The following is a 114519-nucleotide window of genomic DNA, read 5'->3' as shown; positions in this document are numbered from 1 at the left end:
GACCAGCTCCAGGTCGGTGTAGGTGAAGGCGCCATTGCAGGTCTTGTCGACGACGATGTCCTGCGGCGCGACCTCGATATCGGCGACGATCTGGAAGCCCGGGCTGGAGCGCAGCAATATGTCGGTGCCGTCGAGCCCCGCCCGCTGGCGACGCCATTTCTCGTAAGGCGTCATGTCGGCCATGTCGGCGCGGTAGCCTTGCCTGGTATGCACGATGGTCAGGCCGGCGGCGCGCGCAGCCGCGATCAGCCGGTTGACCGCCGGCAGGATCGCCCTGAGCGGCGAAGGGTCATAGCCCTTTCTGGCGAAGTAGCCTGTCGGCGACAGGAAATCCTGCTGCAGGTCGATGACCAGCAGCGCGGTGTGTCCCGGCACCAGCCGGCCGTCATAGGGGAAATCGAACGGGATCGCCTTGATCATCGGCTTGCCTCGCGCTTGCCGCCGCTATCGTGGCCGGAGATGGCACCGCAGTCCATAGGCAGGATCATTGCCCTCCGCAGAGGCGCACGTTGGGCAGCAAGGCGCAATTCGGCCTTGCGTTGGAACGCCATGACATTTTTTGTTGATTCAAAAAGTCATCTTCATAGTTGACTAGTAAACTCATGTTTTATAGTCAACCGTTGATGGCAGCCGGAAACCGGTTGTCGACGATCGCGCAAGCCCGAGTTGCAGGAAGGCCAGAGCGTGGCTGGACATGGTCTTTTCGCGGCGCTGGCCGCAGCGTTCATCCTGTCGGCAGGCGCGGTCGTCGCGCAGGAGCAATCGTCGACGCCAGCTCCGGCCGTGCAGGCGCCGGCGGCGACCCCTGCCACGCAGGCACCGGCTGCGGCGGCGCCCGCGACAACCGCTCCCGCCATGGCTGCTCCCGTTGCACAGCAGCCGGGCGTTCAGCCGGCTCCGACCGCCGCTGGCGGTGAGCCGTCGACGGCGATCGCGCTGACACTGCCGCACGATCTGTCGCCCTGGGGCATGTTCATGGCCGCCGACATCATCGTCAAGGCGGTGATGATCGGCCTCGCCTTCGCCTCGCTGGTCACCTGGACGATCTGGCTGGCAAAGTCGATGGAGATCCTCGGCGGCAAGCTGAGGGCGCGCCGCGCCGCGCAGGCGATCGGCAATGCCGCGACGCTAATGCAAGCGGGTCGCGCGCTCGGCCACAACAATGGCCCCGGCGCGCTGCTGGTGCGCGAGGCCGAGGAGGAGGCCGCGCTTTCGGCCGGCGCGCTCGGCCATGTCTCCGGCGACGGCCTGAAGGAGCGCGTCACTTCCAGGCTGTCGCGCATCGAGGCGGCGGCGGCGCGGCGCATGTCGCGCGGCACCGGCTTGCTCGCGACGATCGGCTCGACCGCGCCCTTCGTCGGCCTGTTCGGCACGGTGTGGGGCATCATGAACGCGTTTATCGGCATCTCGCAGGCGCAGACCACCAATCTGGCAGTGGTGGCGCCCGGCATCGCCGAAGCCCTGCTCGCCACAGCCATGGGTTTGGTGGCGGCAATCCCGGCGGTGGTCATCTACAACGTCTTTGCCCGCTCCATAGCCGGCTACCGGCAGATCCTCGCCGATGCCGCCGCCGGCGTCGAGCGGCTGGTCAGCCGCGACCTCGATTTCCGCACCGTGCCGCCGGCAGGCACGATCGCGGCGGAGTGAGCGGACATGGCGGCGCGGATTCGCGAAACGGTGGGCGAGGATCTCGAGGAAAGCCACGAGATCAACGTCACCCCGTTCATCGATGTCATCCTGGTGCTGTTGATCATCTTCATGGTCGCGGCGCCACTGGCGACGGTCGATGTCAATGTCGACCTGCCGGGCTCGACGGCGACGCCGGCGCCACGGCCCGAGACGCCGCTGTTCCTGACGCTGAAGAGCGATCTTACGCTCTCCATCGGCAATGACAGCGTGCCGCGCGCCATGTTCGCCATCTCGCTCGACGGCCGCACCAAGGGCGACAAGCAGACGCGCATCTTCCTGCGCGCCGACAAGACGGTCGGCTATGGCGAGCTGATGGAGGTGATGAACCTGCTGCGCGCCGCCGGCTATCTCAAGATCGCGCTGGTCGGCCTGGAGACGCTGCCTTCGGCCGATGCGCCGGCGAGCGGAGGCGCTGTCCTATGACTGGCGCAGCGGCGGCTCTGTCCGGCATCGGTCAGCCGCGTTTCGGCGCGCGCGAGACCGGCCTGTGGACGGCCGCCGCCGCCCTGATCCTGATCGCGCATGTGGCGGTCGCCTATGCGGTGCAGAGCTTCAGTCTTGCCGATTCCGCCGATGGCGGGCCGCCGCCGGCGCTGGCGATCGAGATGTCGCCGCTGGCGGTCGCGCCCGCGGTGCAGGAAGAGGCGCTGGTGCCGGATACGGTGATGCCTGACCAGGCCGAGCCGGTCGAGGAAACGGAGACGGTGACGGCGGTGCAACCGGTGACCGAGCCGGCGCCTGAGCCGGTTACCGAAGAGGCGGAACCGACCGCCGAACAGCCGGTCGCGACCGCGCCGGCGGCGCCGACGGTCGCCGCGCTGAGCGAGCAGCAGCCGCTGGACGAAGTGGTCCCGGACGTCGTCGAGACGGTGGCGCCCGAAGTCGTCATCCCGTTGCCGCAGCCGAAGCCGGTGGATGCGCCGGCGGAACCCAAGGTCAAGAAGCCGGTTGAGGCCAAGGCGAAGAAGCCCGTCGACAAGCAGCGACCGAAGAAGGAGAAGCCGGCGCCGGCGGAGACGGCGATGGCGGCCAGCGTCGACGCCAGGCCGGCCGCGCGCATGGCGGCGCCGAAGGCAACGGAGGGAGCGCAGCGGTCCGGCGCCAGTCCGGCGCGGTGGAATTCCAGCCTGGCGGCGTGGATCAGGCGGCACACGCGCTATCCGAGCGCGGCCCGGTCGAGGCGGGCCGAAGGCAGCCCGAACGTAACCTTCACGGTCGATTCCTCCGGCCGGGTAGTCTCCGCCCGGCTGGCGCGGTCTTCCGGCGACGCCGACCTCGACCGCGCGGCAATCGGCGCGCTGCAAGGCGCCTCGGTGCCGGCGCCGCCACCCGAACTCGGCGCCCGCGTCACCCGCACCGCGCCGTTTGTTTTCAGTCTGCGGAACTAGAGCATGGAGACTTTGTCCCCGCGGCGCAGCCCTAAAGGTGCACGATCGCCGGAAGCTTGAGGCGCATCCGCTGGCTTTCGGCGAAGGCCAGGGCAAAGGATCCCGGCTCGAACGAGTAGGTGCGTTCCTCCTCGTCCTCGAGGACCCGGACAAAACATTGCCTGTCCGTCTCGACCAGTTCAATCCGCGTGCCCGAAGGGCCGCCATAGCGGTCCAGATAGGCACGCGCTTCGCGTTGTGAATAAGGCACGGCTTCCTCCCATCCGACGAAAACATGCACTGACGCTAATGAACCTTTGGGCCGCGAGAGACTATGACGTAGCTCACATGGGCTCGGCGTTTCGGGCAGCGATCGGCGCGGCCTGACCGGCCGGCCTCAGCGCCTGCCCGAAAAAATCATCTGCGCGAGCTTCTTCCTTTCATGCATGGCGGGGCCGGCCTGCCAGCCGACGTCCTGCTGCAGGTTCGGCGGCAGGGCGTCCATCATGTACCTGGTCTTGGCGCTGTTGTGCGCACGCATGATCAGGCGGCTGTAGTCGGCCAGGCTTCCGAGCATCGACATCGGCATTGTCCTTCGCGTCGTTGCGACGGCGAAGTGATCGCCGTCGCATGATGCAGGAAGGATGTGCCGGGTCCGTTTCGGGGGGATGGCACGAAAAGGCACGGGCTGTTTCCGGAATCATCGGTTTGGAAACATTGGCATGCAAATGACTTCGATCGCCTTGCTGTCAGGACAATCCCGGCGAAGCGGCAAGAACGGCTCCGGAATCCTTTGTCACATGTCGGCTGCCGGCGGGGCCGACAGGACATCCCGCGTCTGCTGCAGATAGGCGTAGCCGTAGCGGGCATCGGGCTCCAGATAGGCCCCCTCGGCCCATTCGTTCCAGGCGTTGACGAATATCAGGCGGCTGTCGAAATCGGCAAAACGATCGGATGTGTCGACGACCGCGTTGCTCAGCCATACGCGAGAACTTCTATCACTCTGCGCGCCTTCGGATGGTCGACTGTCCGGGCGTCTAGGTCTTTTCCCAAAACCTCGTAAACGTGAAGTCAGATGACTTTTGCGACGAAGGCAAAGGGACAGTGGCCTGATTGTCAGTGCCGAAATCGTAGCTGCCAAACGCGCTATCGAAATCGAGTACGGCTTGGCAGTACGCACCGTTCGCGCGCCGGTACTCGTTGAGGAGCATTCGCCGCGACTTATCCGGCATATCCGTGGACCGACCAAACTCCTCAAGAATCCGATCCATCATGAAGTTGTCGAGAGAATTCACATCCGCTGCTTCTTTGAAAGTCTCGGCGTTCGGAACGCGTGCGCCTGCAATAGCGTGCTGGAAACTCGATATCACAAGCGGGGATAGGTGCCCGTTCTCTCTGATGGATCCGTTGCGCCCCACCAGAGGGGCTACGCAGCTGAGGCTGTGCGCTGCTAGCAATGCTTCGCAACGATCCCTGGTAACCAGAGATAGTCGAATAGCTGTCGCAGCTCCCTTGGGGTGCAACGGTCTAGGTATGGGGTATCGATAGTAGAAGATTCCGTGTCGGGAGCGTGACAGGTAGGCGGGCATGCGCATAGCAATGGCTCACTTGGTTGTCCCACCAGCGAAAACCCATTGCTAAGGCTTTGATTTTAGATCCGCTGGTGGAGCTGAGGGGGATCGAACCCCTGACCTCATCATTGCGAACGATGCGCTCTCCCAGCTGAGCTACAGCCCCGTCCAGCGGATGGCGCATTTATCGGGCGCGACCGTTTCGTGTCAAGGCGAAACGACCCGACATCTGCCGTCCGCTCCGGCATGCGCGCAAGGCGGCTCTTGCCGCTTTGGCCGGCAATGGCTACATGTCGGCAACAATTGGAGACCGGCATGATCGCCCTTATTCAGACCATCGTCATGGCGCTTGACCTCTACTGGTGGATCATCATCGCCTCGGCGATCTTTTCCTGGCTCTATGCCTTCAACGTCGTCAACTCGCGCAACCAGTTCGTCGGCACCATCGGCAACGTGCTCTACAGGCTGACCGAACCGGCGCTCAGGCCGATCCGCCGTTTCATGCCCGATCTCGGCGGCGTCGACATCTCGCCGATCATCCTCTTGCTGATCATTTTCTTCATCCGCCAGTTCCTGCTGACCACGGTGCTGTCGCTGGTCGTCTGAGGCATGAGCATGCCGCCGTTCCGCTCGCGCGACGACGGCATAGACCTGTTCGTCCGGCTGACGCCGAAGGCGGCGCTCGATCGGATCGAGGGCGTCGAGACGACAGCCGACGGCAGAAGCCACCTCAAGGCCCGTGTGCGCGCCGTGCCGGAAAACGGCGCCGCGAATGCCGCGCTGGTAAAACTGGTTGCCAAGGCGCTGGGCGTTCCGGGGTCGTCGGTGTCGGTTGTCGCGGGAGGCACGGCGCGGCTGAAGACGCTGCGGATAGTGGGAGATGCGGCTGAGCTGGCGAAGCGCATCGAGGCATTGAGCGGCGGCCAAGGCAAACCGCATTGATGGCTGCTAATCATATCGTCGGTCGGCGCTGCCCCTCATTGCCCTGCCGGGCATTTCTCCCCGTATAGTGACGGGGAGAAAGATGCCGTCGCCGGCGATTTCGCCAACCATAAACGTTGCAGAAAATTGCGCTGCGGGCGCGGCCAGCCCTCTTCTCCCCGTTTACGGGGAGAAGGTGCCGGCAGGCGGATGAGGGCGGCGCGACGATTCCAGGATTGGCTCGGTTCTCACCGAATGTCCCCATTCGGCATCCCGTGACCATGGAAAGATGACCCCTCAATCCCCCAGCGGCAGGCGGGGATCGTCGACCTTCAGCGTGTTCACGCTCTGCTTGATGCGGCGCAGGTTCTCCAGCACCTTCGGGCCGCGTGTCTCGGCGACCGAGGTCACGATCATGTCGACGATGGCGAGCAGCGCATAGCGCGACGAGGTCGGCTTGTAGATGTTGCCGTCCTCGAACGACTGCAGATGGATGACCGTGTCGGCGGCCTTGGCGAGCGCGGAGTCCGGGGCGGTGACGGCGACCGTTGTGGCGCCATATTGCTGGGCGACCTGCACCGCTTCGATGACCGATCGCGCATAGCCCGACACCGAAAAGGCGACAAGTGTGGTCTCGGGCGTGGCGACGGCGGCATACATGCGCTGCAACTGTCCGTCGATCTGCGCCAGCACCGGCAGGCCCAGCCGGAACAGCCGGTTCTGCATTTCGGTCGCCATCATCGAGGAGATGCCGCCGGAGCCGATGCACAAGACGTTGCCCGAGGTTGCAATGCGCGCGGCGACGCCGACCAGCGTCGTCATGTCGAGACTCTCGCTGGCGCGCTGGATGGCCGATATCGCCGCCTCGGTGATGGCGGATGCGATGCGCTGCTCGCGGGCGTCGCGGCTCAGCGGCTCCGGCGACAGGTACTGGCCGCCGATGGCGATCGCCTGCGCCAGGTAGAACTTGAAATCACGCAGGCCCTCGCAGCCGAGATTGCGGCAGAAGCGGGTGACGGTCGGCTCGCTGACGCCGACACGCGCCGCGATCTCCGAGATCGCCGCCTTGGAGGCGAAGTCGAGGTCGGACAGAACGAGGCCGGCCAGCCGACGGTCCGACTTGGTGCCGTCCTGCGACATCAGTTGCAGCCGCGTGATGATGTCGGCAGGCGTCTTCATGTTCGGGGCTTCGTCTTCATCGGGGTGACTTCATAGCGGCAGGCCCGTCGCCTTGTCGAACAGATGGATGTTGCGCGGCTCGACCGTGACCGGCAGGCGGTCGCCCGGCCGCACCTGCACCCGGTCGCGGAACACCGCGCGCACCGTGTCGCCGCCGACCGAGCCGTAGACATGGGTTTCCGAGCCGGTCGGCTCGACGACGTCGACATCGATGGCGATCGCTTCGCCGGCGCCGCCGATGACGAAATGCTCGGGGCGGATGCCGGCCTCGACCGCATCGCCGGCGGGCGCCGCCTTGCCGGCAAGCGCCAGGCGGCCGCCGCCGCTCGTCTCGAACCAGGCATCGGTCGCGGTCGATTTCAATGCTCCGGACACGAAGCTCATCGATGGCGAGCCGATGAAGCCGGCGACGAATTTGTTGGCCGGCCTGTCATAGAGCTCCAGCGGCGGCCCGACCTGCTGGATGCGGCCGTGATCCATCACCACGATGCGGTCGGCCATGGTCATGGCCTCGATCTGGTCGTGGGTGACATAGACGATGGTCGATTTCAGCCGCTGGTGCAGCGCCTTGATCTCGGTGCGCATCTGCACGCGCAATTGCGCGTCGAGGTTGGACAGAGGCTCGTCGAACAGGAACACCGAAGGTTCGCGCACGATGGCGCGGCCCATGGCGACGCGCTGGCGCTGGCCGCCCGACAATTGCCTCGGGTAGCGGTCGAGATAGGAGAACAGGTTGAGCACGCCCGAGGCCTTCTTCACCTTGTCGTCGACGGCAGCGCGCGTCTCGCCACGGATCTTCGGGCCGAAGCCGATATTGTCGGCGGCCTTCAGGTGCGGAAACAGCGCGTAGGATTGGAACACCATGGCGATGTTGCGCTTCTGCGGCGGCAGGTCGTTGGCTCTTAGGCCGCCGATCATGAGATCGCCCGAGCTGATCGTCTCCAGCCCGGCCAGCATGCGCAGCAGGGTCGACTTGCCGCAGCCGGAAGGCCCGACCAGCACGACGAACTCGCCGCTTTCGATCTCGAGGTCGATGTTCTCGAGGATCTGGTGGTGGCCGAACGATTTCGACAGGTTGCGGAACTGGACGTCGGTCATGGTCACGCTCCCAAAATGTCGTCAATGAACGGCAGGCAGCCGGCGGTCAGCCCCGCATCCACCGGCATCACCACGCCTGTTACGCCCGATGCTCGGTCGGAGGCAAGGAAGGCCACCGCCTCCGCCACTTCCAATGCGTTGACGATGCGGCCGAGCGGGTAGAGCCGCTTCAGTTTGGCGAGGATTTCGGGGTCTTTGGCCAGGCGATGATCCCAGGCGGCGGTGCGGATCGATCCTGGGCAGACGACATTGGCGCGCACGCCGCTGCGGCCGAGCTCGACGGCGACCGACTTGGCGTAGGCGTTGATGCCGGCCTTGGCGGCGGCGTAGGCCGGGTTGCCGAAATGCGCGATGGCGTTGACCGAGGAGATGAAGACGACGCTGCCCGCGCCGCGCTTGGCCATAGCCTTGATGAGCGGGTCGGCGAAAGTCATCACGCCGGTCAGGTTGAGGTCGAGCTCACACTCGATCCTGTCCGCCGTCAGCGCGCCAAGCGTTTCGGCGCGCGTCCAGCCGGCATTGTTGATGAGGATGTCGGGAACGCCGTCGCGATCGAGGATTTCGGCGATGGCTGTTTCGACCGACGCGCGGTCGAGCAGGTCGAAGGCATGGCGCGAGGCAAGATGCGGGCTGGCCAGCGCCTCGTTCGACTGGTCGCAGCCGACGACGCGGGCGCCGCGTTCGGCAAGCAGCGCCACGATCGCCGACCCCAGGCCGCCGCCGGCCCCCGTGACCACGGCCGTCCTGCCCTCGAATTCGGCCTTTGAAACCACCGCGCTCGCTCCTCCACCATGTCAGACATACGGCAGAAGGCTACTGAACGATATGTAATTAAGCAACATGAAAAATTGCTTGCAGAAGGCAAAATGATGGATAATGTAGGAAAGTCACATAAATCCTGTGCCCCTTGGAGTGCAGGCGCAGATGCGCATCAAATGGGAGAGAGATCAGATGAGCCTTGCGAAATGGACTGTCGGCCTGATGGCCGGAATGAGCATGCTGGCCTTTGCGGCGCCGGCCGACGCTGGCGAGGTGCGCGTCACCGTTGCCGAATACAGCGCCAAGACCGGCCCCTATTTCCAGGACGTCAAGAAGGAATTCGAAGCGGCCAACCCGGGCATCACCGTCAAGTTCGAAGTGGTGCCGTGGGAGGTGCTCTTGCAGAAGCTGACCACCGACATCACCGCCGGCACCAATGCCGACCTGTCGATCATCGGCACGCGCTGGCTGATCGACTTCGTGCAGCAGGATGTCGCCGAGCCGCTCGACGGCTACCTCACGCCCGAGTTCAAGGACCGCTTCATCGACACGTTCCTGTCGCCGTCGATCATGGAGGGCAAGACCTACGGCCTGCCGATCGCCGCCTCGGCGCGCGCCATGTACTACAACAAGGAACTGTTCGAGAAGGCCGGCATCGCCAAGCCGCCGGCCACCTGGACCGAGCTGCAGGAAGATGCCCGCAAGATCAAGGCGCTGGGCTCCGGCACTTTCGGCTTCGGCCTGCAGGGCAAGGAGATCGAGACCGACGTCTACTATTATTACGCGATGTGGTCGCAGGGCACCGAAATCCTCAACAAGGACGGCACGTCGGGCCTCGGCACGCAAGGCGCGCTCGATGCCGCCAAGCTCTACAAGTCGATGATCGACGAGGGCCTGACCGAGCCCGGCGTCACCTCCAACAACCGCGAGGACGTGCAGAATCTGTTCAAGCAGGGCAAGGTCGGCATGATGATCACCGCGCCCTTCCTGTCCAACCAGATCAAGGAAGAAGCGCCGAACCTGAAATACGGCGTCGCCGCCATCCCGGCCGGACCGACCGGCGCGCGCGGCACCTATGGCGTCACCGATAGCATCATCATGTTCAAGAACTCGAAGAACAAGGACGAGGCCTGGAAGCTGCTCGACTTCCTGTTCACCAAGGAGCAGCGCGCCAAGTTCACGCAAGGCGAAGGCTTCCTGCCGGTGAACAAGGAGGAGGCGAAGATGGACTACTACGTCAACAATGCCGACCTTGCCGCCTTCACCGCGCTGTTGCCCGACGCCCGCTTCGCGCCGGTCATTCCCGGCTGGGAGGAGATCGCCCAGATCACCTCCGATGCCATGCAGAAGATCTATCTCGGCAGCGCCGAGCCGGAGGCTGCCTTGAAGGAGGCGGCGGAGAAGGCCAATGGCGTGCTGAAGAAATAGGGCGTTCACTCCCGACGCCCGTGGCGCGCCCCACCCCGTCGGGGCGCGCCACACCTTCCTTCCTCTCCCTCCGGAGGGGGAGAGGTGGCTCGGCGAAGCCGAGACGGAGTGGGGGAACCACCTCGCGACTGTCGCGAACGGACAAGCTCGCCTCGCCTTGTGGCCAAGGGTCGACCCCCACTCCGTCGAGCTTCGCTCGACACCTCTCCCCCGATCGACGGGGGAGAGGAAGGGCGATCTTCCGCAGCCGCTGCGGAGGACCGGCAGGTAGGTGAGAGCAGCGTCGACGCTTGCAAGGAATCCTTGAAACGGCGCCGCGAGAGGAGCGAGGCGGGACTATGTCGATCTGTTAAGGCCAGAAATCCAATCACCACCCGCAAAGCGGTACAAACCAGCCGATGCAAAATCGTTTCCTGCCCTACCTCCTGACCTTGCCCAGCCTGTTTCTGGCGGCCGTCGTCATCTTCTGGCCGGTCTGGGACCTGATCCAGATCTCGACGCATGACGTCAGCCGCTTCGGCCAGTTGCGCGACTTCAGCGGCCTGACCAATTTCTCGGCGCTGTTTGCCGATCCCGATTTCATGGCCGCGCTCTGGCGCACCGGGCTGTGGACGGTGCTGGTGGTCGGCGGCGCGTTGTTGCTGTCGATCCCGGTGGCGATGATCCTCAACACCGATTTCTACGGCCGCGGCCTCGCCCGGGTCATCATCATGCTGCCCTGGGCGGTGTCGCTGACGATGACGGCGGTGGTCTGGCGCTGGGCGCTCAACGGCGAAAGCGGCATGCTGAATTCGGCGCTGATGGGGCTCGGCCTGATCAGCCAGAACATCCAGTGGCTGGCAAGCGCCGAGACCGCTTTCCCGATGCAGGTGCTGATCGGCATATTGGTGACGGTGCCGTTCACCACGACCATCTTCCTCGGCGGCCTGTCGTCGATCCCGGACGACCTCTACGAGGCGGCGGCGCTCGAGGGCGCCACGCCGCTGCAGCTGTTCCGCGAGATCACCTTTCCGCTCTTAAAACCGTTCATCAACATCGCCATCGTGCTCAACACCATCTACGTCTTCAACTCGTTCCCGATCATCTGGGTGATGACGCAGGGCGGGCCGGCGAACTCCACCGACATCCTGGTCACGCACCTCTACAAGCTCGCTTTCCGCATCGGCAAACTGGGCGAGGCTTCCGCGGTGTCGCTGGTGATGTTCGCCATCCTGCTCGTCTTCACCATGATTTATGTGCGGCTCGCGATGCGGGAGCAGCGCGCATGAGCAACGGCAAGCTGAAGCGCACGATCATCGCCTGGCTGCTGTTGTCGCCGCTGATCGTGGTGACGATCTTCCCGTTCGCGGTGATGCTGCTTACCGCGGTCAAGCCGCGGGCCGAAGTGCTGTCGCCGACCTGGTGGCCGAGCGAATTCCACTGGTCGAATTTTGCCGACATGTGGGTGGCGACCGGCTTCGGCCAGGCGCTCGTCAACTCGCTCTATGTGTCGGTGATCGCCACCGTCGGCGCCATCCTGATCTCGGTGCCCGCGGCCTACGCCATGTCGCGCTTCCGCTTTGCCGGCTACGGCGCCTTCCGCCAGTTCCTTTTGACCTCGCAGATGATCTCGCCGATCGTGCTGGTGCTCGGGCTGTTCAGGCTAATGGCGGCCTGGGGGCTGGTCGAATCGACGACGGCGCTGGGCTTCATCTACATGGCCTTCAACGTCGCCTTCACCGTGTGGATGCTGCAGAGCTATTTCGACACCATCCCGCGCGACCTCGAGGAGGCCGCCTGGATGGAAGGCGCCGGCCGCTGGCTGACCTTGCGAAAAGTGTTCCTGCCGCTTTGCCTGCCGGCGATCGCGGTGACGGCGATCTTCACCTTCATCAACGCCTGGAACGAATTCGTCGTCGCGCTCACCATGCTGCGCAGCCAGGAAAGCTACACGCTGCCGATCCAGGTCTTTTCGCTGGTCGCCGGCCGCTACACGATCGAATGGCACCATGTCATGGCCGCAACGCTGCTCGCCACCTTGCCGGTGGCGATCCTGTTCATCTGGCTGCAGCGCTACCTGGTCCGGGGCCTGGCGCTCGGGGCTGTCAAATAGCAATCCAGCAATTCCAGGAAAAGTGTGCAGCGGTTTTCCGTCCGGAATTGCGAAAAACAAAAAGTTCATCACGGAGCTTTCATGCGTATCTTCACCGCTTCGCTGGCGACGGAAACCAACACCTTCTCGCCGGTGCCGACCGACCGGGCTTCGTTCGAGATGGCCTTTTATGCCGGACCGGGCAAGCATCCGGAAACGCCGACGCTGTGCTCCTCGCCGATCGTGGCGCTGCGCCGGCGCGCCGCTGAGGAAGGGCTGACCGTCATCGAAGGCACCGCCACCTGGGCCGAGCCCGGCGGTCTGGTCCAGCGGCAGACTTTCGAGGCGCTGCGTGACGAGATCCTCGACCAGCTCAAGGCGGCGCTGCCGGTCGATGCCGTCATCCTCGGCCTGCATGGCGCGATGGTGGCGCAAGGCTATGACGATTGCGAGGGCGACCTGCTCGAACGCGTGCGCGCCATCGTCGGGCCGAAGGTGGTGATCGCCTGCGAATTCGACCCGCACAGCCATCTGACGCCGAAGCGCGTGGCGGCGTCCGACATCATAGCCTATTTCCTCGAATTCCCGCACACCGATTTCTACGAGCGCGGCGAGCATGTCGTCGAGCTCGGTCTTGCCGCGGCGCGCGGCGAGATCAAGCCGGTCATCTCGACCTTCGACTGCCGCATGATCCAGGTGCTGCCGACCAGCCGCGAGCCGATGCGCTCCTTCGTCGACCGCATCAAGGCGCTGCACGGCAAGGACGGCGTGCTGTCGGTCTCGGTTATCCATGGCTTCATGGCCGCCGACGTGCCCGAGATGGGCACGCGCATCCTGGTCGTCACCGACAACGACAAGGAAAAGGGCGATGCGCTGGCGGAAAGCTTGGGGCGCGAGCTTTACGCCATGCGCGAAAAGACGGCGATGACGATGCTGAACACGGCCGACGGCATCGAGCGCGCGCTTGCCGTGCGCAAGGAAAGTCCGAACAAACCGGTGGTCATCGCCGACATCTGGGACAATCCTGGCGGCGGCGTTGCCGGCGACGGCACCGTCGTGCTGCGCGAGTTGCTCGTGCGCGGCATCAGCAATGTCGGCATGGCGACTATCTGGGATCCAATCGCGGTGACGTTCTGTCATGCGGCAGGCGAGGGCGCCGTCATCGATCTGCGCTTCGGCGGCAAGGCCGGGCCACTGGCAGGCGAGCCGATCGATGCGCGCGTCAAGGTGCTCAAGGCGGTCGGCGAAGGCTGGCAGAGTTTCGGGCCAAGCCGGGTGACGCTTGGGTCGGCCGCGGTGGTCCGCATCGAAGGCACCGAGGTCGATGTCATCCTCAACACCAACCGCACACAGACCTTCGAACCGGACATTTTCTCCAACATCGGCATCGATCCGCTGTCGAAGGACATCCTGCTGATCAAATCGACCAACCATTTCTATGCCGGCTTCGCGCCGATCGCCGCCGAGATCATCTATGTCTCGGCACCGAGTTCCTATCCGAGCAATCCGGCGGTGACGGATTACAGAAAGCTGACGCGGCCGGTTTGGCCGAGGGTGAAGGACCCGTGGCTCTAATCTCCCCCCTTGAGGGGGAGATGTCGCCAAAGGCGACAGAGGGGGTCCTCGCGCGTGAAGCGCTAGCCTCCATCTGCCGCAGGAGGTCGCGTCCAGTCGAACCGACCCCCTCTGGCCGCTTTGCGGCCATCTCCCCCTCGAGGGGGGAGATTATCTGCGCTACACCAACCCGCGCTTCACCATCATCGCCTCCGGCGACGGCATTTTGCCGCGAAACGCGGTGTAGAGCTCTTCCGGATCCTTGGAGCCGCCGGCGGCGTAGATGTTTTGCTTGAGCCGCTCGGCCAGCGCCGGGTTGAAGGGATCGCCTGTCTCCTCGAAGGCGGCGAAGGCGTCGGCGTCGAGAACCTCCGACCACATGTAGGAGTAGTAGCCGGCCGAATAGCCGTCGCCGGCGAAGACATGGCCGAAATGCGGGGTGCGGTGGCGCATCGCGATGGTGTCGGGCATGTCCAGCCTGTCGAGCGTTTCGGCCTCGAAACGAAGCGGCTCGGATGGCGCGTCCGGGCCTGCGTGATAGGCCATGTCGATCAGCGCCGAGGCCGTGAACTCGACCGTGGCAAAGCCGGCGCCGAACGTGCGGGCGGCCAGCATCTTGTCGAGCAGGTCCTTCGGCATCGGCTTGCCGGTCTTGACATGCAGCGCGTGCTTTTCCAGCACCGCCGGCACCGTCAGCCAGTGCTCGTAGAGCTGCGAGGGCAGTTCGACGAAGTCGCGGCTCACCGACGTGCCGGAAACCGAGGGCCAGGTGACCTCGGTCAGCATGCCGTGCAGCGCATGGCCGAATTCGTGGAACAGGGTCTTCGCCTCATCCACCGACAGCAGGGCGGCCTCGCCGGCCGGCGGCTTGGCGAAGTTCATGATGTTGTAGATGACCGGCTGCGAGCCGTGGCCGAGCGTGTAGCCGGATTTCAGCGCGCTCATCCAGGCGCCGGAGCGTTTTGAGGGCCGGGCGAAATAGTCAGCGAGGAACAGGCCGCGCTCGCTGCCGTCGGCATTCTTCACCACGAAGACTCGCGCATCCGGATGCCAGGCGGCGATGTCGTGCTTCTCCTCGAAGCTGATGCCGAACAGCCGCGTCGCGACATCGAAACAGGCCTCGATGATGCGGTCGAGCTGCAGATAAGGCTTCAGCTCCGCCTCGTCGAAGGCGAATTTTTCGGCGCGCAGCTTCTCCTGGTAGAAGCGCCAGTCCCAGGCGGCGAATTTTTCGTTGCTGCCGGCCTCTGCCGCCAGCCGCTCCAATTCCTTCTGGTCGCTCGCCGCCTTCTCCAGCGCCTTCTCCCAGACCGGGTCGAGCAGCGCGTGCACCGCCTTCGGCGTCTTGGCCATCGTGTCGTCGAGCTTCAGCGCCGCGAAGGAGCCGTAGCCGAGCAATTTTGCCTTCTCGGCGCGCAGATTCAGCATGTCGCGAACAACCGACGTGTTGTCGGAGGCGCCGCCGTTCTGGCCGCGCATGGTGAAGGCGCGGAAGGCGATCTCGCGCAGGTCGCGGCGCTCCGAGAAGGTCGAGAACGGCTCGTATATCGAGCGCGACAGCGTCACGGCATAGCGACCCTTCTGGCCGCGCATCTCGGCGGCTTGCGCCATGGCGCTTTTCAGGAAATCCGGCAGGCCGGAAAGATCGGATTCGTCGAGAAACAGAGCCCAGTCGCGCTCGTCGGCCAGCACGTTCTGGCCGAAACTGGTGCCGAGCGAGGACAGCTCCTCGTTGATCCTGGCCAGCCGTTTCTTGCCGTCGGCGTCGAGCCTGGCGCCCGAGCGGACAAAACCCTTCCAGGTCTTTTCCAGCACGCGCAGCGTCTCGGCGTCGAGCTTCAAGACCTCGCGGCGCTGGTAGAGATCGTCGATGCGGGCGAACAGCTTTTCGTTCATCGAGATCGCCGAGAAATGCCGCGACATTTTCGGCGAGATATCGCGCTCCAGCGCCTGGATGTCCTCATTGGTGTGGGCGCCGGCCCGGCACCAGAAGATCGATGAGACATGGTCGAGCGGCTCGCCGGCGAGTTCCAGGGCGGCCAGCGTGTTCTCGATGGTCGGCGTTTCGCTGTTGCCGGCGATCGCGTCGATCTCGGCCTCATGCGCCTTCAGCGCCGCGTCGAAGACCGGGCCGAAATCGCCGTCGCCGATGCGCGCAAAATCCGGCAGGTCGAGCGGCCCTTGCCATTTGGTCAGCGGATGGGCGGCGAGATCGACGGCTGATGACATGGAAGAGCTTTCGATTGGTGGCAATGGGAGGCGAGACCGATGTAGGGCGCGGGCCTGTCGCGCGCAACCTTGCAACCGGATCGGGATTGGTCAGTAAGTTTCGCAGCTCTCGGCGATCGCAGCCTGCGAGCTGGCGGTGATGCGATTGCCGGCGACGGAGAAGGTCTCGCGCATCAGCATGTCATTGCTGGGGAAGTCGTAGCAGGCGATCACCGTGGTGACACCGGCTTCCGACTTCTCGATGCGATGACGGATCGTGGCGCCGGCGACGGCGCCCTGCCAATCGTCGATCGAGGCGATGAACTCCTGCTTGGTCTGCACGACGCCGAGGTCGTCGAGCTTGATGTGCACGTCGTCGGCGAGCAAATCCGACAGCTCCGTTCGGTCGGCGACGAGCAGCGCCGAATACCAGCGATCGATCAGCGCGCCGTCATCGGCGCGGGCGGCGAGCGCCGAAAAGAGCAGCGCGGCGGCTATCGCGGGTCCCCGGAAAACGATCCGCATCGCCGGCCTCATCGCAGATCCGGCCGCTCGAAATCGCCGGTCTCCTTGTTCATCACCCAAAGTTCGCCGGTCGAGATGTCGAACCAGGCGCCATGCAGCGACAATCTGCCCTTGCCTTCGAGGATGGAAACGCAGGGGAAGGTGCGGAGGTTGGCGATCGAATAGCGGATCGAGATGCGCTCCAGGGCGGTCTGGCGCTCGGTCGCCGTCATGAAGGTGCTGGACGAGACGGTCTCGGCGGCGGGCGCGATCAGGCTCATCCACTTGCCGATGAAGTCGCCGGGCGAGAGCGGCGCCGAGTTGGGGTCGAGGGCGGCACGGATGCCGCCGCAGCGGCCATGGCCCATCACCACGATGTTCTTGACCTTAAGGCTTTGCACGGCGAATTCGAGCGCGGCCGAGGTCGAATGGAACTCGCCGTCCGGCGCGTAGGGCGGCACCAGATTGCCGACATTGCGCAGCACGAACAACTCGCCCGGTCCGGCGTCGAAGATCGCCTCCGGGGCGGAGCGGGAGTCGCAGCAGGCGACGATCATCGTCTCGGGCGCCTGGCCTTCGCGCGCCAGCGAGCGGTAGCGCCCGCTTTCGGCGAGGTAGCGGCCGTTCATGAAATTGCGATAGCCGTTGAGGAGATGCTCAGGAAGATGGGGCATGGGCGGCTAAAGCCTTTCCGGGGGGCTGGAGGCAGCTGCACAGTTCAATCCGGAAGCCCTCTAACGGCAAAAGCCGGTCGCGAGCAATGCCGAATTGCGGATGGCTCCGTCGCAATCGCGATGCGGCGGGCATGGCCGGGTCATGCCCAGATGGCTACTGGAATGCCGAAACGGTCGGTCAGCGGCGGGTCCGGATGCGGTCTTGCCTCGCCGCTGGCGATGCGGCCGGCGATCAGCATCATCGCTGCTGCGTCGAGGAAATCGTCGGCGGCGGCACCTTTGGGCGGCGGCTGGTCGAGGAAGCTCTTTTCATAGCCATGCCGGCATAGCAGCGCCTTGCGCTCCTCCATGCCGGCGGGGTTGATCGCGCCCTTGACCTTTTTCGGCAGCGCCATGGCTTTGCCGCCGTTCAGCCGGCAGAAGGCGACCTCGGGATGCGATTCGAAGACGCGGCCGCGCAGGTCCGGCCGCGCGATCAGCAGGGAATCGATCTCGCGGATCTTGGAAAATATGCCGAAGGCCTGGATCGACACGCCACGCGGCGGATCCGAACTCGCCTTGGCGACCTCGCTGGAGCGGCGATGCGCTTCATACCAGGCCTCGACCGTGGTGAAGTCATCGATCTCGGCATAGAGCGCCGCGCGCGAGGGGATCGAGAACACGCTGGATTGCCGACCGCCGAGAAGTGGCCGCACCAGCGCTTCCGGCCCGCGCCCGCCTTTTTGCGAAGAGTCCGGCAGGCCGATCGGCATGTCGACGGCGATCGTGGCGCTGGCGGGCAATGCGGCAAGCAAAGCGGCAAAGCCTGGAAAGACGGAGACCGAAGGGGCGGCATCCGGATGACGATGGACGGCGATCCAGCCGGCCTTGCAGCCGTCGACGCCGACCAGCATCCGGCCGTCGGTGGTCACGCCCGCTTGTCCCGCCCCGGATGCAGGAGGTGGCGCAACTGCACCATCGCCATCGGGTGCGACAGGCTCTGCGCGTCGGTCTCGAGCTGCAGCTCGTCGCCACCGCGCTTGGCGGTGCGCGCCAGGATCTCATAGACGGCGGCCGTGGTCGACTGCAGCGCCTTGATCGGCAACTGGCCGGAGAGGATGCGCGCCAGATAGACGGCCGCCGTCAGGTCGCCCAGCCCATTCGGCGGCTTGTCGATGATGCGATGCTCGGCAAGCAGCGCCTGCCTGGAATCGAGCAGCAGGTTGCCGGTGCCGCCGGCCATCATCGACGGCGCCGAGGTCACCAGCATGGTGGAGGGGCCGGCGTGAAGGGCGGCCGCCACCACCGATTTCAGGTCTGGAAGCGGCGCGCCGGCCATCCATTCCAGCTCGTAGCGGTTGGGCGTGGCGACGTCGGCGATCGGCATCAGCCGGTCGCGCAAGGCGATGGCCGTGGGTTCCGGCACGTAGAGCCCGCCGGAATCGCCCATCACCGGATCGCAGATATAGACGGCGTTGGGCGTCCTTTCCTTGACGGCGGCGACCAGCGAGGCGACAGCTTCGGCCTGGCCGGCCTCGCCGAGATAGCCGGACAGCACCGCGCCGACCTCGCCCAGCCAGGGCGCGCGCTCGAGATCGGCCATCAGCGCCTTGAACTGGTCGAGCGGCGGCACGATGCGGGTCGCCCGGCCGTGGCCCGGATGCCAGGGCAGGACGACGGTCGGCACCGCCCAGACCGGGAAGCCGAGCGTCTCCAGCGCGAAGACGGCGGCGCGGTTGCCGACCGAGCCGCGGGCGACATGGCTGGAGATGACGATGACCGCGCGCGGCGCGCCGGCTTTTTCAGCGTTCATGGATTTTCAGTCCTAACCGCCACGCGTGGCGAAATACACCAGCCAGGCGAGCAGGCCGATGGCGATGAGAAGCCCCAGCACCCGGCCGATGCGGGTGCCCCAATAGTCGATCGGATCCGAACGGTCGGCGTCCGCGGCGTTGACATGGTCGCGTGCGTCCTTGGCGGTCCGGGTGATGAACGAGGTGCCGCCCGGGCTGGTCTCCCGTTCCACGCGCTCGAGAATGCGGCGCGATTCGGTGTCGCTGTCCTGGCGCTTGGCCATGGCAATGTCCTGTTTTGCCGGGACCTTAGCCTGTTCGCCCGGCCATTCACAGGGCCTGCCTGCAAGGCAGCGGGATCGCAGCGGAAGCTTTGCGGCCGAGGTCATTTTCTTGCGGGCGGATTGTGGTAATGCTTCGGGTGCAACTTCCGACGAGGGACCCAGATCATGTTTGCCCAGCGCCTCTCCTCCCCCTTCCGTCATCTGCCGGCCCTGCTGGTGATGGCCGTCGTGCTGCCGCTGCTCGCCGGCTGCGGCTACAACACCATCCCGACGGCGGAGGAGAACGCCAAGGCGGCCTGGAGCGAGGTGCTGAACCAGTACCAGCGTCGCGCCGACCTGATCCCCAACCTGGTGGAGACGGTGAAGGGTTACGCCGCGCATGAGAAGGATACGCTCGACGCGGTGGTCGAGGCGCGCGCCAAGGCGACGCAAATCACGGTGACGCCGGAAACGCTGAAGGATCCCGAAGCCCTCAAGAAGTTCCAGGATGCCCAGGCCGGGCTGACCAGCGCGCTGTCGCGGCTGATAGCGGTGTCGGAAGCCTATCCCGATCTCAAGGCCAACCAGAATTTCCTCGCCCTGCAGGCGCAGCTCGAAGGCACCGAGAACCGCATCGCGGTGGCGCGTCGCGACTACATCCAGGCGGTCAAGGACTACAATCTGACACTCAGGACCTTCCCGTCGGTGCTGTGGGCGACCTTCTGGTTCCGCAGCAACGAGCCCTTCGCCAACTTCACCGTCGACGAAGACAAGATGCAGCCGCCGAAGGTCGATTTCGGCACCAAGCAGGGCGGTTGAACGGCGAATTGGTTGCCGAGCTTACCAGCCTTGCGTTCCTTCGCGCCCCCCTCTGTCCTGCCGGACATCTCCCCCACAAGGGGGGAGATCAGCCGTCATCTGCGCTTTCGCCAATCTCGGACGTTTGAAGCTGTGGGCCGACGGGGAAGCTGCCAATCTCCCCCCTTGCGGGGGAGATGGCCGGCAGGCCAGAGGGGGGTGGGACGGAGTGCGAGCGTTGGTGTCCTTCTCGCCCTTCTGGTCCTCCTCCTCCCGCTCACCGCCTTCGCCGCCGATCTCATCGCTCTCACCGGCCGCGTCGTCGACAATGCCGGCATCATCGACGCCGCGACCAAGGCCGCGCTGACGCAAAAGCTGGCCGATTTCGAGCAGAAGGGCTCCGACCAGATCGTCGTCGCGACCATTCCCAGCCTCGACGGCGAGGAGATCGAGCCTTACGCCAACCGGCTGTTCCGCTTCTGGAAGCTCGGCCAGGCGAAGGAGAACAATGGCGTGCTTCTGCTGGTGGCGCCGAACGACCGCAGGATGCGCATCGAGGTCGGCTATGGGCTGGAAGGCACGCTGACCGACCTGCACACCAAGCTGATCATCGAGAACGACATGGTGCCTGCCTTCCGCGCCGGCGATTTCTCGGGCGGCATCAGCAAGGCCGTCAACGACATGATCATGGTGCTGGAGGGTAATCCGGAAGAGCTGGAGGCGCGCGGCAAGCGCAACGAGCAGGCGCCGTTCAATCCCGACGATCTGTTCTTCTCGATCTTCATCGCCGTCTGGATCACCATCCTCGTTTTAAGCCTTGCCAGCTCCATCCTGCCGCCGATCTTCGGCCAGAGGATCGGCCCCGGCCGCTATCGCTGGCTCGGCATGACCTTCGAGCCCGGCAAGCGCTCGTCCGGCGGCGGCGGCTGGTCCTCGGGAAGTTCCAGCGGGTCCTCGAGCGGCGGCGGCTTTTCCGGCGGCGGCGGTTCGTCCGGCGGCGGCGGCTCCTCGGGAAGCTGGTGAGGCGATGAGCGGCCGCGCCCTGCCAGGATTCCCATGCCGCACCGCGGGCGCCTTGCTGGTCGCCGTGGCGTTTCTTTTCTCTCCTCTAGCTGCCCATGCCGCCGAACTGCCGGCGCTCACCGGCCGTGTCGTCGACAATGCCGGCCTGATCGATGCCGCGACCAAGGCCGCGCTGACGCAGAAGCTGGCCGATTTCGAGACAAAAGGCTCCGACCAGATCGTCGTCGCGACCATCCCCAGCCTCGGTGGCGAGGAGATCGAGCCCTACGCCAACCGGCTGTTCCGCTTCTGGAAGCTCGGTCAGGCCAAGGAAAACAACGGCGTGCTTCTCTTGGTGGCGAAGAACGACCGCAAGATGCGCATCGAGGTCGGCTACGGGCTCGAAGGCACGCTGACGGACCTGCACACCAAGCTGATCATCGAGAACGACATGGTGCCGGCCTTCCGCGCCGGCGATTTCTCCGGCGGCATCAGCAAAGCCGTCGACGACATGATCATGGTGCTGGCGGGCAATCCGGAGGAGCTCGAGGCGCGCGGCAAGCGCAATCCGGCCAATGACAGCCCGGTAGATCCCATCCTCATGCTGTTCATCATCCTATGGGCGACGATATTTCTCGGTGGCCTGGCGATGGCGTTCCTGCCGCCGATCTTCGGCACGCAACTGTCGCCGGGCGTGTATCGATGGCTGGGCATGACCTTTCGCTATGGTCGCGGCGCGCGGACTTCAAGCCGTGGCTGGACGACCAGCGGCGGCAGCGGCTGGTCGACGGGCAGTTCCGACAGCGGCTGGTCGTCCGGGAGTTCAGGCGGGAGCTGGTCGTCCGGTTCGAGCGGCGGATTCTCGGGCGGCGGCGGCTCGTCCGGCGGCGGCGGGTCTTCAGGGAGCTGGTGAGAAAGATGGCAACACGACCGATCAGCCCGCAGGATCATGAGCGCATCGCCGGGGCGATCCGCGCCGCCGAGACGAGGACCGACGGCGAGATCTACTGCGTGGTGGCGCATGCCAGCGACGGCTATTTCTTTCCCGCCGCCTTCATGGTGACGCTCGGCACGCTCATCGTCAGCCTTGCCGTCGCCTATGGGCTGGAGGCCTGGTGGCTGTCGATCCGCCTGCCGCATTTCGTTTTCGCCGAGCTGCTGGCGCTGGCCTCGGCGCTGCTGCTTTTGTGGGCGCTGCCGGGATTGCGCATCCATTTCGTGCCGCACCACCTGCGCTACCAGGCGGCGCACCTCAACGCGGTCAAGCAGTTCCTTGCCCGCAACGTCCATCGCACCGCGGCGCGTACCGGCGTGCTGATCTTCGTCTCGATCGCCGAGCGTTACGCCGAGGTGGTTGCCGATGCCGGCATCAACAGCAAGGTCGGCCAGAATGTCTGGGACGGCGTGGTCCGCGGCCTTACCGCGCACGCCGGCGACGACCGGCTCGCCGACGGGTTCATCAAGGCCGTCGAATCGGTGGGCGCGGTGCTGGCCGAACATTTCCCTGTCACAGCGGGCGATGCCAACGAGCTCGACGATCATCTCGTCGAGATCTGAGAGCCTGCCTGTAAACGCTGCTCTGCCGGACGCCTGACGCGGTTTTCTGCGCTTCCGATGCTCACGGACCAGAAAGTCCGCTGCGCTTCGATTCTCGAAAACCACGCCACCCGCCTTCGGCAGAGCGCGTTTCCAGCCAGGCTCTGCCCTCCTCGTCGGCGTATCATCCGCCTGTGCGAAAGGATGGGAGTGGCTGGCCGGACTCTTTGCAATCGGGCGATGCGGGTTTATGGTTAAGCAATCATGAACACGCTGATCATCGATATCAGGAAAGCCGAGCCGCGCGATGCCGGCGCGATCGCCGACGTGCACCAGGAGGCCTGGCGCGGCGCCTATTCAGGCATTATCCCGCATCGCACGCTGACCTCGATGATCAACCGCCGCGGCCCCGACTGGTGGGCGAATGCGATTCGCCGTGCCGCCACCGTGCTGGTGGTCGAGATCGGCGGCACGATCGCCGGCTACGCCACGATCGGCAAGAACCGCGCCCGCGAGCTCAGGCAGCAGGGCGAAATCTATGAGCTTTACCTGCGCCCGGAATACCAGGGGATCGGGCTCGGCAGCCGGCTGTTCAGGGCGGCGCGCGCGCGGCTCGCCGATCACGGGCTGAAAGGTATGGTCGTGTGGGCGCTCGAGGACAACCAGAACGCGCTTGCCTTCTATGCCGGCGCCGGCGGCCGCGACATCGCTGAAGGCGTCGAGATCTTCGAGCAAAAGGCGCTGAAGAAGGTCGCCTTCGTCTGGGAATGAATGCCGCGTTCCGGCGTCGTTATTGTCCCCGCACGATTCGCCGCATTGCACCATGACGCTTCCGCCGCTATCGGTCTGACAAATCGAGAGAGGGATTTGAGCCATGCGCATCGAAGCGATTGCCACCGGGAAGAACCCGCCGGAAGACGTCAACGTCATCATCGAGGTGCCGATCGGCGGCGAGCCGATCAAATACGAGATGGACAAGGAGGCCGGCACGCTGTTCGTCGACCGCTTCCTGCACACCTCCATGCGCTATCCCGGCAATTACGGCTTCGTGCCGCACACGCTGTCGGGCGACGGCGATCCGATCGACGTGCTGGTCTGCAACACGCGCGCTCTGGTGCCGGGCTGCGTCATCAACGTGCGGCCGATCGGCGTGCTGATCATGGAAGACAATGCCGGCCAGGACGAGAAGGTGATCGCGGTGCCGTCGCCCAAGCTGACGCTGCGCTACGAGAACGTCACCGAATACACGCACCTGCCCGAGATCACGCGTGATCAGGTGCAGCACTTCTTCGAGCACTACAAGGATCTCGAGCCCGGCAAGTGGGTCAAGATCGAGGGCTGGCACGATTCCAAATACGCCAAGAAGATGATCGTCGACGCGATCGAACGGGCGAAGGCGGCGAAGTAGGATATGCTGGGGATGTGCGCAAACCGCTAAGCGTCGGCGCCGCCCCTCATCCGCCTGCCGGCACCTTCTCCCCGTATAGTGACGGGGAGAAGGGAGATTGCCGCAGCCTCGACGTTCGTTTGGCGGCGTTGTCGATTGGCGAAATCATCGATCAGAGCACCTTTCTCCCGGTCACTATACGGGGAGAAATGCCCGGCAGGGCAATGGGCGGCAGCGCCTATCTGCGATGGAACGGCCCTCCTCATGCGGTCGTCCCCGAGACGTAATAAGTCAGTTATCCACGCGGCCAAAGTCAGGCGGGTTGCCGATCAGCACGCGCTTGTCCTTGCCGCAGGCGAAGCCTTTCGCCTTCTCGTCGGCGAGCTTGCGCGCCTGGTCGTTGGCCTGCGGATTGCCGGTGGCCAGCACCAGGCCGATCGTGCAGCCCTGCTGGGTGTCCGGCTGGGCGACCTTGGCGACGACCAGGACCTGGATCGGCTTGTCCTCGCCGTCGGGCTTGCTGACCTCGCGGCGGTGGATGACGGCGAATGGAATGGCGACGTCGCCATTGGTCTCGATGCGCCATTCGACCTTGAGCCCGGCCGTGTTGAGACCGGAGAAGCTTTCCCAGACCGAGGTCATGTCGCTCGACGGGAACCCATAGAACAGCGATTCGCGGGCGTCGTCGTAGCCGATCAGCACCGGATAGCCGCGATAGCCTGAGCAGGCGAGGCTCGCCCAATCGCCCTCGCCCTCGGCAGCCTGCGCATAGGTCACGCAGTCCTTCTCCCAGTCGAGATCGGTGTAGGCGCTGGATATGTCGCCGGCATGGGCCCCCTGGCAGAGACCGGCAAGGACAAGCGGGATCAGAACAGCGCGCATGGCGGACAACTCCGGTGAGGTGCCGCAGCGTACCGCCAATCGCTATTTCTTCAAGCTCGCCTCGATCAGCAAGTCGGCGTTGCGGGCGACCGACGCCGCCGGTCCGCCGCGGCCGAACAGCTGGCCGCTGATATAGGCGCCCTCGATCAGCAGCAGCAGGCCGTCGCCCAGCGTGTCGGCATCGGCGGCGCCCATCGCGCTCGCCATGGCGCGCAGGCGGCGGCGCAGTTCCTGCTTGTTGGCCTCGCTGACCACGCGTGCCGGATGGCTATGGTCGGGATATTCCACCGCCGCATTGGTCATGCCGCAGCCGCGATAGTCGGGCTTTTGCGTGCGTTTGCCGACGCGGGTCAGGAAAGCCACGATCTGCGCGCGCGGGTCGCCCGGATGCGCAGCCACCGCCTCGTCGAAGCGTTCCCAGAATTCGAGGTCGTATTTGCGCAGATAGGAGGCGGCGAGCTCGTCCTTCGAGGGAAAGCTGCGGTAGAGGCTGGGCTTGGTGACGCCGGCGCGCTTGACGATCTCGTCGACGCCGATCGCGCGGATGCCCTCGCGATAGAACAGGTCGCGCGCCACGTCGAGGATCTTGTCGGCCGCCTTCGGGGCGTGAGCCGTGCTGATGGACGCTTCAATTTTTTTGTCCGGTGGCATGCAACGACTCGCTTGACAATGTTACTGACCGGTACGTATTCATAGCGCCATCCAATTGCAACGTACCGGTCAGTAACATGATAGCTCAGTCTCGTCCGTTTGGCCAGCGCTACGCTTTCGTCGTGGTCGGCGTCATCTTTCTCTGCCTGCTGATCGCGGCCGGGCTTCGCTCGGCGCCGTCGGTCATGATGCTGCCGCTGGAGGAGAGCTTCGGCTGGCGGCGCGACGTCGTCTCGCTGGCGGCCGCGATCGGCATCTTCCTCTATGGCCTGACCGGGCCGTTCGCCGCCGCGCTGATGGAGCGGATCGGGCTGCGCCGCACGGTGCTTATCTCACTGCTGGTGATGTCGGGCTCGACGGCGCTCAGCCTGCTGATGACCAAGCCGTGGCATCTGCTGATCACCTGGGGCGTGTTCTCCGGCATCGGCTCGGGCGCGGTCGCCACCGTGCTCGGCGCCACCATCGTCAATCGCTGGTTCAAGACCAATCGCGGCCTGGTGATGGGCCTGATGTCGGCTTCGAGCGCCACCGGCCTGCTTGTCTTCCTGCCGTTGCTCGCCTCGCTGGCGCAGGCGGGTGGCTGGAAGCCGGTCGCCATCGCCATCGCGATCGCCACCGCGGCGCTGGTGCCGGTGGTGTGGCTGCTGGTGCCGGAGCGTCCAGCCTCGATCGGCCAGGTGCGCTATGGCGCCGAGCCGAACGACGTGCCGCCGGTGTCGCCGGCCTCGCAGGGCAATTTCCTGGCGCATACGCTCGGCACGTTGCGCCGCGCCGCCGGCACGCGGGTGTTCTGGTACCTGTTCGCCACCTTCTTCGTCTGCGGCTTCACCACCAACGGGCTGGTCGGCACGCATCTCATCGCCTTCTGCGGCGACATGGGCATCGGCGAGGTGCAGGCGGCCGGCCTGTTGTCGATGATGGGCATCTTCGACCTGATCGGCACGACGCTGTCCGGCTGGCTCACCGACCGTTTCGACCCGCGCAAGCTGCTCGGCGTCTACTATGCCGTCCGCGGCCTGTCGCTGATCTACTTGCCCTATTCCGGCTTCTCGGCGGTCAGCCTGATCATCTTTGCCGTGCTCTACGGGCTCGACTGGATCGCCACCGTGCCGCCGACCCTGAGGCTCGCCAACGAGGCCTTCGGCGACCGCAGCGGCCCGATCGTCTTCGGCTGGATCGTCGCCGGCCACCAGGTGGGTGCTGCGGCCGCCGCCGCCTTCGGCGGTACGATGCGCGAGCTGCAGGGCAATTACGAGCTGGCCTTCATGATCGCCGGCATGACAGCAATCGCGGCGGCCTGTATCTCGCTCTTGATCAACACGAGCAGGCCGGCGTTCGAGCCGGAGCCGCAGGCGGCGTAGGGCGCGACTTTTCCTTCTCCCTTGTGGGAGAAGGTGTCGGCGAAGGCGACGGATGAGGGGTGCTCCAGGGAACGCCACCGTCTCACTCAGTCGCGCACCCCTCATCCGTTTCGGCGCTGCGCGCCGATCCACCTTCTCCCACAAGGGAAGAAGGGAAGGCCTGTTCATTGTTATCAAAACTTCATGGTTCCGAGATGCGCCTGAAACATTGAGGCGGGAGCTTGGGGGCGACGTTAAACGCCATCCAGGAGACAGCCATGAACAAGATCTCGATGACCCGCCGCGCCTTCGTCACCTCGGCGAGCGCATTCGGCCTGGTCGGCGCCTCGGGCCTCGCGCTGCCCTATTATTCGCGCGCCAGCCAGCGGCCTGCCTTCACCCATGGCGTCCAGTCCGGCGACGTCGACGCCTCAAGCGGCATGGTGTGGACGCGCACGGACCGTCCGGCGCGCGTGATGTTCGAAGTGTCGTCGACGGAGAGCTTCGCCAACGCCACCAGGCTCGCGCCGCTCGATACGTCGCCGGCCAGCGACTACACGGTGAAGCGGCTGCTCACCGATCTCGCCGCCGACCAGGACATCTTCTATCGCATGACCGCGGCCGACCTCGCCGACATCAACGCCGTTTCCGAGCCGATCGTCGGCCGCTTCCGCACCGCGCCGGCCTCCAAGCGCGACATCCGCTTCGCCTGGTCGGGCGATACCGCCGGCCAGGGCTGGGGCATCGACGAGACCGGCATGAAGACCTACGCCACCATCGGCAAGCACACGCCGGATTTCTTCTTGCATTCCGGCGACACGATCTATGCCGATGGCGTGATGAAGGACGAGGTCGACCTGCCCGGCGGCGGCAAGTGGAAGAACGCCGTGCTGATCGACGAGAAGCGCAAGGTGGCGCAGACGCTCGACGAATATCGGGCGCAGTGGAAATACAACATGATGGACAGGAATGTGCTCGCCCTCTCCGCCATCTGCCCGACCTTCTACCAGTGGGACGACCACGAGGTGGTCAACAACTGGTCGGATTCCAAGGATCTCGGCAGCGACGACCGCTACTCGGAGAAATCCATCCATGTGCTGGCGGCACGCGCGGCGCGCGCCTTCCACGAGATGACGACGATCCGCTACGAGCCGGCCGAGCCCGGCCGCGTCTATCGCAAAATAGCCTATGGGCCGCTGCTCGACGTGTTCTTCCTCGACATGCGCTCCTATCGCGGCCCGAACGGCCCGGACATGCAGGACACGATGACGCCGGAATCGCGCATGCTGGGCGAGCAGCAGACCAAATGGCTGAAGCGGGAACTCGCGAATTCCAGGGCGACCTGGAAGATCATTGCCGCCGACATGCCGCTTGGGCTGGTGGTGTGGAACGACGGCACCAAGAAGGTGGGCGGCGAGGCCGTCAGCAATGGCGACAACGGCCTGCCCAGGGGACGCGAGCTCGAGATCGCCGACCTGCTGCGCTACATCAAGAACGCCGGCATCAGCAACACGGTGTGGCTGACCGCCGACGTCCACTACACGGCCGCGCATTACTACAATCCCGAAAAGGCGCAGTTCCAGGATTTCAATCCGTTCTGGGAATTCGTCTCCGGCCCGATCCATGCCGGCACGTTCGGTCCCAACGATTTCGACATGACCTTCGGCCCGGAGCTGAAGTTCATCAAGGCGCCGACCGCCGAGCAGGGCCAGAACCTGCCGCCGTCGGCCGGCCTGCAGTTCTTCGGCCTGGTCGACATTTCAGGCGCTACCGAACAGCTGACGGTGCGGCTGATGGATCGCGACGACAACGAGCTCTACAAGGTGACGCTCGACCCGGTGCGCTCGGCTTAGGAGACTGTTGGAAATCCGGCGGCCATCTCCTGGCGGTTTCTGACTCGCCGGAGCGAATTTCGAAACAGTCTCTAGGAGGACGACCGCCGCGACCGGTGGTCGTCAGTCCGGATAGCAAGTCGCGGGAATCTTCGGCCACACGGCGCTGTCGCAGCCGGCGTCCTGCTGCCGCTGCTTGAAGGCGGCGCTGACGGGGCCGGTCACGACGGGGTCGACGCCATCGGGGGCGTCGGCGAACATCTGCTCCGCCGTCTGCGTGTCGGGGGGCAGAGCGGGATTTCCCTTGAGTGTCGCGGCCGACTGCGCGGCGCCCACCGCCAGCAGCACGGTAAGTGCTGCCCAGGCCAGGATCGGACGCAATCTGATGAAAGAATCGGTCATGGGAGTCGAACTGCCCGGACCCCGAAAGGTTCCGCCCTGGTGAATTGATACATTTGACGCAAAGACGCTTAAGAATTGGTAACCACATATTTGGGTACGAGCCTCCCCTTTCGCAATTGCGAAAAACCCTGTATGAGCCGCGCAACCGAAAAAGGCGGCGCCTCTGGGCCTGCTGCCTGCAACGCTCCCGAGACCAGACACATGAACCTCCGCAATATCGCGATCATCGCGCACGTCGACCATGGAAAAACCACCCTCGTCGACCAGCTCCTGAAACAGTCCGGCGCCTTCCGCGACAACCAGCGCGTCGCCGAGCGCGCCATGGATTCCAACGACCTCGAAAAGGAACGCGGCATCACCATCCTGGCCAAGGCGACCTCGGTCGACTGGCACGGCACCCGCATCAACATCGTCGACACGCCCGGCCACGCCGATTTCGGCGGCGAGGTCGAGCGCATCCTGTCGATGGTGGATTCGGCGATCGTGCTGGTCGATGCCGCCGAAGGGCCGATGCCGCAGACCAAGTTCGTCGTCGGCAAGGCGCTCAAGGTCGGCCTGAAGCCGATCGTCGTCATCAACAAGATCGACCGCCCGGACGCGCGCCATGTCGAGGTGGTCAACGAGGTGTTCGATCTCTTCGCCGCGCTCGACGCCACCGACGAGCAGCTCGACTTCCCGATCCTCTACGGCTCGGGCCGCGACGGCTGGGTTTCGGAAAATCCAGAAGGCCCGAAGGACCAGCAGCTGGCGCCGCTGTTCGACCTCGTCGTCAAGCATGTGCCGGCGCCGACCGTGCATCCCGGCCCGTTCCGCATGATCGGCACCATCCTGGAAGCCAATCCCTTCCTCGGCCGCATCATCACCGGCCGCATCGAGTCGGGCTCGCTGAAGGCCAACCAGGCGGTCAAGGTGCTGCACCATGACGGCACCCAGATCGAGACCGGCCGCGTCTCCAAAATCCTCGCTTTCCGCGGCCTCGAGCGCCAGCCGATCGACGAAGCCCAGGCGGGCGACATCGTCGCCATCGCCGGCCTGTCGAAGGGCACCGTCGCCGACACGTTCTGCGACCCGACGGTGACCGAGCCGCTGCACGCGCAGCCGATCGATCCGCCGACGGTGACGATGTCCTTCCTCGTCAACGACAGCCCGCTCGCCGGCACGGAAGGCGACAAGGTGACCAGCCGCGTCATCCGCGACCGCCTGCTGCGCGAGGCCGAAGGCAATGTCGCGCTGAAGATCGAGGAATCGCCGGAAAAGGATTCCTTCTTCGTCTCCGGCCGTGGCGAATTGCAGCTCGCGGTGCTGATCGAGACGATGCGCCGCGAAGGCTTCGAGATCGCCGTGTCGCGTCCGCGCGTCGTCATGCAGAAGGGCGAGAACGGCGAATTGCTGGAGCCGGTCGAGGAAGTCGTCATCGACGTCGACGAGGAGCATGCCGGCGTCGTCGTGCAGAAGATGTCGGAGCGCAAGGCCGAGATGGTCGAATTGCGACCCTCCGGCGGCAACCGCCAGCGCCTGGTCTTCCACGCGCCGACGCGCGGCCTGATCGGCTACCAGTCGGAACTGTTGACCGACACGCGCGGCACCGCGGTGATGAACCGGCTGTTCCATGCCTACGAGCCCTACAAGGGCGAATTGCCCGGCCGCACCAACGGCGTGCTGATCTCCAACGAGCAGGGCGAGTCGGTCGCCTATGCGATGTGGAACCTGGAGGATCGCGGCCCGATGGTCATCGATCCGGGCGTCAAGGTCTACCAGGGCATGATCATCGGCATCCACTCCAGAGACAACGACCTCGAGGTCAATGTGCTGAAGGGCAAGAAGCTCACCAACATCCGCGCCGCCGGCAAGGACGAGGCGGTGAAGCTGACGCCGCCGATCCGCATGACGCTGGAGCGCGCGCTGGCCTGGATCCAGGACGACGAGCTGGTCGAGGTGACGCCGAAGACGATCCGGCTGCGCAAGCTTTATCTCGACCCGAACGAGCGCAAGCGCTTCGAGAAGTCGGCCAAGGCGGTCGGCGCGGCGTAAGGTTTTCGCCCGGAGCAGTCATCGAGGGAGGGAGCACTGCTCCCTCCCTTCCTCATTTCACGCGCCGGCAGCGGTGACAATGGCGTCGCAATCCGGTTCGTCGCTCAGATCGATGCGGATCGCCATGCCGTCGCGCGGCGGCCTGCGCAGCGCCTTGGCGCCATCAAGCTCGACGCAAAGCTGCCGCCGCTCCTCCCAGGCCTGAAGCCGCGAGCGCGAGACGCCGAGTTCGCCGGCCATCAACCGGTCGAGCCGCAAGGGCACAGGCATTTCCAGAGTGAGCCGCAGCTCCAGCACGGTCGTATGTTCCGGCCGGCGTTCCAGCACATGCCTTTCGACGGCGACATCTGGGAACTCCTCGATGCGTCCGGCGTGGCTCCTCAGTACGGCGGCATCGAAGGCATGACGCCGGGCCAGATCCGGATCGTTGCTTTCGAGCGCCGCGAGCAGCGCCGGCTCGATGTCGCGGCGGTTGCGGCGCTCGAAGATGGCGAAATTCCAGGAATTGTCGCAGTCGACGCAGCGGTAGATCAGCCAGGCGTCGATGCGCTTGCCGTTGGCGTTGACGCGGAATTTGTCGCTCGATCGATATGGCCTGAGGCCGCCGCAGCGATTGCAGGTGATGAGAGGTCGAGGCGCGATCTCGGGCGCGATCGCCCAGCGGATACGCAAGAGTCCAGACATGCCGAAAGCCCTTCCCGTCGGGAAGTTCGCCAGGTCGGCGATGTCGAGTTGCCCGGGCGGGCACGGCGTGGCTGGAGAGCTGCGGCTTTAAGGAAATCAGGCGTCGCGCGGCGCGCGACAGGTTCAGCAATGCCAAACCGGTCTCGAACCGCCGCCTGAGGAACACATGAAATGATCGGGACGCCGCAACCGCAGCGCCCTGTGTTTTCAGGAGAGTTGACGAGACCGGCGGTTACTGAGGCAAAGTGAAGCTCGAAACGATTGTCGGGGCGGCTCTTCTAGCCGTGGCCGACGGGAACGGCAAGACGGCAATTGTCGAGATCGGCGCCGCCGCGACCGAAGCGATTGCCTGTTCTTTGCCAAAGCTGCCGTTGCTGGCTAGATTGGCAGCCAAACCTCAGATCGGAGATTTTGGCAATGCATCTCACCTCGCTGCTGATCTTCGCCGCCGCGCTTTTCGTCGCCGCCGGCTCGCCCGGCCCGTCGATCGCCGCCCTTGTCGCGAGGGTGATCTCGAAGGGTTTTCGCGACGTGTTCCCGTTCCTGCTCGCCATGTGGATCGGCGAGGGCATCTGGCTGTCGCTGGCGGTGTTCGGGCTGGCCGTGGTGGCGCAGACCTTTCATCTCGCCTTCGTCGCAGTGAAATGGGCGGGCGTCGCCTATCTCGCCTATCTGGCGTGGAAGATGTGGACCGCGCCCGTCGAGGCGAAGGAAGGCGAGATGCCGCGCGAGGATTCGCCGGCAAAACTGTTCTTCGCCGGCATGGCGGTGACACTGGGCAACCCCAAGATCATGATGTTCTATCTGGCACTGCTGCCGACCATCATCGATCTTGCCTCGGTCAGCGTCGTCGGCTGGATGGAGCTGACGGCGACCATGGCGGTGGTCCTGGTCGCCATCGATTTTGCCTGGGTGCTCGCCGCCGCGCAGGCCCGCAAGCTGCTCAAAAGCAGGCGGGCGATGAAGATCGCCAACCGCGTCAGCGCCGCCACCATGGCAGGCGCCGCCGCCGCGATCGCGGCCCGTTCCTGAACGGCTACATCATCTCGATGATCGGCGCGATCTCGACGGTGAAGGCCGGGTCCATCAGGATCGGGCAAGCCTTGGCCTTGGCGACGGCGTCGTCGATATCCCTGGCTTCGACGATGGTGTAGCCGGCGGTCGGATTGCTGCCGCCATTGTTCTCGACCTTGCCGCTCGCCAGCACCGTCTTCGACATGCCGACCGGATTGCCGCCGTCGACCACGGCCGGGCCGAGCTTGTCGTACCAGCCGGTCCACGCATCCATGGCCGCCTTCCGCTCAACCTCGTCGGTCGGCATCTTGCCGGAGCCATGATAGACATAGAGAAACTTCGCCATGTTCTCCTCCCTTGATCGGCGGCATCGAACCGGCATGCGGCCATGCCGCTTGGCGATATGCGGCTCAGCCGCAATCGTGTTGATATGCGGCGATGCCGCAATCCTTGATATGCGGCGATGCCGCAATCGTTGATCATCGGACCAAAACGGCGGAGAAGCAATGAGAATGCGCGATATCTAAAATAGTGCCGCCGCCTAGCGTGCCATTGCGTGGTATTCGTCGTTCGGGCGCATGTCTATCGCGGCCGCCACCCGGTTCGACATGTTGAAGAAGGCGGCGGTCGAGGCGATGTCCCAGATGTCGCGGTCGGAAAAGCCTGCCGTGCGCAAGGCGGCGCGGTCGCCCTCGATGATCTTCGCCGGCTCCTCCGTCAGCTTGACGGCGAATTCGAGCATCGCGGTCTGCCTGGGTGAAAGGTCGGCGGCGCGGAAATTCATCGCCATCATCTCGCCGAGGGAAGGGTCGCCGGAAAGCTGGCGCACCGCGGCGCCATGCGCGGCCAGGCAATAGTAGCAATGGTTGATCGAGGAGACGACGACGGCAATCATCTCGCGCTCCAGTTTCGACAGGCCGGACTCGCCCAGCATCAGGTCGTTGTACATGTCGGTGAAGGCGCGCAGCTTCTTCTCGTCGAAGGCGTAGGCCTTGAGCACGTTGGGGACGAGGCCGAGCTTTTCCTCGCATTTGGCGAAATAGGCTTTCGTCGCCTCGCTGAGTTCGGCCTGGGCGAGGTCGAGCGCGGTGATCTTGCCGGTCGTTTTGGCGGTCTTGCTTGCACTCATTGGGCTTCGTCCTTCTCATTCGCTGCCGACTTGCGATCAAAATTCCGAAGAATCTTTGCAAGCCGTCAAACCTTTGTCGCCAAACGGCGGTCATCTGCTACCATAATCGCAAAAGCATGTGACGGGAGGGACTTCACATCATGGCCAGCCTCAAAACCGCAAGCCAGCCGAAGAAGACGGTTCCAGCAAAGGGAGGCGCGGCGAAGGGAGGCGAAAGACCGGGTCGGCTTGCCGACTATCTTCTTGCCCGCGCGCCGGCCGAGGACGTCGCCGCCTACGAGGTTGCCGATCTCGAGCGTGCCGCCGATCTTGCCGGGCGAGCCGTCGCCAGGCACAAGAAGGGCGACTGCATCGTCGCGATCGACGTCGATTCCGGCGTGGCGCGCCAGGGCCGGCCGGTGACGGTGGTCACCGTCGTCAACGACAACATGCCGTTCCTGTTCGATTCCATCCTGGGCGAGATCACCGAGAGCGCCGGCGAGCCGCTGCTGGTCACACATCCGGTCGTCACCGTCAGGCATGGCAAGGCTGGCGTCGAGGAAATCCTCGGCGATGGCGGTTTCGCCAAGGGCGACGGCAGCCACGACCGGCTGAGCGTCGTGCATGTCCATATCGGCCGGCTGTCCGCCGACCAGGCCGAAGCGCTGGCCGGGCGCTTGAGGAAGCTGCTGGTCCAGGTGCGCGCCGCCGTCACCGACTGGAAGCCGATGCTCGCCCGCCTCGACCAGGCGATCTCGGAATTCCGCTACGCGCCGGTGCCGCTCGACAAGGCGCACGTCACCGAGGCGATCGCCTTCCTCGAATGGCTGCGCGACGACAATTTCACCTTCCTCGGCATGCGCGAGTTCAAATACTCCGGCGGCGAAAAGAGCGGCACGCTGGAGCGCGCCGACAAGCCCGGCCTCGGCATCCTGTCCGATCCCGACGTGCTGGTGCTGAGGCGCGGCACGGAAGCGGTGACGACGACGCCCGAGATCCGCGCCTTCCTGCACGGTCCGGAGCCGCTGATCGTCACCAAGGCAAACGCCAAATCGTCGGTGCACCGCCGCATCTATCTCGATTACATCGGCGTCAAGACCTACACCGCCAAGGGCACGCTGCTCGGCGAATTGCGCATCGTCGGCCTGTTTACCTCGACCGCCTACACGCGCTCGGTGATGAAGATCCCCTATCTGCGCTCCAAGGCCGAAACCGTCATCACCAAGTCCGGCTTCAACCCAAGCGACCATTCCGGCAAGGCGCTGATCAACGTGCTGGAAAGCTATCCGCGCGATGAGCTGTTCCAGGTGCCGGTGCCGATCCTGCGCAAGCATGCCGAGGCCATTCTCGGCCTGATCGAGCGGCCGCGCGTCAGGGCGCTGGTGCGCGCCGACCAGTTCGACCGCTTCGTCTCGATCCTGGTCTTCGTGCCGCGCGACCGCTACGACAGCGTCGCGCGCGAGAAGATCGGCACCTATCTCAAGACCGTGTTCGAAGGGCGGCTGTCGGCCTACTACCCCGCCTTCCCGGAAGGCGGGCTGGCGCGCGTCCATTTCATCATCGGCCGCTCCGGCGGCAAGACGCCGAAGGTCGAACAGGCGGCGATCGAGGCGGCGATCCGCGACATCGTGCGGACCTGGGACGATGCGCTGCGCGAGACCGCGGCCGAAACCGGCACGGACAGAGCGCTGACCGCAATCGCCGCGCGCTTTTCGGAAAGCTATCGCGATTCCTTCTCGCCGGCGGTGGCGCTGGCCGATGCCGGGCGGATCGCCAGGATCGACGCCGCCAATCCGATCGCCATCGACTACTATCGCCATGCCGACCAGAAGCCGCACCAGGCGGCCCTGAAGATCTATCACCATGGCAGCCCGGTGGCGCTGTCGCGGCGCGTGCCGGTGCTGGAGAACATCGGCTTTCGCGTCATCAGCGAGCGGACCTTCGAGGTCGGCGACGATCCGTCGGGCATGGTCTTCATTCACGACATGGAGCTGGAGAACAGCTACGGCAAGCCGATCGACCTCACGGACGGCGGGGCGCTGTTCGAGGACGCGTTTCTGTCGGTGTGGCGCGGCGATGTCGACAATGACGGTTACAACGGTCTCGCCCAGACCGCCGGCCTGTGGTCCGGCGAGGTCACCATCCTGCGCGCCTATGGCCGCTATCTGCAGCAAGCCGGCATTCCGCAAAGCCAGGACTTCATCGCCGCCGCGCTCAACCGCTATCCCGACATCGCGCGCGGCCTGCATGCGCTGTTCGTCGCCCGCCTCGGGCCGACGGCCGAAACCGAAGGCGCGGTGGCGGCCAAGCACCTCAAGGCAAAGATCAAGGACGCGCTGGAGGAGGTGCCGAACATCGATGACGACACCATCATCCGCCGCTACCTCAATTTGATCGAAGCCTCGCTGCGCACCAATCATTTCGTTGCCGGAACGAAAGAGCGGGGCCAGTCGCTGGCGATCAAGCTCGATTCGCAGGCGGTCGACGGGCTGCCGGCGCCGCGGCCGTGGCGGGAGATCTTCGTCTATGGTTCCGAGGTCGAGGGCGTGCATCTGCGCTTCGGCCCGGTGGCGCGCGGCGGCCTGCGCTGGTCGGACCGCGCCCAGGACTACCGCACCGAGGTGCTCGGCCTGGTCAAGGCGCAGCAGGTGAAGAACGCCGTCATCGTGCCGGTCGGCGCCAAGGGCGGCTTCTATCCCAAGCGCCTGCCGGTCGGAGGCAGCCGCGACGCGATCTTCGAGGCCGGCACCTCGGCGTACAAGAACTATGTCTCCAGCCTGCTGTCGATCACCGACAATATCGGCATCGACGGCGTCATCCCGCCGGCCGGCGTGGTGCGGCGCGATCCTGACGATCCCTATTTCGTCGTCGCCGCCGACAAGGGCACGGCGACCTTCTCCGACACCGCCAACGCGATTTCCGAGAAGCACGGCTTCTGGCTGGACGATGCCTTCGCCAGCGGCGGCTCGGCCGGCTACGACCACAAGAAGATGGGCATCACCGCCAAGGGCGCCTGGGAAGCGGTCAAGCGGCATTTCCGCGAGATGAACCGCGACATCCAGACCTCGCCCTTCACCGTCGTCGGCGTCGGCGACATGTCGGGCGACGTGTTCGGCAACGGCATGCTGTTGTCGCCGCAGACGCGGCTGATCGCGGCCTTCGACCATCGCGACATCTTCATCGATCCGGATCCGGACGTGGCGGCGTCGATGGCCGAGCGGGAACGCATGTTCGCGCTGCCGCGCTCCTCATGGCAGGACTACGACAAGTCGAAACTGTCGGAAGGCGGCGTCATCGTCTCGCGCAACCAGAAGTCGATCACGCTGCCGCCCGCCGCCGCGGCCGCGATCGGGCTCGGCAAGACCACCGCGACGCCGGTCGAGATCATGAACGCCATCCTCAAGGCGGCTGTCGACCTTCTGTGGTTCGGGGGCATCGGCACCTATCTGAGGGCATCGAACGAGACCAATGCCGACGTCGGCGACCGCGCCAACGACGCCATCCGCGTCACCGCGCTCGACGTGCGCGCCAAAGTCATCGGCGAGGGCGCCAATCTCGGCGTCACGCAGCGGGCGCGCATCGAATTCGGCATGAATGGCGGGCGCTGCAATTCCGACGCCATCGACAACTCGGCCGGCGTCAACTGCTCCGACGTCGAGGTCAACATCAAGATCGCGCTGGCGTCGGCCATGCGCAAGGGCGCGCTGGCCCGGCCGGCGCGCAACAAACTGCTCTCGGAGATGACCGGCGAAGTGGGCGGGCTGGTGCTGTCAAACAATTACCAGCAGACGCTGGCGCTCTCGATCGCGCGCAAGCGCGGGCTGGCCGACATCGCGCATCAGAGCCGCTTCATGACGGCGCTGGAGGCGCGCGGCCTGCTCAACCGCGCCGTCGAGACGCTGCCGTCACCGGCGGCGCTTGCCGAGCGCGAGGCGCGCGGCGAGCCGCTGACCAGGGCCGAGCTCGGCGTGCTGCTCGCCTATGCCAAGATCGTGCTGTTCTCCGACATCGTCGCCAGCGACGTGCCCGACGATCCGCATTTCGAGCGCGATCTGCTTGGCTATTTCCCGGAGCGGATGGCGAAGAAATACGCTGCCGAGATCGACGGCCACCGGCTGCGCCGCGAGATCATCGCCCGCGTGGTCGCCAACGACCTCGTCAATCGCGGCGGTCCGTCCTTCGTCAACCGGCTGCAGGAGGCCACCGGGCGCACCGCCGCCGATGTGGTGCGCACCTTCGCCGTGGTGCGCGACGGCTTCGCGCTGCCGGCGCTCTACAAGGAAATCGACGCGCTCGACAGCCAGATCGACGGCCAGGTGCAGCTCGATCTCTACCAGGCGGTTAGCCGGCTTATCTTCATGACCAGCGGCTGGTATCTGAAGAACGATTCCGGCACGGCGCCGCTCGGCCAGCGCATCGCCGAACTGCAGGAGGCGCGCAAGGCGCTGGAGCCGAAGCTCGCCTCGCTGCTGCCGGCCTACTCGCGCGAGCGGATCGAGGAGCGGCGGCACAGCCTGTTCAAGGGCGGGGCGCCGGAACGGCTGGCCGGGCAGCTGGCGTTGGCCGATCTGGCCGAGCTGATCCCCGACATCGCGCTGACAGCGCGCACCGCCAATGCCGATATCGTCGCCGCCGCAAGGGCCTTCTTCGCCGTCAGCGACGCCTTCCGCATCCCGCGCGTCGAGGAGGCGGCGCGGGCGATCTCGCCGCCGGATTACTATGACCAGCTGGCGCTTTCGCGCGCCACCGACACGATCGGCGCGGCACGGCGCGGCATCGCGGTGGCGGCGCTGACCGCCCACGCCAAGGCGGCGGATCCGGTGGCGGCCTGGCTGGAAGCCGGTGGTGAACGGGTCGCGCGCATCCGCGAGCGGCTGCAAGCGCTGACAGAGGGCGGCGACATCACCGTGTCACGGCTTTCCGTGGCATCCGGGCTGATGAGCGACCTGACGGGGATGTAGGCTGAGCGAGATCGAGGATCCGGTTCGGCCCGAGGAGGGTCCCGCCCCTGTTGTGAGCGAAGACATCTATGACGCGCAATTCGTCAAAGGTGTCTTCGACCGCTGCTCCGGTCAATACATTGCCTTCAGCTGGGTGTGCTCGTTCGGCTTCACCGAGCGTTGGCGCCGGCAATGCGTCGAACTGATGCCTGCGCCAGAAACACGGCAACCGAAGGGCTACGACCTGATGGCCGGCACCGGCGAGGTATGGCCGCATCTGCTCAAGCGCTTTCCGGATATCGCCGAGATCACGGCCGTCGATATCTCGTCCGGCATGCATCTGCGCGCCATGGAGCGTTTGCATACACACAGGGCCCACAAGATCGCCTTCATCGAAGACGATGTGCTGGCCAGCGATTTGCCCGACGCAGACGCCGATTTCATCGTCTCCACCTTCGGATTGAAGACCTTCAACAGCGAGCAGCATGCGAAGCTGGCCAGGCTGGTCGCGCGCTGCCTCAGGCCCGGCGGCGTCTTTTGCATGATCGAAGCATCCGATCCAAAAGGCTGGTGGTTGAGGCCGCTCTATCTGTTCCACCTGAAGGTCGTGTTGCCGCTTGTCGAAAGGACCTTGCTCAACGGCGCGCAGGATTTCTCGATGATCGGCACCTACTCGACCAATTTCGGCGACGCTTCCGCCGTGGCGGAAATGTTGAGGGCCGAGGGGCTCGAGGTCGAGTTCAAGCGCTTCTTCTTCGGCTGCGCGACAGCCGTCGCGGGCAGGAAGCCGGCCGCATTTGCACCGTCATGAAAAACATGCAGACATGGCGCCCGACGCGGGGCGGGCCGAGGGAATCAGCATGGCGGCAATAGAGACAGTGCAGCGGGCGTCGGGGCGCGGCATCTGGGGCTGGATGTTCTTCGACTGGGCAGCGCAGCCGTTCTTCACCGTCGTCACCACCTTCATCTTCGGGCCTTACTTCGCCTCGCGCATGGTCAGCGATCCGGTGATGGGCCAGGCCGCCTGGGCCTGGGGCATCGCCGCCGCGGGACTGGTCATCGCCGTGCTGTCGCCGATACTGGGCTCGATCGCCGACCAGACCGGGCCGCGCAAGCCGTGGATCGCTAGCTTCGCCGCAATCAAGATCACCAGCCTGACGCTGCTGTGGCTCGCCGCCCCCGGCTCGAACGTCTTCCTGATCGTGGCCCTGTTCTCGCTGGCCTCGGTGGCGGCAGAGTTCTCAACTGTTTTCAATGATTCGATGATGCCGCGCCTGGTGCCGAAGAGCGAGATCGGCCGCGTCTCCAATATCGCCTGGGGGCTGGGCTATCTCGGCGGCATGATCGCGTTGATCTTCGTCATCCTGTTCATGGCCGGCAATCCCGAAACCGGCAAGACGATCATCGGCCTCGACCCGATCCTCGGGCTTGACCCGAAGCTTGGCGAGGATGCCCGCGCCACGGGGCCGATGTCGGCCGGCTGGTATTTCCTGTTCATCCTGCCGATGTTCTTCTTCACCCCCGATGCCGCCAAAGGCATCCCGATCGGACCGGCCGTGCGCCAGGGTCTGTCCGAGCTGAAGTCGACCCTGGCCGAGGCGCGCAAGCGCGTCGGCATCTTCCGCTTCCTCGTCGCCCGCATGATCTATCAGGACGGCGTCAATGCGCTGCTGACGCAGGGCGGCGTGTTCGCGGCGGCGATGTTCGGCTGGTCGATCACCGAGATCGGCATCTTCGGCATCATCCTCAATGTCGTCGCCATCTTCGGCTGCTGGATCGCCGCCCGCCTCGACACCGCGCTCGGTTCCAAGGCGGTGGTGATGATCGCGCTGGTGATGCTGACAGTGGCCACCGCCGGCATCGTCTCGACAGGCCCGGGTTTCACGCTGCTCGGCCTGATCCAGCTTTCCACCATCGATTCCGGCGGCCTGTTCGGCACCGCGGCCGAGAAGGCCTACATCCTCTACGGGTTGTTGATCGGGCTTGCCTTCGGACCGGTGCAGGCCTCGTCGCGCTCCTACATGGCGCGCAGCGTCACCGCCGCCGAATCCGGCCGCTATTTCGGCATCTATGCCCTGTCCGGGCGGGCGACCAGCTTCCTGGCGCCGTTCCTGCTGGCGACGATCAGCTGGGCCACCGACTCGGCCCGGCTCGGCATGGCGGTCATCATCCTGTTCCTCGGCATCGGCATAGCGATCCTGATCAGGACGCCATATCCGGCGGACCAGCCGGTGGAATGAGAGACATTCGATAATTCTACTCCGCTGGCCGCCTGACGCGGTTTTCTGCGCTTCCGGTGCTCACGGACTTGAATGTCCGCTCCGCTCCGGTTCTCGAAAACCACGCCATCCGACTCAGCGGAGCGAATTCTCAAACGTCTCTCAGCCGGGAGCTAGTGTCGGAAATGCCTGACGCCGGTGAACACCATGGCGATGCCGTGCGCGTCGGCGGCGGCGATCACGTCGTCGTCGCGCATCGAGCCGCCCGGTTGGATGACGGCGGTGGCGCCGGCTTCGATCGCCGACAACAAGCCGTCGGCGAAAGGGAAGAACGCGTCTGAAGCGACCACGGAACCCTTGGTCAACGGCTCCGCGAGCCCCGCGGCTTCCGCCGCGTCGAGCGCCTTGCGGGCGGCGATGCGCGAGGAATCGACGCGGCTCATCTGGCCGGCGCCGATGCCGACCGTGGCGCCGTCCCTGACATAGACGATGGCGTTCGACTTTACATGCTTGGCGACGCGGAAGGCGAACTTCAGGTCGGCCATCTCGGCCGGCGTCGGCGCCCGCCTGGTCACCACCTTCAGTTCGAGATCGTCGACCACCGCATTGTCGCGGCCCTGGACGAGCAGTCCGCCGGCGACCGATTTCGCTAAAGTGCCCGCGGCGCGGGGATCGGGCAAGCCGCCGGTGACCAGAAGGCGCAGGTTCTTCTTGGCGGCGACGATCGCGGTCGCCTGCTCGGAAGCGTCGGGCGCGATGATGACCTCGGTGAAGGTCTTGACGATCTCCTCGGCCGCTTCGGCGTCGAGGGTGCGGTTCACGGCGACGATGCCGCCGAAAGCCGAGACCGGATCGCAGGCGAGCGCCTTGGCGTAGGCCGCCTTCAGCGAGGTCCCTTCGGCGACGCCGCAGGGATTGGCGTGCTTGATGATGGCGACGGCCGCGGCGCGGGCCGGATCGAACTCGCCGACCAGCTCGAAGGCGGCGTCGGTGTCGTTGATGTTGTTGTAGGAGAGCTGCTTGCCCTGCAGCTGGCGCGCGGTGGCGACACCCGGCCGCTTGTCGCCGTTGGGGTAGAAGCCGGCGCTCTGGTGCGGGTTCTCGCCGTAGCGCATCACCTGATCGAGATGGCCGCCGAAGGCGCGCCAGGTCGGATGCTCGATCTCCAGCGCTTCGGCGAACCAGCCGGAGATCGCCGCGTCGTAGCTGGCGGTGCGGGCGAAGGCCTTGGCCGCCAGCTTCTTGCGGAAATCCAGCGACAGCGAGCCGATGTTCATCTCCAGCGCGTTGAGCACCGCCGCATAGTCCTCGGGATCGGTGACGATGGCGACATAGGCGTGGTTCTTGGCCGAGGCGCGGATCATCGCCGGTCCGCCGATGTCGATGTTCTCGACGATCGAGGCGTAGCCGGCGCCGGAGCGGCGCACCTCCTCGAACGGATAGAGGTTGCAGACGACGAGGTCGATCGGCTCGATGTGATGGTCGTGCATCGCCTTGGCATGCTCGGGATCGTCGCGCACGCCGAGCAGCGCGCCATGCACCGAGGGGTGCAGCGTCTTGACGCGGCCGTCCATGATCTCGGGAAAGCCCGTCAGTTCGGAGACGTCGCGCACCGCCATGCCGGCATCGGCGATCGCTTTCGCGGTGCCGCCGGTCGAGACCAGCTCGACGCCGGCGGCGGCGAGCGCCCTGGCGAAGTCGATCAGGCCGGTCTTGTCGAAGACGGACAGCAGCGCGCGGCGCACGGGAACCAGGTCGGGCGCGGGAATGTTCTTGGCGGCGACGGCCATGGGCTGGCGGCCTTTCAAGGCTGGATTGGAAGCAGCCCGCGCCGTAGCATATGAGGTCAGGAAATCAAGCGCCGTGCGGTTGGCATCGCACGCCGTTGCGCGCCGTCAGCTGTTTTCCGGGTAGCCGGCGATGGTCGTACGCGTCAGCTGCCAGTGGACCTCCGATAGCTCAGAGGCCTTGAAGGCAACCACGATCTGGCGGCTGCGGCGCGGGCCGCCGAGCCCGGCGAAATAGATCGATTCCTCCACCTCGGGCACCACCTCGGTGCAGGTGAACACCCAGGTGTCGCCCTGGTCGGCGGCGAGCACCAGCCGGTCATGCTCGTCCTGCAGCAGGTTGATGTCGGGGTGGACGTGGAAGCGGACGGCGACGAAGTCGCGGCCATTGTTGCGGATCGCCGCTCCCCCGGGGCGCAGGAAGCGGTCCCGGCCCGCCAGCACATTGCCATTGGTCGACAGCTTCAGTTCGCGCTCGTGCAGAAAGCCGAAGCGCTGGGCATAGCCATCGTGACGGGCAAGGAAACCCTGGCTGCCCTTCTGATCGGTGCGCTTGCAGGGCACATGCTGCGGGCCGCCGATCAAGGGCGAGCCGAGCAGGTCGTTGACGCGCAGCGAGTGGCTGAAGCGCGCCGAGGACGTGTCGTTGATTGTGGCGGTCGAATGAGCGGCGGTGGCGCGGGCCAGCGGCCGGAACTCGGCGGCGCCATAGGTGTCGATGCCGGCATTGACGATGTAGTGCTGGCGGCCGGAGGACATCTCGAAGGCGAGGCAGCCGGCATGCGCGGCGTTGGAGACGTCGACCGGCGGCGGCAGGCCGGTATCGGCTATGACGGTGACGCCGCCCATCGACAGCCGTTCATAGCCGGAATGCGGCGCGTGCAGCAGCGGTGCGCCGACGGTGTCGTCGTGGCGCAGGATGGTGGCGATGCGGTCATGAATGGTCGCGCCCATGCCGTTGAAGCGGGCGAGGCTGCCGTCCTGATGGCGAAAGAAGCGCAATGCCGGCAGCATGCGGTCGATGGCGCCCATCAAGGCCGGCGGCGGCGTCTCGGCCTGGTTGGCATAGGTCTGGCGCAGCGGCAAAAGGTCGGCAAGAAGCTCGAGGACCGTCATCGGGTTGCGCGAGATATGGCCGCCGTCGGGAAGGATCTGGCGGTCGAGCTCCTCGGCGAGGTTGCGGGTGGCGCCGCGCAACGCCGATGCCGGCGCCGGCAGCGACAGAGCGGCGAAGGCGAGCGCGATACGGGCGCGCAGCCTGTCCTTGCCCTCGGGCATCGCCCGCGCCATCGAGCGGAGATAACGGATCTGCACGGCCAGCGATTTGAGGAAGGCGCGGTAAAAGGGGAATTCGGCGCCCTGCAGCACGACGGAGGAATGCTGCAGCCAGGCAATCACCCGCTTTGCGGTGGTGCCGGGCTCCCAGGCGATGCCGGAAATCTGGTTGCCGTGGATGGCGATCCAGTCGGAGACAAGGGCGCGGGCATTGGCGGCGGCGAGCTCGGTGCCGGCCGCGCGCATATGGCGCAGCCAGCGAAAGCCGTGCAACGTCTTTTGCCAGCCGCGATTGGGCACCTCGATCTGGAAGGGGGACTTGCCGCCGGTCTCGACCAGATGCCCGGACAGCGGATAGCGGCCATAGTAGATCTCAAGCGCGATCTGCGGATCGGCGAGTCTCAGGTCCGGCGGCGCGATCAGGACGCGTTCGGGCGTGCGGCCGGAATAGCGCCAGCGGTAGACCGGACCGGCGCGCAAACGCCGGCGCGTCTTGCGCCAGAACTCCTTCGCGACGAGCGTCCATAGACGCGTCGTGTTTCCGGCAACAAGTGCCAAAGCCCCTCCTGATGTCCCTGCCCAAGCACAAGCTTATATGATTCAAGAACTTATGCGAAGGCGCATTTCGCGGAAGTGAGGCCGTTCACGCAATCGGGACACGGCCCTCCCTGAAAAAGTCGGTTCATCTCGTCGATTGACGCGTCGGTTCTCGGCGCTCAATTCCGCCTGTGGCGGCCGCGGAACTCGCTTGGGGAGCAATTTTCGCGATCCCGAAACAGCCGGGAAAAATAAAACGCGTCGTGGAAACCAACCGCGGCTGCGATTGATTCGATGGGTGAATCCGAGGCGGCCAGCATTTGCTTGGCAAGATCGAGCCGGATGCGCAGTTGAAATGCCTTGGGCGACATGCCGGTGAGCCGCGCGGCCTTGCGGCGCAGCGTCGCCGGCGAGACGCCGAATTCCGCGGCGAAGGCGTCGAGGTCGATTTGCCCGACCGCGCGATTGCGCAATTCGTCGATCACATGCTGGAAGTCGGCCGCGCCCTGGCGATCTGGCTCCCGGCCGCTCCAGCCCGCCGCTTGCCGGGCGGCCCGCACGACGATCTGGTGCATGGTCGCGGCGGCTTCCGACCGGCTGAGCACGCTATCCTGCGACAGTTCGGCATGCAGCCTGTCAAACAGGCGCTGCATCTCGCCAAGATCCCGCAAGGGGACCACCGGCGCCGCCTCGATCATCAGCCGCTGCCGCGTGAAATCGCGGGTCAGGGCGCCTTCGAAGAGCGCCCAGCGCTCAAGCCATCCCGATCCGTCCGGCCCATAGGAATGCGTCCTGCCTGGGAACAGCCAGAACAGGGACGGCGCCTCGATCGCTTGCTTGCCGCCGGCCCTGGTTTCAAGCCAGCCGCGCCCTTCCTCCACCAGCACCAGGGCAAAATCGGGCAGGCTGCGCCTGGTGATTGCCTGCGTGACGCGATGGCGGCCGACCCCGGTCACCGACAGGCCGCCCGCGGCCACCGGCGGCGATCTGTACAGCGCAAAATGTCGATCGAGCATGAGCGAAAAGTCCAGCTCTGCTGTTCCGTCCATGGCCGCAATGCCATGTTCGAGGCACATACACGGGAGCTGATAACCGTCGAGGATGATTGAAATGTCAAGATCGGCCCGCATCGTCTTACCGGTTGCGCTCACGGCCAACGGCAAGGCGCTGTCGACGGCTCCGAACCGGTTGGGGCATCTGATGCCCACCGATGCTTGCGCCGGGATCGAGGCCATCCGCGAACTCTTCGGCAGGCAAGGTTATGTCTGGCTGAAGGGCTTGCTGCCGCGCGGCGATGTGATCGATTTCCGCGGCTGGGTGCTGTCGCATCTGGCCCAGAGCGGTCTGGTGATGCCCGGGCACGACCCTTCGCTCGGCATCGCGGCCGTCGGCGCGTTCGACCGCCAGCTCGCCGATCGCCGTCTGATGTCGCTGGTCCGCTCGACCGCCTATGAGGGGTTTTGCACGCAGCCGCTGATGGCGCGCCTCATGGATGCGTTCGTGGGTGGGGTGTCCTATCTCCACAAGCGCAAGATCATGCGCTTCACCCAGCCCGGCACGTCCGTCGCCACGCCGGCGCATTACGACCTCGTCTATCTGCGTGGCGGCAGCAGCCGCGTCGTCACCGCCTGGATCCCTATTGGCGACATCCCGGTCGACATGGGCGGACTCGTCTATCTCGAAGGCTCGCACGCGCCGCCATGGAGGCGCAGTTCATGAAGGACAATGCCGGGCTCAGCGCCGGGGAGCGCATCAGCGCCTACAATCGCAATATGGGCGAGGGCGGCTGGGTGTCGAAGGACCTGCCCGATATGGCGGAACGGTTCGATACGCGCTGGCTGATGGCGGACTACGAGGCGGGGGATGTCGTTCTCCACTCGCCCTACATGATCCATGCCTCGACGACCAACCAAAGCCTGACCGGGCGGATCCGGCTCTCCACCGATATCCGCTATCAGAACGTCGATGACGAGATCGATGCCCGGTGGGGGAAGCATTGGTCGCTCGACGACATGCTCTAAAGGCGCGCCGAATTCAGGTGAGGCCAGCCTGCAAATGGCGGCTTCCTGCGCTTCCGGTGCTCGCTTACTTCAAGCACGCTCCGCTCCGGTTCTCGCAAGCCACCATTTTCGTCCCGGCCTGAGCTGAATCTCAGCCCGCCTTTGGCGCTAGGCCACTCGCCGCATACGGGCGGCGAAGAAGCCGTCCAAACCGGACAGTCCGGGCGATTCGTGCGGCAGATCGGCTGGTGTGGTGCGCAGCGTGCCTTGCGGCGTCAGGAACGGATCGATGCCGGCGATCTCGCCGGGGTGGATGGGATCGTCGGCGACATCGGCGGTATCGGCGAGGAAAGCGCGGTAAAGCTCCTCGCCTTCGAGCGGGTCGAGCGAACAGTTGGAGAAGACGATGCGCCCGCCGGGCCTGACCAGGCCGACGGCGCGGTCGAGCAGCTTGCGCTGCAGCGCGGCGAGCTTTTCGACATCGGCCATGGTCTTGGTCCACGGCACGTCGGGATGCCGCCTGACCGTGCCGGTCGAGGAGCAGGGGGCGTCGAGAAGAACGGCGTCGAACGGCTCCGCCGGCCGGTAGTCGAGCAGGTCCGTCTGCACGAGCTCTGCGGCCAGGCCGAGGCGTTTGAGATTTTGCGCCAGCCGCGTCAGGCGGTTCTTCGAGGTGTCGACGGCGGTCACGCGCGCGCCGGCAAGGATGAGCTGCGCCGTCTTGCCGCCCGGGGCGGCGCAGAGGTCGGCGACGCGCAGGCCATTGATGTCACCGAACAGGCGGGCGGGAAGGCTGGCGGCGGCGTCCTGCACCCACCAGGCGCCTTCGGCGAAGCCGGCAAGTTCGGGGACGGAGGCACTGAGCCTTTCCACCCGAACCGTGCCGGTCGGCAGGACGATGCCGCCGAGCCGCTCGGCCCAGACCGCCGGATCGGACTTGACCGAGAAATCGACGGGAGCCTCGTGGCGATGCGCGGCAAGGATTGCTTTCGCTTTGTCCGCGCCGTAGGCCGCCCTCAGCCGGCCGGAAAACCAGGTCGGCGGCTCCTCGGTGGCGGCCAGCGCGGGAGCGAGTTCGGCCTCTTTGGCCCGCGCCAGCGTGCGCAGCACGCCGTTGACGAGGCCGGAAAAGCGTAGCGTGCGCGGATCGGACTTGGCGTGGGTGACGGCAAGGTCGACGGCGGCGCTGTCGGGAATGTCGAGGAACAGGATCTGCGCCGCCGCCACATGCAATATGTGCGACAGCGCGGTGGCGTTCTGCGGCAGCGGCTTTTCCAGCCGGCGGGAAAGCAGCCCGGCGATCGTCATGCGGTGGCGCAGCGCGGTGACCAGTATGGCGCGCACCAGCGCCCGGTCGCGCATGTCGAGCGCCCGATATTGCGGGTGGCCGTTTTCGTGGTCGGTCAGGCCGTCGAGCGGCGTGCGCGCGTCGATGACCGCGGCAAGCAAGCGCGCCGCAGCCTTGCGCGCGGCGAGGCCCGCGACTGCCTCGGTCCTGTCGTCACGATCGCCTGGGGTGCGCTGCCGGGGTTTGGCGCCGCTCACGACCACGGACCCTTGGGCCCGGTCGGGTTGCGGCCCCAAGGATTGGGCCTAGGCCTGGCGGGTTGCGCCGGCTGCTCTGGCCGCGCGGCCTGGTCCCATGGACCTGGCGTCCGCTCGTCGTCAGCCGGATCGGATGTCGGCGCCTGGCGTGGCGCCTGCGCTGCGCGGCCGCCCATCTCGCGCGCCATCTGCTGCAGGGCGGCGATGCGGTTGTCGGTGTTGGGATGGGTGGAGAAAAGACTGTCCATGCGCTCGCCGTGCAGGGGATTGATGATGAAGAGGTGCGCCGTTGCCGGATTGCGCTCGGCATCCGGGTTGCGGATGCGTTCGGCGCCGCGGGCGATCTTGTCAAGGGCAGATGCCAGCCAGAGCGGATTTCCGCAGATTTCGGCACCGCGCCGGTCGGCCTCGTATTCGCGGGTGCGGCTCACCGCCATCTGCACGATCATGGCGGCGAAGGGCGCAACCAGCATCGCCACCAGCACGCCGACGAAGCCGAACGGGTTGTTGTTGTCGCGGTTGCCGCCGAAGAAGAAAGCGAAGTTGCCGAGCATCGAGATGGCGCCGGCCAGCGTCGCGACGATGGTCATGGTCAGCGTGTCGCGGTGCTGGACATGGGCGAGCTCGTGCGCCATCACCGCCGCCACTTCCTCATGCGAGAGCTGTTCCAGCAGCCCGGTGGAGGCGGCCACGGCGGCATTCTCGGGATTGCGGCCGGTGGCGAAGGCGTTCGGCTGCGGATTGTCGATCAGATAGGTCTTCGGCATCGGCAGGCCGGCCTGCTTGGCCAACGCCTCGACGATGGCGTAGAACTCGGGCGCGTTCTTCGCATCGACCTCGACGGCGCGATTCATCGACAGCACCATCTTATCGGCGTTCCAGTAGCTGAACAGATTCATGCCGGCGGCGATCAGCAGCGCGATCACCATGCCGCCGGAGCCGCCGATCAGGAAGCCGACGCCCATGAACAGCGCCGTCATCGCGGCAAGAAGCATGGCTGTGCGAAGGGTGTTCATCGTCTAGATCCGTCCGTGATGGCGAAAGGGGTCGATCCTTGCGAGTTCATGGCTATATGATGGGAGACACCTGCCCCTGTTTCAATGCGCCCGGACTATCGCATGACCGACCAGACCAGCAAAGCCGATGCCGCGCCGGCGAGCGACGCGCCGCAAAAGACCCTGACGCCGGCGGCCAGCCGCGCGCTGGCCGAGGCTGAGGCGAGGCGCCGGAAATATCGCGAAAAGGAAGCCGCGCTGCCCAAGGAAATCGGCGGCCGCGGCGGCAAGGAACCCGGCCGCTACGGCGACTGGGAGGTGAAGGGTCTCACCAGCGACTTTTGACCGGTGCGCCGATATTCAGGTGAGGCCGCACTGACCTGAATCTCGACGCCCCCTAGGCTGCGGCCCGAGACGGTGCCAACTCAATCCCACCCCGATCGTCGACGGTGATGCCAAGCCCGTCGTACGAAGCGATCGATGCGTGCGGCGTCGCGAGCGGGTGCGTGTGCGTGGCGCTGATCACCATCACCGTGGCACCCGCCGCTTCCGCCGCCGCGATGCCGGCCGGCGCGTCTTCGAAGATGAGGCAGTCGCGCGCATCGAAGCCGAGCTTTTCGGCCGCCAGCCGGAAGCAGTCGGGCGCCGGCTTGCCGCGTGTCACATCCTCCGCCGCGACGATAACGGCGGGAACCGGAATGCCGGCCGCTTCCATGCGCAGCAGCGCCAGTTCGCGCGGCGCCGAGGTGGCGATCGCCCAGCGCTCCGGCGGCAGCGAGCTCAGAAACGCCACCGCGCCGGCGATCGGCACGATGCCTTCGAGATCGGCCGCTTCGGCTTTCAGCAACGCGTCGGCCTCGAGCACCGGATCGATGCCCGGAAGCATCAGTCCGGCGATGGTCTCGACAGCCCGCTTGCCGTGGATCGTCGGCAGGAAGGCCGCCACGTCGAGGCCCTGGCGCTGAGCCCAGCCAGTCCACACCCTTTCGGCCGCGGCAATGGAATTGATCACCGTGCCGTCCATATCGAACAGGAAGGCCGCGAATTTTCTGCCTGCAAACATCTAAAATCCTGGAGGTCGTTTTCGGGAGGGACTAAGCTGCGATCGACCGTAGCCTCATGGCCGGCCCGTGGAAAGGCGCAAGGCTGCCTTTTGACACGCCGGAGCGGTGCAAACCGCTCCAATATCTGTTTTGCGCAATTCCGTACGGAAGACCACTACGCACTGTTCCTGAAAGCGTTCCAAGCGGAACCATGGCAGGCCTGCCGCGTTTGAAAAGACTGTCTTCCAGAATGACCGCAGGGGGTAATCGTGATGCTGATACGGCTCGGCTACGAAATCGCCATTGAATGCACCGGAGCCACGCCGATCATCTCACTGCTCGACATCCACAGCGAGCGCCAGCCCGACATCAAGCGGCAGACGCGCGTGCTGACATCTCCTTCGGTGCCGACCAGGGTCTACCACGACCGCCACGGCAACAGCTGCCGTCGCTTCACCGCGCCCGCCGGCGGCTTTCGCATCCTCTACGACGCGGTCGTCGAGGACAGCGGCGAGCCGGACGAGGTCAACACGCTGGCCGGGGAAACGCCGGTGGCGGAACTGCCCGACGACGCGCTGGTCTATCTGCTCGGCAGCCGCTACTGCGAGACCGATCATCTCAGCGATCTCGCCTGGCAGCTGTTCGGGAACCTGCCGCCGGGCTGGGCACGGGCGCAGGCGATCGTCGATTATGTCCACAGCCGGCTGTCGTTCGGCTACGGCTATGCGCGCGCCACCCGCACGGCGGCGCAGGCGCATGAGGAGCGCGTCGGCGTCTGCCGCGACTTCGCGCATCTGGCGATCACGCTCTGCCGCGCCATGAACATCCCGGCCCGCTATGTGAACGGCTATCTCGGCGACATCGGCGTGCCTGTCGATCCGGCGCCGATGGATTTCTCGGCCTGGATCGAAGTCTTCCTCGACGGCAAATGGTACGCGTTCGATCCCCGCCATAACATTCCGAGGATCGGTCGCATCGTCATCGCGCGCGGCCGCGACGCCACCGACGTGCCGCTGCTGCACAGTTTCGGCCCGCACCGGCTGACCCTGTTCAAGGTCTGGACCTATGAGCAGGAACGCAATCTGTTCAGTCCGCCCCATCACGGTCTCGACAGGACGGCCAGCGCGCGCATGCTGGCGTAGAGCAATTCCAGGAAAAGTGTGGCCCGGTTCCCGTCAGCAATTGCGTCAAAACAAGAGACAGGGTGGTCAGCGTTGTCATGAAACGATGAACAACCCTGGTCGCCCCCCCGCGACTGCCTGATCGCCCAAACGCCATGATCCGCTTCGGCACAGCGCGCCTGTGCCGGACTGGGACCGCGTTCCGCGGCTCGGCGGCGCCAAGGCCGATCATGGTAAGCGCTTCCTAAACGACGGCGCGCCTGCGGCGTTTTGTTTACCGGCCGTTCACCTTGCCTCGCTTCGAACGCAAGCAAAAACAAGAGCTTGACCAGAAGACGCCGGATTCCATCCGGCGTGACGGGGCAACCGGCCGGATTCCTGCACCGCATCCGTCAGACGGCTTCGAGGCCGATAGCGAATGGAGGCGGAAGATGCGGCGTTTTGCAGATCTTGTTCAGGGCGGCTTTGCCAGGGATCGCGGCGGAAACTTCGCCATCCTGTTCGGCTTTGCCGCGTCGGTGCTGGCGCTCGGCGTTGGCTTCGGCGTCAACATCGCCCAGCTCTATAATGCCCAGTCGAGCCTGCAGGGCGTGGTCGACGCAGCGGTCACCTCGACGGCGCGGGATCTGACCACCGGCGTCATCAAGGAAGCCGATGCGAACAAGTCGGTGCAGGCGTTTCTCGACGCCAACAGCGCGGCCGGCATCCTGGAGGCCGATCAGATCGTTCTCGACAGGCTGACGGTCGACAAGACCGCAAAGACCGTCCGGGCGGACGTGCATGTCGATGTCGCCTTCTACTTCCCGCTGTTTAGCATGGGCGACACCAAGCGCGTCGCGGTCTCGACCACGGCGCTCTATTCCGACAAGACGATCGAAGTGGCGATGATGCTCGACGTCACCGGTTCGATGGCTCCCGACAAGCGCGCCAAGACCAACAAGATCGGCGACCTGCAGGCCGCCGCTTCGGACGCCGTCAGCGATCTGCTCGGCCAGAACCGCGACCCCAGCAATCCGCGTGTGCGCGTATCGATCGTCCCCTATGCCGAGGCCGTCAACACAGGCGGCCTGGCCGGCACCGTGTTCGTCGAGACGACGAATGGCCCCAAGGTTCCGCCGCCGATCGATGCGCCTGTCTCGGCTTCGGCGACGTCGGCGCCGGACAAATGCGCGACCGAGCGCAAGGACAAGGACGGCTATGCCGACTATTCGCCCGACGGACCCTACACGCTGCGTCTCGACAACAAGGGCAAGACCTACCAGGCCAAGGTCAACCGCGACTACCGCATGAAAGTATGCCCTTCGGCGGCCCTCGTTCCGCTGACGGCCGATGAAGGAAAGCTGCTCACCGCCATCGATCATTTCAGCGCCGCGGGCGTCACCGCCGGCGGGATCGCCGCGCAGTGGGGCTACTACATGCTCTCCCCGGCGTGGCGCTCCGCCATCGCCGATGCCGGCCTCGGTGCCGGTCCCGCCAATTTCGACAGCAGGAAGGTGGCCAAGATCGCCATCCTGATGACGGACGGCCAATTCAACACCGCCTTCGCCGGAGCACGCGGCGCGCCGAAATCACAGGACGCCGACCAGATGTCGCGCGGCAACGCCGAAAGCATCTGCTCCAACATGAAGCGCGACGGCATCGAGATCTTCACCATCGGCTTCGATCTCAACGATCCGTCGATGACGACGACGGAGCGCAACCAGGCAAAGACCTTGCTCAAGGATTGCGCCACGGCGGATACGTCGTCGCTCAAGCACTATTATGAGGCGGCGAACGGTCCGGAACTGGCCGAAGCCTTCGGCAAGATCACCAAGAATATCGAGAAGCTCACAATCAATCGCTGAGGCGTTCCCCGGCGAGCCTGCGCAACTCCCACAAACGGAAAAGGCCGCCGCTTCTTGACGAAGCCGGCGGCCTTCCGTGTTTCCGTCCATGGCGCGGTCTCTGGCGGTGATGCCATCGCATCACCTGCCGCGCTTCTCGCGCCTTAACGGGAAGACTGCTTCCCGAAAGTGCAATCCGCTGAGGCCACGTTCTGGAAAACGAAATCACTCGACATCGGATCACCTCCTTTCGATCTGTTGAACACACCTTCATGATGGGGTGCGTTGCAGCAAAAGACAAGGGGCAGACTAAAACGGTGCGCGGCGCCTTGGTCAGACGAAGCGCATCGGCGCGCCGATCTCGACCCGCGCCGGCCGGTCGACAGTGCAGTAGACGCCGAGATTGTGGGCGTTGTGGCGCACCAGATTGCGCAGGATGCCGGGATCGCTGTCGAAGCCGTCCTGGGCGATGATTGTGAAGCCGCAGCGCCGGCACGGCTCCGAGACGGTCAGCAGCAGGTCGCCGACGGCCAGCTTGCGGCCGATCCATTCGGTTTCGGGAAACGAGCCCTCGACCGGTTCCATGTCGACGACGATGTTCGGGCGGAAGCGGCGTGGGTCGGCCGCCCCTTCCGGATGCAGCGCCTTCAGCCGCGCCAGCGAGGCGGTGGTCAGCAGATGGATCGGCGCCTTGGCATAGCGCGCCTCGGTCAGCGGGCCGGCATAGGAGGGCGCGGCGTTTTCCTGGCCGAACGGCCGGATCGAGGCTTCGAAGCCGAGGAAGGCCGACACGGCGCGGTCGCTTTCGGCCCCGGGCGCCGCCAGCCAGCCGCCGCCGGGAACGGCGACTTCCAGCTCGCGGGCCTTCGACAGCCGGGTGCGGATCAACGGCACCTTGTGCCATTTCGCCTCGCGGTCCGGGCGCGCGATCTCACCGTTTGTCGCATCGACGAGGCCGAACAGGCGGTCGCCGTCGACGGTGCGGCTCCCGACCTCGATCGCGTCCTGGCGCTCACCGGCGAGCGAGCTTGCCGGATAGCGCCAGAGCTGGCTGACCGTGCCCAGGGCCGCGGCGTCGGCCATCAGCTCTTCTTGTTCTGCCGGTTGGCGACGAGGTCGTCGACGACGGCCGGATCGGCCAGCGTCGAGGTGTCGCCGAGCGCGCCGAAATCGTCCTCGGCGATCTTGCGCAGGATGCGGCGCATGATCTTGCCCGAGCGGGTCTTCGGCAGGCCCGGCGCGAACTGGAGCTTGTCGGGCGTGGCGATGGCGCCGATCTCCTTGCGGACATGGTCGACCAATTCCTTGCGCAGGCCGTCGCTCGGCGTCTCGCCGGCCATCAGCGTGACATAGCAGTAGATGCCCTGGCCCTTGATATCGTGCGGATAGCCGACGACCGCGGCCTCGGAGACCTTGTCATGGCTGACCAGCGCCGATTCGACCTCGGCGGTGCCCATGCGGTGGCCGGAGACGTTGAGGACGTCGTCGACGCGGCCGGTGATCCAGTAATAGCCGTCGGCGTCGCGGCGGCAGCCGTCGCCGGTGAAGTACTTGCCCTTGTAGGTCGAGAAATAGGTCTGCACGAAACGGTCGTGGTCGCCATAGACGGTGCGCATCTGGCCGGGCCAGGAATCGGTGATGCAGAGATTGCCGTCGGCGGCGCCCTCGAGCACCTTGCCGTCGCCGTCGACCAGTTGCGGCTGGATGCCGAAGAAGGGCCGCGTCGCCGAGCCGGCCTTGAGGTTGGTCGCGCCGGGCAGCGGCGTGATCAGGATGCCGCCGGTCTCGGTCTGCCACCAGGTGTCGACGATCGGCACCTTGCCGTTGCCGACGACGTTGAAATACCACTCCCAGGCTTCCGGATTGATCGGCTCGCCGACCGAGCCCAGCACGCGCAACGACTTGCGCGAGGTCTTCGTCACATGGCTGTCGCCGGCGCCCATCAGCGCGCGCAGCGCCGTCGGCGCGGTGTAGAAGATGTTGACCTTGTGCTTGTCGATGACTTCCCAGAAGCGCGACTGCGAGGGGTAGTTCGGCACGCCCTCGAACATCAGCGTGGTGGCGCCGTTGGCGAGAGGGCCGTAGACGATGTAGCTGTGGCCGGTGACCCAGCCGACATCGGCTGTGCACCAGTAGATGTCGCCGTCGTGGTAGTCGAAGACATATTGGTGCGTCATCGAGGCGTAGACGAGATAGCCGGCGGTGGTGTGCAACACGCCCTTCGGCTTGCCGGTCGAGCCGGAGGTGTAGAGGATGAACAGCGGATCCTCGGCCTTCATCCTCTCCGGCTTGCAGTCGGCCTTAACGGTGGCGGCTTCCTCGTGGTACCAGACGTCGCGCCCCGGCGCCCAGCCGACCTTGCCGCCGGTGCGGCGCACCACCACCACCTTGTCGACCGCGGTGCCGGCCCTAGCGGCGATCTCGATCGCCTTGTCGGTGTTTTCCTTCAACGGCACATGCTTGCCGCCGCGCAGGCCCTCGTCAGCGGTGATGACGATGGTCGACTTGCAGTCGTCGATGCGGCCGGCCAGCGCGTCCGGCGAGAAGCCGCCGAAGACGACCGAATGGATGGCGCCGATCCGCGTGCAGGCCAGCATCGCATAGGCTGCTTCCGGGATCATCGGCATGTAGATGGTGACGCGGTCGCCCTTCTTGACGCCGTGCTTCTTCAGCACATTGGCGAAGCGGCAGACATGCACGTAGAGCTCGTTGTAGGTGACCTTCCTGTCGTCATAGGGATTGTCGCCTTCCCAGATGATGGCGGTCTGGTCGCCGCGCTTCTTCAGGTGGCGGTCGATGCAGTTCCAGGACACGTTAGTCTCGCCGTCCTCGAACCATTTGATCGAGACCTTGCCGTCGAACGAGGTGTTCTTGACCTTGCTGAAAGGCTTGAACCAGTCGATGCGCTTGCCGTGCTTGCCCCAGAACTTGTCCGGGCTCTTGATGCTGTCGGCGTACCATTTGAGATAGGTATCGTTGTCGATCAGCGCGTTCTTCTTCCACGCCGGCTGCACCCGATGGACGTGAACCTCGGACATTCTTCGCTTCCTCCCGGACTGTTCCGTCGGCTTGAAGCGCCGGCGGCGACGCGGCGACGCGGCCGCGAATTCGGGCGCATTATTAACAGTTCCGTGCCGACGGCAATATTAGACGTTGGATTCGCGCGGCGGGATGACGCAGGGGCATCGCAACACCCTGTCAGCACTCTCCGCCCATCGCTGCTAACTGCATGTTTTGGCGAAGGAAAAGGCCGATGCGATCAGAAAAAATCAATAGACAGTTAAGCAACTGAGCGCAGAATCCGACATTGGGAGGAAAGGAGATCGTCGCAGGGGGCTGCAATGTATGATCATTCCGAAATCGATCTGATGCTAAAGGGGTATGGGCTGACCACGGCCAAGATTCTCTATCATTTCCCCGACCATCCGCATCTCTTGCAGAGCTACATCTGGCAGGACTACGACATCGCGCCGAAGTTTCCGGTGCTGATCCGCTTCATCGAGTTCTGGAAGGCCAAGCTCGACGGGCCGCTGCATTCGGTGACCTACACGCACCAGACGCTGATCGCGCCGAACGAGTGGCGCAAGGTGGATGGAGAGTTCGTGCTGCATTGAGGCTAATCTCCCCCCTTGGGGGGGGAAATGGCCGCAAAGCGGCCAGAGGGGGTCGTCTCACATAGAGCGCGACGCCCTTGCGGAACCGTGAAGATCAAGTCGGCGCTTCACGCGCGGCGACCCCCTCTGTCGCCTTTGGCGACATCTCCCCTTCGAGGGGGGAGATTAGGCGGCGCCAGCCCTCACACCGCCGGCGGATTGAGCCGGGCGAAACCTTCCTGGCGGCGATAGGGAAAATACGGGTAGGGCGCGGTGACTTCGCTTGCCGTGTCGAGCTGCTTTATCTGCTCCGGCGTCAACGCCCAGCCGACGGCGCCGAGGTTCTGGCGCAACTGCTCCTCGTTGCGGGCGCCGATGATGACGGAGGAGACGGTCGGCCGCTGCAGGAGCCAGTTGATGGCGATCTGCGGCACGGTCCTGCCGGTCTCGGCGGCGACAGCCTCAAGCGCATCGACAACCTTGTAGAGATGCTCGTCCTCGACCGGCGGGCCGAAGCTCGCCGTGTCGTGCAGCCGGCTCCTTTCCGGCAGGGGCTGCCCGCGGCGGATCTTGCCGGTCAGCCGGCCCCAGCCGAGCGGGCTCCACACCAGCGCCCCGACGCCCTGGTCGAGGCCGAGCGGCATCAGCTCCCATTCATAGTCGCGGCCGAGAAGCGAATAGTAGACCTGATGCGCGGCGTAGCGCGCATAGCCGTGCTGCTCCGCCAGACCGAGCGACTTCATCACCTGCCAACCGGAAAAATTGGAGACGCCGACATAGCGCAGCTTGCCGGCGCGCACGAGGTCGTCCAGCGTCGACAGCACCTCCTCAATCGGCGTGCCGGCATCGAAGGCGTGCAATTGCAAGAGGTCGATATAGTCGGTGCCGAGACGCCTGAGCCCGTCCTCCACCGCCTTGATCAGACGCGAGCGCGAGGAGCCGTAGTCGTCTGGCCCGTCGCCCATCGGCAGCGATGTCTTGGTCGAGATCAGCACGGCGTCGCGGCGGCCCTTGATCGCCGCGCCCAGCACCTCTTCCGAAGCGCCGTTCGAATAGACATCGGCGGTGTCGAAGAGGTTGACGCCGGCCTCGAGGCAGATGTCGACCAGCCGGCGCGCCTCCTGCGCATCGCTGTTGCCCCAGGCGCCGAACAGCGGGCCGGAGCCGCCAAAGGTGCCGGCCCCGAACGAGAGCGCCGGAACCTTCAGGCCCGAGGCGCCAAGACGTCGATAGTCCATTTTTTGCTCCTGTGGTGTCGAAGGGGTTGTCGGGTTGTTACGAGCGGGCGGATGCCGGCTCGCCTAATGTCGTGGTGCGATCGAGGCGCAGCGCCAGTGCCGTGACGCCGAGTGCCGAAAGCGGCAGCAGGGCGGCAACCCAGGTCACTGCGCCGAGGCCCGGACCGTGGGAGATGACCGCGCCGCCCAGCCAGGCGCCGGCCGCATTGCCGAGGTTGAAGGCGGCGATGTTGAAGGAGGAGGCGAGGCTCTGCCCGGCGCCTTCGGCCTTTTCCAGCACCCACATCTGCAGCGGCGCCACGGTGGAGAAGGCAGCGGCGCCGAGCAGGCCGACAAACATGACCGCCAGCACCTGGCTCTGCAGGGCGAACGTCATCAGGCCAAGTACCAGCGCCAGCACGATCAAGCTGCCAAGCACGGACGGTACCAGCCAGCGGTCGGCGGCCTTGCCGCCGACCAGGTTGCCGGCGATGAGGCCGCCGCCGAAGACCAGCAGGATCGGCGACACCGCCGCTTCCGGAAAGCCGCTGATTTCGGTCAGCATCGGAGCGATGTAGGTGAAGACGGCAAAGACGCCGGCATAGCCAAGCACGGTGGTGGCGAAGCCGAGCAGGACGGGTGCGCGGCCGAGCACCGCGAGATCGGCGCGCAGATTGCTCTTCTGGGGCTCTGGCTGGTCGCGCGGCACCAGGGCCAAGATGACCGCGAAGGCCGCGATGCCAACCAGCGTCACCGCCCAGAAGGTGGCGCGCCAGCCGAAGGCCTGGCCGAGCCAGGTGCCGAAGGGAACGCCGAGGATATTGGCGACGGTCAGCCCGGTGAACATCAGCGCGATCGCCGAGGCTTTCCTGTTGGGCGCGACCAGCCCGGTTGCCACGACCGAGCCGACGCCGAAGAAGGTGCCGTGGGCAAAGGCGGTGAGCACGCGGGCGCCCATGAGCGTCCAGTAATCGGGAGCGAGCGCGCAGGCCAGATTGCCAAGGGTGAAGATCGCCATCAGCGCCAGGAGCACGGTCTTGCGCGGCCAGCGGCCGGTGGCGATGGTGAGCAGCGGCGCGCCGATAACGACGCCCAGCGCATAGCCGGAGATCAGCTGGCCGGCGGCCGGGATCGAGACTCCGAGGTCGCTGCTGACATCGAGCAAAAGACCCATGATGACGAATTCGGTGACGCCGATGCCAAAGGCGCCGGCGGCAAGGGCATAGAGAGCAAGAGGCATGGTGATCGTCCCGTTGATGGTGCCGGGACGCACTTCCCCGCGTCCCGGCTCGGAAGATCGTGTTGCTGCCGTCTGTGAACCAGACTTGCCCGAGGCACATCGATTGTGAAATAGATTCATAGATGGCGAGATCAGAGATAAACCGCTCCGGCGAGATCGAGGTGTTTGTCCGCGTCGTCGAGGCTGGCAGCTTTTCGGCGGCGGCGAGGGCGCTGCGCATGACGCCGTCGGCGGTGAGCAAGCTGATCGCGCGGCTGGAGGCGCGGCTCGGCGCCCGCCTGGTCAGCCGTCCGACGCGCAGGCTGCAGCTCACGCCGGAGGGGGCCGCCTTCCACGACAGCGGCGTGCGCATCCTGGCCGACATGGCGGCGGCCGAGCGCGAGGCAGCAGCGGGTGCCGCGCCGCGCGGCCTGCTCAGGATCAACTCCTATGTGCCGTTCGGCCAGCACCGGCTGATCCCGCTTTTGCCGAGCTTCCTGGAGCGCTATCCCGAAATCTCGGTCGACGTCGTCCTGACCGACCATGTCATCGACCTGATGGAGGAGCGCGCCGATGTCGCCATCCGCGCCGGGCCGCTCGGCGAATCACGGCTGGTGGCACGCAAGCTCGGGCAGAGCGGCGTGGTGGTGGTTGCGGCACCTTCCTACCTCGATGCGCGCGGCACGCCGCGCACGCCGGCCGATCTCGATCGCCACAACCGCATGGGCTTCCGCTTCGCGCGCCATATCGACGGCTGGCCGTTTGCCGACAGGGCCGGCCGTGCCACCGTGGTCCCAATCACGGGCAGTGCCCAGGTCAGCGACGGCGAGGCGATGCGGCTGATGGCGCTTGCCGGCGCGGGCATCGCCCGGCTGGCGCGCTGGCATGTCGAGCCCGACATCGCCGCCGGCCGGCTGGTGCCGTTGCTCGAGGATTTCAATCCCGGCGACGAGGAAATGACCCACGCCGTCTATGTCGGCCAGGGCAAGCACCTGCCGGCCAGGGTGCGTGCCTTTCTCGATTTTCTGGTCGAAACGGTGCGGCTCTGAACGAGGAAGCCGCGCGCCCGAGGGACGCGCGGCTGCTCAGACGAAGCGGACGAACTAGGCCTTCGGCACGAACGGCGCCGGGCGCCGGCCCGCGCCCTTCCGGTCCAGCATCCAGCCGGGATATTCGGAGGGCAGCGCGCTGACCTCGTCCAGCCTGGCGAGATCCTCGGCGTCGAGCTTCAGCGCGGTGGCGGCAAGGTTCTGCTCGAGCTGGTCCATGCGGCTGGCGCCGATGATGACGCTCATGACGAAGGGCTTGGCCAGCACGTAGCCGAGCGCCACCGTGGCAACGCTGACATCGTGCTTCCTGGCGATCTCGCGCATGACGGCGACCGCCGCCCAGGCGCGATCCTCGTTGACCGGCGGGAAGTTGAAGGAGGCGCGGCGGCCCTCGCCATTGCCGGGCGCGCCCGGACCGTATTTGCCGGAGAGCAGCCCGCCGGCCATGGGTGACCAGACCATCAGGCCGAGCTTCTCCTCATTGAGCAGCGGCACGATCTCGCGTTCGAGGTCGCGGCCGGCGATCGAATAGTAGGACTGCACGGTCTCGAAGCGGGCAAATCCCTTGCGCTCGGCAATGCCCAGCGCCTTGGCGATGCGCCAGGCCTGCCAGTTCGAGACGCCGACGTAACGCACCTTGCCGCTGGACACGAGATCGTCGAGCGCCCGCAGCGTCTCGTCGATCGGGCTCACCGTGTCGGTGCCGTGCAGCTGGTAGAGGTCGATGTGATCGAGCTGCAGCCGTTCGAGGCTGGCCTCGACCGAATCCATGATGTGGCCGCGGGAGGAGCCGCGCTGGTTCGGGCCCTCGCCCATGACGCCATGCACCTTGGTGGCGATGATGACGTCCGACCTCTTGACGCCGAGATCGCGGAGCGACTGGCCGAGCAGTCTTTCGGAGGCGCCGAAGGAGTAGACGTCGGCCGTGTCGAAGAAGTTGACGCCGGCGGCAATCGAGCGGCCGACGATCTCGTTGACGCCTTTCTGGTCGAGGCTGGCGATCAGGCCCCATTGGGCGTTCTCGCCGGCGGCGCCGAAGGTCATGGTGCCGAGGCAAAGTTCGGAGACGAACAGCCCGGTGTTTCCGAGTTGATTGTAGCGCATGTTGGGAGCTCCAGGGAGGAATGGGAACGACGCCGAGCAAATAGGAACGGTACGTTCCGTTTCAAGCGCTGGAGCAAGCAAGGCGGGGCAACTGGCTCAAGAGAACCGTCGGGCTGCCACCGCTAGGCCTGGCAAGGCTTTGCGGCAAGATTCATCGCCCAGCTATCGGCTGCCGAAGATCGCCGAGCCGACCCTGACGCCGGTCGCGCCGAAGGCGATGGCCGTCTCGTAGTCGCCGGACATGCCCATCGAGAGCTTCGCGACGCCGGCCTCCTTGCCGAGCTTCTCCAGCAGCGCGAAGTGCGGGCCGGGGTTCTCATCAGCGGGCGGGATGCACATCAGGCCTTCGATGGCGAGGCCGTGCACCTCTTGGCAGCGCCTGACGAAGGCGACCGCCTCGCGCGGCTCGATGCCGGCCTTTTGGGGCTCCGAGCCGGTGTTGACCTGAACGTAGAGTTTTGGCTTCCGGCCCTGCCGTGCGATCTCCTTGGCAAGTTCGGCGGCGATCTTCTCGCGGTCCACGGTCTCAATGACGTCGAACAGCGCGACCGCTTCCTTGGCCTTGTTCGACTGCAGCGGACCGATCAGATGCAATTCGATGCCGGGAAATTGATGCTTCAGCGCCGGCCATTTGCCTTGCGCCTCCTGCACGCGGTTCTCCCCGAAGGCGCGCTGGCCGGCGTCGATGACCGGGCTGATCGATGCGGCCTCGAAGGTCTTCGACACCGCCACCAGCGTGACCGCGCCTTGGTTGCGGCCGGCCTCGCGCTCGGCGGCGGTAATCCTTGCCTTGACGGCAAAAAGCTGTTCGACGGCGCTCGTCATGCCCATATCCTGCCTGTAGTTTTGGTCCTCGCCGGCTCGCCGCAGTTGACGGGTCCGGCAATCCATGGTGAACACCGCGACGACATTTTCCTGGGCCGCCGGGCATTGCCCCGCGGTTCGTGCCAGCTTTTAAGTGAAAAACATCCGATGGCAACCGAACGATACAATCCGCGCGCGTCAGAGCCCAAATGGCAGAAGGCCTGGGCCGAAAAGAAGCTGTTCGAGGCCGACAACGCCGATCCGAAGCCGAAATACTACGTGCTGGAGATGTTCCCCTATCCGTCGGGACGCATCCATATCGGCCACACCCGCAACTACACGATGGGCGACGTCGTGGCGCGCTACAAGCGCGCCAAGGGTTTCAACGTGCTGCACCCGATGGGCTGGGACGCCTTCGGCATGCCGGCCGAGAACGCGGCGATGCAGAACAAGGTCCACCCCAAGGACTGGACCTATGAGAACATCGCCACCATGCGCGAGCAGCTCAAGGTCATGGGCCTGTCGCTCGACTGGGCGCGCGAGTTCGCCACCTGCGACGTCGACTACTACCACCGCCAGCAGATGCTGTTCCTCGACTTCGTCGAGAAGGGGCTGGTGACGCGCAAATCCTCCAAGGTCAACTGGGACCCGGAGGACATGACCGTGCTCGCCAACGAGCAGGTCATCGACGGTCGCGGCTGGCGCTCCGGCGCGCTGGTCGAGCAGCGCGAACTGACGCAGTGGTTCTTCAAGATCACCGACTTCGCGCAGGACCTGCTGGATTCGCTCGAAGGCCTCGACGAATGGCCGGAGAAGGTCAAGCTGATGCAGCACAACTGGATCGGCCGCTCGGAAGGGCTGCTGATCCGCTGGCCGCTGGCCAAGCCGGTCGCCGGCGAGCATGAGCTGGAGGTCTACACGACCAGGCCGGACACCATTTTCGGCGCCTCGTTCATGGCGGTCGCCGCCGACCATCCGTTGGCCAAGAAGGCCGCCGAGGATAATGTCGAGCTGGCCAAGTTCATCGACGAGGTCCGCCACATGGGCACCTCGGTGGCGGCGCTCGAGACGGCCGAGAAGAAGGGCTTCGACACCGGCATCCGCGTCGTCCATCCGTTCGACGAGAACTGGACGCTGCCGGTCTATGTCGCCAATTTCGTGCTGATGGAATACGGCACCGGCGCCATCTTCGGCTGCCCGTCCGGCGACCAGCGCGACCTCGACTTCGCCAACAAATACGGCCTGCCGGTGATCCCGGTGGTGATGCCGGAAGGCGGCGACGCCAAGACCTTCCAGATCATCGAGGAGGCCTATGTCGACGACGGCGTGATGATCAATTCGCGCTTCCTCGACGGCATGAAGCCGGAGAAGGCCTTCGACGAGGTGGCCAAGCTGCTGGAAAAGAAGACGATCGGCAACCGGCCGATGGCCGAGCGCAAGGTGAACTTCCGCCTGCGCGACTGGGGCATTTCGCGCCAGCGCTACTGGGGCTGCCCGATCCCGATGATCCACTGCGAGGATTGCGGCGTGGTGCCGGTGCCGAAGGCCGACCTGCCGGTCAAGCTGCCCGACGACATCGAGTTCGACCGGCCGGGCAACCCGCTCGATCGCCACCCGACCTGGCGGCACGTCAATTGCCCGCAATGCGGCAAGCCGGCGCGGCGCGAGACCGACACGATGGACACGTTCGTCGATTCGTCCTGGTATTTCGCGCGCTTCACCGCGCCGTGGGCCAACGATCCGACTGAGCCGAAGGCGGCCGACGAATGGCTGGCGGTCGACCAGTATATCGGCGGCATCGAGCACGCGATCCTGCATTTGCTCTATTCGCGCTTCTTCACCCGTGCCATGCGCGAGACCGGCCACCTCGATCTCGCCGAACCGTTCAAGGGCCTGTTCACGCAAGGCATGGTGGTGCACGAGACCTACCGGGTCGGCGGCCCGTCCAACAACGGACGCTGGCTGTCGCCGAGCGAGGTCAGGCTCGAGGACGACGGCGGCAAGCGCCGCGCCGTCGATATCGCCACCGGCGAGGAGGCCGTCATCGGCCCGCTGGAGAAGATGTCGAAGTCGAAGAAGAACACGGTGAGCCCGGAAGAGATCACCGACGGCTACGGCGCCGATACCGCGCGCTGGTTCATGCTGTCGGATTCGCCGCCCGAGCGCGACGTCGAATGGACCGACGACGGCGCCGCCGGCGCGCATCGCTTCGTCCAGCGCATCTGGCGCCTGGTGTCGATCGCGGCCGAATCGCTCACCGGCGTGCAGCCCGAGGCGGCGCGAGAGGGCGAGGCTGGCGCTGTCTCCAAGGCCGCGCACAAGAGCCTCAAGGCGGTCGGCGAGGATATCGAGAAGCTCGGCTTCAACCGCGCCATCGCTCGCATCTATGAGCTGGCCAACGCCCTGACCACGCCGCTCAACGAAGCGGCCGAAGGCAAGGCCGATGCGGCGCTGAAAGGCGCCTGCCGCGAGGCGGTGGAGATCCTGGTGCACCTGATCGCGCCGATCATGCCGCATCTGGCCGAGGAGTGCTGGGAAACGCTGGGCGGCACCGAAATGGTCGCCGAACGGCCGTGGCCGGTCTACGATCCGGCGCTCGTCGTCGACAACGAGATCGTGCTTCCCGTCCAGGTCAACGGCAAGAAGCGCGGGGATTTGACAATTGCCCGCGACGCGGACCAAGGTGCGGTCGAAAAAGCGGTGCTGGCCCTCGACTTCGTGCAGAAAGCGCTGGAAGGTAAGGCGCCCCGCAAGGTGATCATCGTGCCGCAGAGGATCGTCAATGTCGTTGCCTGATCGGGAAAAGACTGGTGTGGTGCGTTTGCTCGGCCGCGCCGCGCTGTACGGCCTGGTCGCCTCGGTGGCATTGGTGTCGGCCTGCACCGTCAGGCCGCTCTATTCGAACGCGCCGCTCACCGCCGGCTCCACTGTCGGCGCCTCCGCCGAACTGGCGTCGATCTCGGTCAAGCCGGTCAAGACCCGCTATGCCCAGCAGGTGCGCAACAATCTGATCTTCGGCTTCGGCCAGGGCGCCGGCGAGCCGGCAACGCCGGCCTACATCCTCGATCTCGGCGTCACCGAACTGGTCGAATCGGCAGCACTTGTGCAGATCCAGACCGACGAGGACGAGCCGACCGCGGGCACGGTGACGCTGACCTCGTCGTATGTGCTGACCGATGCGAGCACGGGCACGGTCATCGCCACCGGCAAGCGCTCGGTGCCGTCGTCCTTTGACCGGCCGCGCCAGGAATATGCGTCCTACCGGGCGCAGATCGATGCCGAGAACCGCGCCGCGCGCGAGCTGGCGGACCTGCTCAGGCTCTCGGTGGCGCAGGATCTGGTCAAGCACGGCAAGAAGGCCTGAGAGACCGTTTGGAAATTCTACTCCGGCGGCCATCTGCGGGCGGTTTCTGTGCTTCCGGTGCTCACGGACCTGAATGTCCGCTGCGCTCCGGTTCTCGAAACCACCGCCATATGACTCGCCAGAGCGAATTTCGAAACGGTCTCTGAGCGTTTCCGACTTTGCTGTTTGCAACAAAAAAAGGCCGGTCGCCTGGCCTTTTTTCGTATCGTTGAGACGAGATCAGCCGATCTTCTGGCCGGTCTTGGCCCAGTCGGCGAGGAAGGCGGCAAGGCCCTTGTCGGTCAGCGGATGGCTGACCAGCGCCTTCAGCGTCGCCGGCGGCGCGGTGATGACGTCGGCGCCGATCAGCGCCGCCTGCTTGACGTGGTTCACGGTGCGCACCGAGGCGGTCAGGATCTCGGTCTGGTAGTCGTAGTTGTCGTAGATCTGCCGGATCTCCTGGATCAGCTCCATGCCGTCCGAGCCGGTGTCGTCGATGCGGCCGACGAAGGGCGAGATGAAAGAGGCGCCGGCCTTGGCGGCGAGCAGCGCTTGGTTGGCGGAGAAGCAGAGCGTGACGTTGACCATGCGCTTCATTTCGGTGCGGATGGTCTTGCAGGCCTTCAGCCCGTCCAGCGTCAGCGGCACCTTGATGCAGACATTGGGGGCGATCTTGGCCAGCACCTCGGCCTCGGCCATCATCTGCTTGTATTCGGTCGCCACGACCTCGGCCGAGACCGGGCCCTCGACGATGTCACAGATCTGCTTGGTCACCTCGGCAATCTTGCCACCCGATTTCAGGATCAGCGAGGGATTGGTGGTGACGCCATCGAGCAGCCCCAGATCGTTCAGCTCGCGGATTTCCTTGATATCGGCGGTGTCGACAAAAAATTTCATCGCGGTCTCCTGAAGATTTTCATGTGCATGACATGCAGCTTGGGGGTCGGCCTTTGCTCTAGACCAAAGTCGGGGCAAGGTCACGCCTCATGATGGAAGATTCGCCCTTTGTCGCGGCCGCGCCGGTGCTGGTGCCGATGCCGGCCGAGCGGCCTTACACCTATGCGGTGCCGGCCGGCATGCGCGTGGTGCCGGGTTCGATCGTGCGCGTGCCGCTGGGGCCCCGGCAGGTCGCCGGCATCGTCTGGGACGGCGCCGTCGAGACGGTCGACGCGAGGAAATTGCGGCCAATCGAGCAGGTGTTCGATTGCCCGCCGATCGACCGCGCGATGCGCCGCTTCGTCGACTGGATCGCGCAATACACGCTGGCGGCGCCGGGCATGGTGGCGCGCATGCTGCTTCGTGCGCCGGAGGCCTTCGACCCGGAGCCCTGGATCGAAGGCCTGCAGCTCACCCTGGCCAGACCCGACCGGATGACCGAGGCGAGGGCGCGCGTGCTGGCGACGGCCGAGGGCGGCCTGGCCTGGACGCGCTCGGGCCTGGCGCATGCGGCCGGCGTGTCGTCGGCGGTCATCGACGGCTTGCGGGCGCAAGGCGTGTTCGAGACGGTGATGATCCCGCCGCGGCCGGTGGTGGCGGCGCCCGATCCGGCCTACGCGCAGCCGACGCTGATGCCCGACCAGGAGGATGCGGCGGCCATGCTGCGTGCCGGCGTCGCGGCGAACGCCTTTGGCGTCACGTTGCTCGATGGCGTCACCGGATCCGGCAAGACCGAGGTCTATTTCGAGGCGGTGGCGGCGGCGCTCGACCAGGGCAGGCAGGTGCTGATCCTGCTGCCGGAAATCGCGCTGACCCATGCCTTCCTGGAACGCTTCCAGGACCGGTTCGGCGCCAAGCCGGCCGAGTGGCATTCGGACCTGCCGCCGAGGATGCGCGAGAAAGTCTGGCGGCAGGTGGCGGAAGGCGGCGTGCGCGTCGTCGCCGGCGCGCGCTCGGCGCTGTTCCTGCCTTTCCCTGAGCTTGGCCTGGTCGTCGTCGACGAGGAGCACGACCCCGCCTACAAGCAGGAGGATCGCGTCTTCTACAATGCCCGCGACATGGCGGTGGTTCGCGGCCACATAGGCGGCTTCCCGATCGTGCTCGCCTCGGCGACGCCGTCGGTCGAGAGCCGGGTCAATGCCAGCCAGGGCCGCTATCATCGGGCGGTGCTTTCGTCGCGCTTTGCCGAGGCGGCGCTGCCCGACCTGAAGTCGATCGACATGCGCCGCGCGCCGCCGGCGCGCGGCGGCTTCCTGTCGCCGCTGCTTCTCGACCAGATGCGGCGCACGCTGGAGAAGAAGGAGCAGTCGCTCTTATTCCTCAACCGGCGCGGCTATGCGCCGCTGACGCTGTGCCGCGTCTGCGGCCACCGTTTCGGCTGTCCGGTCTGCTCGGCCTGGCTGGTCGAGCACCGCTTTCGCGGCCAGCTTGTCTGCCACCATTGCGGGCATAATGAGCGGCGGCCGGAGGCGTGCCCCGAATGCGGTACGCTCGACCATCTGGTCGCTTGCGGTCCCGGCGTCGAGCGCATTGCCGAGGAGGTGGTGGCGCACTTCCCCGACGCCCGCACCATCGTGCTCTCGTCCGACCTGATGGGCGGCGTGCGACGGCTCAGGCTCGAGTTGGAAGCCATCGCCAATGGCGAGGCCGACATCGTCATCGGCACGCAGCTCGTCGCCAAGGGCCATAATTTTCCCAACATGACATTGGTCGGCGTGGTCGACGCCGATCTCGGCCTCGCCAATGGCGATCCGCGCGCGGCCGAGCGAACCTTCCAGCTGCTCAGCCAGGTGACGGGTCGCGCCGGCCGCACCGGCAAGAAGAGCCTCGGCCTGCTGCAGACCTACCAGCCGGACCATCCGGTGATGCGGGCCATCGTCTCCGGCGATGCCGAGGCCTTTTACGAGCGCGAGGTCGCCGAGCGCGAGCGGGCGGCGCTGCCGCCCTTCGGCCGGCTCGCCGGCGTTATCGTCAGCGCCGCGACGCGGGCCGAAGCGGAGGCGCATGCGCGCGGCCTGCGCCGCGCCGCGCCGCAGGCGGCCGATCTGTTCGTGCTGGGCCCGGCCGAGGCGCCGTTGTCACTGCTCGGCGGGCGCCACCGCTTCCGCCTGCTGATCCAGGGCGAGCGGCGCGCCGACATGCAGGGCTTCATCCGCGCCATGCTGGCCGAAGGGCCGAAATTGCGCGGCTCGGTCCGGGTGCAGGTCGATATCGATCCGCAGAGCTTTTTGTGAGATTGATCACGCGATCGGAGGCATGAACAGATGAAGACCCTCGGCCTCATCGGCGGCATGAGTTGGGAATCGACCGCCATCTACTATCGCCTGCTCAACGAGATCGTGCGCGAGCGGCTCGGTGGGCTGCATTCGGCGAAGCTGCTCTTATGGTCGTTCGACTTCGCCGAGATCGCCGAGCGCCAGCATGTCGGCGACTGGCAGGGCGCGGGCGTGCTGCTCGTCGAGGCCGCGCGCAAGCTGGAGGCGGGCGGCGCCGAGGGCCTGGTGGTCTGCACCAACACCATGCACAGGCTGGCGGACGACGTGCAGGCGGCGGTGTCGATCCCCCTGATCCACATCGCCGACGCCACCGCGGTCGCGGTCAGGGATGCCGGCGTCAGGCGGCCGGCGCTGCTCGCCACCCGCTTCACCATGGAGCAGGATTTCTACAAGGGCCGGCTCGCCGAGAAATATGGCCTGCAGCCTATCGTGCCCGACCAGGCCGGCCGCGACATGGTGCACCGGGTGATCTATGACGAACTCTGCCAGGGTATCGTCAAACCCGATTCGCATGCGGCCTATGTCGAGGAAGTCGGCCGGCTGCAGCGCGATGAGAATATCGACGGCGTCATCATGGGCTGCACCGAGATCACCATGCTGATCGGCCAGGCGGATTTCGACATTCCGGTGTTCGACACGACGCGCCTGCATGCCGAGGCGGCGGTCGCATTCGCCCTGTCTTGATACGCCTTTCGTAAAGTTCCGGCGCCATCTGGCGCATGGCTTTTCCTCCGCTAGAATGCCCCGGTTTTCAAACAGGCATTTACGAGGGGACAAGATGGAATTTGCGTTTCCGTGGCCGATGAGCCAGGGCGAGTGGCTGGCATGGTCGAGCGCGGTGGCGACCTTGCTCATCGGCCTGCTGCTGTTCCTGGCGCCGAACCTCGCTTTCAGGAGCCTCAGGCTGCAGGCCAGGCCGGAGAAGGCGGCGGCGATCGCCGAGGGGCGCGGCCGCATGTCGGGCTTCTATCTCGGCGTCAGCCTGTGCTGCATCCTGCTCGCGCAGCCGCTGCTTTACATGGCGCTCGGCTTCTCCTGGCTGTTCACCGCTTTCGGCCGTTTGCTGTCGATGATGTCGGACGGCGCCAACACCCCTTTCAACTGGGCTTCCATCGTGGTTGAGCTGGTGCTGGCGGCATTGCCGCTCGCCTTTGCTTTCGGCTTTTTGCCCTGAATCCTTGACTAATCCGGCGCTTGCGGTTGGTCTCTACCGCCGGATGCGACAAAAGTGCCTGAAAACCATGCCGGACGACGCATTGCGGTCTTAAAAGGCCTGTGCTAGACGGCAATCGACTTTCGGCCGGGGATAGCGGAAGCCGCGCCTCCGTGCTTGGAAAAATGCAGTAAGGTCAAAGATTTAGCCAGAGTTCTCGCTCGCGCCAACAATCTGCGGCCTGTCAGACAAGAGAAAAGACGGTCCGTGGCTCAATCGTCATCGCCAATCTCAGCTGTCGCAGAACGCTATGCGGGTTCGCTGTTCGAACTCGCGCTGCAGGCAAATTCGGTCGCCCAGGTCGAGGCCGACCTCACCAGTTTCGAGGCGCTGCTTGAAGGCAGCGCCGATCTTTCCCGGCTGATCAATAGCCCGGTGTTCTCCAGCGAGGATCAGGCCAAGGCGATCGCCGCGATCGTCGCCAAGGCAAAGCTCGGCGGGCTCGCCGGCAATTTCCTGCGCGTCGTCGCCAAGAACCGCCGCCTGTTCGCAGTGCCCGGCATGATCAAGGCTTTCCGCCGCATCGCCGCCGATCATCGTGGCGAGGCTTCGGCCGAGGTCACCTCGGCGCATGCGCTGACGGCCGCGCAGGAGACCGAACTGAAGGCGGCGCTGAAGAGCGTTGCCGGCAAGGACGTGGCCATCACGGTCACCGTCGACCCGTCGCTGCTCGGCGGGCTGGTGGTCAAGTTGGGCTCGCGCCAGATCGATACGTCGCTCAAAACCAAACTCAATTCGCTCAAGCTTGCACTGAAAGAGGTCGGCTGATGGACATCCGCGCCGCGGAAATTTCCGCAATTCTGAAAGACCAGATCAAGAATTTCGGCAAGGAGGCCGAGGTCTCCGAAGTCGGCCAGGTGCTGTCCGTCGGTGACGGCATCGCCCGCGTCTACGGCCTCGACAATGTCCAGGCCGGTGAAATGGTCGAATTCCCCGGCGGCATCCGCGGCATGGCGCTGAACCTCGAAGCCGACAATGTCGGCGTCGTCATCTTCGGCAACGACCGCGACATCAAGGAAGGCGACACCGTCAAGCGGACCGGCGCCATTGTCGACGCGCCTGTCGGCATGGGCCTGCTCGGCCGCGTCGTCGATGCGCTCGGCAACCCGATCGATGGCAAGGGCCCGATCAAGGCGGCCGAACGCAAGCGCGTCGACGTCAAGGCGCCCGGCATCATTCCGCGCAAGTCGGTGAACGAGCCGATGTCGACCGGCCTCAAGGCCATCGATGCGCTGATCCCGGTCGGCCGCGGCCAGCGCGAGCTGGTCATCGGCGATCGTCAGACCGGCAAGACCGCGATCATTCTCGACACGATGCTGAACCAGAAGTCGGTGCACGAAAACGGCCCGGAAAAGGAAAAGCTCTACTGCGTCTACGTCGCCGTCGGCCAGAAGCGCTCGACCGTCGCGCAGTTCGTCAAGGTGCTGGAAGAGCGCGGCGCGCTTGAATATTCGATCGTCGTTGCCGCCACCGCTTCCGACCCGGCGCCGATGCAGTTCCTGGCGCCGTTCACCGGCGCCACCATGGGCGAATATTTCCGCGACAACGGCATGCACGCGCTGATCAGCTATGACGATCTGTCGAAGCAGGCCGTCGCCTATCGTCAGATGTCGCTGCTGCTGCGCCGCCCGCCGGGCCGCGAGGCCTATCCGGGCGACGTCTTCTACCTGCACTCGCGTCTGCTCGAGCGCGCCGCAAAGCTCAACGACGATCTGGGCGGCGGCTCGCTGACCGCGCTGCCGATCATCGAGACGCAGGCCAACGACGTGTCGGCCTACATCCCGACCAACGTGATCTCGATCACCGACGGCCAGATCTTCCTCGAAACCAACCTGTTCTTCCAGGGCATTCGTCCGGCGGTCAATGTCGGCCTGTCGGTGTCGCGCGTCGGCTCGTCGGCGCAGATCAAGGCGATGAAGCAGGTTGCCGGCTCGATCAAAGGCGAACTCGCTCAGTATCGCGAAATGGCGGCCTTCGCGCAGTTCGGCTCCGACCTCGACGCCGCCACGCAGCGCCTGCTGAACCGCGGCTCGCGCCTGACCGAACTCCTGAAGCAGCCACAGTTCTCGCCGCTCAAGGTCGAGGAGCAGGTTGCGGTGATCTTCGCCGGCGTCAACGGTTACCTCGACAAGCTGGCGATCAACCAGGTCGGCAAGTTCGAGCATGGCCTGCTCAGCCACATGCGCTCGGCCGGCAAGGACGTGCTCGACGGCATCCGCAAGGAGAAGGCGCTGTCGGATGATCTGCGCGCCAAGCTCAAGGCCGAGATCGACGCCTTCGCCAAGACCTTCGCCTAAGAAGAAGCCGGACGCACGGGATCAGGTTTGAAGCATGCCTTCATTAAAAGACCTTCGTAACCGTATCGCCTCGGTCAAGGCGACGCAGAAGATCACCAAGGCGATGCAGATGGTCGCCGCGGCGAAGCTGCGCCGCGCGCAGGAAGCGGCGGAAGCGGCGCGTCCCTATTCCGAGCGGATGGGCGCGGTGCTGGCCAACATCACCCAGGCGATCGGCGGCGGCGGCGATGCTCCGGCGCTGATGACCGGCACCGGCAGGGACGACGTGCAACTGCTCGTCGTCTGCACCGCCGAGCGCGGCCTCTGCGGCGGCTTCAATTCGCAGATCGCCCGCCTTGCCCGCGACCACATCCGCAAGCTCCTGGCCGACGGCAAGCAGGTCAAGATCATCTGCGTCGGCAAGAAGGGCTACGACATCCTGCGCCGCGACTACGCATCGCTGATCCTTGAGCGCGTCGACCTGCGTGAAGTGCGGACGCTCGGCTTCGCCAATGCCGATGCGATCGCGAAGAAAGTCATCCACCTCTTCAACGAGGGCGGTTTCGACGTCTGCACGCTGTTCTACTCGCAGTTCAAGTCGGTGATCAGCCAGATCCCGACGGCGCAGCAGATCATCCCGGCGGCGACTGCCGCTCCGGCTGCTACCGAGGCGACCAATGGCGGCAACGCCGTCTACGAATACGAGCCGGAGCCGGGCGAGATCCTCTCCGACCTCATCCCGCGCAACATCTCGGTCCAGATCTTCCGCGCGCTGCTCGAAAACGCAGCCGGCGAGATGGGCGCCAAGATGAGCGCCATGGACAATGCGACGCGCAACGCCGGCGACATGATCAACAAGCTGTCGATCACCTACAACCGCCAGCGGCAGGCGCAGATCACCAAGGAATTGATCGAAATCATTTCGGGCGCCGAGGCGCTCTAGTCGCGGGCCCATGTGGAGGTCGCTTACCTCCATGCGGACAGCGCGAGAAACAGAAAGACGAAAAAGGGCAAAGACGATGGCGAAAGCAGCGACTCCGAAGACCGCCGCCAAGGCGGCACCGGCCAAGGCTCCGGCAGCAGCCGCGAAGGCCGCTCCGGCCAAGAAGGCGGCGGCACCGGCCAAGGCAGCACCGGCCAAGGCGGCGAGCGTCGCCGTCAAGAAGACCGGCGCCGTCGGCAAGGTCCGCCAGGTCATCGGCGCCGTCGTCGACGTGCAGTTCGGCGATCACCTGCCGGCGATCCTGAACGCGCTGGAAACCTCCAATGTCGGCAACCGCCTCGTGCTCGAAGTGGCCCAGCATCTGGGCGAGAACACCGTGCGCTGCATCGCCATGGACTCCACCGAAGGCCTAGTCCGCGGCCAGGAGGTCTATGACACCGGCGCGCCGATCTCGGTGCCGGTCGGTCCCGGCCTGCTCGGCCGCATCATCAACGTCATCGGCGAGCCGGTCGACGAGGAAGGCACGGTCGACGGCGTCGAACAGCGCGCCATCCACCAGCCGGCTCCGGCCTATGTCGACCAGTCGACGGAAGCGCAGATCCTGGTCACCGGCATCAAGGTGCTCGACCTGCTCGCTCCTTACGCCCGCGGCGGCAAGATCGGCCTGTTCGGTGGCGCCGGCGTCGGCAAGACGGTGCTGATCCAGGAACTGATCAACAACGTCGCCAAGGCGCATGGCGGCTTCTCGGTGTTCGCCGGCGTCGGCGAGCGCACCCGCGAAGGCAACGACCTCTATCACGAGTTCATCGAATCGGGCGTCAACAAGAAGGGCGGCGGCGCCGGCTCCAAGGCCGCTCTCGTCTACGGCCAGATGAACGAGCCGCCGGGCGCCCGCGCCCGCGTCGGCCTGACCGGCCTCACCGTTGCCGAGTACTTCCGCGACCAGGGCCAGGACGTGCTGTTCTTCGTCGACAACATCTTCCGCTTTACCCAGGCGGGCTCGGAAGTGTCGGCGCTTCTCGGCCGTATTCCTTCGGCCGTGGGCTATCAGCCGACGCTGGCCACCGACATGGGCGCGCTGCAGGAGCGCATCACGACGACGACCAAGGGCTCGATCACCTCGGTGCAGGCGATCTACGTGCCGGCCGACGACTTGACCGACCCGGCGCCGGCGACCTCGTTCGCTCACCTTGACGCCACCACCGTGCTCAACCGCGCGATCTCGGAAAAGGGCATCTACCCAGCCGTCGATCCGCTCGACTCGACCTCGCGCATGCTCGACCCGATGGTCGTCGGCGAGGAGCACTACCAGGTCGCGCGCCAGGTGCAGTCGATCCTCCAGCGCTACAAGTCGCTGCAGGACATCATCGCCATCCTGGGCATGGACGAGCTGTCGGAAGAGGACAAGCAGACCGTCGCCCGCGCCCGCAAGATCGAGCGCTTCCTGTCGCAGCCGTTCTTCGTCGCCGAAGTGTTCACGGGCTCGCCGGGCAAGCTGGTCGACCTCGCCGACACCATCAAGGGCTTCAAGGGCCTCTGCGCCGGCGACTACGACCACCTGCCGGAAGCCGCCTTCTACATGGTCGGCGGCATCGAGGAAGCGGTCGAGAAGGCTCAGCGCCTGGCGGCTGAAGCGGCGTAATCAAGGCAATAGGGAGTAGTCAGTAGTCAGTAGTGAATAGCAGCTGGGTGATCGGACAATTGTCCTCTCCCTACTCCCTACTCACTATTCCCTACTCACTAGATTGACATGGCTGAAGCTTTCAAGTTCGAACTGGTCTCGCCGGAGCGCCTGCTGGTTTCCGAAGAGGTCGAGTCCGTCGTCATTCCGGGCGCCGAAGGCGAGATGACCGTGATGGCCTTGCACGCGCCGGTCATGACCACGATCAAGCCGGGCGTCGTCACGGTGAAGACCGCCGGCGGCAAGGAAGAGCGCTACGTGGTGTTCGGCGGCTTCGCCGATATCGTGGCTTCCGGTTGCACGCTGCTTGCCGAATCGGCCGTGGCGGTCGGCGACATCGACCGTGCCGACCTCGCCCGCCGCATCCAGGAAGCCAAGGAAGACGCCGCCGACGCCAAGGACGACCAGGCGCGCAGCAAGGCGGAACAGTTCCTTAGCCAGCTCACCACGCTGGAAGGCGCCATCCTGCCGGCCTGAGACCAGGCTTCCACCGGAGATTGAAAAAAGCGGGCTTGTCCCGCTTTTTTGTTTGCCCCCGTTTCTCGCCTGATAGACAGTCCGGCTGCCTTGGCGTGGGGGGTGGCGATGACGTAGCAATCAGACCAGCGAGAAATCGCGCCGCGATCCAAGTGGTCGACGGCGCTGGTGTCGGCCTTTGGCGGGCCGTTCGGCGGGTTTCTCTGGATCGGCGCCGGAAGGCTGGCGCTTGCCGTCCTGATTGTGTTCAGCGCCCTCGGCGTCGCGGCTGTCTATATCGGGTTTCCGGTGCTGCCGGGCACCGATCTTGCCGGGCTGGCCAATCTTTCAGGGTTCGTGTTGATGATCCTGTGGGTGGCGCTCGTCGTGCCCTTTGCACATCGCTTCAAGCCGGACAAATGGTATGCGCACGGGCTTTCGGTGCTGGTGCTCGTCCTGCTCACCTCGTCGGTGCCTGCCTTACTGATCCGATCGTTCCTGTTCCAGCCGTTCTCGATTCCCTCCGGCAGCATGGTGCCGACACTGCAGGAGGGCGACCATGTCTTCGTCTCCAAATTCGCCTACGGCTACAGCCGCTACAGCGTGCCGTTCACTCTGCTGCCGATCGAAGGACGCATGTTCGGCGCAGAGCCCAAGCGTGGCGATGTCGTGGTCTTCAAATTCCCGTCCGACCCAAGCATCGACTATATCCAGCGGATCGTCGGCTTGCCGGGCGAGAAAATCCAGATGGTCGACGGCGTGCTCCACATCAACGATGTGCCCGTCGGTCTCGAGGATGCCGGCACGTTCCCGTACGAGGAGATGTCGCAGCCGGCCAAGCTTCAACGCGAGGCCTTGCCAGGCGGTGTCAGCCATTTCGTTCTCGACCTGGCGGACAATTCCGTTGGTGATAACACGCGCGTGTTCGAGGTGCCCGAAGGCCACTATTTCGTGCTTGGCGACAATCGGGACAATGCTTCAGACAGTCGATTCGCTGTCGGATTCGTCCCTTACGAAAACCTGGTCGGCAAGGCCGTGCGGCTGTTCTGGAATTCCAAGGGCACCGTTTATTCGTCCCGGCAAACACTGGATGGCTCGGCTGTAGAATAAGTGAGCCATCCGTGCGTGGAACTGCAAGTCTATTCGGTGTCGGCGCCTTGCCGTTCGCCGTCTATGCCAAGCGCGGCGAAGGCCAGGGTGGGGCCGTCGCGGCGCAAGTGGACGAGATGGACCGCCACGAGTTCAATCAAGGTCTGGCGCTCGGCGTGGTCCCTGGCGAAGCCTGCGAGATCGAACACGGCCGTCACGGTTTCGTTCGCCGGCAGCTGCTGGCTCAAAAGTTCCGTCAGCGGCGCGTCGAGCGGATCCGTGAAATGGGCTTCCGGCAAGGCCTTGCCGCGCGCCGCGCAGGCGGCGATCCAGGCGGCCACCACCAGCGTGAGATGGACCATCTCGGTGCCGGCTTCCAGGCACTCCACGACTGACGCCACGATGCGCTGCGGCAGTTTCTGGCTGCCGTCATTGGCGATCTGCGCGGTGCGATGGGCAAGCGCGGTGTTCGAAAAACGTTGGGCGAGTTCCGCCGTGTAGGCGCTGGTGTCGAGCCCGGCGTCCTCGGGCAGCGTCGAAATGGCCTCGGCCCACAGGCGATCGACGAACTGCCGGATCGCCGGATCGGCGAAGGCGCGGTCGACGGTCGCATGGCCGCTGAGCAGGCCGAGATAGGCGATGCCCGAATGCGAGCCGTTGAGCAGTCTCAGCTTCATGTCTTCGAAGGGGCCGACATCGGCGACCATGGTGACGCCGAATTTTTCCCAGGCCGGCCTGCCGGCTGGAAAATCGTCCTCGACCACCCATTGGCAGAACGGCTCGGTCATCACCGGCCAGGCATCCTCGACGCCGAGCTCGACCGCGATGCGTGTCCGGTCGGCGTCGGTGGTCGCCGGCACGATGCGGTCGACCATGCTCGACGGGAAGGCCACGTCGTTTGCGATATGGCTGGCAAGAGGGGCATCGCCGCCCTGTCGGGCGAGCTGGACATCGCCCTGTCGGGCGAGTCCTTGATCGCGAAGCGCGGCGAACTCGACCAGCAACCGGTGCAGCGTGGCGCCGTTGGCCGGCAGGTTGTCGCAGCAAAGAACGGTGAAAGGCGGCGTGCTGGCGGCGCGGCGGCGCGCCAGCGCTTCGGTCAGGAAACCATGCGCCGTGCGCGGCGATCCCGGATCGGCCAGATCATGGACGATGTCGGGGTGGGTTTCGTCGAGCCGGCCGTCGGCGGCCCTCAGATAGGCCTTCTCGGTGATGGTCAGCGTGACGATGCGGGTGCGCGGGTCGATCAGCGCGGCCAGCACCGCGCTTGGGTCCTCGGGTGCCACCAGCATCGACTGGATCGAGCCGATGACGCGCAGGCTCTCGCCGCCGCTGTCGCGGATCGCCAGCGTGTAGAGCCCGTCCTGCGGCGCCAGCGCATCGCGCGTGTCGGCGCTGCGCAGCGAGACGCCGACAATGCCCCAGTCACGCTCTCCCGCCGCCAGGCAGTCGTCGACATAGGCGGCCTGGTGGGCACGGTGGAAGGCGCCGACTCCGAGATGGACAATGCCCGGCGCGATGTCGTCCCGATCGTAGGCGGGAACCGAAGCCTGATTTGGCAAGGACCGCAGCGTCCCATCGGAGAGGCGGTCGTGGGTCATGGCACCAAAAACGCTGAGAGGTTTCGGCGGAGCGGCATGCGGATGTCCCCGTGCGATGGATCGGATGCGGGGTATCATCTGTTCCCCAATGCCGCAAGCAGGCGGGTGGATGCCGGCCGCGTTGACATCGTTCCTGCCCGACCGTACCGATTGTCCATCCTGGGGGAGCCGCTATGTCCATGATCGCGCTGACCGATCCGGATCTGCTGTTCCCCTCCGAGGCGGATGCGCGCGTTGCCAGCGCGCTTTGCGCCGGCGTGGAAAAGCTGCCCATCGTCAGCCCGCACGGGTCATACACAGGCGAACCGGCTTCTGCGCTGCTTGGACGCGATCACGGAGGCACTGCGTCATCGATGACAGATAGATGTTGGATATCATGAGCAGGACAGTGCCCGATCTTTCCGCCTTCAGCCTCGCCGGCAAACGCATCCTGGTCACCGGCGCCAATACCGGCATCGGCCAGGGCATCGCGGTGTCGGTCGCCCGTGCCGGCGGCGCGGTGATCGGCGTCGGCCGCTCGGCGATGGATGAGACCGCCGAAAGGATCGAGGCGGCCGGCGGACGCTTCGAGGCGGTGCGCTGCGACCTTGCCGACTCGACGGCCGCGCAGGCGATGCTCGACCGGGTCTGGCTCGACAGCGGACCGCTCGACGGCCTGGTCAACAATGCCGGTATCATAAGGCGGGCCGATGCGGTCGAGCTGACGGAGGCCGACTGGGACGACGTCATCGACGTCAATCTGAAGACGGTGTTCATGCTGAGCCAAGGTTTTGCCCGGAATGTGCTTGCCGAACCCGGACGGCGCGGCAAGATCGTCAACATCGCTTCGGTGCTGAGTTTCCAGGGCGGCATCCGCGTCGCCTCCTACACGGCCTCCAAGCACGGCGTGCTCGGCATCACCCGGCTGCTCGCCTGCGAATGGGCGCAAAAGGGCATCAACGTCAACGCCGTCGCGCCCGGCTATATCGAGACCAACAACACCGAGGCACTGCGCGCCGATCCCGATCGCAGCGCCTCGATCCTGGCGCGCATCCCGGCCGGGCGCTGGGGTCGGCCGGAGGACATCGGCGACGCCGCCGCGTTCCTGCTCGCGCCGGCGTCGGACTATATGCACGGCGCCGTGGTGCCGGTGGACGGCGGCTGGCTGGCGCGGTGAGGAAGATGACGATGACCGAAGCAAAGATATTCTCGCATGCCGGCGAGGCAGCATGGACGCCGACGCAGGACGGCAACCGCCGGCGCGTGCTCCTCCACACCGACGAGCTGATGATGGTCGAGTTCGGCTTCGACAAGGGTGGCGTCGGCGCGCTGCATTCGCATCCGCATGTGCAGGCGAGCTACGTCGCCGAAGGCCGCTTCGAGGTGACCGTCGACGGCCGCACCGAAGTCCTGGAAGCGGGCAGCAGCTTCATCGTTCCGTCCAATCTGCTGCACGGCGTCAGGGCGCTGGAAGCCGGGCGCCTGGTCGACAGCTTCACGCCGCACCGCGCCGATTTCCTCGGCTGATTTCTTGACGGTGATCTAGCGGAGCAAGGCGTGGTCGCGTCGGCTCGCGGCGAGCAAGCGATGCGTGGCCTCGATAATCGCCTCGGCCGGCGTATCGGAGACTTTCGCCGATCGCCCGCGCCTTGGCGCGGTGACCACCTCGACGGTGTTCGACAGCGGCCGCCACCGCTCCATGTTGGCGCCGTTGTTGATGATCACCGTCGGGGTCATGACCGTGGCAAACAGATGGCCCAGCCCGCCTTCCATGCCGACATAGGCGGCCGCCATTTCGCCGAGCGCAAGCAGCAGGTCGCTGAACGCCTCGGCGTCGAGCCCAAGCTCCGGGCCGACCGGTTGAAGACGGGGTTCCTTCGCGGCAAGGGTCTGCGGGCTCGGTCCGCTGCCCGGGGTGACCAGATACAGCACCCGGTAGCCGGCATCGATGAGGTTGCCGGCGACGGCGGCGACCTGGGCGTCGCTCATGAACTTGTTGCCCTTGGCGTTGCCGCCAAGAAGGATGAGCGGACGCTGGTCCGCGCCGCGCAACTGACGCGCCAGGGCGCGGGCAGCCTGCGGAACGTCCAGCCTGTGGTCGAATGGCAGATGCCTGCCGGCCAGCCGCTCCACCAGCCGATGGTAGCGCCAGGCATTGTGTTCGGGACGCAGCGTCCATCGGACGCCCGGACGCCAGGACAGCAAATAGCCGGCAAAATTGGGCTCGTAGCGAACGCCGCGGCCAATGAGCTGCAATCCGGTCACCAGCAGGCCGGGCACGCCGGTGCGGAAATCGACGAGCGTCGTTTGCGCGCCGCGCGGCTTGAATTCGGCGAGAACAGCCGAAAGCGGCGTCACCGGCCTGAAATCGTCGATGAGGGAAGCGACGTGATTGCGCAAGACACCGGTGAGCGAGGAGTTGCCCATTGTGCCATAGACGATGTGGCTCTGCGGGAAGGCCGTTCTTGCGGCGCGCAATGCCGGCAGCCTTAGCAATCCGTCGCCGAGGGCGTCGTTGCGGGCGTAGAAGATCAGCAGCGGTGCGGTCGAATCCATGCCGGTGCGGAACCCGTGGCTCAGGGCGGAAATGGGCCTCGATCAAGGCGCGCTCTGGTCCAGCCGCTGATACTGAAGCCGTCCTGGCGAGTCAAAGGCGATCTGCCGCGCATCCAGGAACAGAAAACCCGCGCCTCCGGGGAGGCGCGGGTATGTTGCCTGGGCGCGTGTCGCGCCGCGGTACTCAAAACATCACCGCAGGACTGGGACGGTGCCGCAACATGGTGAAGATAGGTTTAACGCGGGCTCGATCGAGGTGCTCCAGCCTGTGGATAAACCAGGCCATTTGCAGGCCTCTGGAAATGCACGTATCTGACCATGTTCGCGGGCGGAGAGGCAAAGCTTGAACGAAGGCCGCAAAGAGGCTTTTCAGCTTGGGACTCGCCTGGTCCTGGCGGCGCGGCGGCACGGACCCATCATCACGCCGGGCATGCTGCCGGGCGACGACGGCGCCAACATCAACGGCCCGTCGCTGATCAGGGTCCCCGACTGGCTGCCGGGCCGGCTCGGCGCCTATTATCTCTATTTCGCCCACCACACCGGCACATGCATCCGGCTTGCCTTCGCGGATTCGCCGCAGGGCCCGTGGCGGATCCATCCCGGCGGAGCGCTGTCGCTCGACCAGTGTCCGTTCCTGAGAGAACACATCGCTTCGCCGGACGTCCATGTCGACGCCCAGGGCCGCCGCCTGGTCATGTATTTTCATGGACCGACCGAGGCCGGCGGCCGCAGGCAGACGAGTTTTGCCGCGACCTCGCCCGACGGCATCCATTTCGAGCCCCATCCGGAGCCGCTCGGGCCATCCTACGCGCGGATCTTCCGTCACGACGGCTGGTGGTACGGACTTTTCGGCACTGGCGCGGTCAGGCTGTCGCGCCCCAGCGACGGGCTTTCGGGCTTCGAGCCGGGCCCCGTGCTGTTGCCTGCCTCGGGCCGCCGTCTCTCCCCCAGGCATGTCGCCGTGCAGACATGCGGCGAGCAGCTCAGGATCTACTACACGCGCCGGGGCGATGCGCCGGAGCGGATCCTCCACGGGACCGTCGATCTTGCCCGCGACTGGCGCAGCTGGAAGGTGCAGGGCAAGGCCGAGCTGCTGCGGCCATCATGCGGGTTCGAAGGCAGCGACGAGCCCGTCCGGCGCAGCCGCACGGGAGCGGCAAAAGGCCGCGAAAACGCCCTGCGCGATCCGGCGATCTTCGAGGAGGACGGCCGGACATGGCTGCTCTATGCCGTCGCCGGCGAGAGTGGTATCGCGCTGGCCGAAATCCATACGGCGCAGGAGCGGATGGCCGAACGGCTTGCCAAAACCCTTCGCCGGGTGACCTCGCCGCTGTCTGAACGGCTTCGACGCCTCGGCATCCGCACCAAGGCGCCCAGGCGGATATTCATTGCCGGCTGCGCGCGCAGCGGAACCACGCTCGCCCGCCGGCTGATGGGCTGCTTCGACGATACCTATGTCCATGAATTCGAATCGCCGTTCCCGAAGCTGCTCGAACTGAAGGGCCCGCATGCCAATCTCGTCGTCAAGCGCACCGCCGAGAGCCATGAGCTGCTTTGGCAACTGCCCGCCGGCATCGGCCTCATCTATTGCGTGCGCCATCCTTTCGACGTGCTGACCAGCGCGCATCCGCAGACGGTGCATCTGCGCCCCTTCCATGTCACGACCGAACGCTGGGAGGCGGAGTATGCCGGCTTGATCCGGTTGCGCGAAGCCCAGCCGGCGCGAAAGATCCTCTATCTGCGCTATGAGGACCTGATTGCCGAGCCGGACGCCGCGCAGGCGAGGATCGCCGGCGCGTTCGGCCTCGCGCCGGCGATCCGCTTCAGCGCCGATGCGGACAATCCGATCCGCGCCACCTCGTTGCGGAAATGGGAACGCAATGAGGCGCTCAGGACCTATCTCCAGGGTCTGCCGCCGGCCTTTCTCGCCCGCGTCGAGATGTTTTGCCGCGAATTCGGCTACGAACTGCCGGCAGATCTGAGCGCCGGAAGGGGCGAACGTGGAGAGTGAGTCGCATTATCAGCGCACGATCCGCCCGCTGGAAGCCGACCAGAACGCAGGCGGCGTACGCGGCGGGTGGCGCCCCGGCGATCTTGCCTTTAAGACCATGGCCTCGACCAAACCGGGGACCATTGGGTGATGCACAGATCGGCGGCGAGCGTCCCGGCGGATGGACGGGATGCCAAGCATCGCGTCCTCAAGGACGTCTTCGGCTTCGACGATTTTCGTCCCGGCCAGGCCGCGGTGATGGAGGCGCTGCTTGCCGGGCGCCACGTGCTGGCGGTGATGCCGACCGGCGCCGGCAAGTCGCTCTGCTACCAGGTCCCGGCGCTGGTGCTGGGCGGGCTCACCATCGTCGTGTCGCCGCTGGTGGCGCTGATGCAGGACCAGGTCGCGGCGCTGCGCCTGGCAGGGGTCGCCGCCGACACGATCAATTCCTCGCTCGATCGCAACGCCAACGTCGCCGCCTGGCGCCGCGTCGCGTCGGGGCAGACGCGGCTCCTCTATCTCGCCCCGGAGCGGCTGATGACCGAGCGCATGCTCGATGCGCTGGCCAGGCTCGACGTCCGCCTGATCGCCGTCGACGAGGCGCATTGCATTTCGCAATGGGGGCCGGCGTTCCGGCGCGAATACGAGGACTTGTCGCGGCTCGGCGGCATCTTCCCGGATGTGCCCGTCATCGCGCTGACGGCGACGGCGGACGAAGGGACGCGCGCCGACATCGAAGCCCGGCTGTTCGCCGGACGCGTCGAGACCCTGGTGCTGGGCTTCGACCGGCCGAACATCAAGCTTGCCATCGAGGCCAAGCAGGACAGCAAGCGCCAGCTGCTGCGCTTCGTGGAGCGGCATCCCGGCCGCAGCGGCATCGTCTACTGCCTGTCGCGCCGGAAGACGGAGGAGATGGCGGCCTTCCTCGAGAAGAACGGCGTCACCGCGCTCGCCTATCACGCCGGCATGAGTAAGGAGGCGCGTGAAGCCAACCAGAACGCCTTCATGACGCTCTCCGGCGTGGTGATGGTGGCGACCATCGCCTTCGGCATGGGCATCGACAAGCCCGACGTCGCCTATGTCTTCCACACCGACCTGCCGGGCAGCCTCGAAGCCTATTACCAGGAGATCGGCCGCGCCGGCCGCGACGGCAGGGCGGCGGAGGCGCATATGCTGTTCGGCCTCGGCGACATCCGCACGCGCCGCATGTTCATCGACGACGAGGACGCCGCCCCCGAGCACAAGCGGCGCTCGCATGGCCGGCTCGACACGCTGATCGGCTATTGCGAGACGGCGCAGTGCCGGCGCCAGGTGCTGCTTGGCTATTTCGGCGAACAGGCCGAGCCGTGCGGCAATTGCGACAACTGCCTCGAGCAGGTGCCGCGCGCCGACGGCAGCGCCGAGGCGCGTCTCATCCTCGCGGCCGTCGCACAGAGTGGCGAGCGTTTCGGCGCCGCCCATGTCATCGACATCCTGCTCGGCCACGAAACCGAGAAGGTGCTGGCCAGGAGCCATCAAAGGCTTGCCAGTTTCGGCACCGGCATGGCGCACAAGCGGCCTGCGTGGCTGTCGCTGATCCGCCAGCTCGTCGCCGGCGGGTTTCTCGTGCCCGATCCGGCCGGCCATGGCGGCCTTGCGATCTCCGAAACCGGCCGCGCGGTTGGCCGTGGCGAGGTCTCGTTCCAGTATCGCGTCGAGACGCGGCACCGCTCCATGCGCGGCAAGGCGCGCTCCGCCAAGGGTGGCGGAGCGGACATGGAAGGCGTGGATACCGCACTGCTCGCCACGCTCAAGACGCTGAGGCTGCGCCTGGCCAAAGAACGCCAGGTGCCGGCCTATGTTGTCTTCTCAGACCGCACGCTCATCGACATGGCCGACCGCCGCCCGCGCGACCTCGACGCCTTCGCCGAGGTGAACGGCGTCGGCGAAGCCAAGCTCAGGGAGTTCGGCGAGGTATTTCTCGAAGCCATCGCCGGGCATGGATCCGGAGCTTGACGGCGCCGATACCCTTCAGTAGTGCGCGTAGCCGCTTAGAGAGCATCTCTGCGACGCCGGGTACCTCAAAGGGCCGTCAATGCTGCGGCAGGTACGGAACCTGGACTTCGCGCCGCCGGTGCGCGCCTCTCGTCTGCTGGACGCAACAATTCAAATGAAAGCGCGGCGTTCATGGGACATCCGACCACATCCGGCGGGAGGCGAACGCGATGAGTTTCTGACTGTTGCCCCAGTGAGACAGTGCAACGGCTGCGCATCATCACCGCGGATGGCACGCAACGGTTGCTGTCAGATTTTCCCTTGGCGTTGATGATAGCTGGCGGGTTCGACGAATCCGAAATCGGCCAGCAAGAACGCCAAATCCCTATATTAGCAAGCTCTTGTATTTCTACTGAAGGAGGAGCATGCTTGTAGAAGGGCGGAGGAGGCCACCAAGGTAAACACGGTGGTCAAAGGGGTTAGGGCTATGGAAACTGTTTGTTACGTCCCCAGTGCATTCTGTCAGTTGTCGTTGCTCGTCAGCGTCGCGACGACGTTCCTCGTCATGACACCGTTCGCGGCTACTCGCCTATTGGTGTTGAGGATGCGCAAGCACTCTATCGGGAAGCTTCAGTTCGCCTAGTTCCCCTTGGGGGAGGATTATCGCGATGCGAACGTTTATGCTCATCCTCGTCGCGGTTGCCGCGTTCTTCGCATGGGACGGGCTGTTGAACGATGGCCGCTATGCCGATCAGATATTCAACCTCGAATTCCGGCAAGCTGCGCTCAGCCTGCCGAGCGACATTAGCTACGGTTACGAGGGCAAGTTCAACCGCTGACACGGCGTTATGCCGATGGTGGAAAGCGGAGAAGAACCCGCCATAGCGGTGGCTCAGGCCACGTTTCCCGATCGTAAGGCGCATTCCTGGCCGGCAGTTGCCGAACGCCGGTCGGCACGAGCCAAGTTCCGCCGATTTTTTTCACCTTTGTCCCCCGCCGCGGCGAAATTCCTACAAAAGGCATGCTCGGAAAGCCTTAGGTACGGCGCTGCTGGGACCCAGCGCAGTTTTTGAGGGCGTCAGCCCGGGTGGAATGCACGAATGACAATAATCATCGACAATGCCGCAAACTGGCGCGACATCGCGCGCGTCGGAGACGGCGAAAAGCTGGAATTGGCGCCGGCCGCCTGGGATCGCATCGCCTATGCGAACCGCATCGTGGCAAGCCTCGTCGAAAAGGGCATCCGCGCCTATGGCGTGAATACCGGGGTCGGAGCGCTTGCAAGCCAGGTGGTGGCGCCAGCCATGCAGGAGAAGCTGTCGCGCAACATCATTCTCAGCCATGCCTGCGGCGTCGGCGAACTCGCGCCTGAACGCGGTATCCGCGCCATCATCGCGGTGCAGGTGGCAAATTTCGCGCATGGCCATTCGGGCGTGCGGCCTGAGATCGTCCGCAATCTGCTCACCTTCCTCGAGCGCGGCTGCATTCCGGAAGTTCCTTCCCGGGGATCTGCCGGATATCTCACGCACAATGCCCATATCGCGCTGGTGCTGATCGGCGAGGGCATGGCAAGGGTCGCCGGACGCAGGATGAACGGTCGCCAGGCTCTGGCCGAGATCGGCCTGGAGCCGCTGGTGCTGGGCGCCAAGGAAGGCTTGAGCCTCGTCAACGGCACGGCATGCGCTACCGGCCTGACAAGCATTGCGCTGGTGCGCGCCGAGCGTCTGCTGTGTTGGGCCGATGCGGCGGCGGCGCTCACGCTGGAGGCCGCGGGCGGGCAGATGGCGGCCTTCGACGAGCATGTGCTCGCCATGCGGCCGTCGCCCGGCATCGAGGCAGTCGGCACGTCGTTGCGGCGTCTGCTCGATGGCAGCGGGCTGATCGCGGCGGCGCAGGGCAGTCGCACGCAGGATGCGCTCAGCCTTCGCGCGGTGCCGCATGTGCACGGCGCGGCGAGAGAGGTGTTGGAGCGCTCTGCGCAACTGGTCGATCGCGAACTGGCATCGGTAACCGACAATCCCGCGGTCTCCGGCACGATCGATGATCCGAAAGTGTTTTCGCAGGCGCATCCGGTGGCGCCCGCGCTCGGTCAGACCGCCGACAGTTTGACGATCGCGCTGGCGCAGGTTGCCGCCATGAGCGAACGTCGCATCGACCGCCTGGTCAACCCGCTGGTCAACAATCTGCCGGCATTCCTCGCCGCCGAAGGCGGTTGCAATTCGGGCTTCATGATCGCCCAGTACACCGCCACGTCGCTAAGCAACGTCAATCGGCGCCTTGCCGCGCCGGCAGCAACCGACGGCGGCGTCACCTCAGGCCTGCAGGAGGATTTCCTCGCCCACCCGACGGTGGCGGCCAACAAGCTTTTGGCCGTCATCGACAACGCCGAATATATTCTGGCGATCGAACTCATGGCAGCCGCGCAGGCGCATGATTTCCTGTCCGACCGCGCGGCACGGGCGCCAGGCACGGATGCCATCTATCGCGCCATCCGCGAGCGCGTCGCGCACTACAGCGATGACCGCCCGCTGTCCTGGGACATGGAAAAGCTGCGCGATTTCATCCGCGAGGCCGATGTGGGGCAGTGAAAGGCAGCTCCGAGCCGCCCGCCTGCGCAAAAGCTTCGGAGGGGCAACCTGCTTCGCACGAGGAGCGGGCTGTTCCCCGAAGCTCGAAGAGCGAGCAGGATGGCGGAGAGGGAGGGAAACTCTCCTCCAGACCCTTAGACCCGTTGCGGGCCTTGACATCTGGGCTACTGAGACTCAAGTTTGGGGCACCAACGTGGGGCACCGGTGTCCAAATGGCGGTCACAAAACAGTATTTAGAATGGCACGGCCGGCAGTGGCGGGTCCGCGTCAAAGTTCCCGCAAAGGTTCGGGACATCATTGGGCGGGGTAAGCTAACACACCCCCTTCACACGGCCGATCTCAAGGAAGCGAATGAGCGTAAATGGCCAGTCGTCGCGCGGCTCAAGGCCGTGGTCGCTGCGGCCGAGAAGGCCGTGGTATCGACTGACCCCTTGGAGGCCGAAGCTCTGCGGCTCCGTCTCACCAACTACGATGACGACACGCAGGAAGCGATTACGTTTAGGGCATATCAGCTCGACAAGGAACAAGGGGAGGATCGAGCCAGGGCATTCTACGACCTCGCCAGTGGAAAGACGACGCCACTGGACCACCACGTGGATTCCTTCCTCAAGCACCAGGGCTACCGGCTCAAATCAGAAGGCGACTTCAAGCGGGCTTTGGGATGGCTGGGTGACTGGTTGCGCGATAGCAAGCTACCCGTGACCTTGGAGGCTGTCCGCCGCGTTGACGCGGGTAAGTTCGTCTCCGAGTCACTGGTAATAGGCAGAGGGCAGCAAAAGGCAACGGCCTACCTTGGCTTCATAAAACAGTACTGGGTCTGGCTCATCACCAAGGGGCATCTCATTGGGGAGAACCCATGGGCCGGCCAAACGCTCCCCTCAGCGCCTAGGCAACGTCGAGAGACAGAGCTGGATAACGGCAAGCGGCCATTCACAGATGCCGAGGTAAAGACGCTGTTGTCTGGCGATGCCGGCTCTCTCCTCAACGATCTGATGCCCGTAGGGGCGCTGAGTGGGATGCGTATTGAGGAGATATGCCAACTTCATGTCGCCGACTGCCGCGACCGGGCTTTCAGCGTGTTCGCAGGCAAGACGGCCAGCGCTCGCCGTACGGTGCCCATCCACAGTGGGCTTGCGGAAATCGTGGAGCGCCGCACGGTCGGCAAGAAGGACAGTGACTATCTGTTTGACGAGTTGCCCCCCATCCCGAAGTCACGCGAGACACGCTCCGACCCGGCCGCCAAGCAGTTCACCCGCTATCGTCGAAAGATGGAAGTCGATGAGCGGCCGAACGACAAGGCGAAGAGCAATGTAGATTTCCATTCCTTCCGCCGTTGGTTCATCCGTAAGGCGCGGGACGCCAAGCTCGCGGGAGCCGTAGGCTTTGACGAGTGGACTATCACCTGGGTGGTCGGCCATACGGCCAGCGACCGAGCCAAGAGCCTGGACCTCAGCCAGCATGGCTATGCAGGGCAGGACCCAGAGAAGGCCAAGAGTGCGCTTGTGGAGGCCGTGAGACTTCCCACAACGCGGCAGCCTTCAGCAAAACGGCCAAAAGAATGACTCTTTCGCTTTGTTGCTAACAGCTTGCCCGAATGCGGCGGCATTCAAGAGCGAGTAGCTCCGAAGGGATTCGGCGATTCGAACCCCTGCTTGGCCTGATGGGTCAATTCCAATCTGTTTCAGAAATGCTTGAAAGGGGGCTCTGTTGTCGTGGTATGCGGTTAGGCCGGTCTTTTCATAACTATAGATGGCGTCAGCTTGGCTTACGATGCCAACAGATGAGTTACTCTGGATAAATTGCCACACCTCCCGGCGGTTGGTGGCAGCATGTTGCTGCCAGTCCCCTTTTTCATATCCCCTCGGATTAATCTTCGTCCGCCAACTATGCACAAATTCAACATCGGTGAAAATCTCATCCAGTATTTGGGGCTGAACGACAGTGGCGGCAAAAGCGTCTAGATCGAGTGGCTGGTCTATTGTCCCCTGTGCGAGAGCGGAACTGCCGGTGGCAAAAGCTGCGGCGCCTATTGCGGTGAAGAGCAAACCTCGACGGTCCATTCGATACCCCTATCTCTGATGCAACAGGCGAGTGTTGAGCAAAAGAGCGACAAAGAGGACGACCATGCCAATTCCGAACGTTAAAACCTGCATCATTGACCAGAACATAATATTCCCTAGTCCGGCGGCGTTCAGGTATGAAGTGGCAGAGTCTGAGCCCCACTTAAGTGCATGAAGTGCAGGTACAGAGGAGACTAGAACGCTCTTTGTCATCACCCCGAAGACTATAGACGTAAAGTTCGCCCCAATTGCTGAGAAAATTAGCCAAGTGTGCCTCAGGAGCACGCGGTTCTCATTTTGGGCGTTGTGAAAGATTATTTGGCTTAACAGTGCGAATGCGCCCGCTGACACGCCCAACGCCAAAGTTGTGAGTAGCTGCTGATAGCCTTCGATGTTGCTTATCAAATCCGACGCGACGTCTTCCATCACGTTCACTCCCCGCCGTTACTATTGATGGCTTGTCAAGGAGATTGAGTCAATAGTTGACCGACGCAGTTAAGATGCCGCCCCTGCCGGGGCCGGCAAAAAGCATAGACCTAGATCAGGACGGATACGCGGGGCAAGATCGATCCGAAGAAGGCGAAGAGGGCACTTTTGGAGGCCGTGAAAGCTGCCCTCTAGCCGGGGGTAAGTCCAATTGGACTCTGGGCTCCCGGTTATACGGGAGCTTCACCCTGAATTTCGACAGGCTTCCAATACTCCAATGCCTTCCTGACGTTAAAGGCTATCTGACCAACCGCTGAATCCCAGTTCTGGTAAACTCTTATGCTCGCGCGTTTCACCGTTTCAGCGTCGGAAAGGAGATTCACATCACGTCTAAAATGCCATGCCGCGGTTTCCAATGATTTGGCTGCAGGGGATCGCGTCGTTGGAATTTTCCTCGCGTCCAGAAAGCCTTGATCAATATTACGGGGCAACCTAACCAAGTGATCATCCCAGAATTCGCGCTGCGTCGGGTTACTAGGATTTACCGCACCTGCTTTGTAGTCATCAAGAAACTGAAGAGCTTGCTTGGAAAGCTCCGAAAACCACCTCTCACTGATGATGAACAGATCGACGTCCGAATCCGCCGAATAGGCAGTTCCGAACTTCGACGGACTCATCGAGTAGCCGATTCTACCGCTACCCGTCATGCTGATGTCTCTAAACGAGATGGTCAGGCGCTTGGCGAGGTTTTCCCTTGCGATCTGAAATACGGCCGGGACCGCGAGAAAGGCAAACGGGACACCCTCCGAAAGCCACAGAGAGGCAAAACGGCGCGAGTCCTCATGCGTGAGCTTGAGTCCAGGTGAGAACCTTGTTGCTTGTGGATAGTGACCCGAAAGCGACTTTAGCCACTCTGACAGCAAACCTCCCTCCCTACTTTGATCCCAGCATATTTCGGATGTGTCGAACTCGGCGGCTCAATCGAGTCTGATACGGCTCGGATTTCACTTTAGGCATTGGCAACTTAATCAATGCCGCCAAAAGGGCCGCATCCTCTAATCGCAGGCTATTCGGTTGCAGACCCAAGCGGTCGCATATTTGCCGGATACCATTCCCTCGCCACCCGAAATAGGCCAGCTCTAGATAGACCTCCATTATTGTCGCCTTTTCGAACTGCTTTGATAGTGCCAAGGCGAGGATTACTTCGCTGACTTTCCTATTGAGGGTCAATTCGTACCGATGACGGATCACCCTGACAAGTTGCTGCTCCACTGTGCTGGCACCTTGCAGGTGACCTCTGAAAAGCGTGAACCATAACGCCCGGCACATCGCTCGAAAGTCGAGGCCGCTATGTCGTTCAAATCTTACGTCTTCGGCAGCTACCACCGCGTTGAACAGGCTATTGTCGGCGGCTGAATCATAGGCTGTGACGGACGCGTGCACCGAATGCACGACACTAGAGACGAATCGGTGGTCGGGACGGAGCAGCGTGACCGCCAAACCTTGACCTATGGCCCCCAGCAAGTTGGTCACTTCAAGTCCCGCAAATTTGGAAACTTGGCAGATTTGGGTTGAAGCAATCGATCATAATTTTAGGCTGTCTTGGTAGTCCCTCAATTCCGCATACCGCTGCGAGGTAAGGCGCTCGCGTTCTGCCGCATAAATCATTGGCTGCATACTGCCCCCTTCAACAAGCGATGCTGCCAACGAGGCCTGCCCAGACGCATACTTCATCCAGTTGTCCTGAGTCGCCCGAAGGCCTTCCAATTGCTCTACCGGTATCTGTTGTTCGACTTCATCCAACACCGCTCTGAGCAGCGCTTCAGCCCCAGCGAGAGACGAATATGCCTGTTGGTTCATATCGGCTTGCGTAAGTCCCGCAATCTGAAACCTTCTGGTTAGCGACTGGGCGATATCCGATGGGGTGCGCGGGTCAACAACTTTTTCAACTGCGTCCTCTAATTGCCGGAGACGCGGCTTGCTGAAAAACGGGCGGCTTTCAAAATCGTTCACGTCCTCAAGGTTTATGCCGGACTGGTCCATCTTTGCCTTTAGATCCACCAATCTTGCGACGTGACCTACTCGCTCGCCAAGCGCAGATCGCTCAACGAAGCGCATTCCGAAATAGCCTAACACTGCACCAACGAGGACCGCTGCTGTAACAACCAACTCAATCATTTGCGCGACTCTCTTTCACTCGGCATTGTCCTAGAAAGTCTTGGGCCATATCAAGCGGTCGCATCGAAAATTTGGGGTCGCACATTTGAGACGCCATCTCGCGAGTGTGGTGGCGGGCTCTCCCCCCCTGCCTCCTACCGGTGCTGCGTTTTGTGCGGGGCCGCGCCCTTCTGGAACTCGGTACGCCAGACCAGCCAGCCAGTTGCCCCGGCATGGCATGATTCGGACACGGTTTCGCCACCGCCACCTCGACAGGTTGTCTCACTAGGGCAAGCCCGTGTGAGTCTCCGAAAGGCTACCCCAATTAGTCTCACACGAGTAGTCTCTTGACAAAACGCGACGCAGTCTCACATAATAGTCTCACACGGCCATCCAACGCGGAGACAGCGAAATGCCAGCCAGCACACTTGTGGGATATGCCCGCACTTCCACCACCGACCAGAGGGCAGGGCTTGCGGCTCAGCTTCGAGACCTTGACGCGGCGGGATGCACGAAGGTCTTCCGCGAGGAGCTTTCCTCTGTGGCGGACACGCGGCCTCAACTCCAAGCAGCGCTCGACTGGGTGAGAGAGGGGGATACGCTCCTTGTCACCAAGCTAGACCGGCTCGCTCGCTCTGTGGCTGACCTCGTGGCAATCACTGAGGCCTTGCGGGCGAAGGGTGTGGGGCTTCGCATCCTCGCGATGAACCTCGACACCACCACCCCCACGGGGAAGCTGATGCTTAACCTGCTGGGGTCCATCGCAGAGTTTGAGCGGGAGCTAATGCTGGAGCGGCAGCGCGAGGGCATCGCCAAGGCCAAGGCCGAAGGGAAATATCAGGGGAGGCAACCGACTGCCAGGCGGCAGGCCGGCGAAGTGCTCCGGCTCAGAGCGGACGGCAAGTCCGCCAACGATATTGTGCGGGCTTTGGATATTAGCAGGGCGTCCGTCTTCCGGATATTGAAGGAGAACGCATAGGCCGCGTTTGCGAGAGGCTCCGGGGCTGTCTGTTTCACATGAAGACGGAGGAGACCACGCCATGTCAGACTATCGTGGTTCTGTCGAGGTTGGGCCGCACTGGTGCGGGGAGCATCTCTATGAGAGCGTTGCGGATGGGCAAAGGGCACTAGAGGAGATGTGCGCCGCGCTTCGCAAACAGGCTGAGGTAACCGCAATGCGGGAGCTGCTTATGCGACAAAAGCCGAGCCTAGACCTCACGCCTAGCGAGGAACAAATCAAAGCCGGCCGAGAGGTGGCAGCTGAGCGAGACCGTCTCGACGCCCTGCGGTCCCGCGAAAGGGCTGAGGAGATTTGGGCAGTGATTGTCCCCGTAACCAGCCGCATGGCGGAAGAATTGCAAGGATTGCCCACCAACTACTGGATGTGGGCGCTCGCTCAACTCGTTGGCGGCGCGATTGGCGAAATCTCGGACACCAAAGTTGATGCCGAAACTAGGGCTTACTACTTGGAGGGTTGCATCCGCCAAAAGTTGGCAGAGGTGTTCTACCACAGGGAAAACGATGGAGCCCTAAGGCGATAGTTCCTGGCCGCCTTGGATTTCTGGCTTCGTGGGCGGCGTGGGCATCTGAACACCAGTCGACAAACCGCCGGCACCACAAAACAGAACTAAAGCCGCCAAAGCCAGCCCGGCTAGCAGGGTCCCAATCACGGCGAGAGTCCCGTTAGCCTTCACCTTCGCGCCCCAAATTGACACCTCCAAATCGCTCATAGCCGGCGGTCTCCTTCTGGGGGAAAAGTATCATTGCCAGCATTGACGTTGCGTTTTAAATCTCCTGCACGCGCCTCAGGCTGCGTAGGCGGGGTGATATCGTGGTTCTGCTGAAACAAGGTCGAATGCTCTCCTGCGGGGCGCTGTTGGTTTTGCTGTCACTCAGACCAACCTACGCCGAGACAGTTGTGGTGAAATATCGGGGCCCTGTGGACCTCGCCAAGTCGAATGCACTGGGGAGCTAGACAGCAGTGTGGTCAGGCGTGTCTGCTACAACGCCGAGCACTCCTACATGCTCATCCGCCTCAAGCAGACTTGGTATCACTATTGCGAGATTGACCAGGGCACGGTCGACGCCCTGCTAGCCGCAGAGTCCAAGGGCAGCTTCTACAATTCGAACATCAAGGACTCGGGGACTGGCGGCAAGTTTGGCTGCCGAGAAAAGCCGGTGCCCGACCTATAGGGATTGGGCTGGCCACCGCCTCTTGACATCCTGATAGTGTAGCCCTTCTATTTTCGCTCTTGGGGGGGTGAATTGAATGGGCAGGCTTACCGCAACTGCTCTTGTATTATGCCTGCTGGCTGCTGCGTCTTGCGCAACCGGCCCTGCCAAAGCGCCGCCCGAGAACACTGCCCTTAACGTCTTCCCCGGGCCTCCTCCACCACCGCCATATGAGCCTGTCCCTGCGGACACGCCTATTGAGCGATCGGCAATCCCCCCCGAACAAGGGACGGTAACCACAACGCTAACCCAAAGCCCATCAGGCAGCGAGGCTCCGCAGGTAGCCGTGACGCCCCCACAGGCTGGCGTGCAGCCAAGCACACAGCCAACACACACCCAAGCCCAGACCTATCAGCCCTCCACCTACCAACCGCAGCCCACTTACCAGCCGACCTATCAGCCCCCGGCGCCATCAGTTGGCCTCTGTGCGGAGAACGGAAGTTGCTATGGCGACATCAGCAACCTCACCGGCAGACCCAAGACCGTGGCGGTGCGTGGCTACTACCGGAAGGATGGCACGTATGTAAGGGGACACTACCGCAGCCACTAAGTCGGCATTGCTTGTGCCCGATGGTGTAGGGCACACTCGGAGCCATGTGCAATCTCTACAACATCACCACCACCCAAGACGCCATCCGCGAGTGGACCCGCGCTATGCGGGACATCATGGGCAACCTTGAGCCCTCGCTGGATGTCTACCCCAACATGCCCGGCGGTGTTGTCCGCAACGCCCCCGATGGGCAGCGCGAGCTTGCCAAGCTGCTTTGGGGCATGCCAACGCCGGCAGAGCGGGTGCAGGGCAAGGCGGACTACGGGACTACCGACATTCGCAATCCGCAGTATGGCCACTGGCAGCAATTCGTTGGCGTGGAGAACCGCTGTGTGGTGCCCGTCACGAGCTTCGCGGAGCCGAGCCCCACGCCCAACGACAAGGACCCTGAGACGGGCATACAGCGGAACTACTGGTTTGCCCGGAGCGAGGACCGCCCGCTGTTCTTCTTCGCGGGCATGTGGACGCGCTGGCAGGGTATCCGCAGGGTCAAGGACGGGCCGGGCGACTTCGAGCTTTGCGGCTTCTTCACCACCAAGCCCAACGCCCTCATAGTGCCGATCCACGAGAAGGCGATGCCGGTGATCCTCACCACTCGGGAAGAGGTGGAGACCTGGCTCGTTGCACCTTGGTCCGAAGCGCGGCACCTGCAGCGGACAGCCCCGGACGATGCCTTGGTGATTGTCGAGAAGCCGGCCACACAGATCAAGTTTCCACAGCAGGCTCCGGCCCAGGGGGGCCTGTTCTAGGAGCAATAGAGAGATCGAGGAGGTGTCTTTATGTGGTGCCGCATTGTTCGCCACACCTTAGCAATCTCATGGCTCGGTGTCGTGCAGCCTTCTTTGGCAGCAGGGATTGCGGTCGAAGGAGATGTCGATTGTGGGATATGGGTCAAGGCAAGGACGGAAGGGCAATCCGCCATCCTTGAGGGCTATGTGCTTGGGCTCATGAACGGGTTGGCGCTCGCGTCACAGATTGAATTTTGGCAAGCGACAGGTGTGCCGGTCGGTCGAGAGCAGGTCTTTCTGTGGATGGACAACTACTGCCGAGCAAATCCCTTGTCGCGGACAGCCGTGGGGGCAGTCGCCCTTATGATAGAGCACACGGGAGACAGATTCCGGCAGAGCATTGCGAAGTGAGGCCCGGCTTTAGTCATCCTTCCAGATCACACGGCGGGCCATACGGACCCCTACAAGCCGTGTCACGCGTAGCTTTTGACGAGACGCACCCCACGGTGGCGTGAGGCGGCCATGGGCGAAAGCATCCTCCCGCAGCGGCAGACCCCGAGGCTCATCGTGGTCACCGCCTTCGACCGGGACGATGAGGGCACCCTCCAGGCCGTCTACGGGCCGGCAGAGCAGCAGAGTGAGGAGCGGGCCATAAGGACCGCAAAGGCGCTGGCGGGCAAGCATGCCGGCGCGATTGCGTGGTCCCGTGAGGCCAATCCGTCGATAGGTGAGTACGGCGAACCGAAGACGCTCTTTGTCGCTGGGGACGTGCCGGACATGGAATAAAGCCCCCTGCAACACGAACTGCGGAAAACGATCTCGCCGGGCTGAAGCCGGGGAGCGTTAGTGGCCGTTCTGCGAGCGGCCGCCATGGCGTAGGTTTACAGATTCGGACAAATGCGGCGATGATCGCCGCAAATCGGCCAAAAGATAAACAACAACGGCTAATGACATGCCCGTGCGTAGCTTACGAATCGCCTTCTGCTTTGCGAGGCCTCGGCGCGGAATCGTGCTCGGGGCGTTACAATTCTGAGCCGAGCCCTGGGACCCGGCATCCCACTAAAGCTATGCATAGCTAGCTCTTTCCTCATGAGTCTTGGCTGAACGCTTCGCTTTGGGCCCTTTTTGCCATGGCCCTTTTCTGCGCCGCCGAGATCGCTTCCCGTTTGGTGGTCGGGAAACCTGCCAACCCATATGCTTTGATCATCGAGCCAAATCGCTCGGTGAACATCTGGTGTGTGGGAAGGTTTGGGTCTGCATCGATCAGCGCAAGGGTGACGTAGCCGAACGTAGCGTGTAACCGGCGGATGCCATCTAGGAGCTGATCATCGGAGTAGTTGCGCTTGCGCTTAGGAACACGCCAGCGGCACTCATATCCGACTGCCGCATACGCAGCCCGAAGACCACCAAAATGCTCGACATACGTTCTGCAACAAGGCGTGTACTGACAGTAGTCAATGATGACCGACGACAGCTTCCCCTTTTCTCTTAAGAGCCGCTCAAGCCGATCGATCATGTCTTGTTTGGAGAAGGCGTAGCCGGTTCGGCGTCCGATCTGCTGTTGGGCTCTTGCGAACTGCCTTGCCCCGACGATTGGTTCCATTACTCGTGTTCTGATCCACAGGGCTGGAGGATTTCGCTTAGCCGGTCCTCTCATTCGCTGTGTTTTTCTGTTGTACACGTAGTAGCCGACCATCAATTCGCTCGTGAGGACAGTTCTGACGCGTGCGAACGTCCACGTCCCACCGTTGGTCGAAGGGATGTCCCTGCCATTTAGTTCTCTGGCGATACTCGACATGCTTTGGTTTTGCTTAACGAACATGCGGAAAATGCGCCGGACGACCCGAAGTTCATCGATTGGACCGGGCACGAAAACAACCCGATCAGTACTAAGGCCCTTCTGTTCGCCGAAGCCCAGGACAAACCGTGGCTGTCTATCTTTGCTGACCAAAAGACGTCTTATGCCGTAGGGTATCTGGCCGCCTTGCTTAAAGCCTAGACGAGCTTGCTGTTTCTGTGCCCTGGAAACCTTCTCCGACAGTTCGCGGCTGTACTCGCCAGCCATGACCCGCTTCAGGTTCTTGACGATCGTCGAAACCATGCTGCCGTCGTTCTCGAACGGCTCACCGCAATATTCCACGGCAACCCCGGCCTCTCGGCAAAGAAACTCATAATGGGCTGATTGGTCCGTATCCTGAAATCGACCCCACCGGCTGACGTCCAGAACCAAGATCGCCGAGTAGGTGCGTTGGCCTGTCACCACATCACCCAGCAACTGTTTGAGGCCGTTCCTCCCTTTTAGGCTTAGGCCACTTTTTCCAGCGTCGGCGTATGTCTGAACGATGGCGAAACCTCTCGCCTCGGCATATTCCGCAATGGCGGCAATCTGGTTTTCCAGAGAGTAGCGCTGATGCTCCGTCGACATGCGAAGGTACTGCGCTGCCGGTATGCGGATAACGTTGGAAAGATTAGTCACCATAGTGCACTCTCGTGTAAATAGATCGGGCCGACACGTGCCGCACTAACCCTAAGGATGCTATACCGGTTTCCAGATGCCGCCAAGCGTGCGGAGGGATGGGAATAAGAGATTTATACGCGTTTGCCTATATTCTCTAATTATTCTTTATCGACCACTTGCGTACCTATCGCTGGCGTGAGGATGCGGGCCGCTGGTTCCACTTCCAAGGTCGGCTATTCCAACTTTCAATTGCAGTTGCTTAGTCAGCGCAAATCGGCTCCGAAGCCATTGCATCTCTCGCGTGACATGAGACCTGACTTCTGGACCGGTGCAAAACGGGCAAGCGTTGGGGATCATCTTTCCTCGGGCTTCAAATGGAGCGGAAAGCAGTCTGCCCGGTGCTTCCCACTAAGTGTGAGTCGGTACCCAGCCTGCTGGACGTCCTAGAGATTTTCGCTGGCGGTGCGGAAGGCTCCCTAGGGTAGGCACCCCGAGTGCCGTTGCGTAGTCGTGCGAGGCCATCCCAACGGCGACGTGACCGGAGGCTCATGAGGGAGGAGCATCGGGGTCGATCTCGTATGAGAACTTTCCCGAGTTCGGGGGTAGTCTGGACAACGTGAGGCCGGCCCCGACATGCAGTAGTGATTGACCGAGCGGCGATACTCCATTGTGGCGATGGAGCGTAACAGCACAATGACCGCGAGGGCCAAGACACCAAATGCGATCAACGCCGCTATCTTGTTCCTAGGTCTACGGCGTTCGGCCAGATGCCCATCAATTGGCCTTGGCTCTAGGGCAGCTATTTGCGCTGTAATGATCGCAGTAGCGCCAGAGGTGATAGCTTCGGCCTGTTGCGACGCTGCCGGCACAATCTCCCCCTCCCAGCTGGAACCGGCCGAACCCCCGTTAGGAAACTCGTGACTGCTGCCGCTGCGTTATCCGGCCAGCCGGCCTCTCGAAACTCAGCTAACCATCGTGCGGGCTCCCGCCCTCGAAATGTTTTGTAGCGGTCAGGTGATGCGGGATTCGGTGTCGGCATTGGTTTCCCCATGGAGGCGAACGCCTGCGGTGCGCCCCCGCAGACAGCCTCCTCGTGCCCCCTTGATCGGGGAGTTGGAAAACCGAGTTCCGGTTCCTGCGGCCTTTAGTTCCGGAGAACCTGGACATACGCCACAGGCTCCCCGACCATCGAAAAGTCGAGGACAGACACCGATGCTTTCGGCGTCATGCTTTGAACTCAGGGTTTCCACACCCCGGAGCGCCGCGTGAGCACTCGGCGACGACTCTATCCAAAACGGTCAACGCAATGCAAGGCGGCTAGCGGGGAGGGGACGACGCGTCAGATTCTGCTAGTCCGCTTAGGGAGGTAGGCTCGTGGATTGCCTTTGCAACTCCGCTGAATTGCCCTGCACGACGACGGCAAAACGTTACACCCGACACAAGGGTCACAACTCGCTGAAAAACTGAAAGAAGTTAAGCGCCCTCTATGTCATTTGTTGCACCTGAATGTTACACCAACTTAAGCTTAAGTAATTGATTTAATTGACAAATTATCGCTTTTGGGGTATGCGACTCTCATTGCAAGCTGATCGAGACTCTCCTATGTCAACTAACCACTTTGCGGCCGCAGCGGACTTTGGCCTCCACCCAAACCAATTCACCTATCTCGCATGGGCTGTTGGGCCTTGCTTGAACGTTTACAGAGGTTCAACGGGGATCACGGTTTCTGCCTGGGAAATTCAGCGGGCTGACACAGGTGAATTGTTTGATCGCTATTTCATTCCTAGCAGAGGCGCCAACCGCCGCGAGTGGGAAGCCACGATCATGGGAATTGCCGGCGTGTGCGAGCGACTCCCGCTAAACTCCGCAGTGTTGATCCGAGTCCGACAGGAGGAGCTTGCCGAGGCTTATGCATGCGGCTTTCGCAAGACCAGCGGAAAACCGATGGCAGGGCAAGAATTCTGGTCCAAGTTATTGGCTGTGATCGCTGACAAAGCCCTTCGGGTTACAGTTGAGTTCGCCGTCGAGGACAATACCTTCTGCACCCTGAGGGAGGACGCCAAAAAAGAGGGGATCAAGCAATTCGAAAAGCTTGGCGAGTCCAGTGTTCGAGCTTCTGTTGAGATCGCAAAACCGAAACGCCCGATAAGGCCGAGTTTTGATCCTGCCGAAGGGGGCGAAATCGACGAGCCTGCTTTGATCTTGAGACGGCCGAAACCAGATCGCCGGAAGGTGTAGGTTGAGCGCCAATCGAAATGCAATGACATGACTGGCGATCTCTGTTCCATCCCCGGATGTGGCCGTCCCACGGCTTATTCCGCGGGCAAAGGGCGTGCTGCCTTCCATTGTCGCTATCACGTGCAGCGAAAGGCTCGTCACGGCTCATACTGGTGCGCTACCTATCGGGCGGCCGAGCTTAGGCCCTACGTGGTCGCTGCCTCCCTGTGGCTTGCAGAATGTCCGCAACAGGGTGCCGTCGGTGCTGCGGTGCGAGAACTTGCCCATATCCTTGCCGGCGCGGGACGTGTTGACCCAGCAATGAACCTCCGCGGGCAGCCGGCGAGCTACAGAGCACGTGTCGCGTTCGCCCGGCTGCGAGAGGCCGGCATTGAGCCTCGCCGCTTGCTGGCCATTTATCTGGGGGTTAGCGCGTTGATCGAAGATGACCTTGGGTCCCATCGCACTCGGGAGTTCAAAATCGTACAGGCTGCGAAGGCGGTTCACCGGCTGGCCAGCGGAACCCACAGAAGCTGGGAGATGTTCAACCCGCTAGGGCCAGACATTCACACGGAGCTTCACGCCTACCCAAGATCTTCGGGGCTCGTGCTGCGGAAGATCGGGGAGAGGCTGGAGAAGGCCGGAGAATTTCTAGCCCCCGAGGCCCTGCCAAAGGTTATCGCCATGAAGACCTCCAAGCGTGGCCCTCATCCTTCCCATCTCCCGGGTTGGCGTCCTACATGGGACACGAGGCCGCATTAACCAATGAATTTTCTCTTCACACGGGCGGGTGACCTGGTTGGGCTTACCGGGTCCGCACATGTTGGGTGACGCCGTGACTTCGTTCGGGCGAGGCATGCCGTCAGGGATCGTTCTAGACCCTTATCGCCGCGCAAATGGCGCCAACCTTAGGGCAGCTGTTGCGAGGCTCGCGAGAGACCTTGAGGCTGCCGAAATGCGCCTGGGGCTGCGCAAAAGGCAGCGAGATGACGAAGCTCGGGATAGGTTCCGTTTGGCCGTCGAGGTATTAGCTTGCAATTTTCTGGTCATCCAAATGGCCGCAAGTGACAGGCCTCTAGCCGTGCCGAAAAGTAGCGCTGCAATGTGGGGCCCTGCGCGTTCCAAGCCGAAGGTTTACGGGAAGCACTTCCTTGATGCGCTAACCGTGATCGAGCACCCACAGATGGGCATGATTGAGCGAGTCGCAACCGGCTACAAGTTCGAGGCCGGCGCAGGCGGACTCTCGACCGTTCGCGCTCGCCCAGAGTTACTTTCCGCCCTCGCCGTATCGGTGAATAGTTGGGAGGAATTTACACGAGAGCCGCCGACCGAAGTGCTAATCCTCAAAGCCGCGAAGGTGAAGGGACAGGAAGCAGTTGAGCTCGACTATCGTGATACGGGTAGGACGTGGAAGCTCCGGAAAGAGATAGAGGTGATCAACGAATATCTGTCCTCAGCCCCCATTCATCTCGCTGGCGGCCCTGGGCAGCATGATGCGGATGGGCAGCCGGTAGACCCCACCAAGCGGTTCGTTCGCCGCATCTTCAACAATGGCGTTTGGACTGAAGGAGGGCGGCTCTACGGGGCATTCTGGGAAACGATGCCGAAAGCCATGCGGCGCGACTTACTGCGAATTGGTTCGGCTAAGGAGCCTGAGGGCGAACCCATCGCCAATGTGGATTATGGTCAGCTCTTCCCGCGACTGGCTTACGTGAGAGCGGATGTCTCCGAGCCTCCAGCCGAACTCTACGATGTTTTCGGCGACGGCTCTTCACGGGCTGGCGTGAAGAAGCTCCTCAATGCGCTCCTGTTTCACAAAGGCCGGCTCACGCATTGGCCAATTGGGACGGCCAAACACTTCGGAGGCATGAAGCTGGCCGATGCCGTCGCAGCCATCTATTCAGCGCATCAGCCAATAGCCCACCTCTTTGGAACGGGCATAGGCCATAACCTCGCATTCATGGAGAGCAATATTCTCATTGAGGTGCTGGCGCGTCTCCGGTTCAGGAACATCGTCGCTCTGCCGCTGCACGATGCCGTGCTCGTTGCTCAGTCGAACGCCGAAACCGCTAAGCATGAGATGCAAGAGGCCTTCGCGACGGTGCTGGGGCGCAACTCACGCGTACCGGTCTCTGTCGAAATAACGTATTCATAACAGCATGTTAGTTGGCGCTAAGGCCTTACGTCTCCTCTAATGCATAAGGGGAGAAGCGTGGGGGGGTGGCGCTCTAAGAGGTGGCAGTGCGGCCCTGTGTGGAGGAGGGGTATTCAGCCCCCCAATCCCCCTTCATCACTGAAGCCCTCGGAGCCCAACGATATGTCCACCCCATGGCCCGTCCACTAAGTGATCCAGTTGCTTCCCCTGCGTGGCGGGCCGTCATGGCAGCATAGTGGTTTGCATCTCGGGTGCACATGACGCAGCAATGAGAGGACGGTGGATAGACCGGCTCGGTATACGAAGGAACGTGGCGCCTGGCCTCAAGGCGACTCTAAGCAGCAGCGAAAGCATTTAGGGGTGGGTGGAGCGCAGCCAATGAGCGCTCTTCGGCAGGCGCCCTGATGTTTACCGGAAGCTGCACCTTGGTTGCCGTACTGCTGCGGCTGCCGATGGGAATTGTGACCCTGCCTATGCACAATGGACTGATGATCGCACGACCCCAATGGCCGCTTTCAATGCAAATGAGTGCGACTCTGGACGGCAAACTGCGGGACTGGTGATTCCAGTTGTGCTCAAACAGCTGCTCTGAAATACCGTAGAGTGGATGTGAGTCCTTCGGGGGGACTATGATAACGAATTTACGATTCCACATTGGGTCGCAACCGGGCGCCAACCCGTTGACGATTCCTATAGAGCCATCAATCACGATTTTTGTGGGCCCGAACAACTCTGGCAAAAGCCTTGCTCTGTCAGAAATTCAACAGTGGTTGTCTCAGGGGCATCTGAAGAACACTTCTCTTTTGGCGGAAATGGAATTTTCCCCACTCACCGCAGAGGAAGCGGACGCATATATCGGCACCGTTAGAGCACTCCCAAGGTTGGACGAGAATCTGGGTGCAGAATTTATAGTTGTTCAGCTTCCCAATGGAAGAAACCACGTCCATAGACAGAATTTTGCGGTCAGCCTCGCAAATCCCCAAAAGGATCCAGCTAATTTCGCGAGGATGTATGCAATTCACAAAAGCCTTAATCTCGACGGGCCGGCGAGAGTAAATTTATGTAATCCCCAGGATCGAGGTGACCTCAAAAGTCCCCAATCTGCATTTGCTAGACTTTTCACTAACGATGAACGTCGACGTCGATTGAGCAATTTGGTTCATGACGCCACGGGGCAGTATCTCGTGATTGATGCTACCGAAGGCGGTCAACTTCAGGTCCGTTTTGCTGACCGATTGCCTGAGGACGAGAGATCGCTGGGAGACGCCAACATCCAGTTTATGAAGAATGCAAGGCCGCTGGGTAGCGTGAGTGATGGCGTTAGGGCCTATGCCGGAATTTTGGTTCAAATGCTCGCTGGAGACCCGAGAGTTATAACGATCGACGAACCCGAGGCCTTTCTGCATCCGGCCCTCGCACGGTCGCTCGGGACTGAGATCGCAAACGCTGCCGTCAAAGAGCACAAAATAGTTTTTGCCTCCACGCACAGCCCGCAATTTGTGATGGGCGCAATTGAGTCCGGTGCCCGGGTTAACATCATCAGGCTGACCTATTCGCAAGGCGTGGGGACAGTCAGGCTTCTCTCGAACGATGCCCTGCGGACACTGATGAATGACCCTCTATTGAGATCGACGGGGGTTCTGGAGGCAATCTTTTACAACTTCGTGATTGTCACAGAAGCGGATGCTGATCGCGCATTCTATGGAGAGATCAACCAGCGCCTCCTAGGCACGGGCGACTCGCGAGGCATAAAGGCCGGACTATTTCTGAACGCCAATGGCAAGGATACCGTGCCCCGGATCGTTACTCCTCTTCGAGCATTGGGCATTCCTTCAGCGAGCATCGTCGATCTCGACGTTTTGAAGGAGGGAGGCGAGGTTTGGACGCGGCATCTCATGGGGGCCGGCATTCCAGATGGTGAACGCGACGCCTATCGAACTCGACGCAGGGCCGTGCTCTTGAGTTTGGAGGCTTTGGCTCCTGCCGATTTCAAAACTGGCGGCGGGATTTCTCTTCTAACTGGACATCGTCTTGAGGCTGCGGAGAATTTGCTAGATGATTTGGCCCGCTACGGCATGTTTGTGGTGCCGATCGGCGAAGTTGAAGCCTGGCTTTCCGGGCTTAATGTGCCGCGAGCAAAACACAGGTGGCTTAGGCAGATATTCGAAGCCATGGGGGGAGACCCGGCGTCTGCTGACTATGTGCGGCCTGCAGAAGGCGATGTCTGGGACTTTGTCGGCTATATGAAACGGTGGCTTTCAAACTCGAACCGCCGGGGCATCCCCTGTTAATTTTGCGGCATCGACGCCCAGCACTGTGTCGCGCAATCCGCTCCGAAGCTTGTTGGCTGCCTTGTTTTGGCGAGAGCGACTTTACACCTTCGCCTTACGCCAGCCGGCCCACCACGCCTCCCATTGCGAACAGAACCATCGCTCCCCACGGGCCGGGTTTATGCGGGCGGCCAAATAGTAGGCCTGCCCCGGCAAATGGTAGATGTGCTCGCCCCACTCGTTGATGTTGCCCTTGATGTCGCAGCCGGGCTTATGAAAAGCGACTTGGCTAGACGATGAGCCAGCGGCATGGACAGTTGGAAGGCGGGGCTCGTCGCTCACCGCAAAGTATGCGGCCGAAGAACCAATCAGGAGGGCCAACGTGACTGGGAGGCGGGCGGCCAACAGCGAGCGCCACATGGGTCTCCGTCGCCTTATCTTAATGCGAGCTGTTTCCCCCATTGCTCACCTCCCTAGGGAGAATGTGCCAATAACTTCTGAGAGTCTAGAAGCCCCCCGTTGCCTCATGGGGCACTTGCCGCCATGTTTCAGCGAAGGATAGGGGGAGATTCGATGCGTTCACTCGCAGCACTTGGAATACTTGTCTCGTCACTTCTTGCCGGTTCCACTTCGGCTGAAGCATTCTATTATTGCACCGAGCCCACGGCTCCGTCCTGCACCTCGCGTTTCGGGAGCTTTGATGACGAATGGGAATTCGATCGGTGCAAGCGCGAAATGAAGAACTACCAGTCCGATGTGGAGACTTTCATCGCTTGCAACAATAGCGCCAACGAGCAGGCTGTCTCCGACTACAGCGATGCCGTTAAGAAGTTCAATCGCAGAGCTGGAAACTGACGATGGGCGACCTAGTTGCGAGCATCCAAACGTGGTCGATGGTGATTACCGCGCTAGCAACCATGGCGCTTGGTGTTTTCACTTGGGTACTGGCGCGAGAGACAAACCGACTCTCAAGCGCGACATCGCAAGCTCATGTGGTGGCGACCCTTGAGCCGAACCAGTGGGCCCTCAACCATGTTGACCTTATCGTCACCAACACGGGGAACGGCTCAGCGCATGACGTTGCAATCGCCTTTAACCCAGAGCTGGAAAAGTACCAGGGCGAGAGCAAGGACCGCCCCCTGCGGCACATAGGCCTTCTCAAGCCCGGGCAATCGGTATCAAGTTATGTCGGGGACAATAAGCTCTACCACGACAAAACCTACCAAGTCTCCACCAGTTGGAAGCATCGCCCAGGCGAGCGCGAGCGGCAATCACTTAGCTACGAGTTATCCATGGGGGACTATGAGGGCTACGGTCACCTGGGTGCTCGCTCCCCGTTTATTCAAATGGCGGAGCAACTTAAGAAGCTGCGGGAAGACTGGGAGTGGGTGGCGAGGGGGTCTCACAAAATCAAAACGGACAACTATTCCAGCAGCGACCGTGAGAAGGAGCGGAAGCGATTAGAGGCACTACGCAAGAGCCAAACAAAACCTCAGAGGACACGCCGGACACCCAAGGGCGGAGGGAAAAAAGAGTGATATTGGGGCACCGCTGTGGGGCACCGACTCTTCTTGGTGATCGAAAAATTAAAGCTTTTTCAGATACTTAAGGAAGCTTAGAAAGAATGGCGGAGAGGGAGGGATTCGGTTTCACGCCTATCCTGCTGAAAATGCTAATCTTTTCGCGCTTTTTGTTACGCAGTTTGTTACACTGCTACAACTGCGATTTACAATCGCTCTTTTGAGCTCGCCTGCCCAATCCATCTTATCTGTCGAAACCGACGCAATGGCGCGGCGGTGGATTGGGTCACTCTGTCATAGTATCCGCGCTTCATTAAGTTGACGATGCCGTTTAGACTCGGAGCTGATCCTTTCCGGTCGATCACCAGGATTTGGCGCGCGACCCGGCACCGGCGGTTCGTCTTTGTACGTTTGTGTCATCCAGGCCGGATCAACTCGGCCATCAGGCTTCTCACGACTTATGCATGCGTTTCCCACTTTTATTAGCATTCGGTGCGAACCCGCACCCTGCACCAAACCTGCGACGCCTAAGCTATCGTCCTCGACTTGAGCGTTCCCTGCTTCTCGTGGAAGACGCTAAATTCGCTCGTGCGTTATTGCCGGCCAGCAAAGGCTGCGGGTCGGCGGTGAGGGTGTCGAGGAGCGGCGGCCGTTCCCTTTCACTCAATAGTGCCGCCGGCGCCTGGATGGTTTCCACGACGCCGCCCCCGCAATCGTAGCCGTTGTGATGATCATCGTGCATGCGCTGAGCTGTTGGGGACATGCTGATGGCGGTGCCGGAAGCACCGGAGACATGTGATATCTCGGCAGCGGGCAGAGCGGCTTCTCTGTCGCTGCACAGGAAAGCGTAGAGTTCCTTCACGCAAATGCGGGCGTCCTTCTTGTCTTTTTGAAAGGGCGGGACGAGGGGCAACCTGATATCGGCCTTTTGGTAGAACGGACTGCGCTCTTCGTACAGCTGGTCAACCTTCTGCTCGATGTCGGCGCCTTGCAGCAGCGGCCGGCTGGTGTCCCTCTCGAGGCGCCTGCGGAGCTCTTTCAGCTCGGGTGTCGAGCCAGATCGACCTCGCCTTATTAAGAATCAGGGCTTGATTGGACTCCTTGCCAAAGCAGCCGCCGCCGGTTGCGATGACGATGGGGCCTCTCTCCAGCTGCTTGGCGAGCTCTTTGGTCTCCAGGTCCCTGAAGTGCGCCTCGCCACGGCCAGGGTCGGCGAACATCTCCATCAGATTGCCGTGATCGGCGACGATATGCTTATCGATGTCGACAAACTCCACCCCCAACTCCTTGGCAAGCTGGGCGCCGATGGTCGACTTGCCGCTCGCCGGCATGCCGACGAGCACGACCGGCCGCGTACCGAGGGCCGCGAGGATCTCGCCGGCTTGCGGCGAGCGAGCGACCGCAATCTGTTGTCTTGCGACGATGGGCGACCTGGAGGTCCCTGCCGCCCTCGACCTGCTTTCTCCTGACGAGTCCCAGTGTAATATCTCCCAGGCACCACGGGGAATGGGGACTAGCTGTGAGCTCTGCGCGCGGTGCGCGAGCTCGGCCCGATAACTGGCCGGCGTAGGGAACTCGACCTCGAAGCGATAGTTCTGCGCGGTTCTGAACGCCGTGTGAACGCCGCGTAACCGCGGCCTGTCCATCCTGATGACCCAGTTGGTGGTCTCGACCTCGCTGCAGTCCCGCTCCTCGAAGGCCAGTGCCGCCTTCCTGAAGGCGCGCGTAAAAGCCTCGTCCGGGATCTCGAAGACATGGCGCACGGCATTGGTGACCAGTTGGGCCTCCGGCGCCGTGCTCACGCTCTGGCCGGTCAACTCGTCGGCTATCCAGACCTGCCCGCCCGACCGTTGGTCAAGATGCGGCACCTTCACCTCGATGCCGTCCTGCCGCAAAAGCTCGGCAACCGCATGCACAATTTTTGGTAATCGCGCTTTCTTGCGCTTCGGCGGGGGCGGCTTCGAGCCTGGCCCGCTCAAGGGCCTGTTCGCTGCTCAGCGTTATCGTGCTGGCGCGGTCGTCTTCGGCCGAGATTGCTAAGGCGCTGAGCAGAATGCGCTTTTCGACGGCGAGTCTGATCGAGGCCTCCATGACCGATGCCGCCAGCGTGGGGTTGTCCTTCAGATCCGCCAGGCTGCCATCGACGTCGAACCGGCCCTGGTGGAGCTTTGCCGCCTGCGCCTTGACATATGGCGCCGACTTGAAGCCCGGCCTCTGCTCCAAGAGCCGCTGCAATTCGGTGGTTTTTTGCATGAACACCCGCGCACCGGTATCGGACTTGTAGGCGTCAGTGCCGACCTTGATGCCGACGCTCAACAGATTGATGGCGCTTTCATGCAGCTTGACTTCCGACTGCTCATGAGCCGGCTCGCTATTGAGCTGCAGGTTCCAGTCCTGGAGCTCGGCCACTAACAACGCGGCCAGTTCGCAGGCCACCGGATGCCTGGCGGCCTTGCTGTCTTCCCTCGCCCTGGCGATGAGCTCATGGAGGGCCTGGCCATCCGGCCGATCTTCCTGCAACAGTGCGCGGATGTCGGCCTTGAGCTCATTATGAATGCCCTCGTAGGTGCCGAAGATGGCACGCTCGGCAAACCAGCGTTGCGCCTCCAGCGGCTGCGCCAGCACGTTGCGCTGCAGGCAGCTGTAGGTCTCCAGCACCAGCCCGGTGGCCGACAGGATCTGCTTGGACCGGGTGAACTGGTAGCCGCTTTTCTCAATGGCCGGCGTGTGCGACTTCGGCGGCTTCATCGAGGCGATGCCGCGCGCCTGCAGCTGCGCGTCGAACTGGCGCACATGCTCGTAAAGGCGAGGCTGGTCGCCAATGATGACGACGGTGTCGCCATCAAAATCGCCGTCGAGCATTTTTTGTTCGACGCTTGGAACCGCAACCAAAGAGCCGGGCGCGAACACCTCCGTCGCCTGCAGGATGCCGACGCACTCGAGCGCGGTGTCGGCCTTGACCCGGTCCTTTTCCTCCAGCCAGTACGAATGGCACTTTACGTCCTCGGCAGACATCACGACCCCGCGCTCGGCGAAGTCCGCCGGCCACATTTCGTCGGGCACAACGATCAAGATGCCTTTGGCAAAGAAGGTCGGATCGTCGGCGGCAAGCCCAGCCCCCGACCTGTGCGCGAAGTTGAAGCTATATTGGAAGGCCACGCACCGATCCAGGAACGCCGCGGTCCGGTCGCCATCGCGCGCCGACCTGACCCGGTCGGCGGCGAACGGGCGCAGGTTGGGCTTGTCATAGGGGGAGCGTCCGACAAGCACGCCAGCGTCACGGGTCAAGGTCTTGCTCTTGCCCGTCGGCACATGCAGGCATTCGTCGCTGGACGGCACGGCGATAGCGCTCGAACCCTCGATATGCCCGCCCGTGACCGTCCGGAACAGCTCCTCGGCGGTGAGGCTTTGATGGGTTTCGAGCCAAGCCTGAGCCTTCTCGCGGGTCTCCTGTGCTACCTCGACGCTACGCGGATAATGTTGCAGCGCCGAGGGCGGTACCGCCGATTGCCTTTTATCGGCATAGGCAGGCATCCGCTCGGGAGCGTCGTGGCGAGCCCGGGCAATGGACGGCATGCGCTCGGCCAGTGAGGCCCTAATGAAGCCGCAGCCGTCATGCGGCCGCAAGGCGATCTCGCCGTCTCGCCCCTCGAACCGGAAGGGATGCACTGCGCCTGCGGGATGGTCGGGCAGAAGGGACAGCTTGAAGCACCCTTCCAGCGCATAATCATGGGGGCCAATGTCGGGGATGCCCGGCGGCGCGGCAAATCCGCGGCGCTGGGTATAGTAATAGGCTTCCTTGAACGGCGCCCAGGCCCGCGACAGCTGCTCAAAGGCCGTACCCGGAGCCGTCTCGGCATAGGGGATCGCCAAAAGCTTGCCGCTTGGGGCCTCTGCGGCCGTGAAAGGCAGGTGAGAGGCAAGCTGGTTCAGGCTCTTTTGCGGCGGCTTCAGTTTGCTGCCGCCGAACAGGTCCATGCGGTAGGGCACGCCCTCCACGGTGAACGTGCGTGTCAGCATGGCTCCAGTCGGAGTTCCCTTTAGCTGCACCGCCACCACCTTCACCGCGCCCGAGGTCAAGCGGTGGAAAATGGAATAGCGCAACTCGGCTTCGCTGGCCAGCGGCCGGCCTTGCATGTCGACCACCGGCAGCCGCATCAGTCCGGCATCGCCTTGCGGCGGTCTCGGCTCGTGGTCCATGGCCTGAAGGACCCGATGGACATCGAAGCTGGAGGCTGCATGCTGGGCCTGGATCATCGATGCGTTCTGCGCCATGAAGGTGTCGAGCGCTTCGAGCGGCTCCTTCGCCTCGATCTCGGCGATCACGCTCGAGTTCGCGCACCGCCTCGGCGCGCGCCGCGGCGCTCCTTCCTCGGCTGATGAACACTGCCGATCATAGATTCGACTGCCAGCCTCAAAGCCCCATCGTCGTGCATAATATGGGCTGGCCTCGCTACATTCGAAGGGGATCGAAGGCCGATCCCACGGTGCGGTGAAAGAAGCTGCAAGCGGCTTCCAAGACTAGGTGCGAGCACCTCGATCTCATTGTAGGCCCGTCATCGGATCATATGGAAATCGGTGAGCTTCATCCGCCGGCCTTTTACAACGTGGTTTGGTCGATCCTCTAGGGGATTACGCAGTCTTAAGCCAGCATTAATACCTTAGACGCGACACTAGGAATACTTTTACTATTCGCTAAAGCTCGATGCTATTTGACGAGGACTGGTCTTGCGTTTGCAGTTTTCTAGATGAGAGGGCTAAAGGACATTAGCGTCGGGACCAAGCTCTCGTTGGGCTTTGGGCTGGCGCTGCTGTGCGTCGTGGCCGTGGGAGTATTTGGGGTCGCGCAACTGCGATCACTCAACAAGGTCACGAGCGAGATCACCAGCGTTTGGTTGCCCCAGGTCCAGATCGTCGGCGAGATGAAGCGCAACCTCGCGGAACACCAGCTCTATGCGACGTTGCGCGTGCGCACTGCCGAGGCTGCGCAGATAGCCGGCATTGAGAAGGAGATGGCGAGGGAAAGCGACGAAATACTGCAAGGTCGGCGCGCCTATCGCCGGAGTGCCGGATCGCTGGCCGAGCAGCAGCTGTTCGACCAGTTCGTCAACCTATGGACGGCCTACGAAGATTCCCTGACATCGATTTTCCCGCTCCTCGAAACAGGAGGGCGAACAATGGCTGTCAAGGAGTTCGAGACGGTATCGCTCCCGACCGTTGCCGCCGCCACGCAGCGATTGGACGACCTGCTGGCCCTCACCAACGAGCGCAGCACGGCCGCGGCGGTGATGGCGGACAGGACCTACACCGTTGCGCAAAGATTGACTTGGCTGGCAGTTCTTTTTGCCGCCGGGTGTCTTGGTGGGCTTGTCGCCTGGATACGCCACAATGTCAGCAAGCCGATCCTCGCCGTGACCGAGGCGATGCGTTGCTTGGCGCAGGGCGAGCGCCGTTCGAGTCTCATTGCGCTGAAAAGGGATCGGCAGGACGAGGTTGGAGTGCTGTTCTCGGCCTTTGCCGGCTACCGGGCCAGCCTGGAGCGCAGCGATGCCTTGGCCCGAGAAGCCGAGCTGGAGCGGCAGCAATTGGCCGCGGCCGCCGCCAATATGCCCGTAGGGCTTTGCATGTTCGATGCGGAGAGGCGGCTGGTTCTGTGCAACCAAAGCTACGCCGATCTCTACCATGTGCCGGAGCCCCTGACTCGTCCCGGCACGCCGTGGATCGATTTGATGCGGTTCCGGATCGCGGCGGGCCTCTATGCCGGCCATGACCCGGAAAAGTATGTGCAGCAGCTGACGGAGACCATCGATCGCGCAGAGCGGACGGTGAGCCTGGTGGAACTCAGGGACGGACGCACCATCGACCTCATCCATCAGCCACTGCCGGGCGGCGGGTGGCTTGCCACTCACCATGACGTGACCGACTTGCGGCGGAGCGAAGCCAAGATTTCATACATGGCGCGCCACGACGGACTTACCGAGCTTCCAAATCGCATATTGTTCCGCGAACGCGCCGAGGAGGCTTTGGTCGAGATGCGGCGTGATGGTAGCAAGATTGCTTTCCACTGCCTCGATCTCGATCATTTCAAGATGGTCAACGACACGCTGGGGCACCCGGTTGGCGACGCCTTGCTGAAGGAGGTCGCCGCCAGACTGAAACAGGTGGCCCGTGAAGGCGACACCGTGGCAAGGCTCGGCGGCGATGAGTTCGTGATCATTCAAACCGCGGTTGATCAGCCGGTCGAGGCGACAGCTCTTGCCCAACGGGTCATTGATGGGCTGAGCGCACCTTATGTCGTCGATGGCCACGGGGTTATGATCAGCGCCAGCATCGGCATCTCGATCGCGCCGGACGATGGCATTGACGCCGACCAACTTCTCAAGACCGGCGACATGGCGCTCTACCGGGCGAAGGCGGAAGGCCGCGGAACCTACAGGTTCTTCGAACCGGAAATGGATGCGCGCATGCAGGCGCGGCGGTTTCTCGAACTCGACCTGCGCGAAGCGGTGGTGCGGCAGCAGTTCGAAATCTACTACCAACCGCTCCTCAATCTCGACCGCGGCGAGGTCAGCTGCTTCGAGGCGCTGCTGCGCTGGCATCACCCGACGCGCGGCATCGTATCCCCGGGAGAATTCATCCCGCTGGCCGAGGACATCGGCCTCATCGTCCCGATCGGTGAATGGGTTATCAAGCAAGCCTGTCTCGACGCGGCAAGCTGGCCCGGTAGCATCAAGGTCGCCGTCAATCTGTGCCCGGCGCAATTTCGCAACGCGCGCTTGCTCTCCACCATCGTCGAGGCATTGGATATCTCGGGACTGCCCCCCAGCCGGCTTGAGCTTGAGATCACCGAGACAGTGCTGCTGGCCAACAGCCAGGCGACTCTCTCGATGCTGCAACATATCCACATGCTCGGCGTTCATATCGCGATGGACGACTTCGGAACCGGATATTCGAGCTTGAGCTATCTGCGCTCGTTCCCATTCGACAAGATCAAGATCGATCAATCCTTCATCACGGACGCCGGAGATATCGACAGTTCCGTCGCCATCATTCGAGCGGTCACGAGCCTCGGCAACAGCCTCGGGATGCAGACCACCGCCGAGGGCGTCGAGACCGTGGAGCAGCTGGAACGGGTCCGAAGAGAAGGCTGCACCGAGGCGCAGGGCTTCCTGCTCAGCCGCCCGCTGCCCGCGCGGGACATCCCCGCGATGCTGGAGCGGACCCGCGCCGTGGTGGCGGGCGAGATCATTGAGACCGAACCCGAAACGTCAGGCGAGCGAGACACGGACAAGCCGGGCAGGCGTCGCAGTAGGGCGTCTGTCCCCGCCTAACCGGGATGCAAGCGAAAAACAGTGCCAACGAACATGAGTTTGCCGGCCTAGTTCAGGCCGCCACTCGGATCATGTCGATAGCGGGTGTGTAGGTCGGCGCGGCTCGAAATTAGGTGTGCTGAGCGCCGGTCAAAGTGGGATTAGCTTGTCATATCGATTATGGGATCCAGGTTGAACCCGACTTGCAGGACTCTGCTCGTAACCGAGCAGATCAACCTCACATTCGGTCGCTGCTCTTCACGGCTGCACCAACATCCCGCCTACGGCCGCTGGGCTCGGGCGACGAGACCATTCTGAGTGAGCGGCGTTTTATATACCCGTTCGGTCGTCAGTACCTTGCGTTCACGACAGATACGCCGGCGATCCTCCTGCTCCGGTGTTGGCTCTTTGACCATTGCACATATGCGCGGTTCGCCTCGCTTGAAGGCAAGGAGAGACGAGCGTTTCACCATCGATCTTATCGGTTTTGGCTCGGCGACTGCGACGAGACACTGCGATAGAAGCGGGATCAACGACGTAGCTCTCGATCCCCGCCTTGCTCAGAACCCGATGGATCCAGGAGCCATCGAGCCCGGCTTCCTGGATAGCGACGACGGGGAAGTCTGGCCCCATGCGTGCTCTTGCCTTCTCTCGCACGCTATCGAAGCGACGGAACAAGGCGGATAAATCACCACTGGGGACACTGTGTTTCGACAACTTCTCGCCGCCACCTGGCGACAACGACGAGATCAGCCAGGTTGAACGGCTGAGCTCCAGCGATACGAAGATTGCGCCCAGACCAGTCCGGATAGCAGTCAGAGTTTCGGATCGGTCGGCCACTACATGCATGGTGTTCCTCCGCGGGGTGTTTGTTAGCAGCGTCACTCTGCCAGAGCACGCGCCGCTATCCATCCGTCGCCATGGGATCTGGTGATTGTTCATGTCGCCGATTCCCGCGAAGGAACGCCACCATGACCAAGATTGAAAGTAAGACCGCCAGCGCTGCCGTCAAAGACATTCTGCTTTCAGACCCGGACGGACTTCACGAAATGATCCGTGCGGTGATGCAGGAGGTGCTCGAGGCCGAGATGGACGACGGTGGAGGAGACCATCGAGCGCACGCTGACCTTCTTTTGCCTGCCGCGCCAGCATCACAAGCATCTCAAGAGCACCAACATGCTTGAACGGCTCAATGAGGAAATCCGCCGGCGCACCTATGTCGTGCGCATCTTCCCCAACGCCGAAAGCTGCCTGCGCCTCGTCAGGGCGCCGGCTGTCGAAACCAACGAAAACTGGATGGAGGCCCTACATCAACATTGACGACCTGCGCGAGCACAAGAAGCTCGCTCTACGCCAAGCCGCATGACCAGCATCGTGGCCGCCCCATTTTGCAGAACTTGACGCACACAACCGCCACTTCGAGTTTACCGACCGCACCGAGTCATCCACGCAAAGACCTGCGCAGCGTCAGCTTCAGAGCTTGGTCCCACCGGCTGAACGCCAAAAAAGCGGATCTTGGCCATCGGAAGCGCCCTCAAC

The 114519-nt window shown here is 63.8% G+C and carries 102 protein-coding genes, 1 tRNA gene and 3 pseudogenes (1 of these 106 running past the window's edge); 60 read left to right on the top strand and 46 right to left on the bottom strand.

Features of this window, described 5'->3' with window-relative positions; genetic code table 11:
• Positions 1-420, bottom strand: the 5' portion of a protein-coding gene (locus EN786_RS16860) for an isochorismatase family cysteine hydrolase (RefSeq protein WP_127311723.1). 255 nt of this gene lie to the left of the window's left edge; the window shows 420 of its 675 coding nt (coding positions 1-420); its start codon is at positions 418-420; the stop codon falls past the left edge of the window.
• Between the two features lie 264 nt (positions 421-684).
• On the opposite strand from EN786_RS16860, the gene exbB reads away from it, so the two are divergent.
• From exbB to EN786_RS16845, 3 genes are read left to right on the top strand one after another with little or no spacing between them, the layout of a single operon-like run.
• Positions 685-1647, top strand: a complete 963-nt coding sequence (gene exbB / locus EN786_RS16855; RefSeq protein WP_127286889.1) for a tonB-system energizer ExbB — start codon at positions 685-687, stop codon at positions 1645-1647.
• A gap of 6 nt (positions 1648-1653) precedes the next feature.
• The gene (exbD, locus tag EN786_RS16850; protein WP_127286888.1) at positions 1654-2112 is read left to right on the top strand and encodes a TonB system transport protein ExbD; all 459 of its coding nucleotides are present in this window, start codon (positions 1654-1656) and stop codon (positions 2110-2112) included.
• On the top strand, positions 2109-3077 hold the full coding sequence (locus tag EN786_RS16845) for an energy transducer TonB (protein WP_135908678.1): 969 nt from the start codon (positions 2109-2111) through the stop codon (positions 3075-3077). Before exbD ends, EN786_RS16845 begins: the two co-directional genes overlap by 4 nt.
• A 31-nt stretch (positions 3078-3108) precedes the next feature.
• On the opposite strand, the gene EN786_RS16840 is transcribed toward EN786_RS16845, so the two are convergent.
• The 4 genes from EN786_RS16840 to EN786_RS16825 all read right to left on the bottom strand — a co-directional run bounded on the left by EN786_RS16840 (position 3109) and on the right by EN786_RS16825 (position 4793).
• Complete coding sequence (locus EN786_RS16840; protein WP_127286976.1) at positions 3109-3327, bottom strand: hypothetical protein; 219 nt, start codon at positions 3325-3327, stop codon at positions 3109-3111.
• 126 nt (positions 3328-3453) lie between these two features.
• Positions 3454-3645, bottom strand: coding sequence for a hypothetical protein (locus EN786_RS16835; protein ID WP_127310240.1), 192 nt, complete (start codon positions 3643-3645; stop codon positions 3454-3456).
• Positions 3646-3852: 207 nt separating this feature from the next.
• The gene (locus EN786_RS16830; RefSeq protein WP_245478259.1) at positions 3853-4236 is read right to left on the bottom strand and encodes a glycoside hydrolase family 99-like domain-containing protein; all 384 of its coding nucleotides are present in this window, start codon (positions 4234-4236) and stop codon (positions 3853-3855) included.
• A 481-nt stretch (positions 4237-4717) separates the two neighbouring features.
• Positions 4718-4793 (bottom strand) — tRNA-Ala (locus EN786_RS16825).
• Positions 4794-4942: 149 nt separating this feature from the next.
• Between EN786_RS16825 and EN786_RS16820 the strand changes: the two genes are divergently transcribed.
• Positions 4943-5233 (top strand): YggT family protein, encoded by a 291-nt coding sequence (locus EN786_RS16820; protein ID WP_127286979.1) that lies wholly within the window; start codon positions 4943-4945, stop codon positions 5231-5233.
• A gap of 9 nt (positions 5234-5242) precedes the next feature.
• Positions 5243-5569 carry a DUF167 family protein gene (locus tag EN786_RS16815; RefSeq protein ID WP_127286981.1) on the top strand — a complete coding sequence of 109 codons (327 nt, stop codon included), beginning with the start codon at positions 5243-5245 and terminating at the stop codon, positions 5567-5569.
• Between the two features lie 276 nt (positions 5570-5845).
• On the opposite strand, the gene EN786_RS16810 is transcribed toward EN786_RS16815, so the two are convergent.
• Genes EN786_RS16810 through EN786_RS16800 form a run of 3 tightly spaced genes read right to left on the bottom strand, consistent with a single transcriptional unit; the run spans position 5846 to position 8598 of the window.
• A complete protein-coding gene (locus tag EN786_RS16810) occupies positions 5846-6727 on the bottom strand; it encodes a MurR/RpiR family transcriptional regulator (protein ID WP_127310239.1) in 882 nt (293 codons plus the stop codon).
• 30 nt (positions 6728-6757) lie between these two features.
• Positions 6758-7825, bottom strand: a complete 1068-nt coding sequence (ugpC, locus tag EN786_RS16805; protein ID WP_127310238.1) for a sn-glycerol-3-phosphate ABC transporter ATP-binding protein UgpC — start codon at positions 7823-7825, stop codon at positions 6758-6760.
• A gap of 2 nt (positions 7826-7827) precedes the next feature.
• Positions 7828-8598: an SDR family oxidoreductase gene (locus EN786_RS16800; RefSeq protein WP_127285758.1), complete on the bottom strand. Its 771-nt coding sequence runs from the start codon at positions 8596-8598 to the stop codon at positions 7828-7830.
• 178 nt (positions 8599-8776) lie between these two features.
• Between EN786_RS16800 and EN786_RS16795 the strand changes: the two genes are divergently transcribed.
• The 4 genes from EN786_RS16795 (at position 8777) to EN786_RS16775 (ending at position 13658) form a co-directional block, all read left to right on the top strand.
• Positions 8777-10012, top strand: coding sequence for a sugar ABC transporter substrate-binding protein (locus EN786_RS16795; RefSeq protein ID WP_135908676.1), 1236 nt, complete (start codon positions 8777-8779; stop codon positions 10010-10012).
• 398 nt (positions 10013-10410) lie between these two features.
• A complete protein-coding gene (locus EN786_RS16785; RefSeq protein WP_127310237.1) occupies positions 10411-11280 on the top strand; it encodes a sugar ABC transporter permease in 870 nt (289 codons plus the stop codon).
• Positions 11277-12104 carry a carbohydrate ABC transporter permease gene (locus tag EN786_RS16780; protein ID WP_127310236.1) on the top strand — a complete coding sequence of 276 codons (828 nt, stop codon included), beginning with the start codon at positions 11277-11279 and terminating at the stop codon, positions 12102-12104. The genes EN786_RS16785 and EN786_RS16780 overlap by 4 nt, the downstream gene beginning before the upstream one ends.
• 81 nt (positions 12105-12185) lie before the next feature.
• A complete protein-coding gene (locus tag EN786_RS16775) occupies positions 12186-13658 on the top strand; it encodes a M81 family metallopeptidase (RefSeq protein ID WP_127310235.1) in 1473 nt (490 codons plus the stop codon).
• A 159-nt stretch (positions 13659-13817) separates the two neighbouring features.
• Here the strand turns inward: EN786_RS16775 and EN786_RS16770 are convergent, their stop codons facing one another.
• The 6 genes from EN786_RS16770 to EN786_RS16745 all read right to left on the bottom strand — a co-directional run bounded on the left by EN786_RS16770 (position 13818) and on the right by EN786_RS16745 (position 19079).
• Entirely contained in the window at positions 13818-15866 is a 2049-nt protein-coding gene (locus EN786_RS16770; protein ID WP_127310234.1) for a M3 family metallopeptidase, read from the bottom strand.
• Between the two features lie 90 nt (positions 15867-15956).
• Positions 15957-16370: a nuclear transport factor 2 family protein gene (locus tag EN786_RS16765; protein WP_189340482.1), complete on the bottom strand. Its 414-nt coding sequence runs from the start codon at positions 16368-16370 to the stop codon at positions 15957-15959.
• A gap of 8 nt (positions 16371-16378) precedes the next feature.
• Positions 16379-17023 carry a carbonic anhydrase gene (locus EN786_RS16760; RefSeq protein WP_127310232.1) on the bottom strand — a complete coding sequence of 215 codons (645 nt, stop codon included), beginning with the start codon at positions 17021-17023 and terminating at the stop codon, positions 16379-16381.
• A gap of 140 nt (positions 17024-17163) precedes the next feature.
• Complete coding sequence (locus tag EN786_RS16755; protein WP_135908673.1) at positions 17164-17934, bottom strand: DUF429 domain-containing protein; 771 nt, start codon at positions 17932-17934, stop codon at positions 17164-17166.
• Entirely contained in the window at positions 17931-18815 is an 885-nt protein-coding gene (gene pdxY / locus EN786_RS16750; RefSeq protein ID WP_127309626.1) for a pyridoxal kinase PdxY, read from the bottom strand. Before pdxY ends, EN786_RS16755 begins: the two co-directional genes overlap by 4 nt.
• 12 nt (positions 18816-18827) lie before the next feature.
• Entirely contained in the window at positions 18828-19079 is a 252-nt protein-coding gene (locus tag EN786_RS16745) for a hypothetical protein (protein ID WP_127309625.1), read from the bottom strand.
• A gap of 165 nt (positions 19080-19244) precedes the next feature.
• Between EN786_RS16745 and EN786_RS16740 the strand changes: the two genes are divergently transcribed.
• From EN786_RS16740 to ppa, 6 genes are all read left to right on the top strand, one after another.
• Positions 19245-19877, top strand: a complete 633-nt coding sequence (locus EN786_RS16740; protein ID WP_127286603.1) for a LemA family protein — start codon at positions 19245-19247, stop codon at positions 19875-19877.
• Positions 19878-20075: 198 nt separating this feature from the next.
• A complete protein-coding gene (locus tag EN786_RS16735) occupies positions 20076-20879 on the top strand; it encodes a YgcG family protein (RefSeq protein ID WP_189340359.1) in 804 nt (267 codons plus the stop codon).
• A gap of 4 nt (positions 20880-20883) precedes the next feature.
• The gene (locus tag EN786_RS16730) at positions 20884-21771 is read left to right on the top strand and encodes a YgcG family protein (protein ID WP_127309623.1); all 888 of its coding nucleotides are present in this window, start codon (positions 20884-20886) and stop codon (positions 21769-21771) included.
• Positions 21772-21776: 5 nt separating this feature from the next.
• The gene (locus EN786_RS16725) at positions 21777-22415 is read left to right on the top strand and encodes a TPM domain-containing protein (protein ID WP_127309622.1); all 639 of its coding nucleotides are present in this window, start codon (positions 21777-21779) and stop codon (positions 22413-22415) included.
• A gap of 243 nt (positions 22416-22658) precedes the next feature.
• Positions 22659-23165 carry a GNAT family N-acetyltransferase gene (locus EN786_RS16715; protein WP_127286598.1) on the top strand — a complete coding sequence of 169 codons (507 nt, stop codon included), beginning with the start codon at positions 22659-22661 and terminating at the stop codon, positions 23163-23165.
• A gap of 103 nt (positions 23166-23268) precedes the next feature.
• Positions 23269-23802 carry an inorganic diphosphatase gene (gene ppa, locus EN786_RS16710; RefSeq protein WP_127286597.1) on the top strand — a complete coding sequence of 178 codons (534 nt, stop codon included), beginning with the start codon at positions 23269-23271 and terminating at the stop codon, positions 23800-23802.
• A 270-nt stretch (positions 23803-24072) separates the two neighbouring features.
• On the opposite strand, the gene EN786_RS16700 is transcribed toward ppa, so the two are convergent.
• On the bottom strand, positions 24073-24663 hold the full coding sequence (locus tag EN786_RS16700; RefSeq protein ID WP_127309619.1) for a hypothetical protein: 591 nt from the start codon (positions 24661-24663) through the stop codon (positions 24073-24075).
• Positions 24664-24705: 42 nt separating this feature from the next.
• Positions 24706-25314 carry a TetR/AcrR family transcriptional regulator gene (locus EN786_RS16695; protein WP_127309618.1) on the bottom strand — a complete coding sequence of 203 codons (609 nt, stop codon included), beginning with the start codon at positions 25312-25314 and terminating at the stop codon, positions 24706-24708.
• A gap of 77 nt (positions 25315-25391) precedes the next feature.
• Between EN786_RS16695 and EN786_RS16690 the strand changes: the two genes are divergently transcribed.
• Complete coding sequence (locus tag EN786_RS16690) at positions 25392-26675, top strand: MFS transporter (protein WP_127309617.1); 1284 nt, start codon at positions 25392-25394, stop codon at positions 26673-26675.
• 257 nt (positions 26676-26932) lie between these two features.
• The gene (locus EN786_RS16685; protein WP_127309616.1) at positions 26933-28507 is read left to right on the top strand and encodes an alkaline phosphatase; all 1575 of its coding nucleotides are present in this window, start codon (positions 26933-26935) and stop codon (positions 28505-28507) included.
• Positions 28508-28609: 102 nt separating this feature from the next.
• On the opposite strand, the gene EN786_RS16680 is transcribed toward EN786_RS16685, so the two are convergent.
• On the bottom strand, positions 28610-28888 hold the full coding sequence (locus EN786_RS16680; RefSeq protein WP_127309615.1) for a hypothetical protein: 279 nt from the start codon (positions 28886-28888) through the stop codon (positions 28610-28612).
• A gap of 201 nt (positions 28889-29089) precedes the next feature.
• Between EN786_RS16680 and typA the strand changes: the two genes are divergently transcribed.
• A complete protein-coding gene (gene typA, locus EN786_RS16675; RefSeq protein ID WP_127309614.1) occupies positions 29090-30919 on the top strand; it encodes a translational GTPase TypA in 1830 nt (609 codons plus the stop codon).
• Between the two features lie 57 nt (positions 30920-30976).
• Here typA and EN786_RS16670 read toward each other — a convergent pair whose 3' ends face one another.
• Positions 30977-31603 (bottom strand): DUF1062 domain-containing protein, encoded by a 627-nt coding sequence (locus tag EN786_RS16670; RefSeq protein WP_127284801.1) that lies wholly within the window; start codon positions 31601-31603, stop codon positions 30977-30979.
• A 417-nt stretch (positions 31604-32020) separates the two neighbouring features.
• Here EN786_RS16670 and EN786_RS16665 point away from each other — a divergent pair, with 417 nt between their 5' ends.
• Positions 32021-32635: a LysE family translocator gene (locus tag EN786_RS16665; RefSeq protein ID WP_127309613.1), complete on the top strand. Its 615-nt coding sequence runs from the start codon at positions 32021-32023 to the stop codon at positions 32633-32635.
• A gap of 4 nt (positions 32636-32639) precedes the next feature.
• Here the strand turns inward: EN786_RS16665 and EN786_RS16660 are convergent, their stop codons facing one another.
• Together EN786_RS16660 and EN786_RS16655 are read right to left on the bottom strand one after the other, a co-directional pair.
• On the bottom strand, positions 32640-32963 hold the full coding sequence (locus tag EN786_RS16660) for a YciI family protein (protein ID WP_127284803.1): 324 nt from the start codon (positions 32961-32963) through the stop codon (positions 32640-32642).
• Positions 32964-33158: 195 nt separating this feature from the next.
• The gene (locus EN786_RS16655) at positions 33159-33746 is read right to left on the bottom strand and encodes a peroxidase-related enzyme (protein WP_127309612.1); all 588 of its coding nucleotides are present in this window, start codon (positions 33744-33746) and stop codon (positions 33159-33161) included.
• A 140-nt stretch (positions 33747-33886) separates the two neighbouring features.
• Between EN786_RS16655 and EN786_RS16650 the strand changes: the two genes are divergently transcribed.
• Genes EN786_RS16650 through EN786_RS16640 form a run of 3 tightly spaced genes read left to right on the top strand, consistent with a single transcriptional unit; the run spans position 33887 to position 40905 of the window.
• Positions 33887-38686: an NAD-glutamate dehydrogenase gene (locus EN786_RS16650; RefSeq protein WP_135908672.1), complete on the top strand. Its 4800-nt coding sequence runs from the start codon at positions 33887-33889 to the stop codon at positions 38684-38686.
• Between the two features lie 52 nt (positions 38687-38738).
• Positions 38739-39476: a class I SAM-dependent methyltransferase gene (locus EN786_RS16645; protein WP_127310068.1), complete on the top strand. Its 738-nt coding sequence runs from the start codon at positions 38739-38741 to the stop codon at positions 39474-39476.
• A gap of 13 nt (positions 39477-39489) precedes the next feature.
• Positions 39490-40905 (top strand): MFS transporter, encoded by a 1416-nt coding sequence (locus tag EN786_RS16640; RefSeq protein ID WP_189340459.1) that lies wholly within the window; start codon positions 39490-39492, stop codon positions 40903-40905.
• A gap of 152 nt (positions 40906-41057) precedes the next feature.
• On the opposite strand, the gene purH is transcribed toward EN786_RS16640, so the two are convergent.
• The 3 genes from purH to EN786_RS16625 form a co-directional block, all read right to left on the bottom strand.
• Positions 41058-42674 (bottom strand): bifunctional phosphoribosylaminoimidazolecarboxamide formyltransferase/IMP cyclohydrolase, encoded by a 1617-nt coding sequence (gene purH / locus EN786_RS16635; RefSeq protein ID WP_127310066.1) that lies wholly within the window; start codon positions 42672-42674, stop codon positions 41058-41060.
• Positions 42675-42779: 105 nt separating this feature from the next.
• Complete coding sequence (locus EN786_RS16630; protein ID WP_127310065.1) at positions 42780-44504, bottom strand: heparinase II/III family protein; 1725 nt, start codon at positions 44502-44504, stop codon at positions 42780-42782.
• 158 nt (positions 44505-44662) lie between these two features.
• A complete protein-coding gene (locus tag EN786_RS16625) occupies positions 44663-45499 on the bottom strand; it encodes an AraC family transcriptional regulator (RefSeq protein WP_127310070.1) in 837 nt (278 codons plus the stop codon).
• Positions 45500-45593: 94 nt separating this feature from the next.
• On the opposite strand from EN786_RS16625, the pseudogene EN786_RS16620 reads away from it, so the two are divergent.
• Positions 45594-46504, top strand: a pseudogene (locus EN786_RS16620) (phytanoyl-CoA dioxygenase family protein).
• 147 nt (positions 46505-46651) lie between these two features.
• Here EN786_RS16620 and EN786_RS16615 read toward each other — a convergent pair.
• Both EN786_RS16615 and htpX read right to left on the bottom strand, forming a co-directional pair.
• Entirely contained in the window at positions 46652-48028 is a 1377-nt protein-coding gene (locus EN786_RS16615) for an RsmB/NOP family class I SAM-dependent RNA methyltransferase (protein WP_245478246.1), read from the bottom strand.
• Complete coding sequence (gene htpX / locus EN786_RS16610) at positions 48025-49044, bottom strand: zinc metalloprotease HtpX (RefSeq protein WP_127310063.1); 1020 nt, start codon at positions 49042-49044, stop codon at positions 48025-48027. The genes EN786_RS16615 and htpX overlap by 4 nt, the downstream gene beginning before the upstream one ends.
• 102 nt (positions 49045-49146) lie before the next feature.
• Between htpX and EN786_RS16605 the strand changes: the two genes are divergently transcribed.
• Positions 49147-49368, top strand: a complete 222-nt coding sequence (locus EN786_RS16605; protein WP_127310062.1) for a DUF1674 domain-containing protein — start codon at positions 49147-49149, stop codon at positions 49366-49368.
• A 52-nt stretch (positions 49369-49420) separates the two neighbouring features.
• On the opposite strand, the gene EN786_RS16600 is transcribed toward EN786_RS16605, so the two are convergent.
• Positions 49421-50086, bottom strand: coding sequence for an HAD-IA family hydrolase (locus tag EN786_RS16600; protein ID WP_135908670.1), 666 nt, complete (start codon positions 50084-50086; stop codon positions 49421-49423).
• Between the two features lie 252 nt (positions 50087-50338).
• Between EN786_RS16600 and EN786_RS16595 the strand changes: the two genes are divergently transcribed.
• Together EN786_RS16595 and EN786_RS16590 are read left to right on the top strand one after the other, a co-directional pair.
• Positions 50339-51208, top strand: a complete 870-nt coding sequence (locus EN786_RS16595) for a transglutaminase family protein (RefSeq protein ID WP_127310069.1) — start codon at positions 50339-50341, stop codon at positions 51206-51208.
• Positions 51209-51618: 410 nt separating this feature from the next.
• Positions 51619-53031, top strand: a complete 1413-nt coding sequence (locus tag EN786_RS16590; RefSeq protein WP_127310060.1) for a pilus assembly protein — start codon at positions 51619-51621, stop codon at positions 53029-53031.
• A gap of 312 nt (positions 53032-53343) precedes the next feature.
• On the opposite strand, the gene EN786_RS16585 is transcribed toward EN786_RS16590, so the two are convergent.
• Both EN786_RS16585 and acs read right to left on the bottom strand, forming a co-directional pair.
• A complete protein-coding gene (locus EN786_RS16585; RefSeq protein ID WP_127310059.1) occupies positions 53344-54093 on the bottom strand; it encodes an MOSC domain-containing protein in 750 nt (249 codons plus the stop codon).
• Complete coding sequence (gene acs, locus EN786_RS16580) at positions 54093-56048, bottom strand: acetate--CoA ligase (protein ID WP_135908668.1); 1956 nt, start codon at positions 56046-56048, stop codon at positions 54093-54095. The genes EN786_RS16585 and acs overlap by 1 nt, the downstream gene beginning before the upstream one ends.
• A 303-nt stretch (positions 56049-56351) precedes the next feature.
• On the opposite strand from acs, the gene EN786_RS16575 reads away from it, so the two are divergent.
• Positions 56352-56624, top strand: a complete 273-nt coding sequence (locus EN786_RS16575) for an aspartate-semialdehyde dehydrogenase (protein WP_127283041.1) — start codon at positions 56352-56354, stop codon at positions 56622-56624.
• A 182-nt stretch (positions 56625-56806) separates the two neighbouring features.
• Here EN786_RS16575 and EN786_RS16570 read toward each other — a convergent pair whose 3' ends face one another.
• Both EN786_RS16570 and EN786_RS16565 read right to left on the bottom strand, forming a co-directional pair.
• Positions 56807-57841, bottom strand: a complete 1035-nt coding sequence (locus EN786_RS16570) for an aldo/keto reductase (RefSeq protein WP_135908666.1) — start codon at positions 57839-57841, stop codon at positions 56807-56809.
• A 37-nt stretch (positions 57842-57878) separates the two neighbouring features.
• Complete coding sequence (locus tag EN786_RS16565) at positions 57879-59060, bottom strand: MFS transporter (protein ID WP_127283058.1); 1182 nt, start codon at positions 59058-59060, stop codon at positions 57879-57881.
• Positions 59061-59182: 122 nt separating this feature from the next.
• Between EN786_RS16565 and EN786_RS16560 the strand changes: the two genes are divergently transcribed.
• On the top strand, positions 59183-60088 hold the full coding sequence (locus EN786_RS16560) for a LysR family transcriptional regulator (RefSeq protein ID WP_127309051.1): 906 nt from the start codon (positions 59183-59185) through the stop codon (positions 60086-60088).
• Between the two features lie 54 nt (positions 60089-60142).
• Here EN786_RS16560 and EN786_RS16555 read toward each other — a convergent pair whose 3' ends face one another.
• Positions 60143-61192: an aldo/keto reductase gene (locus EN786_RS16555; RefSeq protein WP_127309052.1), complete on the bottom strand. Its 1050-nt coding sequence runs from the start codon at positions 61190-61192 to the stop codon at positions 60143-60145.
• A gap of 162 nt (positions 61193-61354) precedes the next feature.
• Positions 61355-62017 carry a YggS family pyridoxal phosphate-dependent enzyme gene (locus EN786_RS16550; RefSeq protein ID WP_127283045.1) on the bottom strand — a complete coding sequence of 221 codons (663 nt, stop codon included), beginning with the start codon at positions 62015-62017 and terminating at the stop codon, positions 61355-61357.
• Positions 62018-62164: 147 nt separating this feature from the next.
• On the opposite strand from EN786_RS16550, the gene leuS reads away from it, so the two are divergent.
• Both leuS and lptE read left to right on the top strand, forming a co-directional pair.
• A complete protein-coding gene (leuS, locus tag EN786_RS16545; protein ID WP_127309053.1) occupies positions 62165-64792 on the top strand; it encodes a leucine--tRNA ligase in 2628 nt (875 codons plus the stop codon).
• The gene (gene lptE, locus EN786_RS16540; RefSeq protein ID WP_127283047.1) at positions 64779-65360 is read left to right on the top strand and encodes an LPS assembly lipoprotein LptE; all 582 of its coding nucleotides are present in this window, start codon (positions 64779-64781) and stop codon (positions 65358-65360) included. The genes leuS and lptE overlap by 14 nt, the downstream gene beginning before the upstream one ends.
• 219 nt (positions 65361-65579) lie before the next feature.
• Here lptE and fsa read toward each other — a convergent pair whose 3' ends face one another.
• Positions 65580-66236 carry a fructose-6-phosphate aldolase gene (gene fsa, locus EN786_RS16535; protein ID WP_127283048.1) on the bottom strand — a complete coding sequence of 219 codons (657 nt, stop codon included), beginning with the start codon at positions 66234-66236 and terminating at the stop codon, positions 65580-65582.
• 89 nt (positions 66237-66325) lie between these two features.
• On the opposite strand from fsa, the gene EN786_RS16530 reads away from it, so the two are divergent.
• From EN786_RS16530 to lepB, 9 genes are all read left to right on the top strand, one after another.
• Positions 66326-68509 (top strand): primosomal protein N', encoded by a 2184-nt coding sequence (locus EN786_RS16530; protein ID WP_127309054.1) that lies wholly within the window; start codon positions 66326-66328, stop codon positions 68507-68509.
• Positions 68510-68539: 30 nt separating this feature from the next.
• The gene (locus EN786_RS16525; RefSeq protein ID WP_127309055.1) at positions 68540-69235 is read left to right on the top strand and encodes an aspartate/glutamate racemase family protein; all 696 of its coding nucleotides are present in this window, start codon (positions 68540-68542) and stop codon (positions 69233-69235) included.
• Positions 69236-69329: 94 nt separating this feature from the next.
• Positions 69330-69725 carry a DUF4345 family protein gene (locus EN786_RS16520; protein ID WP_135908664.1) on the top strand — a complete coding sequence of 132 codons (396 nt, stop codon included), beginning with the start codon at positions 69330-69332 and terminating at the stop codon, positions 69723-69725.
• Positions 69726-69971: 246 nt separating this feature from the next.
• Positions 69972-70532, top strand: a complete 561-nt coding sequence (locus EN786_RS16515; protein ID WP_127309056.1) for a F0F1 ATP synthase subunit delta — start codon at positions 69972-69974, stop codon at positions 70530-70532.
• On the top strand, positions 70532-72061 hold the full coding sequence (gene atpA, locus EN786_RS16510) for a F0F1 ATP synthase subunit alpha (protein WP_127309057.1): 1530 nt from the start codon (positions 70532-70534) through the stop codon (positions 72059-72061). Before EN786_RS16515 ends, atpA begins: the two co-directional genes overlap by 1 nt.
• 34 nt (positions 72062-72095) lie before the next feature.
• Positions 72096-72983, top strand: a complete 888-nt coding sequence (locus tag EN786_RS16505) for a F0F1 ATP synthase subunit gamma (protein WP_127309058.1) — start codon at positions 72096-72098, stop codon at positions 72981-72983.
• Between the two features lie 76 nt (positions 72984-73059).
• Positions 73060-74625 (top strand): F0F1 ATP synthase subunit beta, encoded by a 1566-nt coding sequence (gene atpD / locus EN786_RS16500; RefSeq protein ID WP_127283052.1) that lies wholly within the window; start codon positions 73060-73062, stop codon positions 74623-74625.
• A 108-nt stretch (positions 74626-74733) separates the two neighbouring features.
• Positions 74734-75141 carry a F0F1 ATP synthase subunit epsilon gene (locus EN786_RS16495; protein ID WP_127309059.1) on the top strand — a complete coding sequence of 136 codons (408 nt, stop codon included), beginning with the start codon at positions 74734-74736 and terminating at the stop codon, positions 75139-75141.
• Positions 75142-75483: 342 nt separating this feature from the next.
• The gene (gene lepB / locus EN786_RS16490; protein WP_127309065.1) at positions 75484-76230 is read left to right on the top strand and encodes a signal peptidase I; all 747 of its coding nucleotides are present in this window, start codon (positions 75484-75486) and stop codon (positions 76228-76230) included.
• Between the two features lie 29 nt (positions 76231-76259).
• Here lepB and EN786_RS16485 read toward each other — a convergent pair whose 3' ends face one another.
• Positions 76260-77810: a mannitol dehydrogenase family protein gene (locus tag EN786_RS16485; protein ID WP_127309060.1), complete on the bottom strand. Its 1551-nt coding sequence runs from the start codon at positions 77808-77810 to the stop codon at positions 76260-76262.
• A 179-nt stretch (positions 77811-77989) separates the two neighbouring features.
• Here EN786_RS16485 and EN786_RS16480 point away from each other — a divergent pair, with 179 nt between their 5' ends.
• The 3 genes from EN786_RS16480 to EN786_RS16470 are packed head-to-tail and all read left to right on the top strand — an operon-like array spanning position 77990 to position 79316.
• Positions 77990-78190, top strand: a complete 201-nt coding sequence (locus tag EN786_RS16480; RefSeq protein ID WP_127309061.1) for a hypothetical protein — start codon at positions 77990-77992, stop codon at positions 78188-78190.
• Positions 78187-78966, top strand: a complete 780-nt coding sequence (gene kduD, locus EN786_RS16475) for a 2-dehydro-3-deoxy-D-gluconate 5-dehydrogenase KduD (RefSeq protein ID WP_127309062.1) — start codon at positions 78187-78189, stop codon at positions 78964-78966. Before EN786_RS16480 ends, kduD begins: the two co-directional genes overlap by 4 nt.
• 11 nt (positions 78967-78977) lie before the next feature.
• Positions 78978-79316 carry a cupin domain-containing protein gene (locus EN786_RS16470; RefSeq protein ID WP_127309063.1) on the top strand — a complete coding sequence of 113 codons (339 nt, stop codon included), beginning with the start codon at positions 78978-78980 and terminating at the stop codon, positions 79314-79316.
• A gap of 15 nt (positions 79317-79331) precedes the next feature.
• On the opposite strand, the gene EN786_RS16465 is transcribed toward EN786_RS16470, so the two are convergent.
• Positions 79332-80345 carry a glycosyltransferase family 9 protein gene (locus tag EN786_RS16465; RefSeq protein ID WP_127309064.1) on the bottom strand — a complete coding sequence of 338 codons (1014 nt, stop codon included), beginning with the start codon at positions 80343-80345 and terminating at the stop codon, positions 79332-79334.
• A 343-nt stretch (positions 80346-80688) separates the two neighbouring features.
• Here EN786_RS16465 and EN786_RS38655 point away from each other — a divergent pair, with 343 nt between their 5' ends.
• From EN786_RS38655 to EN786_RS16445, 5 genes are all read left to right on the top strand, one after another.
• The gene (locus EN786_RS38655) at positions 80689-82356 is read left to right on the top strand and encodes a sulfotransferase (RefSeq protein ID WP_245478125.1); all 1668 of its coding nucleotides are present in this window, start codon (positions 80689-80691) and stop codon (positions 82354-82356) included.
• Between the two features lie 129 nt (positions 82357-82485).
• Positions 82486-84330: a DNA helicase RecQ gene (gene recQ / locus EN786_RS16455; RefSeq protein ID WP_127309067.1), complete on the top strand. Its 1845-nt coding sequence runs from the start codon at positions 82486-82488 to the stop codon at positions 84328-84330.
• A gap of 659 nt (positions 84331-84989) precedes the next feature.
• Positions 84990-85148, top strand: coding sequence for a hypothetical protein (locus tag EN786_RS37740; protein ID WP_189340228.1), 159 nt, complete (start codon positions 84990-84992; stop codon positions 85146-85148).
• Between the two features lie 261 nt (positions 85149-85409).
• Positions 85410-86897, top strand: coding sequence for a histidine ammonia-lyase (gene hutH, locus EN786_RS16450; RefSeq protein WP_127284545.1), 1488 nt, complete (start codon positions 85410-85412; stop codon positions 86895-86897).
• Positions 86898-87109: 212 nt separating this feature from the next.
• Positions 87110-88459, top strand: coding sequence for a DUF6538 domain-containing protein (locus EN786_RS16445; RefSeq protein WP_127310684.1), 1350 nt, complete (start codon positions 87110-87112; stop codon positions 88457-88459).
• Here the strand turns inward: EN786_RS16445 and EN786_RS16440 are convergent.
• From EN786_RS16440 to EN786_RS16420, 5 genes are all read right to left on the bottom strand, one after another.
• Positions 88436-88957 (bottom strand): hypothetical protein, encoded by a 522-nt coding sequence (locus EN786_RS16440; RefSeq protein WP_127310685.1) that lies wholly within the window; start codon positions 88955-88957, stop codon positions 88436-88438. The genes EN786_RS16445 and EN786_RS16440 overlap by 24 nt on opposite strands.
• Before the next feature lie 9 nt (positions 88958-88966).
• Entirely contained in the window at positions 88967-89383 is a 417-nt protein-coding gene (locus tag EN786_RS16435) for a hypothetical protein (protein WP_127310686.1), read from the bottom strand.
• 230 nt (positions 89384-89613) lie between these two features.
• Positions 89614-90306 (bottom strand): hypothetical protein, encoded by a 693-nt coding sequence (locus EN786_RS16430; RefSeq protein WP_127310687.1) that lies wholly within the window; start codon positions 90304-90306, stop codon positions 89614-89616.
• 10 nt (positions 90307-90316) lie between these two features.
• Positions 90317-90916, bottom strand: a complete 600-nt coding sequence (locus tag EN786_RS16425; RefSeq protein ID WP_189340566.1) for a biosynthetic peptidoglycan transglycosylase — start codon at positions 90914-90916, stop codon at positions 90317-90319.
• 51 nt (positions 90917-90967) lie between these two features.
• A complete protein-coding gene (locus EN786_RS16420; RefSeq protein WP_127310689.1) occupies positions 90968-91561 on the bottom strand; it encodes a lysozyme inhibitor LprI family protein in 594 nt (197 codons plus the stop codon).
• 391 nt (positions 91562-91952) lie between these two features.
• Between EN786_RS16420 and EN786_RS16415 the strand changes: the two genes are divergently transcribed.
• The 5 genes from EN786_RS16415 (at position 91953) to EN786_RS16395 (ending at position 95836) form a co-directional block, all read left to right on the top strand.
• Entirely contained in the window at positions 91953-92519 is a 567-nt protein-coding gene (locus tag EN786_RS16415; RefSeq protein ID WP_127310690.1) for a recombinase family protein, read from the top strand.
• A gap of 61 nt (positions 92520-92580) precedes the next feature.
• Positions 92581-93081 carry a hypothetical protein gene (locus tag EN786_RS16410; RefSeq protein ID WP_127310691.1) on the top strand — a complete coding sequence of 167 codons (501 nt, stop codon included), beginning with the start codon at positions 92581-92583 and terminating at the stop codon, positions 93079-93081.
• Positions 93082-93562: 481 nt separating this feature from the next.
• Positions 93563-93733: a KTSC domain-containing protein gene (locus EN786_RS38280; protein WP_246688740.1), complete on the top strand. Its 171-nt coding sequence runs from the start codon at positions 93563-93565 to the stop codon at positions 93731-93733.
• 633 nt (positions 93734-94366) lie between these two features.
• Positions 94367-95071: an SOS response-associated peptidase gene (locus EN786_RS16400; RefSeq protein WP_127310692.1), complete on the top strand. Its 705-nt coding sequence runs from the start codon at positions 94367-94369 to the stop codon at positions 95069-95071.
• A 501-nt stretch (positions 95072-95572) separates the two neighbouring features.
• Positions 95573-95836 carry a hypothetical protein gene (locus EN786_RS16395; RefSeq protein ID WP_127310693.1) on the top strand — a complete coding sequence of 88 codons (264 nt, stop codon included), beginning with the start codon at positions 95573-95575 and terminating at the stop codon, positions 95834-95836.
• 301 nt (positions 95837-96137) lie between these two features.
• Here the strand turns inward: EN786_RS16395 and EN786_RS16390 are convergent, their stop codons facing one another.
• Positions 96138-97529: a recombinase family protein gene (locus EN786_RS16390; protein WP_135908662.1), complete on the bottom strand. Its 1392-nt coding sequence runs from the start codon at positions 97527-97529 to the stop codon at positions 96138-96140.
• Between the two features lie 1668 nt (positions 97530-99197).
• On the opposite strand from EN786_RS16390, the gene EN786_RS16380 reads away from it, so the two are divergent.
• The 3 genes from EN786_RS16380 (at position 99198) to EN786_RS16365 (ending at position 104171) form a co-directional block, all read left to right on the top strand.
• Positions 99198-99746 carry a hypothetical protein gene (locus EN786_RS16380; RefSeq protein WP_127309089.1) on the top strand — a complete coding sequence of 183 codons (549 nt, stop codon included), beginning with the start codon at positions 99198-99200 and terminating at the stop codon, positions 99744-99746.
• 991 nt (positions 99747-100737) lie between these two features.
• Positions 100738-101880 carry a hypothetical protein gene (locus EN786_RS16370; RefSeq protein ID WP_127309091.1) on the top strand — a complete coding sequence of 381 codons (1143 nt, stop codon included), beginning with the start codon at positions 100738-100740 and terminating at the stop codon, positions 101878-101880.
• 680 nt (positions 101881-102560) lie between these two features.
• Entirely contained in the window at positions 102561-104171 is a 1611-nt protein-coding gene (locus EN786_RS16365; RefSeq protein ID WP_189340237.1) for an AAA family ATPase, read from the top strand.
• 81 nt (positions 104172-104252) lie between these two features.
• Here the strand turns inward: EN786_RS16365 and EN786_RS38650 are convergent, their stop codons facing one another.
• Positions 104253-104570 (bottom strand): hypothetical protein, encoded by a 318-nt coding sequence (locus EN786_RS38650; RefSeq protein ID WP_127309093.1) that lies wholly within the window; start codon positions 104568-104570, stop codon positions 104253-104255.
• A 153-nt stretch (positions 104571-104723) separates the two neighbouring features.
• On the opposite strand from EN786_RS38650, the gene EN786_RS16355 reads away from it, so the two are divergent.
• Both EN786_RS16355 and EN786_RS16350 read left to right on the top strand, forming a co-directional pair.
• On the top strand, positions 104724-105005 hold the full coding sequence (locus EN786_RS16355) for a hypothetical protein (RefSeq protein WP_245478130.1): 282 nt from the start codon (positions 104724-104726) through the stop codon (positions 105003-105005).
• A gap of 2 nt (positions 105006-105007) precedes the next feature.
• Complete coding sequence (locus EN786_RS16350) at positions 105008-105688, top strand: hypothetical protein (protein ID WP_127309094.1); 681 nt, start codon at positions 105008-105010, stop codon at positions 105686-105688.
• A 514-nt stretch (positions 105689-106202) separates the two neighbouring features.
• Here EN786_RS16350 and EN786_RS38645 read toward each other — a convergent pair.
• The 3 genes from EN786_RS38645 to EN786_RS16345 are packed head-to-tail and all read right to left on the bottom strand — an operon-like array spanning position 106203 to position 109996.
• Positions 106203-106664, bottom strand: coding sequence for a hypothetical protein (locus EN786_RS38645; protein WP_245454879.1), 462 nt, complete (start codon positions 106662-106664; stop codon positions 106203-106205).
• The gene (locus EN786_RS39290) at positions 106633-107544 is read right to left on the bottom strand and encodes a shikimate kinase (RefSeq protein WP_245454709.1); all 912 of its coding nucleotides are present in this window, start codon (positions 107542-107544) and stop codon (positions 106633-106635) included. Before EN786_RS39290 ends, EN786_RS38645 begins: the two co-directional genes overlap by 32 nt.
• Positions 107525-109996, bottom strand: a complete 2472-nt coding sequence (locus tag EN786_RS16345; protein WP_245455307.1) for a hypothetical protein — start codon at positions 109994-109996, stop codon at positions 107525-107527. Before EN786_RS16345 ends, EN786_RS39290 begins: the two co-directional genes overlap by 20 nt.
• A 422-nt stretch (positions 109997-110418) precedes the next feature.
• Here EN786_RS16345 and EN786_RS16340 point away from each other — a divergent pair, with 422 nt between their 5' ends.
• Positions 110419-113001 (top strand): EAL domain-containing protein, encoded by a 2583-nt coding sequence (locus EN786_RS16340; protein ID WP_126057614.1) that lies wholly within the window; start codon positions 110419-110421, stop codon positions 112999-113001.
• Positions 113002-113315: 314 nt separating this feature from the next.
• Here EN786_RS16340 and EN786_RS37735 read toward each other — a convergent pair.
• Positions 113316-113829: pseudogene (locus EN786_RS37735) on the bottom strand (transposase); the annotation flags it as partial.
• Positions 113830-113951: 122 nt separating this feature from the next.
• On the opposite strand from EN786_RS37735, the gene EN786_RS16330 reads away from it, so the two are divergent.
• Both EN786_RS16330 and EN786_RS16325 read left to right on the top strand, forming a co-directional pair.
• A complete protein-coding gene (locus EN786_RS16330) occupies positions 113952-114164 on the top strand; it encodes a hypothetical protein (RefSeq protein WP_126057615.1) in 213 nt (70 codons plus the stop codon).
• Positions 114064-114346: pseudogene (locus EN786_RS16325) on the top strand (transposase); the annotation flags it as partial. The gene EN786_RS16330 and the pseudogene EN786_RS16325, both read left to right, overlap by 101 nt.
• Positions 114347-114519: the final 173 nt, after the last annotated feature.

The organism is Mesorhizobium sp. M4B.F.Ca.ET.143.01.1.1 (assembly GCF_004792275.1).
Classification (GTDB): domain Bacteria; phylum Pseudomonadota; class Alphaproteobacteria; order Rhizobiales; family Rhizobiaceae; genus Mesorhizobium; species Mesorhizobium abyssinicae.
This window is presented reverse-complemented; position numbering and strand designations above follow the sequence as displayed.

Coding starts and splice junctions, on each gene's coding strand:
- exbD (WP_127286888.1), top strand. CDS start 1,654: ATGGCGGCGCGGATTCGCGAAACGGTGGGCGAGGATCTCGAGGAAAGC.
- EN786_RS16670 (WP_127284801.1), bottom strand. CDS start 31,603: ATGTCTGGACTCTTGCGTATCCGCTGGGCGATCGCGCCCGAGATCGCG.
- EN786_RS16640 (WP_189340459.1), top strand. CDS start 39,490: ATGGCGCCCGACGCGGGGCGGGCCGAGGGAATCAGCATGGCGGCAATA.
- EN786_RS16650 (WP_135908672.1), top strand. CDS start 33,887: ATGGCCAGCCTCAAAACCGCAAGCCAGCCGAAGAAGACGGTTCCAGCA.
- EN786_RS16730 (WP_127309623.1), top strand. CDS start 20,884: ATGAGCGGCCGCGCCCTGCCAGGATTCCCATGCCGCACCGCGGGCGCC.
- EN786_RS16845 (WP_135908678.1), top strand. CDS start 2,109: ATGACTGGCGCAGCGGCGGCTCTGTCCGGCATCGGTCAGCCGCGTTTC.
- fsa (WP_127283048.1), bottom strand. CDS start 66,236: ATGAAATTTTTTGTCGACACCGCCGATATCAAGGAAATCCGCGAGCTG.
- EN786_RS16740 (WP_127286603.1), top strand. CDS start 19,245: ATGTTTGCCCAGCGCCTCTCCTCCCCCTTCCGTCATCTGCCGGCCCTG.
- ugpC (WP_127310238.1), bottom strand. CDS start 7,825: ATGACCGACGTCCAGTTCCGCAACCTGTCGAAATCGTTCGGCCACCAC.
- EN786_RS16780 (WP_127310236.1), top strand. CDS start 11,277: ATGAGCAACGGCAAGCTGAAGCGCACGATCATCGCCTGGCTGCTGTTG.
- EN786_RS16390 (WP_135908662.1), bottom strand. CDS start 97,529: ATGGTGACTAATCTTTCCAACGTTATCCGCATACCGGCAGCGCAGTAC.
- EN786_RS16485 (WP_127309060.1), bottom strand. CDS start 77,810: ATGACCCACGACCGCCTCTCCGATGGGACGCTGCGGTCCTTGCCAAAT.
- EN786_RS16575 (WP_127283041.1), top strand. CDS start 56,352: ATGTATGATCATTCCGAAATCGATCTGATGCTAAAGGGGTATGGGCTG.
- EN786_RS16760 (WP_127310232.1), bottom strand. CDS start 17,023: ATGCCCCATCTTCCTGAGCATCTCCTCAACGGCTATCGCAATTTCATG.
- EN786_RS16715 (WP_127286598.1), top strand. CDS start 22,659: ATGAACACGCTGATCATCGATATCAGGAAAGCCGAGCCGCGCGATGCC.
- EN786_RS16625 (WP_127310070.1), bottom strand. CDS start 45,499: ATGCTCGATCGACATTTTGCGCTGTACAGATCGCCGCCGGTGGCCGCG.
- EN786_RS16340 (WP_126057614.1), top strand. CDS start 110,419: ATGAGAGGGCTAAAGGACATTAGCGTCGGGACCAAGCTCTCGTTGGGC.
- recQ (WP_127309067.1), top strand. CDS start 82,486: ATGCACAGATCGGCGGCGAGCGTCCCGGCGGATGGACGGGATGCCAAG.
- EN786_RS16600 (WP_135908670.1), bottom strand. CDS start 50,086: ATGTTTGCAGGCAGAAAATTCGCGGCCTTCCTGTTCGATATGGACGGC.
- EN786_RS16465 (WP_127309064.1), bottom strand. CDS start 80,345: ATGGATTCGACCGCACCGCTGCTGATCTTCTACGCCCGCAACGACGCC.
- EN786_RS16505 (WP_127309058.1), top strand. CDS start 72,096: ATGCCTTCATTAAAAGACCTTCGTAACCGTATCGCCTCGGTCAAGGCG.
- EN786_RS16605 (WP_127310062.1), top strand. CDS start 49,147: ATGACCGACCAGACCAGCAAAGCCGATGCCGCGCCGGCGAGCGACGCG.
- EN786_RS16770 (WP_127310234.1), bottom strand. CDS start 15,866: ATGTCATCAGCCGTCGATCTCGCCGCCCATCCGCTGACCAAATGGCAA.
- EN786_RS16530 (WP_127309054.1), top strand. CDS start 66,326: ATGATGGAAGATTCGCCCTTTGTCGCGGCCGCGCCGGTGCTGGTGCCG.
- EN786_RS16810 (WP_127310239.1), bottom strand. CDS start 6,727: ATGAAGACGCCTGCCGACATCATCACGCGGCTGCAACTGATGTCGCAG.
- EN786_RS16785 (WP_127310237.1), top strand. CDS start 10,411: ATGCAAAATCGTTTCCTGCCCTACCTCCTGACCTTGCCCAGCCTGTTT.
- EN786_RS16560 (WP_127309051.1), top strand. CDS start 59,183: ATGGCGAGATCAGAGATAAACCGCTCCGGCGAGATCGAGGTGTTTGTC.
- EN786_RS16655 (WP_127309612.1), bottom strand. CDS start 33,746: ATGAGTGCAAGCAAGACCGCCAAAACGACCGGCAAGATCACCGCGCTC.
- hutH (WP_127284545.1), top strand. CDS start 85,410: ATGACAATAATCATCGACAATGCCGCAAACTGGCGCGACATCGCGCGC.
- EN786_RS38280 (WP_246688740.1), top strand. CDS start 93,563: ATGCTCATCCGCCTCAAGCAGACTTGGTATCACTATTGCGAGATTGAC.
- atpD (WP_127283052.1), top strand. CDS start 73,060: ATGGCGAAAGCAGCGACTCCGAAGACCGCCGCCAAGGCGGCACCGGCC.
- EN786_RS16765 (WP_189340482.1), bottom strand. CDS start 16,370: ATGCGGATCGTTTTCCGGGGACCCGCGATAGCCGCCGCGCTGCTCTTT.
- EN786_RS16665 (WP_127309613.1), top strand. CDS start 32,021: ATGCATCTCACCTCGCTGCTGATCTTCGCCGCCGCGCTTTTCGTCGCC.
- htpX (WP_127310063.1), bottom strand. CDS start 49,044: ATGAACACCCTTCGCACAGCCATGCTTCTTGCCGCGATGACGGCGCTG.
- EN786_RS16690 (WP_127309617.1), top strand. CDS start 25,392: ATGATAGCTCAGTCTCGTCCGTTTGGCCAGCGCTACGCTTTCGTCGTG.
- EN786_RS16525 (WP_127309055.1), top strand. CDS start 68,540: ATGAAGACCCTCGGCCTCATCGGCGGCATGAGTTGGGAATCGACCGCC.
- EN786_RS16480 (WP_127309061.1), top strand. CDS start 77,990: ATGATCGCGCTGACCGATCCGGATCTGCTGTTCCCCTCCGAGGCGGAT.
- EN786_RS16745 (WP_127309625.1), bottom strand. CDS start 19,079: ATGGCCAAGCGCCAGGACAGCGACACCGAATCGCGCCGCATTCTCGAG.
- EN786_RS16695 (WP_127309618.1), bottom strand. CDS start 25,314: ATGCCACCGGACAAAAAAATTGAAGCGTCCATCAGCACGGCTCACGCC.
- EN786_RS16565 (WP_127283058.1), bottom strand. CDS start 59,060: ATGCCTCTTGCTCTCTATGCCCTTGCCGCCGGCGCCTTTGGCATCGGC.
- EN786_RS16420 (WP_127310689.1), bottom strand. CDS start 91,561: ATGATTGAGTTGGTTGTTACAGCAGCGGTCCTCGTTGGTGCAGTGTTA.
- EN786_RS16350 (WP_127309094.1), top strand. CDS start 105,008: ATGGGCGACCTAGTTGCGAGCATCCAAACGTGGTCGATGGTGATTACC.
- EN786_RS16555 (WP_127309052.1), bottom strand. CDS start 61,192: ATGCGCTACAATCAACTCGGAAACACCGGGCTGTTCGTCTCCGAACTT.
- EN786_RS16400 (WP_127310692.1), top strand. CDS start 94,367: ATGTGCAATCTCTACAACATCACCACCACCCAAGACGCCATCCGCGAG.
- EN786_RS16440 (WP_127310685.1), bottom strand. CDS start 88,957: ATGGACCGTCGAGGTTTGCTCTTCACCGCAATAGGCGCCGCAGCTTTT.
- ppa (WP_127286597.1), top strand. CDS start 23,269: ATGCGCATCGAAGCGATTGCCACCGGGAAGAACCCGCCGGAAGACGTC.
- acs (WP_135908668.1), bottom strand. CDS start 56,048: ATGTCCGAGGTTCACGTCCATCGGGTGCAGCCGGCGTGGAAGAAGAAC.
- EN786_RS16395 (WP_127310693.1), top strand. CDS start 95,573: ATGGGCGAAAGCATCCTCCCGCAGCGGCAGACCCCGAGGCTCATCGTG.
- EN786_RS16725 (WP_127309622.1), top strand. CDS start 21,777: ATGGCAACACGACCGATCAGCCCGCAGGATCATGAGCGCATCGCCGGG.
- EN786_RS16570 (WP_135908666.1), bottom strand. CDS start 57,841: ATGGACTATCGACGTCTTGGCGCCTCGGGCCTGAAGGTTCCGGCGCTC.
- kduD (WP_127309062.1), top strand. CDS start 78,187: ATGAGCAGGACAGTGCCCGATCTTTCCGCCTTCAGCCTCGCCGGCAAA.
- EN786_RS16470 (WP_127309063.1), top strand. CDS start 78,978: ATGACCGAAGCAAAGATATTCTCGCATGCCGGCGAGGCAGCATGGACG.
- typA (WP_127309614.1), top strand. CDS start 29,090: ATGAACCTCCGCAATATCGCGATCATCGCGCACGTCGACCATGGAAAA.
- EN786_RS16415 (WP_127310690.1), top strand. CDS start 91,953: ATGCCAGCCAGCACACTTGTGGGATATGCCCGCACTTCCACCACCGAC.
- EN786_RS16835 (WP_127310240.1), bottom strand. CDS start 3,645: ATGCCGATGTCGATGCTCGGAAGCCTGGCCGACTACAGCCGCCTGATC.
- EN786_RS37740 (WP_189340228.1), top strand. CDS start 84,990: ATGCTCATCCTCGTCGCGGTTGCCGCGTTCTTCGCATGGGACGGGCTG.
- EN786_RS16330 (WP_126057615.1), top strand. CDS start 113,952: ATGACCAAGATTGAAAGTAAGACCGCCAGCGCTGCCGTCAAAGACATT.
- EN786_RS16495 (WP_127309059.1), top strand. CDS start 74,734: ATGGCTGAAGCTTTCAAGTTCGAACTGGTCTCGCCGGAGCGCCTGCTG.
- EN786_RS16775 (WP_127310235.1), top strand. CDS start 12,186: ATGCGTATCTTCACCGCTTCGCTGGCGACGGAAACCAACACCTTCTCG.
- EN786_RS16680 (WP_127309615.1), bottom strand. CDS start 28,888: ATGACCGATTCTTTCATCAGATTGCGTCCGATCCTGGCCTGGGCAGCA.
- EN786_RS16435 (WP_127310686.1), bottom strand. CDS start 89,383: ATGGAAGACGTCGCGTCGGATTTGATAAGCAACATCGAAGGCTATCAG.
- EN786_RS16795 (WP_135908676.1), top strand. CDS start 8,777: ATGAGCCTTGCGAAATGGACTGTCGGCCTGATGGCCGGAATGAGCATG.
- lptE (WP_127283047.1), top strand. CDS start 64,779: ATGTCGTTGCCTGATCGGGAAAAGACTGGTGTGGTGCGTTTGCTCGGC.
- EN786_RS16660 (WP_127284803.1), bottom strand. CDS start 32,963: ATGGCGAAGTTTCTCTATGTCTATCATGGCTCCGGCAAGATGCCGACC.
- EN786_RS16685 (WP_127309616.1), top strand. CDS start 26,933: ATGAACAAGATCTCGATGACCCGCCGCGCCTTCGTCACCTCGGCGAGC.
- EN786_RS16590 (WP_127310060.1), top strand. CDS start 51,619: ATGCGGCGTTTTGCAGATCTTGTTCAGGGCGGCTTTGCCAGGGATCGC.
- EN786_RS38650 (WP_127309093.1), bottom strand. CDS start 104,570: ATGTGGCGCTCGCTGTTGGCCGCCCGCCTCCCAGTCACGTTGGCCCTC.
- EN786_RS16355 (WP_245478130.1), top strand. CDS start 104,724: ATGCGTTCACTCGCAGCACTTGGAATACTTGTCTCGTCACTTCTTGCC.
- EN786_RS16550 (WP_127283045.1), bottom strand. CDS start 62,017: ATGACGAGCGCCGTCGAACAGCTTTTTGCCGTCAAGGCAAGGATTACC.
- EN786_RS16815 (WP_127286981.1), top strand. CDS start 5,243: ATGCCGCCGTTCCGCTCGCGCGACGACGGCATAGACCTGTTCGTCCGG.
- EN786_RS16520 (WP_135908664.1), top strand. CDS start 69,330: ATGGAATTTGCGTTTCCGTGGCCGATGAGCCAGGGCGAGTGGCTGGCA.
- pdxY (WP_127309626.1), bottom strand. CDS start 18,815: ATGAACGCTGAAAAAGCCGGCGCGCCGCGCGCGGTCATCGTCATCTCC.
- EN786_RS16700 (WP_127309619.1), bottom strand. CDS start 24,663: ATGCGCGCTGTTCTGATCCCGCTTGTCCTTGCCGGTCTCTGCCAGGGG.
- EN786_RS16585 (WP_127310059.1), bottom strand. CDS start 54,093: ATGGCCGACGCCGCGGCCCTGGGCACGGTCAGCCAGCTCTGGCGCTAT.
- atpA (WP_127309057.1), top strand. CDS start 70,532: ATGGACATCCGCGCCGCGGAAATTTCCGCAATTCTGAAAGACCAGATC.
- lepB (WP_127309065.1), top strand. CDS start 75,484: ATGATCCTGTGGGTGGCGCTCGTCGTGCCCTTTGCACATCGCTTCAAG.
- EN786_RS16410 (WP_127310691.1), top strand. CDS start 92,581: ATGTCAGACTATCGTGGTTCTGTCGAGGTTGGGCCGCACTGGTGCGGG.
- purH (WP_127310066.1), bottom strand. CDS start 42,674: ATGGCCGTCGCCGCCAAGAACATTCCCGCGCCCGACCTGGTTCCCGTG.
- EN786_RS16595 (WP_127310069.1), top strand. CDS start 50,339: ATGCTGATACGGCTCGGCTACGAAATCGCCATTGAATGCACCGGAGCC.
- EN786_RS16445 (WP_127310684.1), top strand. CDS start 87,110: ATGGCGGTCACAAAACAGTATTTAGAATGGCACGGCCGGCAGTGGCGG.
- leuS (WP_127309053.1), top strand. CDS start 62,165: ATGGCAACCGAACGATACAATCCGCGCGCGTCAGAGCCCAAATGGCAG.
- EN786_RS16820 (WP_127286979.1), top strand. CDS start 4,943: ATGATCGCCCTTATTCAGACCATCGTCATGGCGCTTGACCTCTACTGG.